Annotated in this window: 117 protein-coding genes (1 of these 117 running past the window's edge); 67 read left to right on the forward strand and 50 right to left on the reverse strand. The window is 61.1% G+C overall.

What is annotated here, in order from left to right:
- Window positions 1–233 precede the first annotated feature (233 nt).
- From AC2YI2_RS25055 to AC2YI2_RS25065, 3 genes are all read right to left on the reverse strand, one after another.
- Window positions 234–1070 (reverse strand): calcium-binding protein, encoded by an 837-nt coding sequence (locus tag AC2YI2_RS25055; protein WP_487389243.1) that lies wholly within the window; start codon window positions 1068–1070, stop codon window positions 234–236.
- Window positions 1071–1600: 530 nt separating this feature from the next.
- The gene (locus AC2YI2_RS25060; protein ID WP_487389244.1) at window positions 1601–2902 is read right to left on the reverse strand and encodes a L,D-transpeptidase family protein; all 1302 of its coding nucleotides are present in this window, start codon (window positions 2900–2902) and stop codon (window positions 1601–1603) included.
- Window positions 2903–3135: 233 nt separating this feature from the next.
- The gene (locus AC2YI2_RS25065; protein ID WP_487389245.1) at window positions 3136–3720 is read right to left on the reverse strand and encodes a hypothetical protein; all 585 of its coding nucleotides are present in this window, start codon (window positions 3718–3720) and stop codon (window positions 3136–3138) included.
- 171 nt (window positions 3721–3891) lie between these two features.
- Between AC2YI2_RS25065 and AC2YI2_RS25070 the strand changes: the two genes are divergently transcribed.
- Complete coding sequence (locus AC2YI2_RS25070; RefSeq protein ID WP_487389246.1) at window positions 3892–4110, forward strand: hypothetical protein; 219 nt, start codon at window positions 3892–3894, stop codon at window positions 4108–4110.
- 9 nt (window positions 4111–4119) lie between these two features.
- Here AC2YI2_RS25070 and AC2YI2_RS25075 read toward each other — a convergent pair whose 3' ends face one another.
- Window positions 4120–4476, reverse strand: a complete 357-nt coding sequence (locus AC2YI2_RS25075) for a hypothetical protein (RefSeq protein WP_487389247.1) — start codon at window positions 4474–4476, stop codon at window positions 4120–4122.
- A gap of 113 nt (window positions 4477–4589) precedes the next feature.
- Window positions 4590–4769, reverse strand: a complete 180-nt coding sequence (locus tag AC2YI2_RS25080) for a hypothetical protein (RefSeq protein ID WP_487389248.1) — start codon at window positions 4767–4769, stop codon at window positions 4590–4592.
- 266 nt (window positions 4770–5035) lie between these two features.
- Between AC2YI2_RS25080 and AC2YI2_RS25085 the strand changes: the two genes are divergently transcribed.
- A complete protein-coding gene (locus AC2YI2_RS25085) occupies window positions 5036–5410 on the forward strand; it encodes a DUF4189 domain-containing protein (RefSeq protein WP_487389249.1) in 375 nt (124 codons plus the stop codon).
- 194 nt (window positions 5411–5604) lie between these two features.
- Here the strand turns inward: AC2YI2_RS25085 and AC2YI2_RS25090 are convergent, their stop codons facing one another.
- The 4 genes from AC2YI2_RS25090 to AC2YI2_RS25105 form a co-directional block, all read right to left on the reverse strand.
- Window positions 5605–5823: a DUF4189 domain-containing protein gene (locus AC2YI2_RS25090; RefSeq protein ID WP_487389250.1), complete on the reverse strand. Its 219-nt coding sequence runs from the start codon at window positions 5821–5823 to the stop codon at window positions 5605–5607.
- A 218-nt stretch (window positions 5824–6041) separates the two neighbouring features.
- On the reverse strand, window positions 6042–6764 hold the full coding sequence (locus tag AC2YI2_RS25095; protein ID WP_487389251.1) for a hypothetical protein: 723 nt from the start codon (window positions 6762–6764) through the stop codon (window positions 6042–6044).
- A 223-nt stretch (window positions 6765–6987) separates the two neighbouring features.
- Window positions 6988–7500: a transcriptional regulator LdtR gene (gene ldtR, locus AC2YI2_RS25100; RefSeq protein ID WP_487389252.1), complete on the reverse strand. Its 513-nt coding sequence runs from the start codon at window positions 7498–7500 to the stop codon at window positions 6988–6990.
- Window positions 7501–7649: 149 nt separating this feature from the next.
- Entirely contained in the window at window positions 7650–8087 is a 438-nt protein-coding gene (locus tag AC2YI2_RS25105) for a DUF6163 family protein (RefSeq protein ID WP_487389253.1), read from the reverse strand.
- A 167-nt stretch (window positions 8088–8254) separates the two neighbouring features.
- Between AC2YI2_RS25105 and hemB the strand changes: the two genes are divergently transcribed.
- The 7 genes from hemB to AC2YI2_RS25140 all read left to right on the forward strand — a co-directional run bounded on the left by hemB (window position 8255) and on the right by AC2YI2_RS25140 (window position 13048).
- Entirely contained in the window at window positions 8255–9268 is a 1014-nt protein-coding gene (gene hemB, locus AC2YI2_RS25110; RefSeq protein ID WP_487389429.1) for a porphobilinogen synthase, read from the forward strand.
- Window positions 9269–9270: 2 nt separating this feature from the next.
- Window positions 9271–10092, forward strand: a complete 822-nt coding sequence (locus tag AC2YI2_RS25115) for an arylamine N-acetyltransferase family protein (protein WP_487389254.1) — start codon at window positions 9271–9273, stop codon at window positions 10090–10092.
- A 71-nt stretch (window positions 10093–10163) separates the two neighbouring features.
- Window positions 10164–10631 carry an RDD family protein gene (locus AC2YI2_RS25120; RefSeq protein WP_487389255.1) on the forward strand — a complete coding sequence of 156 codons (468 nt, stop codon included), beginning with the start codon at window positions 10164–10166 and terminating at the stop codon, window positions 10629–10631.
- A 109-nt stretch (window positions 10632–10740) separates the two neighbouring features.
- Window positions 10741–11499, forward strand: coding sequence for an arginyltransferase (locus AC2YI2_RS25125; RefSeq protein ID WP_487389256.1), 759 nt, complete (start codon window positions 10741–10743; stop codon window positions 11497–11499).
- Window positions 11500–11520: 21 nt separating this feature from the next.
- Window positions 11521–12399, forward strand: a complete 879-nt coding sequence (locus AC2YI2_RS25130) for a DMT family transporter (protein WP_487389257.1) — start codon at window positions 11521–11523, stop codon at window positions 12397–12399.
- 47 nt (window positions 12400–12446) lie between these two features.
- Complete coding sequence (locus AC2YI2_RS25135) at window positions 12447–12668, forward strand: AbrB/MazE/SpoVT family DNA-binding domain-containing protein (protein WP_487389258.1); 222 nt, start codon at window positions 12447–12449, stop codon at window positions 12666–12668.
- Complete coding sequence (locus AC2YI2_RS25140; RefSeq protein ID WP_487389259.1) at window positions 12665–13048, forward strand: type II toxin-antitoxin system death-on-curing family toxin; 384 nt, start codon at window positions 12665–12667, stop codon at window positions 13046–13048. Before AC2YI2_RS25135 ends, AC2YI2_RS25140 begins: the two co-directional genes overlap by 4 nt.
- Here AC2YI2_RS25140 and parC read toward each other — a convergent pair whose 3' ends face one another.
- Together parC and AC2YI2_RS25150 are read right to left on the reverse strand one after the other, a co-directional pair.
- On the reverse strand, window positions 13049–15301 hold the full coding sequence (gene parC / locus AC2YI2_RS25145; protein ID WP_487389260.1) for a DNA topoisomerase IV subunit A: 2253 nt from the start codon (window positions 15299–15301) through the stop codon (window positions 13049–13051). It abuts the gene before it with no gap.
- A gap of 18 nt (window positions 15302–15319) precedes the next feature.
- Window positions 15320–15517, reverse strand: a complete 198-nt coding sequence (locus AC2YI2_RS25150; RefSeq protein ID WP_487389261.1) for a hypothetical protein — start codon at window positions 15515–15517, stop codon at window positions 15320–15322.
- Window positions 15518–15524: 7 nt separating this feature from the next.
- Between AC2YI2_RS25150 and AC2YI2_RS25155 the strand changes: the two genes are divergently transcribed.
- The 5 genes from AC2YI2_RS25155 (at window position 15525) to AC2YI2_RS25175 (ending at window position 21375) form a co-directional block, all read left to right on the forward strand.
- Window positions 15525–16070 carry a fasciclin domain-containing protein gene (locus tag AC2YI2_RS25155; RefSeq protein WP_487389430.1) on the forward strand — a complete coding sequence of 182 codons (546 nt, stop codon included), beginning with the start codon at window positions 15525–15527 and terminating at the stop codon, window positions 16068–16070.
- Window positions 16071–16146: 76 nt separating this feature from the next.
- Window positions 16147–16989, forward strand: a complete 843-nt coding sequence (locus AC2YI2_RS25160; protein WP_487389262.1) for a cytochrome b/b6 domain-containing protein — start codon at window positions 16147–16149, stop codon at window positions 16987–16989.
- Window positions 16986–17777 (forward strand): molybdopterin-dependent oxidoreductase, encoded by a 792-nt coding sequence (locus AC2YI2_RS25165; RefSeq protein WP_487389263.1) that lies wholly within the window; start codon window positions 16986–16988, stop codon window positions 17775–17777. Before AC2YI2_RS25160 ends, AC2YI2_RS25165 begins: the two co-directional genes overlap by 4 nt.
- A gap of 289 nt (window positions 17778–18066) precedes the next feature.
- On the forward strand, window positions 18067–19248 hold the full coding sequence (locus AC2YI2_RS25170; protein WP_487389264.1) for a hypothetical protein: 1182 nt from the start codon (window positions 18067–18069) through the stop codon (window positions 19246–19248).
- A 288-nt stretch (window positions 19249–19536) separates the two neighbouring features.
- Entirely contained in the window at window positions 19537–21375 is a 1839-nt protein-coding gene (locus AC2YI2_RS25175; RefSeq protein ID WP_487389265.1) for a methyl-accepting chemotaxis protein, read from the forward strand.
- A 72-nt stretch (window positions 21376–21447) separates the two neighbouring features.
- Here AC2YI2_RS25175 and AC2YI2_RS25180 read toward each other — a convergent pair whose 3' ends face one another.
- The 3 genes from AC2YI2_RS25180 to AC2YI2_RS25190 all read right to left on the reverse strand — a co-directional run bounded on the left by AC2YI2_RS25180 (window position 21448) and on the right by AC2YI2_RS25190 (window position 23974).
- Window positions 21448–21792: a hypothetical protein gene (locus AC2YI2_RS25180; RefSeq protein ID WP_487389266.1), complete on the reverse strand. Its 345-nt coding sequence runs from the start codon at window positions 21790–21792 to the stop codon at window positions 21448–21450.
- A gap of 57 nt (window positions 21793–21849) precedes the next feature.
- Window positions 21850–23292 carry a cell envelope integrity protein CreD gene (creD, locus tag AC2YI2_RS25185; RefSeq protein WP_487389267.1) on the reverse strand — a complete coding sequence of 481 codons (1443 nt, stop codon included), beginning with the start codon at window positions 23290–23292 and terminating at the stop codon, window positions 21850–21852.
- A gap of 160 nt (window positions 23293–23452) precedes the next feature.
- Window positions 23453–23974 (reverse strand): calcium-binding protein, encoded by a 522-nt coding sequence (locus AC2YI2_RS25190; protein WP_487389268.1) that lies wholly within the window; start codon window positions 23972–23974, stop codon window positions 23453–23455.
- Between the two features lie 250 nt (window positions 23975–24224).
- Between AC2YI2_RS25190 and AC2YI2_RS25195 the strand changes: the two genes are divergently transcribed.
- Window positions 24225–25265 carry an aldo/keto reductase gene (locus AC2YI2_RS25195; RefSeq protein WP_487389269.1) on the forward strand — a complete coding sequence of 347 codons (1041 nt, stop codon included), beginning with the start codon at window positions 24225–24227 and terminating at the stop codon, window positions 25263–25265.
- Between the two features lie 127 nt (window positions 25266–25392).
- Here AC2YI2_RS25195 and AC2YI2_RS25200 read toward each other — a convergent pair whose 3' ends face one another.
- Window positions 25393–25716, reverse strand: coding sequence for an ArsR/SmtB family transcription factor (locus tag AC2YI2_RS25200; RefSeq protein WP_487389270.1), 324 nt, complete (start codon window positions 25714–25716; stop codon window positions 25393–25395).
- 50 nt (window positions 25717–25766) lie between these two features.
- On the opposite strand from AC2YI2_RS25200, the gene AC2YI2_RS25205 reads away from it, so the two are divergent.
- From AC2YI2_RS25205 to AC2YI2_RS25215, 3 genes are read left to right on the forward strand one after another with little or no spacing between them, the layout of a single operon-like run.
- A complete protein-coding gene (locus tag AC2YI2_RS25205) occupies window positions 25767–26255 on the forward strand; it encodes an SRPBCC domain-containing protein (protein WP_487389271.1) in 489 nt (162 codons plus the stop codon).
- 10 nt (window positions 26256–26265) lie between these two features.
- Window positions 26266–26742 carry an SRPBCC family protein gene (locus AC2YI2_RS25210; RefSeq protein ID WP_487389272.1) on the forward strand — a complete coding sequence of 159 codons (477 nt, stop codon included), beginning with the start codon at window positions 26266–26268 and terminating at the stop codon, window positions 26740–26742.
- A gap of 10 nt (window positions 26743–26752) precedes the next feature.
- Window positions 26753–27115: a VOC family protein gene (locus AC2YI2_RS25215; RefSeq protein WP_487389273.1), complete on the forward strand. Its 363-nt coding sequence runs from the start codon at window positions 26753–26755 to the stop codon at window positions 27113–27115.
- A gap of 56 nt (window positions 27116–27171) precedes the next feature.
- On the opposite strand, the gene aspS is transcribed toward AC2YI2_RS25215, so the two are convergent.
- Window positions 27172–28965 (reverse strand): aspartate--tRNA ligase, encoded by a 1794-nt coding sequence (gene aspS / locus AC2YI2_RS25220; protein WP_487389274.1) that lies wholly within the window; start codon window positions 28963–28965, stop codon window positions 27172–27174.
- A 179-nt stretch (window positions 28966–29144) separates the two neighbouring features.
- On the opposite strand from aspS, the gene AC2YI2_RS25225 reads away from it, so the two are divergent.
- The 3 genes from AC2YI2_RS25225 to rnd all read left to right on the forward strand — a co-directional run bounded on the left by AC2YI2_RS25225 (window position 29145) and on the right by rnd (window position 32465).
- On the forward strand, window positions 29145–29840 hold the full coding sequence (locus AC2YI2_RS25225) for a hypothetical protein (RefSeq protein ID WP_487389275.1): 696 nt from the start codon (window positions 29145–29147) through the stop codon (window positions 29838–29840).
- Between the two features lie 229 nt (window positions 29841–30069).
- Window positions 30070–31248, forward strand: a complete 1179-nt coding sequence (locus tag AC2YI2_RS25230) for an MFS transporter (RefSeq protein ID WP_487389276.1) — start codon at window positions 30070–30072, stop codon at window positions 31246–31248.
- Between the two features lie 56 nt (window positions 31249–31304).
- Window positions 31305–32465 (forward strand): ribonuclease D, encoded by a 1161-nt coding sequence (rnd, locus tag AC2YI2_RS25235; protein WP_487389431.1) that lies wholly within the window; start codon window positions 31305–31307, stop codon window positions 32463–32465.
- Window positions 32466–32532: 67 nt separating this feature from the next.
- Here the strand turns inward: rnd and AC2YI2_RS25240 are convergent, their stop codons facing one another.
- From AC2YI2_RS25240 to AC2YI2_RS25260, 5 genes are all read right to left on the reverse strand, one after another.
- A complete protein-coding gene (locus tag AC2YI2_RS25240; RefSeq protein WP_487389277.1) occupies window positions 32533–33288 on the reverse strand; it encodes a calcium-binding protein in 756 nt (251 codons plus the stop codon).
- A 136-nt stretch (window positions 33289–33424) separates the two neighbouring features.
- Window positions 33425–34951, reverse strand: a complete 1527-nt coding sequence (ppx, locus tag AC2YI2_RS25245) for an exopolyphosphatase (RefSeq protein ID WP_487389278.1) — start codon at window positions 34949–34951, stop codon at window positions 33425–33427.
- 21 nt (window positions 34952–34972) lie between these two features.
- The gene (locus tag AC2YI2_RS25250) at window positions 34973–37171 is read right to left on the reverse strand and encodes an RNA degradosome polyphosphate kinase (protein WP_487389279.1); all 2199 of its coding nucleotides are present in this window, start codon (window positions 37169–37171) and stop codon (window positions 34973–34975) included.
- Between the two features lie 89 nt (window positions 37172–37260).
- Complete coding sequence (hdaA, locus tag AC2YI2_RS25255; protein WP_487389280.1) at window positions 37261–37947, reverse strand: DnaA regulatory inactivator HdaA; 687 nt, start codon at window positions 37945–37947, stop codon at window positions 37261–37263.
- 12 nt (window positions 37948–37959) lie between these two features.
- Complete coding sequence (locus tag AC2YI2_RS25260; RefSeq protein WP_487389281.1) at window positions 37960–39102, reverse strand: AI-2E family transporter; 1143 nt, start codon at window positions 39100–39102, stop codon at window positions 37960–37962.
- Between the two features lie 182 nt (window positions 39103–39284).
- On the opposite strand from AC2YI2_RS25260, the gene AC2YI2_RS25265 reads away from it, so the two are divergent.
- On the forward strand, window positions 39285–40514 hold the full coding sequence (locus tag AC2YI2_RS25265) for an adenylate/guanylate cyclase domain-containing protein (RefSeq protein ID WP_487389282.1): 1230 nt from the start codon (window positions 39285–39287) through the stop codon (window positions 40512–40514).
- 24 nt (window positions 40515–40538) lie between these two features.
- Here AC2YI2_RS25265 and AC2YI2_RS25270 read toward each other — a convergent pair whose 3' ends face one another.
- Window positions 40539–41018, reverse strand: coding sequence for a YchJ family protein (locus AC2YI2_RS25270; protein WP_487389283.1), 480 nt, complete (start codon window positions 41016–41018; stop codon window positions 40539–40541).
- Window positions 41019–41268: 250 nt separating this feature from the next.
- On the opposite strand from AC2YI2_RS25270, the gene purM reads away from it, so the two are divergent.
- The 6 genes from purM (at window position 41269) to AC2YI2_RS25300 (ending at window position 45847) form a co-directional block, all read left to right on the forward strand.
- Entirely contained in the window at window positions 41269–42357 is a 1089-nt protein-coding gene (gene purM, locus AC2YI2_RS25275; protein ID WP_487389284.1) for a phosphoribosylformylglycinamidine cyclo-ligase, read from the forward strand.
- The gene (gene purN, locus AC2YI2_RS25280) at window positions 42354–42974 is read left to right on the forward strand and encodes a phosphoribosylglycinamide formyltransferase (protein WP_487389285.1); all 621 of its coding nucleotides are present in this window, start codon (window positions 42354–42356) and stop codon (window positions 42972–42974) included. The genes purM and purN overlap by 4 nt, the downstream gene beginning before the upstream one ends.
- 138 nt (window positions 42975–43112) lie before the next feature.
- Complete coding sequence (locus AC2YI2_RS25285) at window positions 43113–43940, forward strand: hypothetical protein (protein WP_487389286.1); 828 nt, start codon at window positions 43113–43115, stop codon at window positions 43938–43940.
- A 52-nt stretch (window positions 43941–43992) separates the two neighbouring features.
- Window positions 43993–44919, forward strand: coding sequence for an omptin family outer membrane protease (locus AC2YI2_RS25290; protein WP_487389287.1), 927 nt, complete (start codon window positions 43993–43995; stop codon window positions 44917–44919).
- A gap of 56 nt (window positions 44920–44975) precedes the next feature.
- Window positions 44976–45335, forward strand: a complete 360-nt coding sequence (locus tag AC2YI2_RS25295) for an antitoxin Xre/MbcA/ParS toxin-binding domain-containing protein (RefSeq protein ID WP_487389288.1) — start codon at window positions 44976–44978, stop codon at window positions 45333–45335.
- Entirely contained in the window at window positions 45332–45847 is a 516-nt protein-coding gene (locus tag AC2YI2_RS25300) for an RES family NAD+ phosphorylase (RefSeq protein WP_487389289.1), read from the forward strand. The genes AC2YI2_RS25295 and AC2YI2_RS25300 overlap by 4 nt, the downstream gene beginning before the upstream one ends.
- Window position 45848: 1 nt before the next feature.
- Here the strand turns inward: AC2YI2_RS25300 and AC2YI2_RS25305 are convergent, their stop codons facing one another.
- Both AC2YI2_RS25305 and AC2YI2_RS25310 read right to left on the reverse strand, forming a co-directional pair.
- Entirely contained in the window at window positions 45849–46436 is a 588-nt protein-coding gene (locus AC2YI2_RS25305; RefSeq protein ID WP_487389290.1) for an NUDIX domain-containing protein, read from the reverse strand.
- A gap of 7 nt (window positions 46437–46443) precedes the next feature.
- Entirely contained in the window at window positions 46444–48576 is a 2133-nt protein-coding gene (locus tag AC2YI2_RS25310; protein ID WP_487389291.1) for a molybdopterin oxidoreductase family protein, read from the reverse strand.
- A gap of 84 nt (window positions 48577–48660) precedes the next feature.
- Here AC2YI2_RS25310 and AC2YI2_RS25315 point away from each other — a divergent pair, with 84 nt between their 5' ends.
- On the forward strand, window positions 48661–49506 hold the full coding sequence (locus tag AC2YI2_RS25315; protein ID WP_487389292.1) for a 23S rRNA (adenine(2030)-N(6))-methyltransferase RlmJ: 846 nt from the start codon (window positions 48661–48663) through the stop codon (window positions 49504–49506).
- 7 nt (window positions 49507–49513) lie between these two features.
- Here the strand turns inward: AC2YI2_RS25315 and AC2YI2_RS25320 are convergent, their stop codons facing one another.
- Entirely contained in the window at window positions 49514–50803 is a 1290-nt protein-coding gene (locus tag AC2YI2_RS25320) for a Tad domain-containing protein (RefSeq protein WP_487389293.1), read from the reverse strand.
- Window positions 50804–50942: 139 nt separating this feature from the next.
- Entirely contained in the window at window positions 50943–51518 is a 576-nt protein-coding gene (locus AC2YI2_RS25325; RefSeq protein ID WP_487389294.1) for a metallophosphoesterase family protein, read from the reverse strand.
- 80 nt (window positions 51519–51598) lie between these two features.
- On the opposite strand from AC2YI2_RS25325, the gene AC2YI2_RS25330 reads away from it, so the two are divergent.
- From AC2YI2_RS25330 to AC2YI2_RS25345, 4 genes are all read left to right on the forward strand, one after another.
- Window positions 51599–51793 carry a hypothetical protein gene (locus AC2YI2_RS25330; RefSeq protein WP_487389295.1) on the forward strand — a complete coding sequence of 65 codons (195 nt, stop codon included), beginning with the start codon at window positions 51599–51601 and terminating at the stop codon, window positions 51791–51793.
- Between the two features lie 68 nt (window positions 51794–51861).
- Entirely contained in the window at window positions 51862–52320 is a 459-nt protein-coding gene (locus AC2YI2_RS25335) for a hypothetical protein (protein WP_487389296.1), read from the forward strand.
- A complete protein-coding gene (locus AC2YI2_RS25340) occupies window positions 52287–52964 on the forward strand; it encodes a ribonuclease T2 family protein (RefSeq protein WP_487389297.1) in 678 nt (225 codons plus the stop codon). Before AC2YI2_RS25335 ends, AC2YI2_RS25340 begins: the two co-directional genes overlap by 34 nt.
- Before the next feature lie 7 nt (window positions 52965–52971).
- Complete coding sequence (locus AC2YI2_RS25345) at window positions 52972–53568, forward strand: glutathione S-transferase family protein (protein ID WP_487389298.1); 597 nt, start codon at window positions 52972–52974, stop codon at window positions 53566–53568.
- 51 nt (window positions 53569–53619) lie between these two features.
- Here the strand turns inward: AC2YI2_RS25345 and AC2YI2_RS25350 are convergent, their stop codons facing one another.
- Window positions 53620–54255, reverse strand: a complete 636-nt coding sequence (locus tag AC2YI2_RS25350) for an outer membrane protein (protein WP_487389299.1) — start codon at window positions 54253–54255, stop codon at window positions 53620–53622.
- A gap of 354 nt (window positions 54256–54609) precedes the next feature.
- Between AC2YI2_RS25350 and AC2YI2_RS25355 the strand changes: the two genes are divergently transcribed.
- Window positions 54610–55377, forward strand: coding sequence for an SDR family oxidoreductase (locus AC2YI2_RS25355; protein ID WP_487389300.1), 768 nt, complete (start codon window positions 54610–54612; stop codon window positions 55375–55377).
- A gap of 10 nt (window positions 55378–55387) precedes the next feature.
- Window positions 55388–57427 carry an excinuclease ABC subunit UvrC gene (gene uvrC / locus AC2YI2_RS25360; RefSeq protein ID WP_487389432.1) on the forward strand — a complete coding sequence of 680 codons (2040 nt, stop codon included), beginning with the start codon at window positions 55388–55390 and terminating at the stop codon, window positions 57425–57427.
- 655 nt (window positions 57428–58082) lie between these two features.
- On the opposite strand, the gene AC2YI2_RS25365 is transcribed toward uvrC, so the two are convergent.
- Together AC2YI2_RS25365 and AC2YI2_RS25370 are read right to left on the reverse strand one after the other, a co-directional pair.
- Window positions 58083–59444, reverse strand: coding sequence for a PleD family two-component system response regulator (locus tag AC2YI2_RS25365; protein ID WP_487389301.1), 1362 nt, complete (start codon window positions 59442–59444; stop codon window positions 58083–58085).
- 52 nt (window positions 59445–59496) lie between these two features.
- Entirely contained in the window at window positions 59497–59868 is a 372-nt protein-coding gene (locus tag AC2YI2_RS25370; protein WP_487389302.1) for a response regulator, read from the reverse strand.
- Between the two features lie 131 nt (window positions 59869–59999).
- Here AC2YI2_RS25370 and AC2YI2_RS25375 point away from each other — a divergent pair, with 131 nt between their 5' ends.
- The 5 genes from AC2YI2_RS25375 to AC2YI2_RS25395 all read left to right on the forward strand — a co-directional run bounded on the left by AC2YI2_RS25375 (window position 60000) and on the right by AC2YI2_RS25395 (window position 64393).
- Window positions 60000–60305, forward strand: coding sequence for a DUF3572 domain-containing protein (locus AC2YI2_RS25375; protein WP_487389303.1), 306 nt, complete (start codon window positions 60000–60002; stop codon window positions 60303–60305).
- Complete coding sequence (locus AC2YI2_RS25380; protein ID WP_487389304.1) at window positions 60302–60946, forward strand: hypothetical protein; 645 nt, start codon at window positions 60302–60304, stop codon at window positions 60944–60946. The genes AC2YI2_RS25375 and AC2YI2_RS25380 overlap by 4 nt, the downstream gene beginning before the upstream one ends.
- Window positions 60947–61049: 103 nt before the next feature.
- On the forward strand, window positions 61050–61583 hold the full coding sequence (locus tag AC2YI2_RS25385) for a hypothetical protein (protein WP_487389305.1): 534 nt from the start codon (window positions 61050–61052) through the stop codon (window positions 61581–61583).
- Window positions 61584–61662: 79 nt separating this feature from the next.
- Window positions 61663–62955 carry a DNA polymerase IV gene (locus AC2YI2_RS25390; protein ID WP_487389306.1) on the forward strand — a complete coding sequence of 431 codons (1293 nt, stop codon included), beginning with the start codon at window positions 61663–61665 and terminating at the stop codon, window positions 62953–62955.
- Window positions 62956–63145: 190 nt separating this feature from the next.
- Window positions 63146–64393, forward strand: a complete 1248-nt coding sequence (locus AC2YI2_RS25395) for a L,D-transpeptidase family protein (protein ID WP_487389307.1) — start codon at window positions 63146–63148, stop codon at window positions 64391–64393.
- A gap of 24 nt (window positions 64394–64417) precedes the next feature.
- On the opposite strand, the gene AC2YI2_RS25400 is transcribed toward AC2YI2_RS25395, so the two are convergent.
- The 3 genes from AC2YI2_RS25400 to AC2YI2_RS25410 form a co-directional block, all read right to left on the reverse strand.
- Window positions 64418–65101: a calcium-binding protein gene (locus tag AC2YI2_RS25400; RefSeq protein WP_487389308.1), complete on the reverse strand. Its 684-nt coding sequence runs from the start codon at window positions 65099–65101 to the stop codon at window positions 64418–64420.
- A 153-nt stretch (window positions 65102–65254) separates the two neighbouring features.
- Entirely contained in the window at window positions 65255–68758 is a 3504-nt protein-coding gene (gene dnaE / locus AC2YI2_RS25405) for a DNA polymerase III subunit alpha (RefSeq protein WP_487389309.1), read from the reverse strand.
- A 320-nt stretch (window positions 68759–69078) separates the two neighbouring features.
- A complete protein-coding gene (locus AC2YI2_RS25410) occupies window positions 69079–69771 on the reverse strand; it encodes a winged helix-turn-helix transcriptional regulator (RefSeq protein WP_487389310.1) in 693 nt (230 codons plus the stop codon).
- A 186-nt stretch (window positions 69772–69957) separates the two neighbouring features.
- Between AC2YI2_RS25410 and AC2YI2_RS25415 the strand changes: the two genes are divergently transcribed.
- Window positions 69958–71100 carry an acyl-CoA dehydrogenase family protein gene (locus AC2YI2_RS25415; protein WP_487389433.1) on the forward strand — a complete coding sequence of 381 codons (1143 nt, stop codon included), beginning with the start codon at window positions 69958–69960 and terminating at the stop codon, window positions 71098–71100.
- Window positions 71101–71154: 54 nt separating this feature from the next.
- On the opposite strand, the gene AC2YI2_RS25420 is transcribed toward AC2YI2_RS25415, so the two are convergent.
- Window positions 71155–71814, reverse strand: coding sequence for a hypothetical protein (locus tag AC2YI2_RS25420; protein WP_487389311.1), 660 nt, complete (start codon window positions 71812–71814; stop codon window positions 71155–71157).
- A gap of 131 nt (window positions 71815–71945) precedes the next feature.
- Window positions 71946–72881, reverse strand: a complete 936-nt coding sequence (locus AC2YI2_RS25425) for a hypothetical protein (protein WP_487389312.1) — start codon at window positions 72879–72881, stop codon at window positions 71946–71948.
- 280 nt (window positions 72882–73161) lie between these two features.
- Here AC2YI2_RS25425 and pgsA point away from each other — a divergent pair, with 280 nt between their 5' ends.
- Genes pgsA through AC2YI2_RS25440 form a run of 3 tightly spaced genes read left to right on the forward strand, consistent with a single transcriptional unit; the run spans window position 73162 to window position 74490 of the window.
- Entirely contained in the window at window positions 73162–73752 is a 591-nt protein-coding gene (pgsA, locus tag AC2YI2_RS25430) for a CDP-diacylglycerol--glycerol-3-phosphate 3-phosphatidyltransferase (protein ID WP_487389313.1), read from the forward strand.
- Window positions 73749–74006, forward strand: coding sequence for a molybdopterin converting factor subunit 1 (gene moaD, locus AC2YI2_RS25435; RefSeq protein WP_487389314.1), 258 nt, complete (start codon window positions 73749–73751; stop codon window positions 74004–74006). The genes pgsA and moaD overlap by 4 nt, the downstream gene beginning before the upstream one ends.
- 1 nt (window position 74007) lies before the next feature.
- Entirely contained in the window at window positions 74008–74490 is a 483-nt protein-coding gene (locus AC2YI2_RS25440; protein ID WP_487389315.1) for a molybdenum cofactor biosynthesis protein MoaE, read from the forward strand.
- On the opposite strand, the gene AC2YI2_RS25445 is transcribed toward AC2YI2_RS25440, so the two are convergent.
- Window positions 74487–75398, reverse strand: a complete 912-nt coding sequence (locus AC2YI2_RS25445; protein WP_487389316.1) for a branched-chain amino acid ABC transporter permease — start codon at window positions 75396–75398, stop codon at window positions 74487–74489. The two genes, AC2YI2_RS25440 and AC2YI2_RS25445, sit on opposite strands and share 4 nt — an antisense overlap.
- A 48-nt stretch (window positions 75399–75446) precedes the next feature.
- Between AC2YI2_RS25445 and AC2YI2_RS25450 the strand changes: the two genes are divergently transcribed.
- The 4 genes from AC2YI2_RS25450 (at window position 75447) to AC2YI2_RS25465 (ending at window position 78759) form a co-directional block, all read left to right on the forward strand.
- Window positions 75447–76010: a CGNR zinc finger domain-containing protein gene (locus AC2YI2_RS25450; protein WP_487389317.1), complete on the forward strand. Its 564-nt coding sequence runs from the start codon at window positions 75447–75449 to the stop codon at window positions 76008–76010.
- Window positions 76007–76501: a hypothetical protein gene (locus AC2YI2_RS25455; RefSeq protein ID WP_487389318.1), complete on the forward strand. Its 495-nt coding sequence runs from the start codon at window positions 76007–76009 to the stop codon at window positions 76499–76501. Before AC2YI2_RS25450 ends, AC2YI2_RS25455 begins: the two co-directional genes overlap by 4 nt.
- Window positions 76502–76668: 167 nt before the next feature.
- Window positions 76669–78078, forward strand: coding sequence for a hypothetical protein (locus tag AC2YI2_RS25460; protein ID WP_487389319.1), 1410 nt, complete (start codon window positions 76669–76671; stop codon window positions 78076–78078).
- Between the two features lie 66 nt (window positions 78079–78144).
- Window positions 78145–78759, forward strand: a complete 615-nt coding sequence (locus AC2YI2_RS25465) for a LysE family translocator (RefSeq protein WP_487389320.1) — start codon at window positions 78145–78147, stop codon at window positions 78757–78759.
- Between the two features lie 74 nt (window positions 78760–78833).
- On the opposite strand, the gene ndk is transcribed toward AC2YI2_RS25465, so the two are convergent.
- Window positions 78834–79256 (reverse strand): nucleoside-diphosphate kinase, encoded by a 423-nt coding sequence (ndk, locus tag AC2YI2_RS25470; protein WP_487389321.1) that lies wholly within the window; start codon window positions 79254–79256, stop codon window positions 78834–78836.
- A 127-nt stretch (window positions 79257–79383) separates the two neighbouring features.
- The gene (locus AC2YI2_RS25475) at window positions 79384–80076 is read right to left on the reverse strand and encodes a glutathione S-transferase family protein (protein ID WP_487389322.1); all 693 of its coding nucleotides are present in this window, start codon (window positions 80074–80076) and stop codon (window positions 79384–79386) included.
- A gap of 150 nt (window positions 80077–80226) precedes the next feature.
- Between AC2YI2_RS25475 and AC2YI2_RS25480 the strand changes: the two genes are divergently transcribed.
- A complete protein-coding gene (locus tag AC2YI2_RS25480; protein WP_487389323.1) occupies window positions 80227–80739 on the forward strand; it encodes a DinB family protein in 513 nt (170 codons plus the stop codon).
- Between the two features lie 32 nt (window positions 80740–80771).
- On the opposite strand, the gene AC2YI2_RS25485 is transcribed toward AC2YI2_RS25480, so the two are convergent.
- On the reverse strand, window positions 80772–81029 hold the full coding sequence (locus tag AC2YI2_RS25485) for a hypothetical protein (protein ID WP_487389324.1): 258 nt from the start codon (window positions 81027–81029) through the stop codon (window positions 80772–80774).
- A gap of 168 nt (window positions 81030–81197) precedes the next feature.
- Between AC2YI2_RS25485 and AC2YI2_RS25490 the strand changes: the two genes are divergently transcribed.
- Both AC2YI2_RS25490 and AC2YI2_RS25495 read left to right on the forward strand, forming a co-directional pair.
- On the forward strand, window positions 81198–81434 hold the full coding sequence (locus tag AC2YI2_RS25490) for a hypothetical protein (RefSeq protein WP_487389325.1): 237 nt from the start codon (window positions 81198–81200) through the stop codon (window positions 81432–81434).
- Window positions 81435–81572: 138 nt separating this feature from the next.
- Window positions 81573–83441 carry an ABC-F family ATP-binding cassette domain-containing protein gene (locus tag AC2YI2_RS25495; protein ID WP_487389434.1) on the forward strand — a complete coding sequence of 623 codons (1869 nt, stop codon included), beginning with the start codon at window positions 81573–81575 and terminating at the stop codon, window positions 83439–83441.
- Window positions 83442–83443: 2 nt separating this feature from the next.
- Here AC2YI2_RS25495 and AC2YI2_RS25500 read toward each other — a convergent pair whose 3' ends face one another.
- Window positions 83444–84301, reverse strand: coding sequence for a LysR substrate-binding domain-containing protein (locus tag AC2YI2_RS25500; RefSeq protein ID WP_487389326.1), 858 nt, complete (start codon window positions 84299–84301; stop codon window positions 83444–83446).
- Window positions 84302–84398: 97 nt separating this feature from the next.
- On the opposite strand from AC2YI2_RS25500, the gene AC2YI2_RS25505 reads away from it, so the two are divergent.
- The 6 genes from AC2YI2_RS25505 to AC2YI2_RS25530 all read left to right on the forward strand — a co-directional run bounded on the left by AC2YI2_RS25505 (window position 84399) and on the right by AC2YI2_RS25530 (window position 88884).
- Window positions 84399–84818: a tautomerase family protein gene (locus AC2YI2_RS25505; RefSeq protein WP_487389327.1), complete on the forward strand. Its 420-nt coding sequence runs from the start codon at window positions 84399–84401 to the stop codon at window positions 84816–84818.
- Window positions 84819–84936: 118 nt separating this feature from the next.
- Complete coding sequence (locus tag AC2YI2_RS25510) at window positions 84937–85863, forward strand: Gfo/Idh/MocA family protein (protein WP_487389328.1); 927 nt, start codon at window positions 84937–84939, stop codon at window positions 85861–85863.
- Window positions 85864–85979: 116 nt separating this feature from the next.
- Window positions 85980–87401, forward strand: a complete 1422-nt coding sequence (locus AC2YI2_RS25515; protein ID WP_487389329.1) for a TadE/TadG family type IV pilus assembly protein — start codon at window positions 85980–85982, stop codon at window positions 87399–87401.
- A gap of 9 nt (window positions 87402–87410) precedes the next feature.
- Window positions 87411–87932 (forward strand): TadE/TadG family type IV pilus assembly protein, encoded by a 522-nt coding sequence (locus AC2YI2_RS25520; RefSeq protein WP_487389330.1) that lies wholly within the window; start codon window positions 87411–87413, stop codon window positions 87930–87932.
- Window positions 87932–88525 carry a TadE/TadG family type IV pilus assembly protein gene (locus tag AC2YI2_RS25525; protein ID WP_487389331.1) on the forward strand — a complete coding sequence of 198 codons (594 nt, stop codon included), beginning with the start codon at window positions 87932–87934 and terminating at the stop codon, window positions 88523–88525. The genes AC2YI2_RS25520 and AC2YI2_RS25525 overlap by 1 nt, the downstream gene beginning before the upstream one ends.
- A 5-nt stretch (window positions 88526–88530) precedes the next feature.
- Complete coding sequence (locus tag AC2YI2_RS25530; protein WP_487389332.1) at window positions 88531–88884, forward strand: VOC family protein; 354 nt, start codon at window positions 88531–88533, stop codon at window positions 88882–88884.
- Between the two features lie 3 nt (window positions 88885–88887).
- Here AC2YI2_RS25530 and AC2YI2_RS25535 read toward each other — a convergent pair whose 3' ends face one another.
- Window positions 88888–89334: a DNA polymerase III subunit chi gene (locus tag AC2YI2_RS25535; protein WP_487389333.1), complete on the reverse strand. Its 447-nt coding sequence runs from the start codon at window positions 89332–89334 to the stop codon at window positions 88888–88890.
- 8 nt (window positions 89335–89342) lie between these two features.
- Complete coding sequence (locus AC2YI2_RS25540; protein ID WP_487389334.1) at window positions 89343–90836, reverse strand: leucyl aminopeptidase; 1494 nt, start codon at window positions 90834–90836, stop codon at window positions 89343–89345.
- Window positions 90837–91063: 227 nt separating this feature from the next.
- On the opposite strand from AC2YI2_RS25540, the gene AC2YI2_RS25545 reads away from it, so the two are divergent.
- From AC2YI2_RS25545 to AC2YI2_RS25580, 8 genes are all read left to right on the forward strand, one after another.
- Window positions 91064–91765 (forward strand): phosphatase PAP2 family protein, encoded by a 702-nt coding sequence (locus tag AC2YI2_RS25545; RefSeq protein ID WP_487389335.1) that lies wholly within the window; start codon window positions 91064–91066, stop codon window positions 91763–91765.
- A 59-nt stretch (window positions 91766–91824) separates the two neighbouring features.
- On the forward strand, window positions 91825–93000 hold the full coding sequence (locus tag AC2YI2_RS25550; protein ID WP_487389336.1) for an LptF/LptG family permease: 1176 nt from the start codon (window positions 91825–91827) through the stop codon (window positions 92998–93000).
- Complete coding sequence (lptG, locus tag AC2YI2_RS25555; RefSeq protein ID WP_487389435.1) at window positions 92997–94085, forward strand: LPS export ABC transporter permease LptG; 1089 nt, start codon at window positions 92997–92999, stop codon at window positions 94083–94085. The genes AC2YI2_RS25550 and lptG overlap by 4 nt, the downstream gene beginning before the upstream one ends.
- A complete protein-coding gene (locus AC2YI2_RS25560; protein WP_487389337.1) occupies window positions 94085–96460 on the forward strand; it encodes an LPS-assembly protein LptD in 2376 nt (791 codons plus the stop codon). Before lptG ends, AC2YI2_RS25560 begins: the two co-directional genes overlap by 1 nt.
- A 104-nt stretch (window positions 96461–96564) precedes the next feature.
- Window positions 96565–97506 (forward strand): SurA N-terminal domain-containing protein, encoded by a 942-nt coding sequence (locus AC2YI2_RS25565; protein WP_487389338.1) that lies wholly within the window; start codon window positions 96565–96567, stop codon window positions 97504–97506.
- Window positions 97507–97516: 10 nt separating this feature from the next.
- Window positions 97517–98539: a 4-hydroxythreonine-4-phosphate dehydrogenase PdxA gene (pdxA, locus tag AC2YI2_RS25570; RefSeq protein ID WP_487389339.1), complete on the forward strand. Its 1023-nt coding sequence runs from the start codon at window positions 97517–97519 to the stop codon at window positions 98537–98539.
- The gene (gene rsmA, locus AC2YI2_RS25575) at window positions 98526–99353 is read left to right on the forward strand and encodes a 16S rRNA (adenine(1518)-N(6)/adenine(1519)-N(6))-dimethyltransferase RsmA (protein WP_487389340.1); all 828 of its coding nucleotides are present in this window, start codon (window positions 98526–98528) and stop codon (window positions 99351–99353) included. The genes pdxA and rsmA overlap by 14 nt, the downstream gene beginning before the upstream one ends.
- Window positions 99354–99433: 80 nt before the next feature.
- Window positions 99434–100336, forward strand: coding sequence for a DMT family transporter (locus AC2YI2_RS25580; RefSeq protein ID WP_487389341.1), 903 nt, complete (start codon window positions 99434–99436; stop codon window positions 100334–100336).
- A 154-nt stretch (window positions 100337–100490) separates the two neighbouring features.
- Here the strand turns inward: AC2YI2_RS25580 and AC2YI2_RS25585 are convergent, their stop codons facing one another.
- The 9 genes from AC2YI2_RS25585 to fabD all read right to left on the reverse strand — a co-directional run bounded on the left by AC2YI2_RS25585 (window position 100491) and on the right by fabD (window position 108459).
- Window positions 100491–101198, reverse strand: coding sequence for a hemerythrin domain-containing protein (locus tag AC2YI2_RS25585; RefSeq protein ID WP_487389342.1), 708 nt, complete (start codon window positions 101196–101198; stop codon window positions 100491–100493).
- 178 nt (window positions 101199–101376) lie between these two features.
- Window positions 101377–101925 carry a hypothetical protein gene (locus tag AC2YI2_RS25590; RefSeq protein ID WP_487389343.1) on the reverse strand — a complete coding sequence of 183 codons (549 nt, stop codon included), beginning with the start codon at window positions 101923–101925 and terminating at the stop codon, window positions 101377–101379.
- Window positions 101925–102569 (reverse strand): guanylate kinase, encoded by a 645-nt coding sequence (gene gmk / locus AC2YI2_RS25595; RefSeq protein WP_487389344.1) that lies wholly within the window; start codon window positions 102567–102569, stop codon window positions 101925–101927. Before gmk ends, AC2YI2_RS25590 begins: the two co-directional genes overlap by 1 nt.
- Before the next feature lie 3 nt (window positions 102570–102572).
- Window positions 102573–103463, reverse strand: coding sequence for a YicC/YloC family endoribonuclease (locus tag AC2YI2_RS25600; RefSeq protein WP_487389345.1), 891 nt, complete (start codon window positions 103461–103463; stop codon window positions 102573–102575).
- Between the two features lie 43 nt (window positions 103464–103506).
- Window positions 103507–104691, reverse strand: coding sequence for an endolytic transglycosylase MltG (gene mltG, locus AC2YI2_RS25605; protein ID WP_487389346.1), 1185 nt, complete (start codon window positions 104689–104691; stop codon window positions 103507–103509).
- A 119-nt stretch (window positions 104692–104810) separates the two neighbouring features.
- Complete coding sequence (gene fabF / locus AC2YI2_RS25610; RefSeq protein WP_487389347.1) at window positions 104811–106073, reverse strand: beta-ketoacyl-ACP synthase II; 1263 nt, start codon at window positions 106071–106073, stop codon at window positions 104811–104813.
- A 117-nt stretch (window positions 106074–106190) separates the two neighbouring features.
- Window positions 106191–106427, reverse strand: a complete 237-nt coding sequence (locus AC2YI2_RS25615) for an acyl carrier protein (protein ID WP_487389348.1) — start codon at window positions 106425–106427, stop codon at window positions 106191–106193.
- 325 nt (window positions 106428–106752) lie between these two features.
- Window positions 106753–107490 carry a 3-oxoacyl-[acyl-carrier-protein] reductase gene (gene fabG / locus AC2YI2_RS25620; RefSeq protein ID WP_487389349.1) on the reverse strand — a complete coding sequence of 246 codons (738 nt, stop codon included), beginning with the start codon at window positions 107488–107490 and terminating at the stop codon, window positions 106753–106755.
- A 24-nt stretch (window positions 107491–107514) separates the two neighbouring features.
- The gene (fabD, locus tag AC2YI2_RS25625) at window positions 107515–108459 is read right to left on the reverse strand and encodes an ACP S-malonyltransferase (RefSeq protein WP_487389350.1); all 945 of its coding nucleotides are present in this window, start codon (window positions 108457–108459) and stop codon (window positions 107515–107517) included.
- A gap of 173 nt (window positions 108460–108632) precedes the next feature.
- On the opposite strand from fabD, the gene AC2YI2_RS25630 reads away from it, so the two are divergent.
- Window positions 108633–109679, forward strand: a complete 1047-nt coding sequence (locus tag AC2YI2_RS25630) for an aldo/keto reductase (RefSeq protein ID WP_487389351.1) — start codon at window positions 108633–108635, stop codon at window positions 109677–109679.
- A 128-nt stretch (window positions 109680–109807) separates the two neighbouring features.
- Window positions 109808–110663, forward strand: partial view of a hypothetical protein gene (locus tag AC2YI2_RS25635; protein WP_487389352.1) — the 5' portion only. 83 nt of this gene lie beyond the right edge of the window; only the first 856 of its 939 coding nucleotides appear in the window; it begins with the start codon at window positions 109808–109810; its stop codon lies off the right edge, out of view.

Genomic DNA, 110663 nt, shown 5'->3' on the forward strand with positions numbered 1-110663 from the left:
GAACGACTCCCTTCGCCGGCAAGATCTTCATCACGAAATGCAGGCAGCCGGCGCTCGCGGCGCCGGCTGCCAATCGAGACTGTCGTCCTGGATGGTCGAAGCCCCAAAGGGTGGCGATAAGAGTGAAGCCACCGTCCTTTCTGTCGTTCGAGCCAAACCAGAACCGGCTGGCATCTCACCGTTCTATCTCACCTGCGCTGCCGCGCAGATGGACCGAACTATGGGCCGCACAATCAGACTACCCAGTTGAAGTCGTCGACGCCGAGATTGTTGCCGTCGATCGTCGCGCCGTCGAGAAGGGCAACAAGGATCTTGCCGCCGGCGTCGGAGCCGTTGTTGTCGAACCAGAGCTTGCCGACATCGTCCTCATAGATGAACTGGGCGTTGGTGCCGCTCGCCGTTCCGGTGAGGGAGTTCCGTATCTCGCTTACGTCGAACGTATCGCCGAGGCCGAAATCCGAGAGCTTGATGAAGAACGCGTCGGTGCCTTCGTCGAAGCCGTAGAGCGTATCATAGCCCTGGCCGTTCTGCAGCTGGGCTTCCGTCGCGCCGTAGTACATCGAAAGTTCGTCGTAGCCCGCGTCACCGCGCAGACGACCGCCGTCCTCGTTGGTGAAGACCGTGCCGCCGCCATACATCGTATCGGCGCCGGAGCCGCCGGCCGCGAAACCGCCAACGCCCGCCTGCAGCAGGTCGTCATAGGCGCTGCCGACGACGTTCTCCATGCCAGCATAGGTGTCGCCTTGCGCATCCCCGCCGCCGGCGCTGTTGAGCGCCAGGAAGGCCGTCACGGATGTGGTAGACGAGGAATAGTCGACCGTGTCGACGCCCTCGCCGCCGCGGAACTCGTCCGCACCGGCACCGCCCTGCATCCAGTCCGTACCCTTACCGCCGACGAGGATGTCGTCGCCGTCGCCGCCGAAGAGGAAGTCATCGCCGGCACCGCCGTTGATGAAATCATTGCCGTCAAGTCCAGAGAGCGTATCATTACCGCCCTTACCGTAGATGTCATCGTCGAGCAGGCTGCCGTTGATGATGTCGTCACTGCTGTTGCCTTTGTAGAGGGCCATCTTACTCAAATCCTTACTGTTCGGTTCACGGCAGCCTGATTGGGAGGTCGCTGCCGCAGTTCATGAGCAAAGGGTGAGGCCGTCTCATCGCTGGGGCTGTTCCCCGCGACACTGCTGAGCTTTGTAACGATTGCTACGAAAAGAGCGCGCGGCATTGATTTTCTTATCATTTTTTTTCGCTACACCGGTACTCACCAGGCACCGGGAGGGGTCTCAGACCGGCAATCTAACCAATATTGGACCAATCGGTCGCGATGAGATGGAGAATTGCCGCGGCCGCCACGAGACCCCAAACCGGCCCGGAGGAAGCGACAGCGCGTGGATTTCGCAGCGCTGGTGGCAAGCTCGTAGATCGCCAGGGCCAGGCATCGAAAAGGCCGTCACGCTTTCGAGATGGCGGGCGTGGGCCAAGAAAACATCAATGCCTCAAATCCCGGGCGCGTCCTTCGCGAAGCCGAAAGGTTGATACCGCACAAAAAAAGCCGCCCCAGTTTCCCAGAGGCGGCTCGATGATGCGAGGTGTGTTTCGATCAGTTGTTGACGACAGCCGGTTCCTGGTTGAGGCCGGTCTGCAGCGCCAGTTCCTGGGCGCCATCCATCTGGTAGATGTCGTCGCGGAACTGCACGACACGGTCCTTGGCCGACCAGGCGGTGACATATTTGAAATAGATCGGAATTTCGTTGGTCACCTGGATGGGCGTGTTGACGCCGGTCCGGATCGTCGCCTCGATCTGCTGGCGGCTCCAGCCCGGCTGATCGCGGAGAATCCAGGTCGTCAGGTCGCGAACGTTCTGGCAGCGGACGCAGCCCGAGGATTCAAAGCGCGACAGCTTGTTGAACAGGCCCTGCGACGGCGTGTCGTGCATGTAGGTGGCGTGCTCGTTGTGGAAGTTGATCTTGGTGGACGCCATTGCATTGATCTTGCCGGGATCCTGGCGGAACATCAGGTCGGGCGCCTCGCCATTCCAGTCGATCGTCGTCGGATCGACTTCGTTGCCCTTGCCGTCGAACAGGCGGATCTTGTTGTCGGCCAGATATTTCGGATCCTTGCGCATCAGCGGCATGATGTCCTTTTCGACGATCGAGCGCGGCGCGGTCCAATAGGGATTGAGCGTGACGTTGTAGATCTTGGAATCGAGGATCGGCGTGGGGCGGCTGATGCGCCCGACGATGGCCGTATGGCGCTGGGCGACACGGTTGTTCTCCACCGCCTCGATATAGGCTGCCGGAATGTTGACCATCACGTAACGCTGGCCGAGATCCGTGGTGATCGCGTTGACGCGCTCGAGATTGGTGCGAAGCTGCATCAGGCGCGTGTCGGCCGGAATGTTGATGGCTTCGAGCGTATATTTGCCGATCACGCCGTCGAGCGGCAGGCCGTGGCGGGCCTGGAAGCGCTTGACGCCCTCTTCGACGAGCGAGTCGTAGGAATTGGAAATGCCGGCCGACTTGGCGAGGTCGCCGGACACCATCAGCCGCTTGCGGAGTTCTGCAATCGCCGGATCGTTCATGCCGATCTTAAGCTTGACCGTGGTGTTGACCTTGGGCCAGCCGCCATTGGCGACGATCGCTTCATAGTCGTAGATCGCCTGCTGCAGATTGGCCGCAGCCCCCGCGCCGAAAATCGGGTTGTTGGTGGTGATGGCAGCCGCCGTTCGCGACGCCTTGGCATCGAACTGATCATCCCAGTTGCCACGCCGCGGGGCGTTGATGATCTCATCCATCGCCACTTCGCCGAACGCAGCGCTCGACACGGCTGCGGCGCCCAGCGCTCCGGCCGATGTCAGTAACGTCCTGCGAGAGAGAGATGAAAAGCGGTCATTAGCCGACATATGCGCTCTGCCTTCCTGTTGTCCCGGCAAACTTATTCGGTTGCCACTAGCACGAACGTGGTTAACGAAACACGGATCACAGTATTCATAATATCGTGATCGCACCGCTCCGGAAATGCCAGAGGGTGCGAAAAGTGACCCCGCCCGATGACCATCGTCATATGCTCTCCGGGTGTCACAACAATGTGGCTCTTTTGTGCAGCTTGCCACTTACGAGCGCGTCATTCGCATCATCATTTGACGACGCGAAAGCGGACATAGTCGCGGCGGTCGCCAAGCCGGGTGAAATTCGCGCCGAACCACGTGGAAATCTTGGCGGCCTGATCCATTGTGTCGAGCTTGATATTGGAGGTCCCTGCCCCGCGCGGCAGCGTCTCGCCCTTGAAGATTTCCTCCAGCCAGCCGTCGTCGGAAATGCTGCTCATCAGGTAGTAGGTATCCTTGTCGATCGTGATGAAGGCGAGCCCGCTCTCGTTCAGCGTCGGTCGCATGCCCTCGATCGTCTGCGCAAATCGGATCAGGTAATTGTTGTCCCCCATCTTGCGCGCCTGGACCACCAATCGGTTCGGTGTGCCGTCGTCCAGGCTGACCGTGTAGCGCACTGCATCGGTCTGGCGCTCGGGCGTCAGCGTCGCGAAGGGCTTGTAGGTGCCTTTCTCATTGTCGAAGGTCTCGATCTTGAACGGCTTGTCGGAGGAGAAGCCGGGAATCGCTTCACCCGCGGCTGTCGGATCGGGCAGAATAATGTCGGATTCGATGGTGCAGCCGGCGACGAAGACAAGCGCCATAATGGCCAGTAAGGTTTTGAGGATGTTCATAGGTTTCTCCAGAAGGCGGCGAGCGCCCGTTGGAGGGAAGACGTTTTGTGAGACGGGTTTCATACGACCACTGGCTTCAACCCCTCATTCCTTGTCAATGTTCTCTTTATGTTCCAGTCTCGATTCATGGCAGGCACGATCGACACATTGGGAAGGGCCGGACGCCACCGCATGCTGGTTGTTGCAGAATGCCGACTTTGCGGCCGCGAGGCGAAGTTCTATGCCGAGGAACTCGCCTTGTTCTATGGCCGCGGCCGTGACCCGCAGACGCTGAAATTCCGCTGCAAACCCTGCGACAGCGTGCAGTGCAAGATCACGCTCATTGAGCAGAGTTTCGAGCGCAAGCGCGAGATGATCGTCTGGCGCCCGGTCAGGGTGAAAGAAGGATAGACGTAAGGGCTACATGCTCGCGTCGACCATTGTGCACGATCGCATCACGGCATCGACCTCGGCGAGCAATTCGCGACGCCGGGCAAGCCGGTTCTCGGTGATCCGCGTCAGCACTTCCGCCGGAACGTCATTGACCACCTTGGCCGTGGCCTCGTTCTCGGCGATATCGAGGAGAAGGTTGCGCATCACGTTGGTGGCCTCGCGAAGATCGAGCACCTCCACGGTGAGCGCGTCACGGCTCGACGCGAGCTTGCGCTCGACGATCTCGTTGATCTGCTGTTCGACCAGCCGCTTCTTGGCAGCCATCAGACCGACAGCGGCGAATGTGAGGACGACTGCACAGGCAGCGAGAACAACGACAAGCATCGCAAAACACCTTTCCGAACTACGGAATAAATGTCGGGTCAGACGGCCCGGAATTCAATGCATTTCTGCAAGGAAAACGCAAATGCCGAAGCGATTGCCAAGCGTCTTGCCGGTCAGATCGCCTCTTTGCAGCGCCAGAGCGCGAGCAATATGCCGATACAGTCGAGCATGATGAGTGCAGGATTGATGCTCCAGCCGGCCGAAGCAGCACTCACCATCCAGCCGAGCATATAGCCGAGGAACACGAGGGGCAGCAGCGCGGTAACGAACTTGATCGAGAGAAAGGGTAACACTCCGGCGGCTCCAAAATCGTAAGTCAGCCATCGTTTGCCAGAGATCGGTTGCGTGAGGCTTGGCGGCGCTTTCATCCCGCGCTGGCAGAGCATGCAACCGCGCATCTTGCCGCGATCCGTCGCGCTGGCGGTACAGAAGGTAATAATGTCTTGCTTACCCCCCAAAAAAGGTCAGAACAGACCGCTGGATCTGCAGTAGTGAAGTAAAATCTCACGCAATATTATGACTTTCTTATCTTAGTAACATCACGGACGGGAGCTCCCAGATGAAATTCAGAAGCATGACTATGGCCGCTAGCCTTGCATTCACCAGCTTTGTCCTGCCCGCTGCGGCATTGGCAGGCTATGAAGGCGCCATCGCCTTTTCTCAGACGACGGGCGCCAGCGGATGGTCGAAAAACTATGACTCCAAGAACGCAGCATCCAATGCCGCGCTGAGCTACTGTAATGCGGACGACTGCACGGTGGTCTACAACTTCACCAACAGCTGCGCGGCCCTCGCGGCCGGCACCGACGGCGGCTACGGCGTGGACTGGGACGTCAAGATCAACCGGGCTGAGCGCAAGGCGCTCAAGGCCTGCGCCAACTACAGCAGCGGCGGCTGCCAGATCGTCATAAGCGCCTGCTCACAAAACCGATAAGACAGGGCGCGGGGCTCGGTCACGTCGACCCGATCTGCCCAACTGCTTCAAATGCCTTTAGCAAAGCAGGCCCGCTTCGGCGGGCCTTCTTTGTTCGCCTTCCGGCGCCAGGGCCACTCGAAAAGGCTCCCTGCGCCGTTTTTCGTTCACACGAAAAGCCGACCGAGCAATCAAAATTTTTGCCGATGACGTGATCAGGCCCGACGCCTGCACACGGCAATTCGGCAGCGGCGATAGCTGCGGTACGAGCACTCTCTCAGCGCTCGCCGAACGGCACCCTGTTTTGTCGGATAGTTATAGCTGTAGCCGTATGCGCCGTCTCGGGCGACAGCGGTACAGCCCCATGCGAAGGCAGATGTTTCAGACGTGACCAGCACTCCGAGTGCAATTACTGCTGAAAGAAAGTATTTCATCTCACTCTCCCCTTGCGACTTGGCCTATACCTGACGTGATAGAATGCGCATGTCTAGAGCCGCAAATCAATACCTCGTTACGCCACGAACCACCGAGTTAATCGGTCCTGCCGCTTGAGCGGCGCCGTCCGGGGAACTGATCTACAGTCATCGAGCTTCAAGCCATCACAAAATTCGTGTGTTTCAGATGTAAGGTTGGCTGTGGCGGCGATCCCACGCTATACAGTTTTCCCAAGCGAGTTCTGATAGGCTCGGCTGAGTGCCACAGCATACAGCGCGGTCACTATCAACTGCAGACCGTGGCCTGCGATGATCAAGATGATGGGAAGATAATCGTCGCCCGTGCCATGAAACTGCATCTGCACCGGGAGATATAGTGCGAGTATGCCCGTGCCCTGGAGAATGCTAGCGAACGGGCCGATCGCTGTCGGAATCAGCAGGTCGCGAAGTACAGGCAAGAAGGTTGTCTTGCCTCGCGAGCGCGCCTCTGCGAAAGAACTGGCCTGCCCATACACTGTGGCCGGCAGCCAGGTTCCAAGCCAGGCGTACACGACTGGCACGACGACCAGGAATAGCGCCACTATGGCAATGACCGCGGTCGGATTTTCGCGAATGTGAGTGCCGCCACTGGCCACGAATATCGGGATCGACACGATGATCGCGATGAGCCCTAGCAGAAAAGACAGGCAGATTGACCGCCAGAAGAACTGTCCGAGCTGACGAAGGAAGGTCGGCCGGAGAAGGCCAGCGACATCGAACCGCACTTCAAACAGCACAGCCCGGTGAATGTAGTAGGTAAAAAGCCAGGTAGAAACGAGCGTCAACAGCTCCAGATACGAGGCCGCCTCACGAGAGAAGATATCGATTAGCGTATCGAAGGCGAGAAAGCCAACAACGATAACTGCGTTGTTGCGGATGACCGAAAACGTCGTCGCCCACATGATGCCCCCGTTCTGCGCTGACGGCACCCCTTGCCGCTCATCGTCCATGCCAGTTGGCAATCGCGATTGCAACCGTCGGCAGCATAACGTCAAAGGCGTCGCAAATCGCACGATGGCACCACAACGAAAAACAGGCATAACGGAGTGCGTTCGCACACGCCGTTATGCCTATTACGCCACCGCATGACTGGAGGAAATGCAGCTATCGTAAGCACTTCACTGCTTAGAGACGATACAAAATCTGGTCGTTCCAGAACCGGTCCAGGCGCTGCAGCAGCTTGTTCATCTGGCCGAATTCGTCCTGGCCGATGCCGCCGACCTTGTGGATCGAGCCGACATGGCGCTGGTAGAGTTTTGCCACCGTCTCGGCGACGTCCTGTCCCTTGTCGGTCAGCGAGATGCGGACCGAGCGGCGGTCGATGCGGGAGCGGGCGTGGTTGATGAAGCCGAGTTCGACGAGCTTCTTCACGTTGTAGGAAACATTCGAGCCCATATAGTAGCCGCGGGAGCGAAGTTCGCCGGCGGTCAGCTCCGACGTGCCGATGTTGAAGAGCAGAAGCGCCTGCACGGCATTGATGTCGTCGCGGCCCTGACGGTCGAACTCGTCCTTGATGACATCCAGGAGACGGCGGTGCAGCCGCTCGACCAGATGGACGCTTTCGAGGTAGAGATTATGGATGACTTCATCCTGTGCGTCGAGTGCCTGCGGGGCGGGAGCTTTGAGCTTCGCGTTCATTTTTCTGCCTCACTGTTTAACGGCGGCTCTGGTTTTTGTCTGTCCGCCTTATGTGAGCCAATCTAGCGCCTCCACCTAAAATTCTACTTAAATCATAGGATTAACGGCACCTTACTGAGTTGCAACGCATTGTCTTGGTGAATATCTGCTTACCGGTCGGCGAATTTCGGCTCTGATTTCGGCGGCTTCTTGAGCCAGAGTGTGAGCCTGAGCAGGAGGTAAAGCAGCGCTGTCGAGCCGACCATCCAGAGCGTTGGGGTGGCCGCAGAAATGCTTCCCGGCAGGCTTTCATGGCGGGCGACCTCGACCACTGCCGCCACGGTCCAGACCACCGGCCCCCACGAGCCGCGCAGCCACAGGCCGATCGCCGCAATGGGATAGAGCACGGCGAGCGTGGCGACCGCCGCCTGCTGGTCGGTGTCGAGACGATCGATCCTCATCGCGCCCCCTGAGCCGTAGCCGATGAGGTCCGACCAGATCTCGAACGCGAAATAGAGGCAGGCCACTGCCACCATCCGCAGGAAGATCGTCATCAGAAGCTCGGGCAGGAAAATCGTCCGCCGCGGCAATGTATCGATATCGGCCATGGCGGCGTTCTAACCCAACAAAGCGGCCAAGGCCAGATCGGAAGCGTGCGTCGGCGATTGTACCGCCATGAGACGACCTGTCACCTCCCCTCGCCCTTTTCCATCCCCGAGTTGCTGTGCTAATCACCTCGCGCGCCCTAGAGGATATCGACATGACAGGCCCGGACATGACTGGCAAGACCCATCTCGTCGACCACATTACCGGCCACCGCCGCATGCGTCGCAATCGCAAGGCCGACTGGACCCGCCGCCTGGTGCGCGAGACCCAGCTCTCGGTCGACGATCTGATCTGGCCGATCTTCCTCGTCGCCGGCTCCGGCATCGTCGAGCCGATCCCGGCCATGCCCGGCGTCAACCGCATGAGCATCGACAAGGCCGTCGACGCCGCGAAGGAAGCCGCCGATCTCGGCATCCCCGCCCTTGCGACCTTCCCGAACGAGGATCTTTCGTTGCGCGACGTCACCGGCTCGCATTCGCTCCACGAACAGAACCTGATCAACGAGGCGACACGAGCCATCAAGAAGGCGGTGCCCGACATCGGCATCATCACCGATGTCGCCCTCGACCCCTTCACCAGCCACGGCCATGACGGCATCCTGCGCGACGGCATTATCGTCAATGACGAAACGGTGGATGCGATCGCCCGCGCCGCCGTGATGCAGGCCGATGCGGGCTCCGACATCATCGCACCGTCGGACATGATGGATGGCCGCGTCGGCGCGATCCGCCGGGCGCTCGACGAAGCCGGCCACCAGGACGTCGGCATCATGTCCTATGCGACCAAGTTCGCCTCGGCGCACTACGGGCCGTACCGCGAGGCGATCTCGACCGGCGGGCTGCTCAAGGGCGACAAGAAGACCTATTACATCGACCCCGCGAATGGCACCGAGGCGCTGCGCGATGCCGCACTAGATGTCGAGGAAGGCGCGGACATGCTGATGGTCAAGCCGGGGCTGCCCTATCTCGACATCTGCTGGCGCATCAAGCAGGAATTCGGCCTGCCGGTCTTCGCCTATCAGGTCTCCGGCGAGTACACGATGGTCAAGGCTGCCGCGGCGCAGGGCTGGATCGACGGCGAGCGGGTGATGCTCGAACAGCTACTCTGCTTCAAGCGGGCCGGCTGCGATGGCATCCTCACCTATTTCGCGATGGATGTGGCGAAAATCCTGGCCAAGGGCTGATCATGGATCTCGAGGCCTATTTTGCGCGGATCGGCTATGCCGGCCCGCGTACCGCCGATCTCGCCACCCTGGCCGCTATCGTCCGTCACCACGCTGCGAGCATTCCCTTCGAGGCGATCGACGTCCTGCTCGGCAAGGGACTCGACGTGGCGCCCGAGGCGATCTTCGACAAGCTGGTACGACGCAAACGTGGCGGCTACTGCTTTGAACAGAATGGCCTGCTGCTGGCCGTGCTCACGGCGCTCGGCTTCGAGGCCAACGCCCACCTCGCCCGCCTTCTCTGGATGCAGCCGGCGGACGCTCCGCCGCTCAAGGCGACCCATATGGCTCTCGTCGTCCGGCTTGATGGCCGCGACTATCTTGCCGATGCCGGTTTTGGCAATGGCACGCCGACAGCGCCACTGGCATTCGACACCAGCGAACCGCAAGCGACGCCGCTCGAAACCTTTCGGCTCCGTGAAGTCTCGGCTGGCCATGTGCTCGAGATGCGGATGGGCGAGAACTGGGCGCCGGTCTATGAAATTCTGGCTAAGCCGCCCACGGACGAGGATCTGGCCGAAGCCAATCTCTTCACCTCGACCCATCCCGAGTCGCGGTTCCGCCGCGACCTCATGCTCGCACGCGCCACGACCGACGCCCGTTTCCTGCTGCTCGGCAACCGTCTGATGATCCGGCCCGCGCATGGCAGCGCCGAAGTCCGATCGCTGGACGGCCCCGAGGCTCTGGCGGAGACAATCGAAACAGTCTTCAAACTGGAGGTTCAGCCTGAATGGCAAGAACTGTTCGAGCGGTTCACGAGCGACACCGGCCGATCTCGCCCCTGACGGAGAGCGCCATCTTGCAGGCGGCCAGGCGCTTTCCCATATTTCATCCGAGTTCACCGTTGGAGACGAGAATGGCAAACACTTATGATCCTGCCATGCCCCACTACGCCGACCACGCCTTCGATGGCGTGCTGACCCGGCGCGTGCTGGCATTTCTCATCGACTACGCGATCGTCGCGGTACTGCTCATCCCGGCCTGGGTGATCCTGTTCTTCGTCTCTATCCTGACGCTTGGCCTCGGCTTTTTTCTCTATCCCGTCAGCTTCTTCATCGTTGCAGGCCTCTATTTCGCGCTGACGCTCGGCTCTGATCGCCAGGCGACGCCGGGCATGCAGGTGATGGATCTTGCAATGGAGCGCGACGACGGCCGCCGCATGGATTTCGGCGTCGCCATGGTTCATGTGCTCGCTTTCTGGATCATCAATTCGTTGCTCACGCCTTTCCTGCTGCTCGTCGGTCTCTTCACCGAGCGCAGGCGTCTGGTCCATGATATGCTGCTTGGCACCTACATGGTACGGGCAAGCGCCAAGGGCTATTAAGGGTGGGAGCGAACCTGGCGCCGATGCTCCCAATATTCCGGGATTGACGTTTTCCAATCTTTCGCCATGCTTGATCGATCAACCTGTGGCGAGAGAATCTCCCTAAAGAATGAATACGCAGGCCCATCCTTCCCCGCAGTTCTTCATGACGGCGCCAGCCCCTTGCCCCTATTTGTCTGGCCAGGTGGAGCGGAAGGTGTTCACGCATCTGGTAGGCCAGCGCGCGCCGGAGATGAACGATATTCTGACCCAGGGCGGGTTCCGCCGGTCGCAGAATATCGCTTACCGGCCCGCCTGCGAGGGCTGCCGCGCCTGCGTTTCGGTGCGCATCATCGTCGATGAATTCCAGCCGACCAGATCGATGAAACGAGTCGCTACCGCCAATCTCGACCTCGTCTCGAAGGAATATCCGGCCGAGCCGTCGACCGAGCAGTTCTCGCTCTTCCGCCGGTATCTCGACAGCCGCCACCAGTCGGGCGGCATGTCCGACATGACGGTGCTCGACTATGCGATGATGGTGGAGGACACCCATGTCAACACGCGCATCATCGAATATCGGTTGCGCGAGGAAGGCGACGGCATCGCCGAGCGTCCGGCCGGCCGGCTGGTCGCAGCAGCGCTGACCGACCTGATGGCAGATGGGTTGTCGATGGTCTATTCCTATTACGATCCATCGGTCGAGGACCGTTCGCTCGGGACGTTCATGATCCTCGACCATATCCGGCGCGCCCGGGCCAGGGGCCTGCCGCATGTCTATCTCGGCTATTGGGTCGAGGGGTCGCGGAAGATGACGTACAAGACACGGTTTCTGCCGCAGGAACATCTCCTCATGCAGGGCTGGACGCGCTACACTCCGCCGGCCGAATAACCCCGCCCGATCAATTTCATCATGCCCTTCTCGCATCTTTCCGCTCATGCCAAGGGCGTGATCATCACGTTCCTCGGCGGGCTGGCGCTGTCTTTCGACATCCCGGTTCTCAGGCTCGCCGACGGCAATGTCTGGTCGGTCCTGTTCGTGCGTTCGATCCTGACCGTGGTGGTGGCCATCGTGGCGCTGCTCGCCATACGTCTGATCAGAGGCCACGTGCCGCGCCTCGTGCCGGGTTGGCCCGGTGCCATTGTCGCCTGCCTTTATGCGGCATCGACCGTGTTCTTCATGCTCTCCGTATTCAACACGACGTCGGCCAACGTCGCTTTCATCCTTGCTTTCAATCCGATGTTCGGCGCTCTTCTCTCTTGGCTCTTCCTCGGTGAGAAGCCGCGTCGGGCAACGTTCATCGCTATGGCGGCCATGACGTCAGGCGTGCTCATCATCGTCTCGGACGGCCTCGAGAGCGGCCATATCTGGGGCGACCTCGCCGCCGGCGCGTCGGCGTTGTCCATCGCCGGCGCGCTCACCTACAGCCGCGCCAGTCGTCAGGACTTCGGCTTCACCCCAATCGTCGCCGCGGTCCTACCCGCAATCATCGGCGGTCTGATGGTAACGAAGGTCGGCTATGCAGTCAGCGATCCCTGGTGGATCGCGTTCAATGGCCTTTTCCTCACTCCCTTCGCCTTCTGGGCGCTCGCCATCGGTCCGAAGTTTCTTTCCGCCGCCGAGACCGGCATGTTCTATCTCCTGGAAACGGTCCTGGCCCCGGTCTGGGTCTGGCTCGTCTTCTCAGAAGAGCCGTCGGTCGCTACGCTGGTCGGCGGCGCGATCATCCTCGTCGCGCTGGTGTGGCACTCGACGCATACGATGCGGAAGGACGCGATCCCGCCGCATTGAATAATCTTCTTCATGTGTTATAACTCATTATAACGTGAGGACATGACATGAACATCGTGCTTCGAAAGATTGGCAACTCGGTCGGCGTCATCATTCCGAAAGAAATGCTTGACCGGTTCGGTCTCAAGGAGGGCGATGAGCTTGGCCTCGAGACGAAGGATGGGGGCATCTTTCTCAAACCGACCGACGAAGAATTTGCCCGCCAAATTGAAATAGGCCGTGCGTTCATGGATCGCTACAAGGTCGCACTCAAGAAACTCGCCGAATGAACGTTGTCTTCGTCCATCGGGAAATTGTCGAGGCTCTTCAACGTTTCCAGATAGAGGCTTTTGGCGGCATGCCCGGCCTTCGCGACGATGGAGCGCTGGAGTCAGCAATTGCACGCCCCATCAACAAGGCAGCTTACGGAGAGGACGATCTTATCGTTCTCGCCGCGGCCTATCTGTTCGGACTGGCAAAGAACCGCGCTTTCCTTGACGGTAACAAACGCATCGCGATCGTGACGGCAGGCGTGTTTCTCGAACGCAACGGGATGAAGATCATCGCGTCCGAGTCCGATCTCTACAATTTTGTCATGGCTGTCGCCGCCGGCGAGATCGACGAGGACGGCGCGACGCGCTTCCTGCGCGACTTCAGCGTTCCACTCTGATCACCCCGAGAACTTGCCCGACCGCGGGAAACCCTTCGGCACTGTCCGGCCCGCGGTGGCGCGGTCGCCGATCCACTCGATCAGTTCCTCGCCCTTGCGGTTGAAGTTGCGGCCCGCTGAATCATCCCACGATAGCCCTTCTTCGAGCGCGAAGGTCTTGACGTCGGAAATACCGCCGTCCTTGTAGCGCTGTAGCCGCACGCCCTTGCCACGCGTCATCTCGGGCAACTGCGCGATCGGGAAGACGAGCATCTTGCGGTTCTCGCCGACCACGGCGACGTGGTCGCCCTTGGAATGGACGACGAGCTTGGCCTCATCCGGCATCGAGACATTGAGGATCTGCTTGCCCTTGCGTGTGTTGGCGACCAGTTCGCCCTCCGGCACGATGAAGCCATAGCCCTGATGCGACGACACGATCAGCTTGCGCGATGTGTCGAGCACGAAGGCCGTCAGCACGTCCTGATCGTTGTCCATGTCGATCATGATGCGCAGCGGCTCGCCATGACCGCGGCCGCCGGGCAGCTTGTCGGCACCAAGCGTGAAGGCCTTGCCGCCCGTCGTGAAGATAATGATCTTGTCGGTCGTCTGGGCGTGGAAGGCGATCCTGAGACTGTCGCCCTCCTTGAACTGCAGCGTCGAATAGTCCTGGAGATGCCCCTTGAGCGCACGGATCCAGCCCTTTTCGGAAACAACGACGGTGACCGGTTCCTTCTCGATCATCGCCTGGCTGATCGCGTCCTCGTCGGTCTCGGGCGCGTCAGCGAAATCAGTGCGGCGCTTGCCGAGCGGCGTCGCCTTGGCGAACTTCTTCTTCACTTCGCCGATTTCCCAGGCGACCGTCGTCCACTGCTTGTCTTCCGAACCCAGCAGTGCCTCGATGCCGGCCTTCTCGGTCGAGAGACTGTCGAACTCCTTGCGGATCTCGAATTCCTCGAGCTTGCGCAACGAGCGGAGCCGCATGTTGAGGATCGATTCCGCCTGAAGGTCGGTAAGCTCGAACCGGACCATCATGACCTGTTTCGGCTCATCCTCCTCGCGGATGATGCGGATCACCTCGTCGATATTGAGATAGGCGATCAGGTAACCGCTCAATATCTCCAGGCGACGGTCGATCTCGGCGAGCCGATGCCGCGAACGGCGCACCAGCACTTCGCGGCGATGGCCGAGCCACTCGACCAGCACCTCCTTCATGGACATGACTTTGGGCACCTTGCCCATGGACAGCACGTTCATGTTGAGCGAGATGCGGTTCTCGAGCTCGGTCAGGCGGAAGAGCGACTCCATCAGGAGCCCCGGATCCACCGTGCGATTCTTCGGCTCGAGCACGATGCGGACGTCTTCGGCGGACTCGTCCCTGATGTCCTCGAGCAGCGGTAGCCTGCGAGCGATCAGAAGCTCGGCGATCTTCTCGATCAACCGCGACTTCTGCACCTGATAGGGAATCTCGGTGATGACGATCTGGTAGCCGCCCCGGCCCAGATCTTCCTTCACCCATCGGGCGCGGACGCGAAAGCCGCCGCGGCCGGTCGCATAGGCTTCGATGATGCTGGCGCGGCCGTCGATGATCGTGCCGCCCGTCGGCAGGTCAGGACCGGGAACGAGATCGACCAGTTCCTCGATCGTTGCCTCGGGCTTTTTGATCAGCAGCAGCGCCGCGTCACAGAGCTCATGGACATTGTGCGGCGGGATGTTGGTCGCCATGCCGACGGCGATGCCGGATGATCCATTGGCGAGCAGGTTCGGGAAGGCGCCGGGCAGAACGACCGGCTCCTCGTCTTCCTCGTTGTAGGTCGGCTTGAAGTCGACCGCGTCCTCGCCGATGCCTTCGAGCAGCAGCGCCGCGACATCGGTCATGCGCGCTTCGGTGTAGCGCATCGCCGCCGGGTTATCGCCGTCGATATTGCCGAAATTGCCCTGCCCGTCGACAATCGGGTAACGGATCGCGAAATCCTGCGCCAATCGCACCAGCGCATCATAGATCGACTGGTCGCCATGCGGGTGGAATTTACCCATGACGTCACCGACGATACGGGCACATTTCTTGTAGGCGGTGTTGGGCCTGACGCCCATCTCGCTCATTGCATGCACGATACGGCGGTGCACTGGTTTCAAGCCGTCCCGGACATCGGGCAGCGCGCGCTGTGTGATTGTCGACAGCGCATAGGCGAGATAGCGCTCCTCGAGCGCCGTCCGCAAGTCGATAGGCTGGATCTTGTCGCCGCCACCGCCGGGCGGTTTTTCATTTGTTCCCATGCGCCTGCTTTAGCCAAATCAGCCCTTGAGGGCAAGGATTCCACGCGATTGCGCTGTGGACAGCCGGGCGGCACCAGCAAGATTGACGGCGATCGTTCCCGGCGCTTCGCCGGAAAAAAGCACCGCAACCCGAAACTCTTCCGATTCCCGTCCCGTAACTGTCACATCGGGTTCGCTCGACCCGGACATCACACGAAGCACAGGGAAGAACGTCATGAAACGCATGTTCACGACATCGCTGGCAACCGTTGCATTTGCCATGGCTGGCTGGGCCGCCCAGGCGGCCAATCCGAAGGTCGGGGGTGCTCCGATGTATGCCTCCAAGAACATCATCGAAAACGCCGTCAACTCGAACGACCACACGACGCTGGTGGCTGCGGTGAAGGCGGCCGGGCTGGTTGATACGCTGCAGGGCGCCGGTCCGTTCACCGTATTCGCACCGACCAACAAGGCCTTCAGGAAGCTGCCCGCCGGTACGGTCGAGATGCTTCTGAAGCCGGAAAACAAGGAACAGCTGACCAAGATCCTCGCCTGCCATGTCGCGGCCGCCAACGCCATGTCGAAGGACGTGAAGGTGATGACCAAGGCCGACGGCGGCATGCACGCGATCGCCACGGTCGGCGGCTACACGATCATCACCAGCGTCGAGGGCGGCAAGATCACGCTGAAGGACGAGAACGGCGGTGTCGCTCGTATCGCGATCGCTGACGTCCAGCAGTCCAACGGCGTGATCCACGTGATCGACACCGTGCTGCTGCCCAAGATGTAATTCGTACGGGCGCATCACGCCCGCGCTCGCGGCTGGCGAGCGCGGGACAATCCGAACCGAGAGGCCTCGATCCGCCATGGCAAGCATTGACGTTCCTCCATCAACCAGCCGCGTCCGCGGCCCCCTGATCTATCGCCAGCGCCTGCTCACGCGGCTGACGCATTGGATCTGGGCGATATGTTTCTTCTTCCTGCTCTTGTCGGGCCTGCAGATCTTCAACGCCCATCCGTCGCTCTATGTCGGCGCCGAAACCGGCTTCGAATATGACAATTCCATCCTGTCGATCGGCGCGGAAGAAACCAGGGAAGGTCTGCGCGGCCACACGGAGATCCTGGGTGTCAAGCTCGACACGACAGGTCTGCTGGGTGTCAGCGACGATGAAGCCCGTGCCTTTCCGGCCTGGGCGACCATCCCGTCCAATCAGGACCTGTCCTCTGGCCGCATCGTGCATTTCTTCTTTGCCTGGCTGCTGCTGGCAACGCTCCTGCTGTGGGCCCTGGCGTCGCTGCTGAACGGCCATGTCCGCCAATTGATACCCACGTCCGACGATATCAGAGACATTCCACGCGACGTCGCCGATCACGCACGTGGACGCTTTCATCATGGCCGCAACTACAGCATCCTTCAGAAGCTCGCCTACGCCTCGGTGCTGTTCGTGCTGTTTCCCCTGATCGTGCTCACCGGCCTGACGATGTCGCCGGCGATGAACGCCGCGCTGCCGTGGCTGATCGATCTCTTCGGCGGACGCCAGACGGCGAGGACCATTCACTTCATCGCCATGGCCCTGCTGGTGGGCTTCTTCGTCATCCACATGGCGATGGTCTTGCTGGCGGGCCCGCTCAACGAACTGCGCTCGATGGTCACCGGCTGGTATCGGGCTGACCCGGACGTAGAACCTTCCAAGGGAGATCGCACATGAGCCGTTTCACCATTTCCAGGCGCGGATTGCTGACCTCCGGCGGTCTTGCGCTGACGTCGGCCGCGCTCGCCGGATGCGGTCGCTTCGATTTTCTCGGCAGCGACGAAAGCAGCGTCCGGCAGTTTCTCGCGGCGACGAACTCCCTGACCTACCAGGCGCAGCGGCTGTTTGTCGGCGACGCGCTGGCGCCGGAATTCGCCGAGACCGAGATCCGGCAGGGCCTGCATCCGAACGGCTCGACCGACCCGCAGACAGACGAATATCTCGCGTTGCGGGACGGGAACTTCGCTAGCTACCGCCTCGCTATCACCGGGCTGGTGGACCGGCCGTCGACTTTTGCCCTCGGCGAGCTTCGCAACATGCCGTCGCGCACGCAGATCACCCGGCATGACTGCGTCGAGGGGTGGAGCTGCATCGGCAAATGGACGGGCGTGCCGCTCGCCGCGCTTCTCGATCAGGTGGGGGTCAAGGCCACGGCGCGATTTGTCGTGTTTCACTGCTTCGACCGGATGGACGGAGGCTTGTCGGGCCCGATCCCCTATTATGAAAGCTGCGATCTGGTTGACGCCCGCCATCCCCAGACGATTGTCGCTTATGGACTCAACGGAGCGCCCCTGCCGGTGCGCAACGGGGCGCCGCTTCGCGTGCGCATCGAGCGTCAGCTGGGATACAAGATGGCGAAGTATGTCCACACGATTGAGCTCGGAGACAGCCTCGTGGGCTTCGGTTCCGGGGCGGGCGGCTATTGGGAGGATACCGCGAGTTACGATTGGTATGGCGGGATCTGACGATTTCGGAGCGACATCCACCTCCCCGCCTGTGACAAACGGGAGCGCGATCTGTCAGGGCCGCCGCGTCGTGAGACGGGCGTTGATCAGTCCGACAAGCCCAGGTGGCAATGCTGCGCAGGCCACGCGGGACGATCGCGGCACGCCGCGCGAGAAACCGCGACCTCTCCCAAAAAAGGTCTGAATTCATTTGGATTTCTACGTCCGGCCCGAATATATTTAACACTTGACCCGTATTGGCCTTTGGATGCATTTCCACCGGAATTTCGACCTCAGAAAGGGGACCCCCATGAAACTCACACGCTCCATCGGCGTTGTGCTCGCCAGCACGACGTTCCTTTCCTTTGCCAGCTCTGCTTTCGCCCTCGACGGCGCTGACGTGCTTGCCAAGATCAATGCGCTCTACGCGCTTCAGGGCGGCAAGGTCGAAGCGGCTTCGACGGCAGTCGATGGCGCAAACGTCACGCTGACCGGTGTCACAGTGAGCGTCTCCGGCCAGGCTTTCCCGATCGGCGACGTGACGCTTCAGAATGTCGAAGAAGGCGACGACAGCTATTCGATCGAGACGATCGCCTTCCCCAACATCAACACGACGAAGGAAGGGGTGACCTTCACCGCTTCCGATATCGCGATGGGGGGCGTGAACATCCCCTACGAGCCCAAAGCTGGCACGATCGAGTCGATGATGCTCTACGAAAGCATCTCCTCCGGCGCGATGACGGCGACCAAGGATGGCAAGCAGATCTTCGCACTTGAAGGCGTCGAGGCCAATCTCACCACCGCCGAAGACAAGAGCAAGTTCGATTTCGACGCCACCGTTTCGGGCATCAATGTCGACCTGACCTCGGCTCCCGATCCGAAGGCCCAGGAAGCGATCACCGCGCTCGGCCTGCAGACGGTCAAGGGCGAAGTCACCATGAAGGGCTCCTGGACGCTTGCCGACGGCAAGTTCGAGCTCTCCGAATATGCCTTCGATTTCGAGAATGTCGGCCGCCTGGACGTCAAGTTCTCGCTCTCCGGCTATACGCTCGAGTTCCTCAAGGCAATGCAGGATGCGGTCAAGGCGTCCGAAACCAACCCCGACAAGCAGGCCGGTCAACAGGCGCTCGGCATGTCGATGATGGGCCTTGCACAGCAGCTAATCTATAACGGCGCGTCCATCCGCTTCGACGATGCCGGCATCACCGCCAAGGCGCTCGACTTCGCCGGCAAGCAGCAGGGCGTGGACGGCAAGCAGATGGCACAGTCGCTCAAGGGCATGATGCCGATGATGCTCGGCGCCATGAACATGCCCGACCTGCAGAAGCAGATCGAGGCCGCCGTCGGCACCTATCTCGATGATCCCAAGAGCCTGACGGTTTCCGCCAATCCGGCCCAGCCGCTGCCGGCGCCGCAGATCATGGGCGCCGCGATGGGCGATCCGGCCAACCTCGTCAAGACGCTGAACGTCCAGGTCACCGCCAACGACTGATCAATCGAGTGATTCGAGGCGAGCCCGGAAGAATGTCTTTCGGGCTCGCATGAAGATCAAGATCCGCACATTGACAACTTGGACTATTCTAGACGAAAGTCTTAGTCCACGCAGAAATTGCCCAGACAATTGACACTGATCAGCTAAATCCAGAAAAATATTGCTCATTCACGTTCTTTTCCGGAATTTATACTGATCATTAACAGCCGACCGTCAATTTTCGCCTCAAGGCCTCACAGAGTTGCAGGCCGCATCGCTAGGTTCGTTCCCTAGTTCACGAGGTTATTGATGTTCAGACTCTCAATCTCCCGTCTCACGCTGCTTTTCGGTGTCGTCGTGACCCTCGGCCTTGTGGCCTCCATTGGCATCCAGCGCCTCGCGCTCAACGAACTCAAGGTGGGCGGGCCAGTCTTCCAAGAGATCGTCGACGGCAAGGATCTCGTCGCCGACATCCTCCCGCCACCGCTCTATGTCGTCGAAGCCTATGGCATGGCCAACGAGGCCACGATCCACGAGGAACTCATCCCGCAGAATCTGGACCTCATCCGGAAGCTGAGGAAATCCTACGAGGAACGTATGGCGTACTGGGATGCGTCAGCACTCTCGCCCGACCTGAAGTCCTTCCTCCGGGACGAGGTGCTCAAGAAGGGCGATATCTTCTGGCAGGAGCTGGAAAACGGATTCGCCAAGGCCGGCGGCAAGGGTGACACCGCGGGTATGCATGCGGCTCTCGACGGCCTGCAGGGCAAATTCCGTGATCATCAGGCGGCCGTCTACACGCTGGTCGACATGGCCAATGCGCATATGGCGAAAACCCAGGTCACCGCAGCCGAAAAAGACAATTTCTATGGCAATTCAGCCTTAGCCGGCAGCGTCGCCTCGATCGGGCTCTTCCTTGCCGGCCTGTGGTTCATGCGGGCGCGTGCTGTAGTGCCGCTGGCATCGATCGGTGACTACATGAGGAAACTCGCTGCCGGTGACTACGGCGAACATGTTCCATTTATCTCCCGGGCCGACGAGATCGGCGGCGTAGCGAAGTCCGTCGACGTCTTCCGCAATGCCGCGATGGAGCGGAAGCGTATGCGCGAGGAGATGGAGCACAGCCGCCAGCTCTCCGAAGAGGAACGAATCGAGCGCGATCGCATCCGTGCACAGGAAGCAACAAGCCTCAAGGCTGTCGTGGACACGCTCGGAGCAGGCCTCAAGCGGCTGGCGGAATGCAACATCCGGACGACGATAGACGAACCCTTTGTCGAGAACTTCGAAGCGTTGCGCCACGATTTCAACAACTCGATCGCAACCTTCCAGTCAACGCTCGAGCAGGTGCTGTTCAAGACTGCCCATATTACCGACAATGCACACGCGATGCAGGAAGCGGCCGACAATCTGTCCCGACGCACCGAGCAACAGGCCGCCGCACTCGAAGAGACTGCCGCCGCCCTTGAGGAGGTCACCTCCACGGTTCGCGCCTCCGTCGAGCGGACGACCGAGACGCGTGACCTGGTCCGGGAGGCAAAGGATTGCGCCACCCGTTCGACCGGAGTCGTCCGCGGGGCGATCGATGCGATGAAGCGCATTGAAAGTGCCTCAGGCGAGATCGGCACGATCATCGACGTCATCGACCAGATTGCCTTCCAGACCAACCTTCTGGCACTCAATGCCGGGGTGGAGGCTGCGCGGGCCGGCGATGCCGGCAAGGGCTTCGCGGTCGTGGCGCAGGAAGTGCGCGAACTCGCCCAGCGGTCCGCGAAAGCGGCCAAGGAGATCGGCGGCCTGATCGCCAACTCGCGCAACGAGGTAGCCAATGGTGTGCGGCTGGTCGGCGAGACGGGCGAAGCGCTGGGCCGCATCGAAGGCTTTGTCAGCGATATCGACCTCAAGGTCGATGCCATTACCACCGCGTCTCGCGAGCAGTCGATCGGCTTGGGCGAGATCAGTTCTGCGGTCAACTCGGTAGATCAGATGACGCAGCAGAATGCTTCCATGGTGGAGGAAACCACCGCGATAAGCCATTCGCTCTCAGCCGATTCCGAGCAACTCGCCGAACTGGTCGGCCGCTTCAAGCTCAATCGCCGCAAGACCATACGCGATGGACACTCATCCCATGTGGGTCAACGGGCGGCGTGAGTGGCCTGGAATCCTGCTGCCAGTCAAGTCCCCGGGCACCCCCCGGGGACTGTCGTTTGGACGCCGGGGCGCTCAATCGGAGAACAGTAGCACCAGGCCGAAGATCATCCAGCAGAGGATGGTGACGACGGCCCAAGTCGTGGTCGAGACGACGGTCGCGATCGTCCAGGTCGGGCCCGTCCGGCCAAAGCGCCGCCAGCCGAGCTTGACCAGGACCGGGATCAGCAGGGTCGCCACGATCAGCAGAATCACCCACGGGATCGACCACGCCAGCGCGATGACACCCGCCTCATCCTGATTGACACGGAACAATCTCCAGCCCGCAAAGACCAGTATGGCGAACTGTACTGTTCTCAGCGCGATCAGCTGACCTCGCCCCATAGCGGTGTTGATCTCTTCTTCGTGCGGCACGGTCATTCACGCTTTCACCTTCCACGGAACGGGTGGGGCGACCGACGCCGCCCCATCCTCACGTCACTTCGGCTGGCGGCTACCCGACCAATCGACATTACGGGTGAAGTACATCGTGGCGGCGATCGTCACGAAGGAGATGATGGCACCGGCGAGCAGCGCATATTCATCTTCCCTGAGGATCAGGTACATCACGCCATAGGTGAGGCCGAGGACGATAGCGAGCGACACGCCACTCTTCCGGCTCGCAGTGACCGACCCGACATAGATGGAGATTAGCAATGTCGTGGCAGTCGCGGCGAGGCCATAGGCGATGGCAAAGCCGAGATGTTCGGCGAGCGCCAGCAGCAATATGTAGAAAATAAGGAGCGCGAGGCCCGTCAGCACATATTGCACCCAGTGCACCATCCGGCCGCCCTTGAGCTCGATGATGAAGACGGCGAAGAAGACCAGCGACAGGAAGCCGATCGAATATTTCAGCGTCCGCACGATGAGCTGGTAGAACTTCACCGGTTCCACCAGATTGATCGACATCAGGTTACCGCCGAGTGGCAGGACATAGGAGTTCACCGCCTTGTCGATACCGCGCGCAAGATAGGGCACGGTCCAGTTCGCCTTGAAATCGGTCGCCGTGATGGTTTTCGTTTCGGGCAGAAAGAGACCTTCGAAGCCCGGATCCGGCCAGTTGGCGGTGGCTGCGAACGTCGTCGTCTGTCCGGCAGGGGCAAGCGAGAACTTGGTAGAGCCATTGAGCGAGAGATCCATCTCGAAGGCAAAACCCTTCTCGATCAGATTTCGTGTCACCGGCCGGTTGATTCCGGTATCGACCTGCGCGTAGGTCTGGCCCGCATCATAGGTGGAATACCCTGCTGCGAGCGCCTTGATGCCCTTCATGCCGGGCTGGAACGGCTGGGCCGCACTATCATCGATCTTGATGTCGGCATTCGAGCGGATGCCGGTGATGTCGGCGATGCTCATCACCAGGAAAGCCCGGTCGAGTTCCGGCACACCATCGACGATGCCCAGGCTCTGGACGAGATCGGTGCCGAACTTGCCGGAGAAGTGGAGCTTGGCATTATAGACCGGCAGCGAATAGATCGAGAGCTTGCGCGCCTCGGTTTCGAGCTTGGCGTCGACCTTGAGCTCCTCCGGCATCAGCATCACCCATTCGGTCGACTGCGAGGCAGTCTGGACGCCGTTGACGGTTTGCACATTGGTCACCGTGACCGGCACCGCGAGATACGGACCGTTGACGATCTGCGGACCGCCCCACCCTGCCGAAATGCGCGCGGAGACTTCGGTCGCCCGCTGCGCGCGCTCCTCGACCAGCCCCCAGACGAGCATGGCCGGAATGAGCAGCAGCATGGTGAGAATGCCGATGATGATGAATTTGACGCCCGGCGTGCGCATGAAGGCGGCAAAGCCACCCGACCGGTTTTCGTTGTTGTCGGCCGGCACCGGCAATAGGCCTGCCTCTCGATCGACCTCGTTTTCCTGGATGGTCATGATATTCCCCTGTGGTGTCAGCCGGATCCCTCTCCGGCATGCCAAGGCTGCAAGGGGATTACGGCTCCATCACTGCGGAAATTCGCCGGGACGCAGGCGAAATTCCGGCATTTGCAGGGAGAAAAGCGTTTAGCGTGCGCGGTGGAAGCGACGACACCGCCTAGAAAATGCTAAAATGGAAGCTCTCGAGCTCATCCAGCGTGACATTCCTGATGGTCAGGACGTCGCCGCCGCCGCCATCGATCACGACATTCTTACCCACTTGCGTCATGTGATTGGCGACAAGGTCGTCATAGCTCTCGACGCTGTTGAGAGCGCTCAGTTGCACGGTGTCGTGCGTGATGACGTCACCGATCTCGAAGTCGACGATCACATCCTTGTCATATTTGGTCTTGAAGGCGAAGGAGTCGGCCTGCGTTCCACCCTTGAGCTTGTCGTTGCCGGTGCCGCCGTCGAGCAAGTCAAATCCTGCCTCGCCATAGAGCTTGTCATTGTCATTCTCGCCGTAGACGCCGTCGTTGCCCTTATCGCCATAGAGCTTGTCATCGCCTTTATCGCCCGAGATCGTATCGTCGCCACCCTTTCCGTGAAATGTGTCGTCCTTAGGGGTGCCGCGATAGAGCAGGTTTCCCGCAGCCCTGATGTCGTCTTCGCCCAATGAATATTGAATCCGGCGCGCCATGGCTCTTGCTCCCCTTGTTGTCCGATCTGAGGAATCCTACCGCCCGACCGGAAGCCGACAATCCCCCATTCAGGGGATAGGGCGTTCTCGCATTGGGGTGGTTTGAACAATTTCGATCACCCGCTTGAAACGCCCATTCCGCAGCGCAATATTATCACGAGCCGGTTGATCTCATTTCCCTGCCTTTCCCGGCTCCCTCGGACGTTTCGCCCGATCGCATCTTTCAAAATCTGATTCAAGGATCTCCGCTATGCGCTACAAAACGTTGGGCAATACCGGCCTTGCCGTATCCGAAATCTGCCTCGGTACCATGACCTTTGGCGGCAAGGGCTTCTGGACCGCCATCGGCCAGCTCGACCAGTCGGTTGCCGACAATATCGTCTCCCGCGCACTCGATGCCGGCGTCAATTTCATCGACACCGCCGACGTCTATTCCGAAGGCCTGTCGGAGGAAATCACCGGCCAGGCGATGAAGAATTCCGGTCGGCCGCGCACCGAAATCGTCTTGGCCACCAAGGTCTTCGGCTCGATGGGGTCTGGCCGCAATGACAGCTCCGCCTCGCGGGGCCACATCATGGATGGTGTCAAGGCGAGCCTGAAACGCCTCGGCACCGACTATATCGACCTCTACCAGATCCATGGCACCGACCCGATCACACCGATCGAGGAAACCGTCCGCGCCATGGAGGACCTCGTGCGGCAGGGCCATGTCCGCTACTGGGGCATTTCCAACTGGCAGGCCTGGCGCATCGCCAAGGCCATCGGCGTCGCCGACAAGCTCGATGCCGCCAAGCCTGTGACGCTGCAGGCCTATTACACCATTGCCGGCCGCGACCTTGAGCGCGAGATCGTGCCGCTGTTGGAGCACGAAAAACTCGGCCTGATGGTCTGGAGTCCGCTGGCTGGCGGCTTCCTCTCCGGCAAATATGCCCGCGAGGGCGGTGGCCCCAACGACGGGCGGCCCATAACCTTCGACTTCCCTCCGCTCAACAAGGACCGCGCTTTCGACTGCATCGACGTGATGCGCGACATCGCCGAAAGCCGAGACGTCTCGGTGGCACGTATCGCGCTGGCCTATGTGCTCAACAAGAAGTTTGTGATGTCGGTGATTATCGGTGCAAAGAATGTTGAGCAGCTCGACGACAATCTGGCGGCCACGGAGATCGAGTTGACGGCGGAGGAAATGGCAAGACTTGACCAGGTTAGCGCGCTGCCGGCCGAATATCCGGGTTGGATGCTGACGCGCCAACAGGAAGCGCAGTTGGCAAGGTTTGCGCCGGCAAAGAAGTAAGATCTAGTCAATAGTCAGTGGTCAGTGGTCAGTGGTCAGTGGTCAGTGAGGCTTATTCATCATCTTTCTTCCGATCCATGAAGCGAATTCCTGCCGACTACTGAATACTGACTACTGACTGACTCCCTCATTCCTCCAGCTCCGCCTGCAGTGCCCCCAGCACGCTCATCGCGTGCCCGGCATATTGGCTGATCCAGCGATCGTGGATCTGCTGGATCGGCAGCGCATTCAGATGGTTCCAGCGCTCCCTGCCCTCGCGCGCCACCAGCACCAGCCCGGCATTCTCCAAGACCTTGAGATGCTGCATCACCGTGCAGCGATCCACCTCGGCAAAAGCATCACAGAGCGCCCCGGTCGTCTGCGGCGCCTCCTTCATCGCATCCAGCATCCGCCGGCGCAGGCCGTTTGCCAGCGCCTTGAAAATCTCGTCGTCTTTTGAATCGCTTGACATGTTATATTTTTATAACATAACTTGATGCCGGTCAAACGATGGAGGACAGCATGACGCTGGAATTTCGTGTGAACGGGCGCATCGGCCGCCCTGTCGAGGAGGTCTTCGACGCCGTCGTGAACCCCAAGAAACTGTCGGGCTATTTCACCACCATCGGCGGCGCGAGCGCGCCGCTGGTCGCCGGCACAACGGTCACCTGGTGGAACATGGCACCCGTCATCGTCGACGAGGTCGAACCCTTCAGGAAGATCGTCTTCCGCTGGGACGCGATGGTCGAAGAGGGTGAGGACGGGTACAAGACCAAGGTCGAGATGCGCTTCAAGCAATTGGACGACGGCGGCACGATGGTGACCATCGCCGAGACCGGCTGGCGCGAGAACGAGCGCGGCCAGAAATCATCCTACATGAATTGCGAGGGCTGGTCGCAGATGCTGGCCTGCATGAAGGCCTATGTCGAATATGGCATCAACCTTCGCGACGGCTACTACCCCTCGGAAATGAAGGGCGTCGTCGCCTCCGAGCAGAAGATCGAGATGTGAGGAGATAGTGATGACCGATCCCGTCGCCCGCGCGGAGCTCCTGATCCGCGCACCTGTCGCCGATGTCTTCGAAGCCTTCATCGACCCCGCAATCACCGCCCGCTTCTGGTTCAGCCGCGGCACGGGCCGGCTTGTCGCTGGCCGCGAGGTCGAATGGCATTGGGAAATGTATGGCGCCTCGACGCGCGTCCGCGTGCTCGACATAGAACCCGACCGACTCATCCGCGTCGATTGGGACACCGAAAACAACCCGACCCGCGTCGACTGGCGCTTCAGCGAGCGCAAGCCGGGCCAGACCTGGGTCGAAGTGCAAAATTCAGGCTTTACAGGCGACGAGCAGGCGAAGCTCGCAACCGCCCTCGATTCAACCGGCGGATTCGCGCTGGTTCTGGCCGGCGCCAAGATCTGGCTCGAGCACGGCATAGAACCGAATTTCGTCCTCGATCGCCATCCCGATGCGCGCGTCGAGGGTTGGAAAGACAAGTGAGGAGCATCCGATGACAACTGAGATCAAAGGCGGCATCAACATCGCCATGAAAGTACCTTCGCACCAATATGAAGCCGTTCTTGCCTTCTACCGCGACGTGGTGAAGCTGCCGCCATTCGACGACAAGGCGCCTGCCATCGGCTTTCATCTCGGCCCGAACCGGCTCTGGATCGACGAGGCGCCGAATTTCACCCAGGCCGAAGTCTGGCTCGAACTCTTCACCGACGACCACAGGACCGCCCTCGCCCGCCTTGAAGCCGGCGGCGCCACGCGTTGCGACCAGATCGAGGATCTCGGTGAGAGTTTTCAGGGCGGCTGGATCATGAACCCGGCCAATATCGTGCATATGGTGCGAACGCCGGACGCTTGGTGATCTAAGGTCCGCACACAAAAATCCCGGCTTTCGCCGGGATTTTTTCGTGTGACCAATCAGTCCTTCTTCACCGGCGGGATCACCCGCAGCGAGAGTTCCATGAGCTGTTTCGGCATGGCGGCCGAAGGTGCATTCATCAAGAGGTCCTGCGCCTGCTGGTTCATCGGGAACAGCGTGATCTCGCGCAGGTTCTTGGCGCCGACCAGCAGCATCACCACGCGGTCGATACCGAACGCGCAGCCGCCATGCGGAGGCGCGCCATACTGAAACGCGCGATACATGCCGCCGAAGCGCTCCTCGACATCGGCCTGGCTGAGACCCACCATCTCGAAGGCCTTGACCATCAGTTCCGGCGACTGGTTGCGGATCGAGCCCGAGGCGATTTCGAAGCCGTTGCAGACCGCGTCATACTGATACGCCTTGATCGACAACGGGTCCTGGCTCTGGAGAGCCTCCAGGCCGCCCTGGGGCATCGAGAACGGGTTATGGGCGAAATCGATCTTCTTGTCTTCGTCATTGTATTCGAAGAACGGGAAGTCGACGATCCAGCACAATTCGAACCGGTCGCGATCGACGAGGTTGAGTTCCTCGCCGGCCTTGGTGCGGGCCTCGCCTGCGAACTTGTAGAATTTTTGGGGTTCACCTGCCACGAAGAAGCAGGCGTCGCCGACATCGAGGCCGAGCTGGGTGCGGACGGCTTCGGTGCGCTCGTCACCGATATTCTTGGCAAGCGGGCCGGAGCCGGCGGTGGTGCCGTCCTCTTCCTTGCGCCAGAAGATATAGCCAAGGCCCGGCTGGCCGGTCGACTGCGCCCAGGCATTCATGCGGTCGCAGAAGGCGCGGCTGCCGCCGGTCTTGGCCGGGATCGCCCAGACTTCGACCTTCGGGTTCTTCTCGATCATGCCCGCGAACACCTTGAATCCCGAACCGGCGAAATGCTCGGTCACGTTCTGCATGGTGATGGGGTTGCGCAGGTCCGGCTTGTCGGAACCGTATTTGCGGATCGCCTCGTCATAGGGAATGCGCGGCCAGTCTTTGGTCACCGGCTTGCCGTCGGCGAATTTCTCGAACACCGAGGTCATCATCGGGCCCATCGTGTTCCAGACGTCTTCCTGGGTCACGAAGCTCATTTCGACATCGAGCTGGTAGAATTCGCCCGGCAGGCGATCGGCGCGCGGGTCTTCGTCGCGGAAGCATGGCGCGATCTGGAAATAGCGGTCGAAGCCGGCCACCATCAAGAGCTGCTTGTACTGCTGCGGCGCCTGCGGCAGGGCGAAGAACTGGCCGGGATGGATGCGTGACGGCACGAGGAAGTCGCGCGCGCCTTCGGGCGACGACGCGGTCAGGATCGGCGTCGTATATTCGCCAAAGCCGGCGCCGTTCATCTGGTTGCGCATCTCCGAGATGATCTGCGTCCGCTTGACGATGTTCTTGTGCAGCGTGTCGCGGCGCAGGTCGAGGAAACGGTATTTGAGGCGGATATCCTCGGGATAGTCGGGCTCGCCGAAGACAGGCAGCGGCAATTCCTTGGCGGCCGCAAGAACTTCGATCTCCTGCGCGTAAAGCTCGATCTCGCCTGTCGCCATGTGTTTGTTGATCGTCTCGGCGGAGCGCGCCTTGACCGCGCCGTCGATGCGGATCACCCATTCGCCGCGCACCGTCTCGGCCGTCTTGAAGGCCGGGGAATCGGGATCGACCACGACCTGGGTCATGCCGTAATGGTCGCGCAGGTCGATGAACAGCAGGCCGCCATGGTCGCGGACGCGATGCACCCAGCCGGAAAGGCGGACGGTCGTGCCGACGTCGGTTGTGCGGAGAGCGGCACAGGTGTGGCTGCGGTAGCGATGCATGATGTCGTCCTGAATGTCTGATCTTGCGGGGAATCCCCCGCGCCATGGGGCCTAAAATTCGGCGGGACAAGCGCACGCCAAGCCCGATTTGTCAAGGCGCAAGCACCCGGGCGCACCCGCCTCCAGCCGCGCGCAATCTTCATTGTGTCTCTTACGCGCCTGCACACGAGGATTCCAAGATGGCCAAGGTCACATACGCCAGCATACTTCCGAAATTCGACAATTTCTCGCAGTTCGACGGCAAGACGCTGAAGATGACAGAGTTGGCCGGGGACACTTTTGCTCTCGAGGACAAGGACGGCACGTCCATGGTCTTCAAGGGCAACAATTTCGAGCGCACGGACTCGGTCGTGACAGGCGGCACGATCAAGAGTGCGCAGTTCTTCAATGCAGACGGCGAGCGCATCTACACATTCGAGGGCGTCACCGCGGACGCAGAGACGGTTTACAAGGCCTTCACGCTCGACAAGGACCCTCTGCGCATCATTCATGGCCTGATGGAGGGCAATGACACCGTGGCCGGGACGAAGAAGGCGGACAGCCTGTGGGGATTTGGCGGCGACGACACGCTGAACGGCAAGGGCGGCCTGGACTGGCTCTATGGCCACCGCGGCACCGACACCCTCACCGGCGGCACCGGCGCCGATACCTTCGTCTTCCTGACCGGCTACGACAGCGACACGGTTACCGACTTCGACCTCACCGGCAGCGACCATGACTTCATCCGCATGGACTACTACCTGTTCCAGGACATCGTCTACACAGAGAATGCCGGCAACGTCACGCTCACCCTAGCCTCGGGCGACTCGCTGATGCTGCTCAACGTGACCCAGGCCGAGATCGAGGGTGTCACCAAGTTTTTCGACTTCTTCTGATCGACTGTAAGGAAGCGCGGTATGCAGACCGGAAGGCCGGCAAGACGTTGGCCTTTTCACCTCCTGAACGCGATATCGTCGTTTGGCGCGTTGGCCCCAGTCCCTCCCCGACCTCACCCTAGCCGGCACATTATTTGAGCGTGCGTGCAGGATTCCGCCGGACTCATCCGGTATTTGCAGCTAGAACTGGTGATCGCCGATTCAGGCGATCCTCCCGCATCGACCCGCAATGAACAGACTTTCCACCCTCGTCCCGCTTCTCGCCTCCGCGGCACTCCTGATGTTCGGCAACGGCCTGCAGGGCACGCTCATCGCCTGGCGCGCGACGTCGGATGGGTTTCCACCCTGGCTGATCGGCCTGATTACTGCCGCATACTATCTCGGCTTTGCGGCGGGCTGCTTCCACCTCACCCATATTCTCAATGCCATCGGCTATATCCGCGCCTTCTCGGCCATGGCGGCGATCGCGACCGCCTCGATCGTCCTGGCGGGCCTGGCCGTGGATCCCTGGCTCTGGCTCGTGCTCCGCCTGATCAGCGGTTACAGCCTCGCCGTGCTCTTTGCGGTGATCGAAAGCTGGCTCAACGCCAAGGTCGAAAACTCTGTTCGCGCCCGTACCCTTTCGGTCTATCGCTATATCGACCTCATCTCGAACACCTCGGCGCAGTATTTCCTGCCCTGGTTTGGCGGTGAGTCCTTCATTCTCTTCGGCATATCCGCTATTGCGCTTTCCCTCTCGATCACGCCGATCTCGCTCGCCGACCGGTCGAGCCCGGCACCGCCTGACCGCATTCGCTTCGACCTGCGCTATCTCTGGGTCACCTCGCCGCTCGCCGCGATCGGCTGCGTGGCGGTCGGCATGACCAACACGGTCTATCGCTCGCTCGGCCCGGTCTATTGCCTCGGCCTGGGCTTTTCGGCGGAAGTGACGGCCTGGTTCCTCGCCGCCAGCATCATTTCCGGCGTCGTGCTGCAATATCCCTTCGGCCATTATTCCGACCGCAAGGATCGCCGCAGCGTTATCATGGTTGCAACGGCGGGCGGCCTGCTGGCCAGTCTGCTGCTCTTCCTGTTCGCCGGTACCAGCGTTTTCCTCAATATTGCCGGCGTCTTCCTGCTCGGCGCCTTCTCGATGCCGCTCTATTCCATGTGCTCTGCCCATGCCAATGATCGCGCCGGCCCGGGTGAATTTGCGGTCATTTCGGCGGCCCTGCTTTTCTTCTGGGCGGCGGGCGCGGTGGCGGGGCCGTGGATTGCAGCGACGGTCATGGGCTGGTTCGGCCCCAAGTCAATGTTCGCAGTCACGGCGCTCACCCAGGCCGCCTTCCTGACCTATACCGTGACCCGCAAGCTGCAGCGCCCCGCCCGATCACGGGAAAAAGCCGCGAACTATCGGCACGAGCCTTGATTTTTGCCGCTCCAAGGCAGATTAACGTGTCCAAACACGGATATGCCTGTATGAAAATCATTCTCGACACGGAAGACCTTGCTTCCGCCTGCGAAACCTTTGCCCGGCACGACTTCGTCACCGTCGATACAGAGTTCCTGCGCGAGACGACCTTTTGGCCGCAGCTCTGCCTAATCCAGCTCTCGGGCCCGGATCTCGACGCCATCGTCGACCCGCTCGCGCCCGGTCTCGACCTTGCACCCTTCTTCAAGCTCATGGCCGACACCTCGGTCACCAAGGTTTTCCATGCCGCGCGGCAGGACATCGAAATCATCTTCAATCGCGGTGGCCTGATCCCGCATCCGATCTTCGATACCCAGGTCGCGGCCATGGTCTGCGGCTTCGGCGACTCGGTATCCTACGACACGCTGGTGCAGCGCATCTGCGGCGAACAACTCGACAAATCCTCGCGCTTCACCGACTGGAGCCACCGCCCGCTGACATCAAGGCAGCTTGACTACGCGATGGCCGACGTCACCCATCTGAGAGACGTCTATCTTCACCTCAAGGGTGAACTGGAGCGCGAAGGCCGCACTGACTGGCTCGCCGAGGAAATGTCGGTCCTGGAATCGCGCGAGACCTATGACATGCATCCCGACGATGCCTGGCAGCGTCTGCGCATGCGGGTGCGCAAGCCGATCGAACTCGCCATCCTGCAGAAGCTCGCCGCCTGGCGTGAGCGCGAGGCGCGTGCGCGCGATGTTCCGCGCGGCCGCGTGCTGAAGGACGACGCGATCTTCGAAATCGCGCAACAGCAGCCCAAGGACACCGAGGCGCTTGGCCGCCTTCGTACCATTCCCAAGGGTTACGAGCGTTCGCAGGCCGGCAATGCCATTCTCGGCGCAGTCAATGCAGCGCTCGCGATTGGCAAGAACGATCTGCCGAAGGTTCCGCGCCCGGCCATGCTGCCGGAGGGCAACGGCGCCGCCGTCGAGATGCTGAAGGTCCTGTTGAAATTGATCGCCGAAAAGAACGGCGTTGCGGCCAAGATCATCGCCTCGGGCGACGATCTCGACCTGATCGCCGCCAAGGGCGAAGAGGCCGATGTTGCCGCACTCAGTGGTTGGCGGCGCGATCTCTTCGGGGAACCTGCGATCCGCCTGATCCAGGGCCAGATGGCACTTCGCTTCGTCAACCGGAAGGTCGATGTCGTCGAGCTTTCCGTAGCGGCTGAATAGACTGAGGCCCAACGGTCACCCGTCGGGCCTCTCTCTGCTGCGGAGTGCTGACTTCGCGCTAGGGGTATCAGAACTGGAAGTCGGTCGCGCTGATGTCGTGGTCGTTCACATTTTTCAGCGTGATCGTGTCGTCACCGACCGTGATCACCACATTCTTGCCGGCGTCGGCGATGACGAGATCCTCGAACGAGGACACGTCGCCATGGCCCGAGAGATCGATATGATCCTGGCCCTTGCCGCGGGCCTGAAAGTCGAGAATGACGTCGCTGCCATCGCCCGCGGCGAATTCGAAGATGTCGGCACCCTTGCCGCCACTCAGGAAATCGTTGCCTTCGCCGCCGACGATGCGGTCGTTGCCGTCGTCGCCAAACAGCTTGTCGGCGCCGGCCATGCCGTTGATCGTATCATTGCCCGACAGGCCATGCAGCATGTCGTTGATGTCGCCCGAGGTGAGCTCGTTGGAGAAATTGTTGCCCTTGATGCTGTAGCCCTTCTCGGCGAGATAGGCGTCAAGCGCCGAGGCGGACCCCACCTCCGCGCCGGTAATGCCTAGGCCCGATGCCTTGTAGACTATCTTGCCGTCCGTGACGACGGTGATGGCTTCGAGTTGCTTGATGCCGTCAGCGTAGTCGCCCTTTGCAAAGCCGCTGAGGTTGAAGCTGCCACTCAGGATCACATAGTCAGACTTGCTCTCTGACAAGACGATGTCGCCGTTCTTCGAAATCGTATATTCCGGATCGGTTCCCTTGAGCGTGCTGAGATCGATATTGGAAATGTCGAAGCTGAAGTTCGTTATTTTTGTGCCCAGGACAACGCTGACCATTTTAGGTTTTTCTCCGCCGTTTATTGCGAAGAACATTAGCGTTGCAAAAGTTACTAAAAGGCGCCGGCAGGAACCCCCAAATCACACCCTTTGGAATCAGTATTTACCAGCCTAATCCGGATTCGCTCAAATTTTATCATTCGAACCGGATACCGAGCCGCTTGCCCGTCAGCTTGGCCAGTTGCGCCAGCCGGCCCTCAATCCGCTCGCCCTGGAACGCGGCATAGTCATGCGGCACGACAAGGTCGAGATCTGCACCCGATACAGCATCCTTGGGCGGTTCGAAACGCAGGTTCCTGACCACGCCAGGCATCGAGGCCGAGAAGATATAGGCGACACGCAGCAGGCCGCCGAGCAGCTTGGCCAATTCCAGGAATCGCGGGCTGGCGATCGTCGCAAGTTCGTCGGTCTCGTGGTCGTCCCGCAGGCCTTCGAAGCGGTAGTAGTTCGCGAGCGCGATGAAGGCTCGGCCCGGATGAGTGATCCCGGTAAAGGCGCCATGCGCAATCAGGTTCAGCGCCTGGCGGCCGCGATAGTCTGGATGGGCACGCCAGCTGATGTCGGCCAGCAGGCAGGCCGCCTGCCGGTAACGCCCCTCTTCCACCGTCTCGCGCACGCCGAAGGCGGGCAGGACTTCACCGGTCCAGACGGCGAGTTCACGGGCGTGTTCAGGTGAACGCGCACGAAGAACGGCCAGCTCCCGTGCGGCCGACAGCAGCGGATCCTGTGACCGCTCCTTCTCCGGCAGCAGCGAATAGAGATAGCCTTCGCGGACACCACCCTGCGAGAACGAGATGCGCGACGGCTTCATCTCCGCCAGCACCTCGCGCATCGCGATGGCGCCATAGGGCAGCAGCGCCCGGCGGGAGCGCGACACGGACTGGTAGGCGGCTTCCTTCTGATCCTTGTTCCTGATCACTTCGTCGAGAAAGATCATCGCCTCGTCGAGGCTGAGCCGGTAGTCCTGGATCATGTGGAGCGGATAGTTGCGCAGTTCCATATGCAGCTTGGCGAGCGCGCGCCATGTGCCGCCCACGGCGTAAAAGGTACGTCCTTCGCCCTCCTTCAGGAAGTCGATCTCGCGCAGCAGCTTTCGCGCAACATTGGCAGCCTTGGTCAGCGAACCCCCGGCCTGCTCGGACAGCCGGATGCCGCCGAGCGGCGTGGTCAGCCCCTTGCCATGGCTGCGGCCCCTGACATCGACCAGTTCCAGCGAACCGCCGCCGAGGTCACCAACGATGCCATCGGCATCGAAATAGCCGCTGACGATACCGAGCGCGGAGAAATGCGCCTCTTCCTCGCCGGACAGCAGCCGGATCTTCTGGCCAAGGATGGCTTCCGCCTGCTGGATGAAGTCGGGGCCGTTCCTGGCGTCGCGCGCCGCGGCCGTGGCGATGGCATAGGTCGTGCCGGAACGCGCCTGACGCGACAGCGCCTTGAAGCGGCGGAGCGCGACCAGCGCGCGCTCGACATTCTTCGGCTCCATATTGCCGGTCTGTGCCAGCCCGGCGCCCAATCCGCACATCACCTTTTCATTGAACAGCATGGCGGGGGCGCGATTGAGCCCCTCGTAGATCACCAACCTGACCGAGTTGGATCCGATATCGACGACGGACACCGGCTCCATGCCGGGCAGACGTCCCTGGGCTTCAGATTCAACCATTCGATTTCAGCAGTTGCGCTTCTATTTCCTGCCGGAAGGGAATCTGCCGGCGATCAGTTTCGGCGCACTCGATTTCAGCGCTTCACCTCGCCCGGAGAGCGAGGGATTGGTCATGAAATAGAGCTGCGCGTTAAAGGGTTCCTCCCCTTCACGGACGCTCACGCGCCTTGAAGTGCCGTCGGGGAGTATCTCGTAGGACTGCTGGTTGTCAATCAGATTGGCCAGCATGATCTGGGATAGAACCTGCTCATGCACAGTCTTGTTGACCAGCGGCACGAGGGTCTCGACGCGGCGGTCGAGGTTGCGCGGCATCATGTCCGCCGAGCCGATATAGACTAGCGCCTTCTCATGCGGTAGGCCGTGGCCGTTGCCGAAACAGAAGATCCGGCTGTGCTCGAGGAAGCGTCCGACGATCGAGCGCACCCAGATATTCTCCGAAAGACCCTCGACCTGCGGCCTGAGGCAGCAGATGCCGCGGACCACGAGCTCGACCTTCACGCCGGCCTGGCTCGCATCATAGAGCGCATCGATGATTTCGGGGTCGACCAGCGAGTTCATCTTCATCCAGATCGCCGCCGGCTTGCCGGCCTTGGCATGCTCGATCTCCTCGCGGATATGCTTGAGGATGCGAGGCCGCATGGTATTGGGCGAAACCGCCAGCTTCATCCCTTCTTCCGGCTCGCCATAGCCGGTGATGAAGTTGAAGACATTGGCCATGTCGTGGGCAATCACCGGGCTGCAGGTGAAGTAGGACAGGTCGGTGTAGATCTTTGCCGTGACCGGGTGGTAATTGCCGGTGCCGAGGTGGCAATAGGTCCTGAGCCGTCCGTCCTCGCGGCGCACGACCATGCTCATCTTCGCATGCGTCTTGAGTTCGATGAAGCCGAACACGACCTGCACGCCTGCGCGTTCGAGGTCGCGCGCCCAGCGGATATTGGCCTCTTCGTCGAAGCGTGCCTTGAGCTCGACCAGCGCCGTCACCGACTTCCCGGCCTCGGCCGCATCGGCGAGCGCGCGGACGATCGGGCTGTCGTTCGAGGTGCGATAGAGCGTCTGCTTGATCGCTACGACGTCGGGGTCGCGCGCCGCCTGAATCAGGAACTGCACGACGACGTCGAAGCTCTCATAGGGGTGATGGACGATCATGTCCTTCTCGCGGATCGCTGCGAGGCAGTCGCCGGCATGTTCGCGCACCCGTTCCGGGTGGCGGGCATTGTAGGCGGAGAAACGCAGGTCGTCGCGCGGCGCCTTGGTGATCTCCGAGAGCGCGTCGAGCGCGAGAAAGCCGGGGAGAACGGCGGTACGGTTGGAGGGAACGCCGAGCTCGTGGGTGACGAAATTCCTCAGCGGCTGCGGCATCTCGCTGTCGGTCTCGACGCGGATCACCGAGCCGCGCCGGCGGCGCTTGAGCGCACTTTCATAGAAGCGCACCAGGTCTTCGGCTTCTTCCTCGACTTCGATATCGCTGTCCCTGATGAGGCGGAACGTGCCTGAACCCTCGACCTTGTAGCCCGGGAAGAGTTTGCCGATGAAACTCAGGACCGTGTCCTCGAGCGTGATGTAGCGGACCGTGCCCTTGTGATCCGGCAGGCGGATGAAGCGGTTGAGCGCCTGCGGCAGACGGATGAGCGCCGTCATCGGCTCCTTGCCGGTGAGGCTCGACAATTGCAGCGCGATCGAAAAGCCGAGATTGGGAATGAATGGGAACGGATGCGCCGGGTCGACCGACAGCGGCGTCAGCACCGGGAAGATCGCCTCGTCGAATTCCTTCTCCAGCCAGGCGCGGTCTTCCTTGGACAGCGCACTGGGGCGGACGATCAGGATGTCCTCGCGGGCGAGATATTGCTGCAGCACGGCCAGCGCCGCCTGCTGTTCCATCTGCAGATTGTTGATTTCCTTGAGGATCGCCTCGAGCTGCTCGGCCGGCGTCCGGCCATCCGGGCTCTTGATCGTGACATTGGCGCGGACCTGGCCTTCGAGGCCGGCGACACGCACCATGAAGAATTCGTCGAGATTGTTGGCCGAGATCGACAGGAACCTGACCCGCTCGAGCAGCGGATGGTTGGTGTTCAGGGTTTCCTCGAGCACACGGCGGTTGAACTGCAGCCAGGAAAATTCGCGGTTGATGAACCGCTCGGGGCTATGCCGGATCGGTATATCCCCTGCCACCGGCGGATCGGACGGCAGTTCCGTCGGCAATGTGGCCACGCTTCCTTCCATGCTATCCAACTCCGCTACTCCCCGCCGCCTGCATCGCAGCAGCGATTATTACAGAATGATGACAGTCGCGTGACAGTCAATCGCCCCTATCAATCACCCTGCGGCAACGACCCCAGCACTTCCGCAGCCAACGCCCGGTTGATCCGTGTGCCCCGCGCCAACGCCAGCCGGTCGAGTCGCTCGACGATTGCCTGGGCTGCAGCGAGCGAACGCTCCATGCGCGGTACGATATAGGCAATGATCTTGTCGTCCAGCAACAACTGCCGGTCGGCGAAAAGTTTCAGCAGGATCTGGCTGAGCAGCAGGTCGTCCGGCGGGCCTATCTCCACCGTCGTCGCTGCCTTGAGGCGAGAGGCGAGGTCCGGCAGCGTGACGCCCCAGGCCATCGGCCAGCTCCGCGCAGTGATCAGCAGGTTGGTGCCTGCCGAGCGTACAGCGTTGATCAGGTGGAAGAGTTCCGTTTCGTCGAAGCCATCACGGTCGGCGTCCTCCACGAGCACCGGCCCCTCGCCCGCCAAAGTCACGGCATCCGAGCCCGGCACCGCCTGTACCCGCGTGGCGCCGCTGTTGCGAACCCACACCTCGGCGAGATGCGACTTGCCCGACCCCTCCGGCCCGGTGATGATGACGACGGGCGACGGCCAGTCCGGCCAGCGGTCGATGATCGAGGCCGCGGCACTCACGGGATCGGAGATCACGAGGTCGTCGCGCCCGCTCGCCGCCTCATGGCGGAATTCGAGCGGCAGTTGCTCGGGCTTTCCGACTCTGGCTGTCATGCGGGCACTCTATCACTTTTCCTTGACGATCAGAACCGTTGCATCATGGGCGATGACTTCCGCTTCGTCCGGCCGCACACCGCCGTGGTAGAGATCACTGTCGAGATAACGAGAGATCGCATAGCGCACCAGCACGGCGATCGAGGCGGACGCCGGCACGGCCACCATCAGCCCGACGAAACCGAACAGCGCGCCGAAGGCCAGCAAAGCGAACATCAGCCAGACCGGATGCAGGCCGACGCGCTCGCCGATCAGCTTGGGCTGCAGCACATAGCCGTCGACGATCTGGCCGACGAAAAAGATGCCGGCAATCAGCCCGATCCACGGATAGTCCGGCCAGAACTGCACAAGCGCCACGCCGACTGAAAGCACCAGGCCAAGCAGCGAGCCGAGATAGGGAATGAAGGAAACGAGCCCCGAGACGATGCCGATCAGCAGACCGAAATTGAGCCCCACCAGCGACAGGCTGCCGCCGTAGAAGATCGCCAAGACGAGGCAGATCGTGCCCTGTCCGCGCACGAAACCAGCGATCGCATGGTCCATCTCGCCGGCCAGCCGGCGCACGACACTTACCCAGTCTCGCGGCACCCAATTGTCGACCTTGGCAACCATCTTGTCCCAATCGAGCAGGATGTAGAAGGCGACGATCGGGGTGATGACCAGGAGCGACAGGATGTCGATGAGCGCCTTGCCGGAGGCCCAGATTTGCACGAAGACACCGGCGAGGAAGCTCGCGCCTTCGCCCGCATATTTGGCGACATTCTCCTTGAGCGTGCCGATCTGGTCCTTGAGCCAGGGTGGCAGGATCTGCGAATTGGGATCGGCGACCAGCTGCTGCAGGCTGGTGACATAGCCAGGCACCTTCTCGGCAAAGTCTGTCGCCTGGCTTGCGAGCAGTGGGATGACGATGATGAAGGCGATCACCAGAAGGACGACGAAGGTGAGCAGGATGAGCGAGGTCGCAGCCGATCGGGACAGGCCCCAGCTTTCGAGCCGGTCGGCCACAGGATCGAGGAAGTAAGCGAGCGCCATGCCGGCCACGAAGGGCAAGAGGATGGTCGAGAACAGCCAGAGGAAGACAATGAAGACAGCAAGCACGAGCAGCCAGAACACGACCTGACGCCTGAGGCTCCTGCCAGAAATATGCGTGGTCATCCGTCCATCTCCGTGAACTATCCCTGGAGGCAATAGGATGGCGGTACTATATGGTCAAGAGTAGGATGGGCAAGGTCCACGCACGCCCGCAAGCCGAGTGCTTCGGCGCCATTCCCGCCAGCATGCATTCCTGAATGACCCGGTTCGGAAGCTTCACAATACTCTCAGCGGAGAGACCAAGAATGAGAATGACCGAAGAAGACACCTCTCCAGTCCTCAACGAGAACGACGGCCTCTGGCCGTCGCGCAAGGGCCGGGTGCTTGACTGGCTGGTCAACGATACGCGCGGCGAGCGCTTCATCGACAATGTCCTGATCGGCCTGTCCGAGCGGCTCGTGGAAGCCGGCGTACCCGTCGCCCGCACATCGCTGCATTTCCGGACCAACCATCCGCAGTGGCGCGGCGCCCGACTCATGTGGAAGACCGGCCTCAAAGAGGCGGAGATCGACCTCTATGGCTACGAGGTCGAGAATACCCAGCTCTTCCTGCGCAGCCCGCTGAAGGTGCTTCATGACGGCGCGCGTGAATTGCGCAAGAATCTGGCGGCGCCGGTCCTCGATCCCGAGAACGAGGCGTCTCTGTATGCCGACTTGCGCGCCGAGGGTCTCACCGACTATGTGGCTCTGCCGCTCGACCATACGCTTGGAAAGCGCCATGTCGTAACCTTCGCAACAAGTCGGCCGGGCGGCTTCACCGAGGACCATGTGGAGGTATTCAAAGACCTTCTGCCGGTCTTGTCACTGGTCACCGAGGTTCGCATCAAGAATGTGATGGCGCGAACGCTGCTGCAGACCTATGTCGGCCCACATGCAAGCGAGGCGATCCTCGCCGGCGCCACGACCCGCGGCAGTGGCGTGACAATGAGTGCGGCGATCATGATCTGCGATCTCCGCGATTTCACCACGCTCTCCTCGCTCTGGCCGCGCGACTATGTGATCGAACTGCTCAACGGCTATTTCGACGCGCTGTCCGGCCCGATCGAGGACCATGGCGGCGAGATCCTGAAATTCATGGGCGACGGGCTGCTCGCCGTCTTCCCGCTCGACGTTCCCACTGCCTGCAACGACCTTCTCAAAGCGATCCGGAAGGGCCGCGCCGCCATGGCTGCTCTCAACGAACAAAGCCGGGCAAACGGCCATCCCCAGCTTGGCTACGGCGTGGGCGTCCATCTCGGCGACGTGATGTATGGCAATATCGGCTCGCAGAAGCGTCTCGATTTCACGGTCATCGGCCCGGCCGTGAACATTGCCTCACGGCTCGAGACGCTGACCAAGGAGGTTCTCCATCCCGTGCTGCTGTCGCGCGCCTTCGTCGAACGGGCGGCCTGTCAGGACGAGGTCGAGAATCTGGGCGCGTTTGAGCTCAAGGGGTTGGAAGAACCAGTGGAGGTGTCCGCGCTGAAACTCGGCTGAACGCGGCGCATCGAGGCCGCAAGGTTAGGCACCGTGGCATTTCTTGAATTTTTTCCCCGAGCCGCACGGGCAAGGATCGTTGCGTCCAACGCGGGGCCTCGCTTGCCCGCCCTCGATCTCCATGTCACCGCGGAAATAGTGCCATTTTCCGCCGATCCGCCGGAACTCGGATCGCTCCGAGAGGATGCCTATCTGGCCATTCTCGCGGAATCGCACCTTGAAGGTCACGCTGCCAACATCATCGCCCTCGAGCCCATCCGTCGTCCCGAGAATTTCGAGCCCTAGCCACTCGCTACCCTTGATCGAGCGCTTGAGATCCGCTCGATCGAATTTCATGAGCGCCTCGCCGGCCGACGTCATCTGCAGATAGTCGACGTCGCCGACCACATAGGCCGAATAACGCGACCGCATCAGCGCTTCCGCAGTTTCGGCAGGGTGGCCGGCGATGACGGGCTGGCAGCAGAACTCGAACGGCTTGGTCGAACCGCAGGGGCAGGTGGTCATGGTTTGTCTGGTCTCCGTATTCTGGCTTCACCATTCGAGGCTTCCCAACGCCTTGCATGATGGATTTGCAGCGATCATGCCAAATCGCCGCAAATCCATCATGCAAGGGGTTCAACACCGGAACAACCCTGGTGAGGCCTGCCCTAACCTTCACGACCTCGTCACCCTGAGGAAATCCGTCAAAGCCACTGGCATTCCCGGCATCCATCCGCTATTCGCTTCCCGCAAACGACCCAGACCGGAGCCCATGATGACCGACGCCCCGAACAATGGCCTGAAGCGCAACGGCCTCACCTATAGCGATGCGGGCGTCGACATCGATGCCGGCAACCTGATGGTCGAGAAAATCAAGCCGCTGGTACGTTCGACCCGCCGGCCGGGCGCCGATACCGAGATCGGCGGCTTCGGCGGTCTGTTCGACCTCAAGGCCGCAGGGTTCAGCGATCCGATCCTGGTTGCCGCCAATGACGGCGTCGGCACCAAGCTCAAGGTGGCGATCGACGCCGGCAAGCATGACACTGTCGGCATCGACCTCGTCGCCATGTGCGTCAACGACCTCGTGGTGCAGGCCGCCGAGCCGCTGCTGTTCCTAGACTATTTCGCCACCGGCAAGCTCGATCCCGACCAGGGCGCCGACATCGTCGCCGGCATCGCCGAAGGCTGCCGCCAGGCCGGCTGCGCGCTGATCGGCGGCGAGACGGCCGAAATGCCGGGCATGTACCGCGAAGGCGATTACGATCTCGCAGGCTTTGCCGTCGGTGCCGCCGAACGCGGCCAGCTGTTGCCGGCTGGCGATATCGCCGAAGGCGACGTCATCCTCGGCCTGGCCTCCTCGGGCGTTCATTCCAATGGCTATTCGCTGGTCCGCAAGATCGTCGAGCTTTCCGGCCTCGGCTGGGATGCCAAGGCACCCTTCGACGCCGACAAGACGCTGGGCGAAGCTCTGCTGACGCCGACCAGGATCTATGTGAAGCCGCTGCTCAAGGCGATCCGCGAGACCGGCGCGATCAAGGCGTTGGCACATATTACCGGCGGTGGCTTCCCGGAGAATATTCCGCGTGTGCTGCCGAAGACGCTCGCTGCTGAAGTCGATCTCGCTACCATCCCGGTCAAGCCGGTCTTCCGCTGGCTTGCCGCGACCGGCGGCGTCGCCGAGAAGGAAATGCTGCGCACCTTCAACTGCGGCATCGGTATGATCGCCGTGGTCCCGGCGGACAAGGCCGAAGCGGTTGCGGCCGTCCTCACCGGCGAAGGCGAAACCGTCGTGACGCTCGGCCGCATGATCGCCCGCACCGACGGTGCAGCCGGCGTCAGCTACAAGGGCGCGCTCGCCCTATGACATCGACGAGAAAGCGCGCCGCGATCATGATATCGGGCGGCGGCTCGAACATGTCCACATTGATCGCCGCCTCGAAGGCAGCTGATTATCCCGTCGAGTTCGTCGGTGTGATCTCGGACCACAAGGATGCCGGCGGCCTGGCCAAGGCGGAAGCGGCGGGCGTTTCGGCCATCGCCTTCGAGCGCAAGGACTTTTCGTCCAAGGCCGCGCATGAGGCGGTTATCCTCGCCCATCTCGCCGGCCTGAACCTCGATTTCATCTGCCTTGCCGGCTATATGCGGCTGCTCTCGACCGACTTCATCGGCGTCTGGCGCGGCAAGATCATCAACATCCACCCTTCCCTGCTGCCGCTCTTTCCCGGCCTGCACACCCATCAACGCGCGATCGACGCCGGCGCCAAGCTGGCTGGCTGCAGCGTGCATTTCGTCACGGAAGGCGTCGACGAAGGCCCCCTCGTCGCCCAGGCCGCCGTCCCTGTCCTGGAAGGCGACACGGCCGAGACTTTGGCCGCCCGGGTGCTGAAGGCCGAGCACAAGCTCTACGCCGCCGCCTTGCGCAAAGTTGCCGGTGGTGACTTCGGGACCGACGAGGCCGCTCAGCTCGTCTCTTTCGGCTGATACAATTCGCTAAAATTCCAGCAAATCCCCTCACCTCAAATAAACTGCCTGCCAACTCATCCCCGCCCCCAAAGCCGTTGTTAAGCTCGTCTTAACGGCGCTCACCACCAATGAGTGTCACGACGCGAAGGGGTTGTTATGCGCAAACTCATGTCCATCTGGCGTGTTCTGCCGAAAGGGCAGCAGTTCTTTCTGGTGCTGCTCGCGACGTTCATCGTCATTCCCTTCGTCGCCCTGCTCTTCCTCCAGGTCTACAACGCCTACACGCTGACCCAGCTCGGCAACGATATTTCCGTCCAGCAGGACGAGTGGAAGCGCCGCGCCGCCAGCCTCAATGCCAATGTCGTGCCGGAAAGCCTGAAGAGCCCGGCGAACCAGTTCGCCTACCAGCTTCTCGAAGTCCACGGCGACATGGTGGCCGAGCGCCGGCTCGTCGTCACGATCCAGCAACCGCTCGGGGAGAAAAAGCAGAAATCCGGCAAGATCGTCACCGAGGAAGAGCTGCTCAATGCGGCGAACGACCGGATCCAGGAGATCGGTGAGAGCGAATGCGTGGCACTTTTGGAGACGCTGGCTGGCCAATGCACGGTGATGTCCGCCACCGGCCGCGCGATCGGCGACAATGCCTATGAGTATCAGCTGCAGCTGGCTTTCGCGGAGAAAAATCCTCTCGGCATGATCGATCCGAAGGCCTCTTACGAATTCCTCGTGACCAAATCGAGCCCCGGCAAGACCGCGACGGCCTCGCGAATCTTCTTCGAAAAGTCGGCCGCGCAGCGCAAGCGCATCTATAGGGACGTGGCCGCGACCTGCGCTGCGATCCGCGTGAAATCGGGCAATTGCAGCGTCACCGGCCTGTCGATCGCCTCGAAACTCGACCGCGGCACGCCCATGGTCCGGCTTTCCGCCTCCGCAGCTTACGCGAGCCTTGTGCTGGCGCAGGACATCACCGCCTCCACCCGTTGAAGCAGTGTCCACCGATGTTATCCTCGATCAGCGCCGATTCGAGGAGACTTGCATGAAGCCTTGGCTGATCATTCTGTCCGCGACCGTGTACAGCCTGCCGGCCGCAGTCCATGCGGAAGACATGCTCCTGACCTCTGCCGACGGCGCGGTGGTCTTCCGCGGCAGCTACGGCATCACCGCCATCGAGGCCAACGAACTCGTCTACCAAGGAAAATGGAAGGTCTCCCAGCTCATCTGGGAGAGCAGTGCCATCAGCACCTTCACCGGCCAGGCAAAGGTAGACTTCGACCAGTTCTTCCTTCGGGCAACCGGCACGATCGGCATAAACGGCGACGGCCATATGCGCGACTACGACTGGTTCATCCAGGACAAGCCCTGGACGCACCGCTCCGTCCATCCCGACACCCGCCTCAACCACTATTTCACAGGTACCATCGAAGCGGGCCGCGAAGTGCTTTCCTATGACGGCACGACCGTCTCGCTCGGCGGCGGCGTCAAATATACCGACGTGAAATGGACCGCCTGGGGCGGCTCCTATGTCTATTCGTCATCCGGCTTCCGAGACCTGAAGGGCGATTTCCCCGACAATGAGAAGGGCATCAGCTATCGCCAGCAATGGCCTGTCCCCTTTCTCGGCATCGACCTGACGCATAGTGAAGGCCCCTGGACTTTCGCCGGCGGCTTCCAGGGCGGCGTCGCCGTCAATGGCAAGGGCACCGACGACCACTGGATGCGCGACCTGCGTTTCATCGACCATATCGAAACGACACCGGCGGTGATGATCACCGGCTCGGCCGAATACGAGGTCCGGCCCAACACCGCATTCTTCGTCTCCGGCGCCTTCGACCAGATCATCCGCGGCCGCGCCGATACCGACATGATCGACACGCTCAACGGCGGCAAGCGCAAATTCCCCGATGGCGCGGGGGCGGACTACATGTCGGTGACGGTGTCGCTGGGGTTGCGCGGAAAATTCTGATCTTGCAGGCGAGCCGCTGATGTCATATATTTTGCCCATGATATGGAGCAATTTCGATGACATCGAGCGTGGCGCTTCGGTTATCTCTTGCCAGTGAAAGCACCGCCGACGAACTGACTGCCGCACTCGGCATCAGCAAGCGTGAGTTGGCGGAGACGGCGGGCATTGCGTCGGGTAATCTCAATCGCAAGGCTCGCGCCAATTCTGCACAGACGCAAAATCGCCTGCGCGAAACAGCTGAAATCCTTCATCGCGTCACACCCTGGGCCGGCGGGATCAAGCAAGCCTTCGCCTGGTATCGCTCGGAGCCTCTCTCTGAGTTTGGTGGCAGAACGGCCGAAAGCTTGGTCAAGTCGGGCAAGGCCGTCGCCGTGCGCGATTATCTCGATCACGTGGCGCTGGGCGGATTTGCGTGAATTTTTCCGGCTTTGCCTATCGTGCGCACGATCCGAAATGGGCCTTCGACCCGCTTTCGGGCGAAGGGGCTTCCATTCACGGCGGCAGATTCAATCCCAAGGGCGTACCGGCGCTTTACCTCGCAACGACACTAGAAGGCGCGGTGCTGGAAGCAAGCCATGGTTTTGCCTATCGCTTCGAGCCGCTGACCATCTGCACCTACGAGATCGCGGCGATCGAAATCGGAGATCTTACCGACGGGGTGCTTCTCGCCGGCGAGGGAATCAATATCGATGACCTCGGCTCGCCTTGGATGCTCGAGACATCCGGGGGAAATCGCCCTCGATCCTGGTCCGTATATGACAAACTCGCCAAGCGGTGGGCAGGGATTTCGGTACCTTCGTTTGCCCGCAGCGCTCGGTCGGAGTTTCGAAACATAGTGCTCTGGCGATGGAACACCGGCCCGCTGGATCGGGTGAGCATTTTCGACCCAAACGACCGTCTGCCGAAAGACCAGCGATCGTGGCAGTAACTCACGCGCAGTAGCGCATCTTCGCCCATTGCAGCATCATGACCGTCTTGCCGTCGCAGATCTCGCCGGTTGTGATCATCGCGAAGGCGGCGTCGAGCGTCAGTTCGAGCACCTCGATATCCTCGCCTTCGGATTCGAGGCCACCGCCCTCGCCCACCTTCTTCGCCAGATCGATCTCGGCGGCGAAGAAGCTGACGCGCTCGGTCAACGTGCCCGGCGACATGTAGGCGTCAAAGATGAATTCGGCATTCTCGACGAGATAGCCGGTCTCCTCCATCGCCTCCCGCGCGATGGCTTCCGCCGGATGATCGCCGTCGAGCAATCCAGCGGGGACTTCGATCATCCAGCCTTCGCCGCCATTGAGATAGACGGGCACTCGGAGCTGGCGGACGAGCACGACGGATTTGCGTGCGGAATCATAGAGCAGGATGGCTGCGGCATTGCCGTGGTCGTGGATCTCGCGCTCGACGGTGATGCGGCCTCCGGAGCGTGTGGCGTGCTCGATCGTGACCTTCTCGAGATTGACAAAGCGCTTGGACAGGGTCTGCCGGTCGAGCAGCGTGATCCTGGGATCGGATTTCGGGGTCATGGATGGGCTATTTCCTCAGCCAGACATGGTTGTCGTGCAGGCCGACGCCGCCAAAAGGTGCCGCTGCGTCCGCGCTGGTCAGCGCATTGATGCCCTCGCCGTCGAGATGCGCCTTGTTGGGCCAGAGACCCTCGGCGATCACGGTGCCGACCTTGGCGAGAGCGGTGACGCGGGCATGGATGCGCAGCGATGCGCGTTCATTGCCGATCGTGACGATGTCGCCCGTCACGATGCCTTCGCGTTCAGCATCCGCAGGCGCGATCATCAGTTCGGGCTTGCCCTCTTTCTCGCGCGACGTCTTGGTCTCGGCGAAGGTGGAGTTGAGGAAGTTGCGCGCCGGCGGCGTGGCCAGACGGTAAGGGTGCATCGCGTCTGCCTCCTCGATCGAGGCCCAATAGTCCGGGAAAACAGGCAGGGTCTCGACCGGTCCCATCAGGCCCATGCTATCAGGCGCTCGCGTCGGGCCTCGCTGGCCCTTCCAGTCCGGCTTGAAGCGGAACTTACCATCGGGATGGGCGAAACCGTTGAGATAGTGTGCTGTCTCGAAATCCGGCTGGCGGTCGATCCACTTGTCGCTGAGCATATCATCATAACCCACCCCGACAGGCGCGAGGATGGCATCGATGTGCTCGCGCTCGGAAAGGCCGAAGCCGGGCATGTCGGCGACGCCGAGGCGCTTGGCCAGTTCCTCGATGACGAAGAGATTGGTGCGGACATCCTCCGGCGGCTCGATCAGCTTGGGCCCGAGCAGGATGTGGCTCTGGCCGCCGCCGCGATAGATATCGTCGTGCTCGACGAACATGGTGGCGGGCAGCACGATATCGGCGATATCGGCGGTTTCGGTCATGAACTGTTCGTGGACCGCGACGAACAGATCCCCGCGGGCAAAACCCTGCCGGACCAGCCGCTGTTCTGGTATGATATTCACCGGATTGGTGTTCTGGATCAGCATCGCCGTTACCGGTGCGCCGCCCTGCAACGAGGCCTTGTCGCCAGTCAGGATCCGGCCGAGTTCGGTTTGCGGCAAATGGCGGATCGCGGGGTCGATCATGGACGCCCCGGTGAGCAGGCGGCTATCCATGCCGAAAATGCCGGCATTGGAGTGGAAGCCGCCGCCGCCTTCATACTGGAACGAGCCGAGCACCACCGGCACCGACAGCGCCGCGTGCATCGAAACGGTGCCATTCCGCGACCGGGTGAAGCCGTATCCGAGGCGGAAATAGGTCTTCCTGGTCGTGCCGACGAGGCGGGCGAAAGCTTCGATTTCCTCGACGGAGAGGCCAGTGATCAGGGCGGCCCATTCCGGCGTACGGGTCGCAAGATGGGCTTCGAGGCCCGAGGGATCGTCGGCGTATTTGGCGAGATAGGCGCGATCGGCATGGCCATCGCGGAAGGCGACATGCATGACGGCGCAGGCAAGCGCGGCATCCGATCCCGGCTTCAGGATCAGCTTCATGTCCGCCTGCTTCATCGTCGGATTGTCGTAGATGTCGATGACCACGATCTTGGCGCCGCGCTCCTTGCGGGCGCGGATCGCATGGGTCATGACATTGACCTGTGTCGAGACGGCATTCGTGCCCCAGATCACCACGCAATCGGATTTCGCCATTTCGCGCGGATCGGGGCCGCGCAGAACGCCGGTGCCCATCACATAGCCGGTCCAGGCCTGGTTGGTGCAGATCGAGTCGAAGAAGCCGGAATATTTCTTGGCGTGGCGGAGCCGGTCGATGGAATCGCGCTGCACCCAGCCCATCGTGCCGGCATAATAATACGGCCATACGGTCTCGGAGCCGAGACGCGCCTCGGCCTTGAGGAAGGCTTCGGCGATCTCGTCGAGCGCGTCCGCCCAGTCGATTCGCTGCCAGTTGCCCGCGCCCTTGGCGCCGGTGCGGCGCGTCGGATGTATCAGCCGGTCGGGATGGTAGAGCCGTTCGGCATAGCGCGCGACCTTGGCGCAGATCACGCCCGCCGTGTAGCTGTTGTCCTCGGACCCTCGCACGCGGCCCATGCGCCCATCGGCGCCGATCTCGATGTCGAGCGCGCAGGTGGAGGGACAGTCATGCGGACAGGCGGTGTGGCCGACCTTGACTTTTTCGATGTTGTCGGAGGCCAGGTGGCCCCTAGGGGTGGCGATGTTCATGGCATTTCTATAGGACACAGCGAACGCGGCGGAAAGGCGGCGCCTTCGCAATCGCAAAATATCATCTTGCTATCACGGGAAGTCATGAATTACCGCCACATCTATCATGCCGGCAATTTCGCCGATGTTCTCAAGCACGCGGTGCTGGCGCGTCTGATCGCGTATCTCAAGCTCAAGGACAAGCCCTTCCGGGTGATCGATACCCATGCCGGCATCGGTGTCTATGATCTCTCCAGCGAGGAGGCGCAGAAGACCGGCGAGTGGCTTGGCGGCATCGGCAAGCTGCTGGGCAAGGACCTGCCGAAGGCTGTCGCACCGTTGCTCGCGCCTTATCTCGATGTCGTCAAGTCGCTGAATGCGACGAGCAATGTGCGGCTCTATCCCGGCTCGCCGAAGCTCGCGCGCATGCTCCTGCGCAAGGAAGACCGGCTGTCGCTGATGGAACTGCATCCCGCGGATTGCGAGACGCTGCAGGGCAATTTCGCCGACGACTTCCAGACGCGCGTCACCCATCTCGACGGCTGGCTGGCGCTCAATGCGCATGTGCCGCCGAAGGAAAAGCGCGGCCTGATCCTGGTCGACCCCCCCTTCGAGGAACCGAACGAATATGCGCGACTGGTCGACGGTCTCGGCAAAGCCTGGCGGAAATTTCCAGGCGGTGTTTATTGTCTCTGGTATCCGCTCAAACGCGGCGCGCCGATAAAGGACTTCACGAAGGCGCTCTATGAGCTTGAAATTCCAAAGATGTTGTCGGCCGAGCTAACGGTGCGGAGCGAGCGCGAGGACGGGCTCACCGGCTCCGGCCTCATCATCGTCAACCCGCCCTACACGCTCAAGGGTGAGCTCGACATCCTGCTGCCATTCCTCAAGGAGAAGCTGGGGCAGGATCGGTTTGCCGGCAACAGGATTGCCTGGATCAGAGGCGAGTGAATATCACTCACATGGTAAGCTTGGGCATGTTGATGACCTTCATGAACAATGCGTTCATGGCCTCGTCGATGCCCTGAGAGGGGCTGACTTCGAAGAAGAGGCCGTCAGTAGCGCATGCCTTCATCTCGGTCCCTATCTCCGAGCGGAAGGGTTTGATCCAGTCGCGATACCAACCGTTGTTTTCGATCGACAGATAGGTCGTGTAGAGCACCGCGATTTGAATATTGTTCTTTTTGATCTGATCACAGATCTTTATATCGATCGGCGATTGGCATCGACCGCTTGTGACCTTCTTCTTGCATCCGGATGGATTGTAGCTGTCGTTGACCCCATCAGACACGAAAAAGAGGACTTTCTGGCGGTCCGTGTTGTTAAGGCCTGTGCCGCCCTCGTCCATGACTTTCTTAAGCTCCTTGAGCATCTTTTCAAAGTCTGTCTGCTGGTCGTTGTCGTAGCCTTGATGGGGAATCGACATTAGGTCGAGGGTTGCAGTCTTCGACTTCACGTCATCCAGATCGCTTGAAAGGGGAGCCACATCGGTCAATTCAACCTTGGTAGCCTTCGCGCCCATTGAATAGACGGCCATGCGATACTGGTTCGAGTAGCGACGAACAGTCTTCGCTGTGTCCATCATCTTCTGAGCTGCCTTGCTGACGAGGTGGACCCGAAGGGTTACGCCAAGCGTTTTTGACAAGGCATAATAGTCGTTGGTGCTGCCTTCGATATGGCATGCGAACGCGCACTTGTCGGGGGTATTTGCTTCCATCTTTTCAATGTCTGTGGTCGTCGCCCCGAGTCCCATGGACGGCGAATTGTCCAGCATTAGATGAAAGTCGATGTAATTTGCCGGCACGTAGCTGCCCTCTGCCACGCCTGCGATCCGCACGGTGCGGATTCCGAACATGCCGAGGAAGCTCGTGGGCACACTGCCGGAATAGGCGACATGGGAGGTGAATGTCACACCGCTCCGCTTGATGACAATTTCGGTGCCGGAAAGATAGGACTTGGTCTTGGCAGACAAGTTAGCCCCGAACAGGTTCTGCGCATCCTCCTTGGCCAATGCGAGCTCGCCGGTCAGGCTCTGGCTCAGTGCGGCTACGACGCCGGCCGACTGTTCAGCCAGCGCGCTGATTGCGGCGCTGTCTGCCGCCGTCTGCAATTCTCCTCGGATCGACAAGGCGTAGCTGTAATCCAGGGCCGCACCCATGCCCATTGCCATTGGCGCCATGATCAAGCCCAGCACCATGCCGAAGTTTCCGCATTTGTTGGTGATCAGTCTGGCAACGAGTTTCTTCATGGCAAGTCCAGCAAGTTCGATTGATGAAATCTACTTACGCTTCTTGCGCGGCTATCCGGTTAACAGTTCCCATCGCGCAGCATCGCCGCCGCCCGATATTTAAGCGACGGTGAATTTTCCATAAATTTTCCGGCTTTGGTCAGTCATTCCGCCATCGCACCTTTCCCTGATCCAAAAAATCGATGGAATGCACGAGAATGGAACGTTCTGAAATGATGCAGACGTTATAGTTCGGCACGAGGTCACCATAGCCCATGCGTCCAGCAATGCCGGAAAAATCGGGCCAGCAGGCGTGGCAGGTCGATCGCGGCGCCGAGAAGGGGATGCCATGGATGGCGCCGCTGAGGGTGAAGTGGCAGTGACCGAAGAAGATGTGCCTCACCACGCGTTTGTACTCTCCAAGTAGAGCCTGAAACTGTGCTTCCTGCACGATCCCGATACGATCGGCATTGGCGACATGAACCCCGGTAGGGTTGTGATGCATGAACAGCCAGGCGCCGACGCCCTCGTGCACGGCTCGCTGCAGTTCGGTCTTCAACCAGGCAAGCCGGGTTTCGCCGTAGTGTCCGGCATGGGTACCCTTCTCCGCTGTATCGAGATAAATGAACCGGCCGACAGGGACGTCCTCTACCCATTGCACATAACCGTTCGGGTCGAACGCCGCTCCGGGGAAGATCGAACGGAAGGTTTCGCGGTCGTCATGGTTGCCGACCAATAGCGCGGCTCCAGCTGCCCTTGGAGCGGGTATGTCGCAAGGATATCCCTGAGCCGGATATAGCTTTCGCGCAGTCCGTGATGGGTGAGATCGCCGGTGATAACGATCCGCTCGGCGTCGGCATGAAATTCCGCAATGTGGCCGAGGCACGCCTTGAAATTGGCGACGGGATCGATGCCGAGGATCGGTTCGGGATTGATGTGGATGTCGGAGATATGGATGAGCTTCGGGAGGAAAATGCGGGGCGGAAATCGCTCATAGGCAGGAGACTGTGACAGCTTTGCACTTGACCCGCCAACGGCAAGCGGATCAAGGTGCGGCTCTTTGAGAATGGAGTGAAACCATGTTTGGCAGACGTCTGGCAATGGCGATCGGACTGGCGGCCCTGGTGGCGGCGGCGACGGCGCATGCAGGCGAATTCAAGCTGCCCGGGTTGTCGGATCTGCCCAATTCGACTGACCAATGCGCGACCGCGACGGTTCTGAACAATCTGAAGCGCGATGTCGACCACAAGTTTCGCGGCTACACCAAGACCAAACTGTTCCTGGTCGAGATCATCAATCCCGTCGAAACCTATTCTCGCGAGCGCGACGAGACGCACACGGTCGACCGCAAGTGGTGCCATGCCAAGGCACGGATGAACGACCGTACCATCAGGGACATGTGGTATATTCTGGAAAAGCCCTGGAGCCTCGCTGGGGCACCTTTGTTTACGGGTGTCGAGTTCTGCATTGTCGGCCTTGATCCCTGGAAGGTTTATGGCAAGGATTGCTCGACGATCCGCAACAATATCGGCTGGTGAGCCGGGTGGCGCGCTGGTGCCTCTGCCTGCTGACGATCTTGGCCGGGCTGATCGTGCCGCAGGCCGCCAGCGCTGACGATTTCGACTTCTACGTGCTGTCGCTCTCATGGTCGCCGAGCTGGTGCGCCAGCAACGACCGTGACGGCTCGACCGCGCAGTGTGACGGACGCCGGGCCTACACTTTCATCGCCCATGGCCTCTGGCCGCAGAACGAGCGCGGCTGGCCGGAATATTGTTCGAGCTCGGAGTCCGAGCGCGTGCCGCAGGCGCTCGCGAAGACGCTCTACGACATCATCCCCTCGGCCGGCCTCGCCGGCCATGAATGGCGCAAGCACGGCACCTGTTCGGGGCTGACGCAGCGGATCTATTTCGACACGCTCAGGGCCGCCTATCGGAAGATCAGGTTGCCGCCCACGATCTTCGATGGCCGCATCCAGCGCCGTCTTGCCACCGACGAGATCGAGACGCTGTTTGCCCGCGCCAATCCCGGCCTGAAGACGGATGCAATCGCGGTCGGCTGCGAAGGCGGCCAGTTGAGCGAGATCCGCATCTGCATGACGAAGTCATTGACCTTCCGCGCCTGCGCGGAGGTGGATAGAAACGCCTGCCGGACGCGCATGATCAGCGTGCCCGCCCTACCCTGAGGTTTTCATGAAGCTGCTCTATTCTTCCACCTCGCCCTATTCGGCCAAGGCGCGAATGGCCGCCGTCCATCTCGGTCTCGATGTCGAGGCCGTGCCGACCAAGACCGATGGCGCACCCGCCGACCTGATCGCGAACAACCCGCTCGGCAAGATCCCTGTGCTCACTCGCGAAGGTGAAACTCCGATCTTCGACAGCCGGGCGATCATGCAATATTTCGACCGCATGACCAAAGGCGGGCTCTATCCCCGCAAGAACGAGAAGCGCACCGAGGCGGATGTGCTCGAAGCGCTTTGCGACGGCATCACCGACTGCCTGCTCGCGATCGTCTACGAGAAGCGTACCCGGCCGCCTGAAATGCAGTACCAGCCCTGGATGGACCGGCAGTGGGAGAAGGTCGCGCGCGGGCTCGATCATCTCAATACCAACCTGCCGAAGACGACGAAGAAGCTGCATGGCGGGCATTTCGCTCTCGCAGCCCTCCTTGGCTATCTCGACCTGCGCTTTGCCGGACAGTGGGAGAAGGGTCGCGGCAAGCTCAAGGGCTGGCCGAAGAAGTTCGAGAAGTTCTTTCCCGAACTCGAAAACATGAAGCCGCAGCAGTAACGACAAAGGGCCGGGATTTCTCCCGGCCCTTTGTCGTTCGCTGGAGGTAGATCAGAACTTCAGACCGAGGCCGACATTGACCTGATGCTCCTTCAGGCCACGGTCGGTGGCGCCGGAGTCGAGGTTGAATGTCTGGGTCTGGTAGTTCGTGTAGCGGTATTCGGTGCGGGCCGTGATCGACTCGGTGATCTTGGTTTCCACGCCGGCGCCGAGCGTCAGGCCGAGCAGCGTCTTGTTGCTGTCGGAGGTTGCGTCCTTGACTTCCATATTGGTCGCAGCAAGACCACCGGTTGCATAGACCATCGCCGGGGTCAGGTCATAGCCGACGCGGGCGCGCAGCGACCCGTTCAGGCCCTGATTCGCTTCGACATTCTTGTTGGTCTTGTCGAGGCCCGAGAAGTTGGCATCAACTTCGGCGCCGTAGACGATCTGACCGTCCTGCTTGTTGTAGCCGGTATAGACGCCGCCGCCGAAGCTGCGGGCGTCGTAATCCTTGTTATCCTTCATCTTGCCCCACTGGTGGGTAAGCTTGCCGCCGATATAAGCGCCTTCCCAGTTGTCGGCCGGAGCGACTTCGACCGACTCGGGCGCTGCGGGAATTTCGTCGATGGCATCGGCGGCGCGCGCGAAGGATGCAGCTGAGAGCGCGATGGCCGAAGCGGCGAGGATCTTGGTGAAGGTACGCATGACTTTACTCCTTATGTGCAGCCGCATGTCTTGGGAGGACAAACCGGCAACGGTTTCGAATTCAATCCCTTCCTGGATCGAAGAATTCATGCCCCTTCATGGCGGATTTCCGGTTACCGAAACGTGAATCAATCATGGCAATGTTGTGTTATTGTGTAAACACCAGGATCATAACTATACCTTTCATTCACCATACTTCCAAAAATTCTCCCACATATCCTCCATCTCCAAAATATACATAAAAATTCGAAAAGATTACGTTGGTTAACAAAGATGTAATCCGGCCGTTTGAACAAGCCGTATCAGCACTATATCTGTTAACTCCATCAATGAAGCGATTCACAAGGGCCGGTTTTGACATCAGCACAATTGAAGACCGCACTGGTGACCGGGGGTGCGCGGCGCATCGGCGCGGCGATCGTCAGGGATCTGGCGGCGCATGGCTATACCGTTGCTATCCATGCCTCGGCATCAACAGAGAAAGCCGCGGCGATGCGCAATGAGATCACCGCTTCCGGCGGTCGTGCCTGCGTTGTGACCGGCGACCTGATCAGCCGCGAAGGGCGCGAGGCGCTGATGTCGGCCACGAACGCGCTGGTCGGGCCGATCGATCTGCTCGTCAACAATGCCTCGATCTTCCAGCGCGACAGCGTCGACGAGTTCGACGAGGCGCTGTTCGACGACCATTTCGCCATCCATGTGAAGGCGCCGACGGTGCTGACCCGGGACTTCGTGCGACAACTGCCGGAAGGTGTCAGTGGGCTCGTGGTCAACATCGTCGACCAGCGCGTCTGGTCGCCGACACCGCGATTCTATTCCTATACGCTATCCAAGGCGGCGCTTTTCATGGCGACCAAGACGGCAGCGCAGGCGTTGGCACCGCGTGTCCGGGTCAATGCCATCGGTCCAGGCCCGACATTGCCGGCGGCGCGGCAGACACAGGCAGACTTTGAGAAGCAGGTGTCGGGGCTTATTATGAAGAAGGGTGCGGGACTCGACGAGTTCGGCCGGACGATCCGGTTCCTGCACGAGACCCCGTCGATCACGGGACAGATGATCGCACTCGATGGCGGCCAGCATCTCGCCTGGCAAACGCCCGATGTGGCAGAGGTTGTGGAATGACTAGGTGGTAATGAATTCTGGCAAGCCGCTCGATGGCGGCATACTCTATGACGACGAACCGGTGGAGGATGAGGACGACCTCGTCGAGCCGGACGTCGAAGCCCCCGTTACCGACGGCACAGGCGCAACTATCGCCTGGAACGAGACCCCGCGGCCGGAAACCGGCCTCACCGGCATGGAACTGATCGGCGAATTCGTCAAGCAACTGCCGAACAGCCCTGGCGTCTATCGCATGTTCAACGTGGCAGGCGACGTTCTCTATGTCGGCAAGGCGCGGTCGCTGAAGAAGCGCGTCGGCAACTATGCGGCGGGCCGCGTGCACTCCAACCGCATCGCGCGGATGGTGCGCGAGACGGCCAATATGGAATTCGTCACCACCCGGACGGAGACCGAGGCGCTGCTGCTCGAGGCCAACCTCATCAAGCGCCTGCGGCCTAAGTTCAACGTGCTGCTGCGCGACGACAAGAGCTTTCCCTATATCCTGATCTCGGGTGCGCACCGGGCGCCGGCGATCATGAAGCATCGCGGCGCGCGCGTGCGGAAGGGCGACTATTTCGGCCCCTTCGCCTCGGCAACCGCGGTGGGGCGGACGATCAATTCGCTGCAGCGCGCCTTCCTGCTGCGCACCTGCACGGACTCGGTGTTCGAAAGCCGGACCCGCCCCTGTCTGCTCTATCAGATCAAGCGTTGCGCCGGGCCCTGCACGCACGAGGTCAGTGACGAAGACTATGGGGAACTCGTGTCGGAAGCGCGTGATTTCCTTTCGGGCCGCAGCCAGCTGGTCAAGGCGACCATCGCCAAGGGCATGAACGAGGCGGCGGAGGATCTCGATTTCGAGCGCGCTGCCGTCTATCGCGACCGGCTCGCCGCACTCTCGCATGTGCAAAGCCACCAGGGCATCAATCTCGCCTCGATCGAAGAGGCGGATGTCTTTGCCATCCACCACGATGGCGGGCTGTCCTGCATCCAGGTCTTCTTCTACCGCACCGGCCAGAACTGGGGTAACCGCGCCTATTTTCCCAGGGCCGATCCTGCGATGACCGGGGCGGAGGTGCTCAATGCCTTCCTCGCGCAGTTCTATGACGACAAGCCCTGTCCCCGGCAGATCCTGCTGTCGGAGACGGTCGAGGAGCAGCAATTGCTCTCCGACGCGCTGACGGAGCGATCGGGCTTCCGCGTCCATATCCATGCGCCGCAGCGCGGCGAGAAGCGCGAAGTGGTCGAGCACGCGCTCAACAATGCCCGCGAAGCGCATGGCCGCCAGCTCGCCGAGACTTCGTCACAGGCGCGCCTGCTCAACGGGCTGGCCGAGACCTTCAGCCTGCCCTACCCGCCGCGCCGCATCGAGATCTACGACAACTCGCACATCATGGGCACCAATGCCGTCGGCGGCATGGTGGTCGCGGGCCCGGAAGGCTATGTCAAAAGCCAGTACCGCAAGTTCAACATCAAGAATGAAGAACTGACCCCTGGCGACGACTTCGGCATGATGCGCGAGGTGATGACACGGCGCTTCTCGCGGCTGATCAAGGAAGAAGGCCTGCCTGATCGCACGCAGCCCCCTTCAGATGATACGCCCTTCCCCATGTGGCCGGACGTGATCCTGATCGACGGCGGCCAGGGACAGATGACCGCTGTGCGCGCTATCCTCGACGAACTTGGCATCCGCGATGTCGTGACCGCCATCGGCGTCGCCAAGGGTCAGGATCGTGAGGCCGGGCGTGAGCGCTTCTTCATGCAGGGCAAGCCGGACTTCTCGCTGCCGCCGCGCGACCCGGTGCTCTATTTCATCCAGCGTATGCGCGACGAGGCCCACCGCTTCGCGATCGGCTCACATCGGGCCCGGCGGAAGAAGGAAATGGTCAAGAATCCGCTGGACGAAGTGTCCGGCGTCGGACCGACGCGCAAGCGCGCGCTGCTGCAGCATTTCGGTACGGCCAAGGCGGTATCGCGGGCCGGGATAACCGACTTGCTTGCGGTTCCCGGCATTTCGGAAACCGTGGCGCGCATCGTCTATGCGCATTTCCATGACAAGGTTCCGGAAAGGTAACGCAACTAGCGTCAACCCAAAGGCTCAAATGCAAAAACGCCATCGCCCGGGGGCGATGGCGTTCTAATGGGGGTCGGTCAACAGTAAGGCAGAACGAGGACTCCGCGTATTTACTACTGACCGACCGGCCCCACGACCCAGGAGATGCGGCGGACCTGAGCATCATGGGGTATGCGAATCTGTGAGCAGTTAGCTCCCTATTCGGGTCGCGAAAAACATGCGCCAAAATGGCGAAGAAATCAACGGCTTATTAACCAACCGTCTTTCGAATTACACAAATGGTTAACCTCGGAGGCAGTCGCGTCCGAAGTCGTGCCCATTATTTTGAATAAGAAATCCCCTAAAAACTCTGAGGTTTCATTGAATATGAAATACACGATTTGATTCGGCAAGGTGATGCCGGCCGGCAGAGTATAAGCACGCGCCGATCTATCTAACTATCGAAATTATTTGATAATTTTACCCGCTTGGTGCGAATCTTTACCGGAGATTCCGATCCGGCTGCGTCGCCCGGTTGTATACATACACCAACATAACCGGCGCGCTAGAAGGCGACTGCCATCGCGGCGCCAAATTGACGCAGCGTTCAGTATATCACCGCGAAATCGATTGTGGATAAGCCTTTTGCCTTACCAACTTCCGGAATTCGTCCGAATCACGCCGCGGCGGCGACCACACGGTTGCGGCCGCCATGCTTGGCCTCATAAAGCGCCCTGTCGGCCTGCTTGATCAGTTCTTCCGCGGACGTCGCACCAAAGACCGTCGACGAGATGCCGAGCGATGCCGTGATGTTCAGTTCGGTGCCGTTCTGCCTGAGCGTGAAGGGTCTGTTCTCGACGACATAGCGCAGACGCTCCGCAATCGCCGCCGCGGTTTCAGGCGACGTATCCGGCATGATGACGACGAATTCCTCGCCGCCGAACCGGCAAGCGAGATCGGCGCCACGCACCGTTGAGCGGACGCGAGCGGCGAATTCCTTGAGCACTTCATCGCCGGCATCGTGGCCATAGGTGTCATTGACCGATTTGAAGCGATCGATATCGGTGATGCAGACCGAGAGCGGTCGGCCGCGCGCTACCGCGCGATCGAAGAGCAGTTTCAAATGCTTGTCGAGATAGCGGCGGTTGTTCAGCCCGGTGAGCGCATCGGTCACGGCGAGTTCGATCGTCTGGTTGACGCTTTCGCGCAGACGGTCGTTGTAGCGCTTGCGTCGGATCTGGGTCAGGCAGCGCACCAGCAACTCATTCGGATCGACCGGCCGCAGGATATAGTCGTTGACGCCGAGTTCCAGCGCGCGCACGACCATCGCCTCCCCGCCGGCATCGACGACGAGCAAGACCGGGATGAAGCGCGAGCGCTCAAGCGAACGGATCTGCGAGCAGAGCCGGAGCGGGTCGTAATCGTCGAAATTGGAATTGACAATGATGAGATCGTAGCTGCCTTCGGCGGCTTCGAAGATCGCAGCCTGCGGATCGTTCATGGCCGAGACGTCGGCGACAGGCTTCAGCGCGCGCGCAATGCGTTCCTGTGAATTGGCGCGGCCATCGACGAGGAGGATATTCGCAGGCTCTTCTTCGCGTGCGGAGGTACCGTCGACACCGATCGTGCGAGCCGTCTCGGCGCGAAGGCGCAGTTCGTCGGACAGCATCTTGAGCCGGACGAGGCTTTTGACGCGCGCCATGAGTTGCATGTCATTGACCGGCTTGGTGAGGAAATCGTCGGCGCCCGCGCGCAGGCCGCGCACACGATCGGCCGGCTGGTCGAGCGCGGTGACCATGACGACAGGAATATGCGATGTCTTGGGATTGGCCTTGAGGCGCTCGCAGACTTCGAACCCATCCATGCCGGGCATCATGATGTCGAGCAGGATGACGTCGACCGGTGCCTTGGAGACGATGTCGAGGCATTCATATCCGTTCTCGGCCGTGAGCACGTCGAAATACTCGGCGAGAAGCCGTGCTTCGAGCAGTTTCACGTTCGCGGGAATATCATCTACTACTAGGATACGCGCGGTCATACAGAAATCCCGTTACTCAATCCCGATACATGGGGCCCGCTACTTCGACGGCTCAGGCGTCGCCGAGATAAGTCTTGATCGTCTCCAGGAACTTGGGCACCGAAATGGGTTTGGAAATATAGGCCTCGCAGCCGCCCTGGCGAATGCGCTCCTCATCTCCCTTCATCGCGAAGGCCGTCACGGCAATGACCGGGATGACATGCAGTTCGTCATCCTCTTTCAGCCATTTCGTGACTTCGAGGCCGGAAACCTCCGGCAGCTGAATGTCCATGAGGATCAGATCGGGCCGATGCTTGCGGGCAAGGTCCAACGCTTCCATCCCGTTCCGGGTCTGGATCGTCTTATATCCGGACGCCTCGATGAGGTCGCGGAAGAGCTTCATATTGAGCTCGTTGTCTTCGACAATCATAACCTGTTTTGGCATCGCGCCGGTCTCTATTCCCGATTTTGCACACTGTTTCCTTGCTCTATATAGGAAAAAGCACGCGGATTCTCAGCGTTCCACCCGACACACTAGGTCGATTAGGTTTAAAAAGGCGTAATATGCGAGACAAAATGCCCGCTAGGGAACGGATCGGCGTGGTGAGCGCCGAGGATGCGGAGGCCATGGCGATCCAGATCCTGGGCTGGCTGATCAGCCAGCCGGACCTGCTCAACCGGTTCATGGCACTGGTTGGCGTTGATGCCGGCTCAATCCGCCGGGCGGCCGAGGAGCCCGGTTTCCTCGGAGCGGTGACAGGCTTCGTGATGGCGCACGAACCGACCTTGCTGGCTTTCTGCGAGCAAAATGATGTAAGAGCCGAGCGCGTCGCCGCCTGCCATCATCGGCTGGCGGGACCCGAAAGCGAAAGCTGGTCATGACGGCAGCCATTATCGAAAGCCTTTCCGCCTCCAGGCGGCCTCTTGTTGTCTGCGATGTCGACGAGGTGGTGCTGGAATTCCTCGATCCTTTCGATCGCTACCTGAATTCCGTCGGCCACAAGCTGCATCCGGACAGCTTCCGCCTGCACGGCAATATCCGCAGCATCATGGAGGACATTGTCGCGGCCCATGACCAGGTCAACCGCATGGAGGAAGAGTTCTTCGCGACCCAGGACAAATGGCAGGTGCCGGCCAAGGGCGTCGATGCGGCTTTGCGCAGCCTGTCCCGCGATGCCGACATCGTCTTCCTCACCGCCATGCCGCCGCGACACCATGATGTAAGGCGCTCATTGCTCGACCTGCACGGACTGGATTTCCCGATGATCGCGACCGAGGAGCCTAAGGGGCCGGTGGTGGCGAACCTGATCGGCGAAAGGAACGTGCCGGCGGTGTTTGTCGACGATATCGTCCGCAACCATGGTTCGGTGCGGACACACGCGCCAGGATGCCTTTTGATGCATATGATGGCCAACCAGGTGTTCCGGGCGATGGCGCCGAAGCCGGAGAATGATATCGTCATCGCCGAGGACTGGGCGCATGCGGAGAGGTTGATCCGGGAGCATTTGGGGTTGGCGGCTTGAATTAGAACAATAGAAGTGCCCTTATCGCCGGAGATGACGCGCAGGTGGTTGCGTGCCTCAGGTTTGGGGGGCGTTCGCGACCGGCCAGGCAAGAGGTCGTTCCTTGACGCTTCTTTTCAGATTGCTGACCATGGCTCTTTTGGCGTGCAGCCCGCTCGCCGACGCCTCTGCCTGCGCAACGGGTCCGCCTCCTTTCAACTTTCGGATCTTCGGCCGTGCAAACGTTGTCGTGAACGCTCGGATCATCGGCTACGCTCGGGAAGAATTCGCGCGCTCTAACAAGAGCAAGGAGCCGAGAGCTCTCAGTTATCTTGAATTCGAAACCATCGACAGAGATGAGGCGCCATCCGCAAAGCAACACGGAGCCAATCTGCTCCGTGCGCCTGCCATACGAGGACGCTTCAAGGCCTACCTTTATGGCAATGCATCGGCCGCCAAGACAGCTTGGCCCGGCCCGAAGCAAGTGATCGTTGGGCTGGCCGTCTATGACCGGCCGGACGGAACGCCGGGTATGTTCGTTGCAGAAGGCGTCTGCAGCAGCATTGCGCTGGTCGAGGACAATGTCGAGAACATGTTGCGAATTTCTCAGGTGCAGGATGACTTTATGAATTGGCTTTACATGCCTCAGGAGAATTAGGACGCCATCGCACGATCTCGCTTGAGCACCCTCACCAACCGTCATATCGTCAGCCGTTCAACTTCTGTTCCGGCGTATCATGGGCACCCCTGACGACATCTACGGCTTCTGCCGCGATTGCCTGAAGCCCGTTACGGGATCAGTCAAGCGCTGCCGTGCCTGCGGGTCCCCTCGCCTTCTTCGCCATCCGGAACTCGACCGGCTGACGATCGCCCATGTCGATTGCGACGCCTTCTATGCCTCGGTCGAGAAGCGTGACAATCCGGAGCTCGCCGACAAGCCGGTGATCATCGGCGGCGGCAAGCGAGGCGTGGTCTCCACATGCTGCTATGTCGCGCGCATCCATGGCGTGCGCAGTGCCATGCCAATGTTCAAGGCGCTCGAAGCCTGCCCGCAGGCGGTGGTGATCAAGCCGGATATGGAGAAATATGCCCGCGTCGGCCGCGAGGTGCGCAAGATGATGCAGGATCTGACGCCGCTGGTGCAACCGATTTCGATCGACGAGGCCTTTCTCGATCTCGCCGGCACTGAGCGCCTGCACCACGATCCGCCCTCGCGGACGTTGGCCAAATTTGCCCGGCGTGTCGAGCAGGAGGTCGGCATCACGGTCTCGGTCGGGCTTTCCTATTGCAAGTTCCTGGCCAAGGTCGCATCCGACATGAACAAGCCGCGGGGCTTCTCGGTCATCGGCGAGGCTGAGGCCTACGATTTCCTCAAGGAAAAGCCGGTGACGCTGATCTGGGGGGTCGGCAAGGCCTTTGCCGCCAGCCTTGCCGCCGACGGCATCACCATGATCGGCCAGTTGCAGCAGATGGACGAGGATGTGCTGATGAAGCGCTACGGCATCATGGGCCGGCGGCTCTTCAACCTGTCGCGCGGTCAGGACGACCGCAAGGTTCACCTCAACGACGAGGCCAAGACGGTCTCGGCGGAGACGACCTTCTTCGAGGATTATTCGCGTGCCGAGGATCTCGTGCCCGTGCTCCGGGCGCTCTCAGAACAGGTGTCGCGGCGGCTCAAGAAGGCGGCGCTGGCCGGCCACACCGTGGTGCTGAAGCTCAAGACCCAGGACTTCAAGACCCGCACCCGCAACCGCAGGCTCGAGGCCCATACCCAACTCGCCGACCGGATCTTCCGAGAAGGCGTGGCACTGCTCGAGAAGGAGCTCGACGGCACCAAATACCGGCTGCTCGGCATCGGCGTCTCCGATCTCGGCGATTCCGCCCGTGCCGACCCGCCCGATCTCATCGACCAGGATGCCGGCCGCCGCGCCAAGGCGGAGGCAGCGATGGATACGCTGCGCGACAAGTTCGGCAACAAGAGCATCGAGACCGGATATACATTCGGCCGGGGCAAGCGCGGCCACGTCTAGAGACATCTTCGCCGTGGCGTTGCAGCGATTTGGGCAACGCGCCCACTCGTGGTATCCGGGCGATCCTTTAACCATCAATTAACCGTGATGCCAAGCTGTGCCCTGTTCCCTTGGTAACTTACGGCGTTGCAAAGATTCCTTAAATCGGGACATCTAACCTTAGGGCAACCAGTATTGCGTGGGGACACACATGCTTACGAAACTTGCGTTTTCATTCGCCTTCACTACCGCTTCCATTTTCAGCACAGCTGCCCTCGCCGCCGAGGACATGTCGCCGCTGCAGATTTTCGTCTCCAAGGACAGCCAGACCCTTGTCGTCTATGACGGCGACCAGGTGGTCACGACGTCCGAGGTTTCTACCGGCAAGCGTGGTCACACCACGCCGTCGGGCATCTTCTCGATTCTAGAGAAGAGGAAGACACATTTCTCCAACCTCTATGACTCCGCACCGATGCCATGGATGCAGCGCATCACCTGGTCGGGTGTCGCTCTACATGAATCACATCACGTGCCGCGCTATCCGGCGTCGCATGGTTGCGTTCGCATGCCGCGTGCCTTCGCCAAGGAGCTCTTCTCGATGACGAAGCGCGGCTTCCATGTCGTGATCACCGATCGCGAGGTGGCGCCGCATGCCGTGGTCGACGCCGACCTCTTCATGCCGCGCCTCGCGCAACCGCAAGCCGACTTGCTCAGCGACGCCGACCTGCGGCCGACAGTGACCGGCGACAAGACCGTCGAAGTCGCGATGTCTGAAACGCTGCCGAAGCTCGGCGCTGAGGCTGTCGTCGCAGCCCCCAAGAACGAGCCGCCGGTGAAGATCCTTATCTCCCGCGTCACCGAGCGCCACAAGATGATGGACGCACAAGGCATGCTCACCCGCCTCGGCTACTATGATGGCCCGATCGACGGCAGCATCGGCACCAAGTCGCGCGACGCGATCAAGGCCTACCAGGAAATCCACGGCCAGAAAGTGACGGGCGTTATGGACGAGGCATTCCTCGTCTCTATCCACAAGGTCATGAACAAGAAGCCGCTGACCGGCTGGCTCTCTGTTCGCCGCAACTTCAAGCCTGTCTTCGACGTGCCCGTCGACATCACCGACCCGCAGGTCGCGCTCGGCACGCATTTCTTCACCGCGATCCGTGTCAACCCGGCGCAGAACAAGGCCGAGTGGTTCGCTGTCAGCATCGACAACCACATCACGGACAAGGCCATGAAGCGCCTCGGGATCACGGTCGCCGCCGACGCTACCGCGCCTGACGCAGCCGAAGATGCCTTCAAGCGGGTGGTGATCTCCTTTGAGACCCGCGCCAAGATCGAAGCCATGCTCGGCAACGGCTCGTCGCTGACCATCACCGACACCGGCACCGAAAATGAAACCGGCCAGGGCACGGACTTCATCACCATCACCAAGCCGCTGCCGAAAACGGAAGGGTAAGTTCCTTCCGGCGCGGCCCCGGGATCAGAGGACGAAATCATCCTCGTCAAGCTGTTCGAGGATGAAACCCTTGATCGTCAGCTCATGCGTTCCAAAGGTGAGGACGACATCGTCGCCCGATTGGCGGGCGGCATCCCTGACGTCGGAGAAGTCATCAATGCCGGCAATGCGGCTGAGGTCGATATCGTCGTCACCGGTTTCGAAATCGGTGATCACATCGCGGCCCAAATGGAACAGGAAATAGTCAGCGCCGTCGCCGCCCGTCATGCGGTCATTGCCGGCGCCGCCGTCAAAGCGGTCGTTTCCTTCGCCGCCATCAAGCCTGTCCGCGCCCTGGTCGCCGTCGAGCACATCATTGCCTTCGCCGCCGTAGAGGCGGTCAGCCCCCCGATCTCCCGCCAGTTCGTCATTACCCTCCCCAGCCACGACACGGTCGTTGCCGGCGCCGCCTGAAAATTGGTCATTGCCGCTCTCATCGGTCATGACGTCGTCGCCATCGCCACCAAAGAGCTGGTCCTCGCCCTTACCTCCGGCAATCTCGTCGTCTCCGCCGTCACCGTAGAGTTCGTCGTCGTCATCTCCACCATGAACAATATCGTTCCCAGCATCCGCGCGGACGACATCCTCCCCATCCATGGCAAATATGCTGTCATCACGGCGCGTGCCGTCGAGCTTGTCTTTTTCGTCTGTTCCATCAATGCGGGCCATCGTTCTCTCCGGTTCACGGGGCGCCCATGCGGCGAACTCCGTTCATGCGAGAGAACGTCGTGGACCCGGCTTTATTCCCCAACAGCGAAAAGGAACCGGACAGACCGACCGTACCGTTGGTATTCATGGTATGTTTGGACCAAGCCGGCCGCGTCACACGAGTTCCACATCCACCACGCCCGGACTCGCCCTCAAAGCCGCCGCGATCTCCGGGGAGATGCGATATTTCTCTGGCAGTTCGACCTCGATCTCCTTGCGGCCGTCGTCCTTGATCAGGATGAACGAGACCAGCCCCTCGCCCCTGGTGCCGAGATGGGTGGTGACGCTCTTGAGCGGTGCGGCATCGCGCAGAAAGACGCGCATCGCCTTCTGCATCTGCACGGATTTTTCCTCGAGCGATTGCAGGCTGTTGATGCGCAGGCTGATGCCTTCTGGCCGCTCCTCGGCTTCGACGCCGATGACGAAGCTCTTTCCGGTTTCCAGCAGGTCGCGGTATTGCGCGAGCGTTTCCGAGAACATCACCGCCTCGAACTGGCCTGACGAATCCGAGAAGGTGACGATGCCCATCTTGTTGCCGGTGCGGGTCTTGCGCTCCTGCTTGGACGTCACGGTGCCGGCGAGACGGCCGGGTGCCTTGCCCTGTTTCACCGCGTTGGAGAAGTTGGCGAAGGTCTGAACGCGGATCTTCTCCAGCGTCTTCGAATAGCTGTCGAGCGGATGGGCGGTGAGATAGAAGCCGAGCGCCTGGAATTCCTTGAGTAGCTTTTCCGATGGCAGCCAGGACGGGACCGACGGGAAGACGATCCGCTCCGGCCCGGCGCTCATCGTACCGAAGATGTCGGATTGGCCACTGACCTTGTCGGAGACGGCCTTCTGGGCATAGGCGAGCAGCCGGTCGATACCACCGGCAACCACCGCACGATCGATGCCGAAGCAATCGAAGGCGCCGGCCGCATTCAGGCTTTCCCAGACGCGGCGGTTGACGAATTTCGGATCGGTGCGGAGGCAGAAATCCTCGATGCTTTCGAAGGGCCGGTCGCCGCGCATCTCGACGATGTGATCGACGACCGCTTCACCCACGCCCTTGATGGCTGCGAGCGAGAAATAGATGCAGTTTTCGCCGACTTCGAAGGCGCGGAATGAGGTCTGCACACTGGGCGCCACGACCTTGATGCCGAGCCGCATCGCATCCTGCCGGAAGTCGTTGACCTTCTCGGTATTGGCCATGTCGAGGGTCATCGAGGCGGCGAAGAACTCGACCGGATAATGCGCCTTCATATAGGCGGTCTGGAAGGAAACGACCGCATAGGCTGCGGCATGCGACTTGTTGAAGCCGTAATTGGCGAATTTTGCCAGCAGGTCGAAGATGATGTCGGACTGGTTCTTGGACACGCCATTGGCCATCGCGCCTTCGACGAAGCGGGCGCGCTGCTGGTCCATTTCCGCCTTGATCTTCTTGCCCATGGCGCGGCGCAGCAGGTCGGCTTCGCCGAGCGAATAGCCCGACAGGACCTGGGCGATCTGCATCACCTGCTCCTGGTAAACGATGACGCCCTGGGTTTCCTTGAGGAGATAGTCGATCTTCGGATGGATCGATTCGATCTCTTCCTCGCCATGCTTGCGGGCATTGTAGAGCGGGATGTTTTCCATCGGGCCCGGGCGATAGAGCGCCACAAGCGCGATGATGTCTTCGATGCAATCCGGCTTCATGCCGAGCAGCGCCTTGCGCATGCCCGCGCTTTCCACCTGGAAGATGCCGACCGTTTCGCCGCGGGCCATCATCTCGTAAGACTTGGCATCATCGAGCGGCAGTGTCGAAAGATCGATCTCGATGCCGCGGCGGCGGACGAAATCCACGGCGACCTTGAGGACGGTCAGTGTCTTGAGGCCGAGGAAGTCGAACTTCACCAGGCCGGCCTGCTCGACCCATTTCATGTTGAACTGGGTAACCGGCATGTCGGAACGCGGATCGCGGTAGAGCGGCACGAGTTCGGCCAACGGCCGGTCGCCGATGACGATACCGGCGGCGTGGGTCGAGGCGTGGCGATAGAGACCCTCGATCTTCTGGGCGATGTCGAGGAGGCGGGCGACGACCGGCTCGCGCTCGGCCTCCTCCCTGAGCCGCGGCTCCTCCTCGATCGCCTTGGAGAGCGGCGTGGGATTGGCCGGGTTGTTGGGCACGAGCTTGCAGATGCGGTCGACCTGGCCATAGGGCATTTCGAGCACGCGGCCGACATCGCGCAGCGCCGCCCGCGCCTGCAGCGAACCGAAGGTGATGATCTGCGCCACCTGCTCGCGGCCATATTTGGCCTGTACGTAGCGGATCACCTCTTCGCGGCGGTCCTGGCAGAAGTCGATGTCGAAGTCCGGCATCGAGACGCGTTCAGGATTGAGGAAGCGCTCGAACAGCAGCGAGAAACGCAAGGGATCGATGTCGGTGACGGTCAGCGCATAGGCGACCAGCGAGCCCGCGCCCGAACCGCGGCCCGGGCCCACGGGAATGTCATGCGCCTTGGCCCATTTGATGAAGTCGGCGACGATGAGGAAGTAGCCGGGAAATTTCATTCGCTCGATGATGCCGAGCTCGAACTCGAGGCGATCGCGATATTCCTGCTCGGTATAGCCGTCGGCGAGCCCGATGGTCTTGAGCCGCATCTCCAGCCCTTCCCAGGACTGGCGCTTGAGCTCCTCGGATTCCGGATCCGTGCCGTCTTCGCTGCCCGTGTCGGCCGTGAAGCGCGGTAGGATCGGAGCGGTCGTCTTGAGGATGAAGGAGCAGCGCCGCGCGATCTCGACCGTGTTGTCGATCGCCTCGGGCAGGTCGGCGAACAGCTTTGCCATCTCAGCACGCGACTTGAAATAATGGTCGCGGGTGAGGCGGAAACGATTGTCGTCGGAGACCATGGCATTGTGCGCCACGGCCATCAGCGCATCATGGGCGTCAAAGTAATCGAGCGTCGGGAAGAACGGCTCGTTGGTCGCCACGACAGGCAGGCCCTGGCCATAGGCAAGATTGAGCATCGCCGCCTCGTGGCCGCGATCATAGCCTTCATGGCGTTGCAGCTCGACATAGAGCCTGTCACCGAACAGGGACTTGAGCCGATCGAGCCGGCTCATCGCCAGCGCACGACTACCCTCCGACAGCGCAATGTCGACCGGACCACCACGCGCGCCCGTCAGCGCGATCACGCCCGGCACGCCCTCGCCCAGCCAGGAGCGCTTGATATGGATCGACCCATGGCCGCCCTCGCCGTCCATATAGGCGCGGCTGACAAGGTGCGAGAGCCGGTAGTAGCCATCAGCCGTGGCAGCCAGCAGCACGATGGCCGGCAGCTTCCTGAGTTGCGGCTGGCGGTTGGTGCGCTCGTCGCCGGTATCGTCCTCCATGTCGATCGAAAGCTGGCAGCCGATGATCGGCTGCAGGCCGTCGCCCGAGGCGGTCTTGGAGAATTCCAGTGCGGCGAAGAGATTGTTGGTGTCGGTCAGCCCAATGGCGGGCTGGTCGTCGGCGACGGCCTTGGCGATGATCTTCTTGACCGGCAACGCCCCTTCGAGGAGCGAATAGGCCGAATGGACCCTGAGGTGGACGAATTGCGGGCTTTCGGCCAGTGCCGGGATCGGGCCACCATTCGCCTTCAGGAGAGAATCATCCGCCATACCGCCACCTTCTTGCCACACCGGATTTTACCGGTGCAGCCGGGGCAGCGCGAGTCCCCTTTCGGGGTCCCCCACTAGAAAGTGATCATCAACACGGCGCAGCTGGTGACGAACATAACGATCGAGGTGAACGCTGCCATGTCACGAAGAAAATCGGTCATATCTGCCTCCTGTTCGCTTATGTTTCTTTAATGTTCTATTTTTGTTCACGAGTCAATCAGTCAAATGACGGGTGGTAAACAAAGTGTTAGGGGGCGGAGGATCATGCCCGGAATCCACATGGGCCGGGGCTCAAATCGCACACAGGGATCGGAGGGCTACTACTGGACCTGGCGTGGAATCTTGGCGAAGATGCTGAGGCCGAGCCAGTCCTGCATGGCCCTGGCGATGACCGGATCGCCCTCCACGTCGAGCTCGCCCGTGTCCGCCGCGTGCCGTACGGTGGTCAGCCCCATCCAGATGGCGGTCATCGACCTCAGCGAACTGCGGACCTGAAGGTCGAGTTCGTATCCGGGGTCGAAATTGCACAGGTCCACCTTGCCGTCTTCGACCACCAGCCACCAGCTTTTCTGCGCGGCGGCAAGTTCGGGGTACAGAAACTGTATCGTGCAGCGCCGGGTCGGCAATTGCCCTGCGTCGAGGCAACGACGCATATCCCACATGAGGAGCGAAGGGTCGAGATTTCTCAGGGAAAGCCGTGACTCCATCCAGCGCTGCGCCCAGTTCCCGAGGCCGATGATGACGGGCCGGAGTTCCTCCCCCGCTTCGGACAGACGATATTCGACCGTCCCCTTGGGCTTCCGCGTCGTCGTCACCACGCCGGCTTGCTCGAGTTCCTTGAGCCGCTTGGAAAGAAGCGCCGGCGACATTTTCGGGACGCCACGGCGGAGTTCGTTGAACCGCGTGGAACCACAGAGGAGTTCACGAACGACCAGCGTGGTCCAGCGGGAGCATAAGACTTCCGACGCCATCGAGACGGGGCAGAACTGCCCATATCCACCGCGATCCTGCATGCCGTTCTCCTCGCCGGGGCCTCCCGGAGCGCCATCATAGACGACATCCGCGGAGCGACCAACAGGGCCGACAGACGCCAGTACAGTTCCAGAACTGGAGGCTTTCCTCCAATGCGAGCACAGTCGGGCATAGCTTGTTTCACACAAGAGGATTGGGAAATGCAAAATCTGGCAGAAGTCACGCCGATGACGAGCACCTTGGACGCCGCCGACAGGAGCGTCGCCGAGATCGCCGCGTCACTTGCGCCTGAGATCGCAGCTCGCGCGGCAGCCTGCGACGACACCGACCGCTTTGTCGGCGAGAACTACGCGCTGCTCAAGGAAGCCGGGCTGGTGGAAGCCGGCGTTCCAAGAGAGCTTGGCGGGCGCGGGGCCGATCTCGCAGAACTGTCGGAGATGGTACGGCTCCTCGCGCATGCGTGCGGCTCCACGGCTCTCGCCTTCTCCATGCACACCCATCAGGTGGCGATTCCTGCCTGGCGGTGGCGGCACCAGAAGGTGACCGCGGTCGAACCGCTCCTCAAGCGCGTGGCCGCCGAAAGGCTGATCCTGCTCTCAAGTGGCGGCTCGGACTGGATCGGCGGCTCCGGCATGGCGGAGAAGGTCGAGGGCGGCTATCGCATCAGCGCTCGGAAGGTCTTCACTTCCGGCGCAGAGGCCGGCTCCATCCTGATGACCGGCGCCGTCCACGAAGCGGAAGACGGTACGCGCTCGGTCGTGCATTTCGGTGCGCCGATGAAGGCGCCGGAAGTGCGGATCGAAAACACCTGGCACACGCTCGGCATGCGCGGCACCGGGTCCAACGACGTGATCATCGATGGGCTCTTCATCCCCGATGCCAATGTCGCGTTTTCACGCAAGGCCGGTGAATGGCATCCCGTGTTCCAGGTCATCGCCACGCTCGCCTTCCCCCTGATCTATGCCGTCTATCTCGGGGTGGCCGAGAGTGCCCGCGACATCGCTATCGCGCTCGCAGCGAAAAAGCGCCCGAGCGAGGCCCTCACAAGCCTTGCCGGTCGCATGGATACGTCGCTGCGCGCAGCGCAACTCGCGCATCGTTGGATGGTCGACACTGCATCACGCAACACGCCGTCGGCGGAGAGCGTAAACGAGGTGATGATCGGCAGGGCGCTCGTGGCTCGCCACGCCATCGAAGCGACGGAACTGGCGATGGAACTCGCCGGGGGCGCCGGCTTCTTCAGGGCCAACGGGCTGGAGCGCCGCTTCCGCGATGTGCAGGGCGCACGCTATCATCCGATGCAGCCGGGCGCACAGGCGCTCTATGCGGGCGCGATGGCGCTGGATCAGCCGGTGGCGACCATCTTCTAGATGTGTTGATGCGGTGAATGTTGGAGCAAGGCACGGCGGCTGATTGCCTTCGTGTCAAAACTCAAACTTCAGCCCGACCTGCACGACCGGATAGACCTTGAACGGCGAAATGCGGTTCTGGGCACGCTCGATCTCGCGTCGGATGTCCTTCCTGGAGAAGCCGAGCTTATTGGCACGGGAATCGACATCGAGATTGGGCGTGCCGGCATAGAGCGCGCCGAGGTCGAAATTCAGCGACAGGCCTTGCTTGATCTTCACCGAATAGCCGACGCCCAGATAGGGCTGGATGACGTTTTGCGTCACCGTGAAATCGGTCAGCGGATTGGGCACGAAGACCTCGGCACCACTCTTCAGCTTGCCATGCAGGTTCTTGACCTTGCCTTCGATCCGGTTGGCCGAAAGGCGTGCACCGCCGGAAAGGTAGAAATCATTTGCGAAGGGGAAATAGTCGACGGTCACGCCGGCGTTGAGAAGCGAGACGCGCGAATGAAGATCGTAGTCGTTGCGCTTGTAGACGAAATTGCCGGCATAGCCGTTCACGCCTGCCCGCACCTGCCATTGCTGATTGAACCGGTAACCTGCCTCGATGCCTGCACCTGATGTGGAGACATTGGGGATCAGGAAGAAGCGGTCATAGGCCGGATCGTCATCGGCAAATGCCGGCGCCGCCAGCATCGAGGCCAAGGTGGCAAGCATTCCGACCGGCAATTTCATCGTCTTTCTCCACCGCAACGCCGCGGCTCGTGATTCGGCATCCTCCGAATCTGCTCAGAGGGTAGTCGCAACCAATTGAGAGAGTTCTAATTTCCCGAGACTCTATCGGGGTTTCAGGGGGAGTTTTCCGCTCAGATGCCGAATGAGGTGACCGGCCTTGCTTCTATCGGCTGCACCCCAGCCTTGAAGCCAGGGACGCGAAAGCCCGCGGGAGCGGCCGCCTCCGCGGCTCGCTGACCTCCAGCCACGCTGACATGGCTCGCCGCGACGGCTTCGAGCAGCCGGCCGATCCAGCGTGAATACTGCCTAACATGATAGAGATTGACCATCAGCGTGCTGACCGCGTGACGCTCTTCCCAGGCCATGATGCCGGCCTCGACCGAGACCCGGACGAGGCGGTAGAGCGTGCTGCGGGACAGGCCAAAGGACTCGGTCATCGCCGGTATGCTTAATCCGCGTGCCGGGATCCATGCCTCGGCCGTCGCGCCCATCGGCAGGTGCCTGAGGATCTCGCTCATCACCAGCCAGCCGCCGCGCATGTCCTGAGTAAGGCAGATATCGAGCGGTGCCCTCGCCCATTTCGGATTGGCGAGCAGGCCGGTCATCATGTCGAGATAGATGCGCATCACGGCCTTGTGGTCGAGCGCACTGATGTCGTCGCCGGTCGCGCTCTCGATCAGCATGCGGGTCCAGTCGACGAGTGCTGCCTCCATACTCTCGGATAGGCTCATGAGCTTGACGCGCCGGTCCCCGCGATGGTTCCGCTTGCTGAGGTACCCGTAGGCGGCGAGTTGGTTGAGGAAGGCGAGCGAAGTATTGCGGCTCGCAATTTCGAGCTCAGATGCACGCTCGCAGATCCAGTTGGCAGCGGCACCGCACACTGGGCTGTCGCTTTCGCCGTGGCAGGTCACGGCAACAAGATGCACGAGCAGCCACTTCTGGCGCGTATCGACGAAACGCAGGAAACGGCGGTTGCGCTTGAAGTAGTCGATATTCGCTTCCGCATGGCGCCTGATTTCAGGCAACAGGTTCTCATGGCCGCTGATACCGGCGCGCATCGTCAACATTGTCGTATTCCCTTCTCTCGCAGGCATTTTAGCCTGCCGTCTCGAGGGTAGGATGCACGGGCATCGGCGGCGCTGATGTTCCCGCGGGAACAAAAGCCGATTTTTTTAGAGATTCGTCCGAATAAATTTGAAAGCCCGTTCGTTGCCGCCTATTTTCGGACAAAGCCGAGTAGGAAAAGAGGTTTCGGTCCAAAGGGTTCGGGAAAGGGCAAATGCACTTGACCGACCATCGGAAGACACTTCACCTAGGCGACACTCGACGACTCTGAAGCGGTGATCAATGGCGAAACGCGCGTACAACATTCCCAATATGCTGACTTACGCCCGTATCCTGGCCGTGCCGCTCATCGTCCTCTGCTTCTTCTTCGAAGGTCGGCTGCAGAGTTCGGATTTCGCGCGATGGACGGCGCTCGGGCTGTTCTCGGTCGCTTCGATCACGGATTATCTCGACGGCTATCTCGCGCGGATCTGGAACCAGACCTCGAATATCGGGCGGATGCTCGACCCGATCGCCGACAAGCTGCTGATTTCCGTCTGCCTGCTGCTGCTCGCCGCTGACACGGAACAGACGATCGCCGGTTGGTCGCTCTGGGCGGCGATCATCATTCTCAGCCGTGAGATCCTTGTCGCGGGCCTGCGCGAATACCTCGCCGAACTGAAGGTGTCGGTTCCGGTCACGCAGATCGCCAAGTGGAAGACGACGGCGCAGATGCTGGCGCTCGGCTTCCTGCTGGCAGGCCCGGCGGGCGAGAAGGTGCTGCCCTATACGATCGAGATCGGCATCACGCTGCTCTGGGTGGCCGCGCTACTGACGATCTACACCGGCTACGACTATTTCCGCGCCGGCATCAAGCATGTGGTGGACGAATGAAGGCCAAACTCGTCTATTTCGCCTGGGTGCGCGAGCGGATCGGCAAGAGCGAGGAAGAGATCGACCTGCCCGCGAGCGTCGCCACCGTCGGCGATTTGCTCAATCATCTCAAGACGCTGGGCGAGGAATATGAGACCGCGCTGGAGCATGACCGCGTGATCCGCGTGGCGCTCGACCAGGAACATGCGCATCACACCGACCGGATATCCGGCGTGCGCGAGATCGGCATTTTCCCGCCGATGACGGGCGGCTGAGATGCCCACCGTCGAGCCCGTCGTCCGCGTCCAGGCGGAGGATTTCGACCTCGCGGCCGAGACCGCACGACTGGCCGAAGGCCGCCGCGACGTCGGCGCCATTGTCACCTTCACCGGCCTCTGCCGGGACGAAGGTGGTCGGCTCACGGCACTCGAACTCGAACATTATCCCCGCATGGCTGAGGCGGAGATCACCAGAATCTGCCGCATCGCCATCGATCGCTGGCCGGTGACCGGCCTCACCGCTATCCACCGGTTCGGCAAGATCCCGCCCGGTGGCAACATCGTCCTCGTTCTCGCCGCCTCCGCACACCGGCAGGCTGCGTTCGACGCGGCAAATTTCGTCATGGACTACCTCAAGACCTCCGCGCCTTTCTGGAAGAAGGAGCATTTCGCCGATGGGTCGGAGGGCGGATGGGTCAGCGCCAAGGATGCGGATGACGCCGCGCTTCGGCGGTGGAGTCCAGCGGCATTAGATGGCTAAGCTCGCCTCTCCTGCCTGACGACGACCGCAAGAATGACGAGCAGCGAGAACATGGCGAGATCGCGCCAGAGGAACGGCATGTAGGCGCCCCACAAGGTTTCGGCGAGGCCGAAGAGTGCCGCCCCCGCCGCGCAGCGCGCCGGCGAGGACTGGTCACCGATCGCCGCGATCATCACCACCTTGAGCCCGAACATCAGCCCTGCCCCGAAGTCCATCGAGCCGTAATAGGCCGTCGCCATAATGCCCGAGACCGCGGAGAAGGCGGCGGTCGTCATCCCGGCCAGCACCACCACACGGCCGGCATCAATGCCGAGCAGCGAAGCCGCAAGTGGATCGTCGGAGACGGCGCGCCAGTTGCGGCCCTGCCGGCTGCGGTCGAGGATATAGCCGGCCGCGATTACGATCGCGCCCATCGCGACCGCGTTGATGACCTGGATCTGGGTCAGCACAACCGGAAAGCCGGGAAAGTCCCAGAAGGTGACGCGCTGGTTAAGGAAGGGCGACAGCCAGAGGTCACGGCTATTGGCCGCGATGCGCACCAATTCCATCAGCACGATCATCACCGCGAGCGATGCTGTGATGACCGAATTGGGCGACGCGAATGAGAGTGGTCGGATGACCTTGTCCCCGACCACCGCCGAGGCGAGCATCGTGTAGGCAAAGCTCGCTGTAACACCGATGGCCAGCGCCGCGGGATAGATCAGCCAGAGACGGTCATAACCGAAGGCGGTGAAATAGACGAAGACCTGGCCGGCAAAGGCGAAGAGCGCGCCTGGCGTGAAATCGGCGCGCCTGGTCAGCGCGAAACTCAGCGAATAGCCGAAGGCCAGCATGGCATAGAGCGCCGCAAGCGGTGCGGCATTGAGCAGTTGCTGCAAGAAATAGGCGAGCTGGACTTGTGACGGCATGCGCAAATTATAACTGGCAAAATTGCTTTTACCAGTTATAATTCTGCGATGACCTTTCATTGGACACCGCATCGTTTCACCGGGGGCGCGCTGGCGCTCGATGTCGCCAACAGCGTCATCCTGCGCTTTGACGAAAGCCGCCGGACCGACCGTTTCGCAGCACCATCACAGCTCGGCGCCTTCCCTGCGGCAGCATCGGCGCTTTCGGCCGAACGGGCGGATTTTCCGGCGCTTGCACCGGTTTCAAAGGATCGTGAGAATAGTTTCATGGCGCTCCGGGAATCGATCGACGCGCATTTCCGTCACCGCACGCTTCATGGCATGGACGATTCTCGGCTGCTGGCCGAGTTGCTCGCCCGGCTGTCATCGACCTTTGCTGCTCATGCGGCTCATCCGGATCCCTGCCCGGTGGATCTCGCCACGGCGCGCTCGGCACTGAAACTCATCGCTTCTCCCGATACGGAGCGGCTGAAGATCTGCCCGAATTGCGAATGGCTGTTCCTCGATCGCAGCAAGAATCGCAGCCGCACCTGGTGCGACATGGCGGTCTGCGGCAACCGCGCCAAGGCACGGCTCCACTATCAGAAGAAAAGAAAGGCAGAGACGCAATGAGGGCGCTTCTGACGATTCCCGTCCTTGCGACGCTGCTGTTCGCGACCGGCTGCCAGCGCGAGGCCTCGGACTACATCACCATCAACGGCAAGGTCTTCATCTTCAACATCCGCTACGGGCGCGCCTTCTACATGCTGACGCTGAACCGCCTGCCTGCGACGCCCGACGATGCTGTGGTCGTGGCTGAGTTCGAAAACCCGGCCGGCGGGCCGCCGCTTGTCAAGGAACAGAAGGTCTTTCCGAAGATGGCCCGGATCGATCTCCAGAGCCCGGATGTCGACTGCGTCGTGACCGGCAAGCCCTACAAGATCCACATTATGCTGAGGAGTGCCGAGGGCAAGACGCTGCAGACAATCGACACCACGCTCAATTCGACGCTGGATTCGACAATGCTGCCGGCGGGCGCGCTCGTCGAGGGTCCCGCCTATGACAAGACCAAGGACGCCTACAATTCCGACGGCACGATCCGCTTCCGAAAGAAGTGCAGCTAAGCTACTCTTGGACTTGAAATAAATCCCTCCCGCTATACGTTTCGCCATGGGAAAGTCCCGTTGGCCTCTCTAGGCTCGATTCCGGCATTTGCTCTTGTTCGAGAGGTGGCGGGGCAAGGCAATGTCGTGCGGAGCGGCCGCATTGGTAAGCAGCAAAGGCGTCGAAGTTGATTTCCAGACGTGCGTTTCTTGTCGGCGCCGCGGCGGCGCCGCTTCTTCGGGTCCTGCCGGCGACCGCGCAGGAAAGCTGCGGGGCGGAGAATGACGTCCTCGTGCTTGCGGACTATGTTCTCGCAAACCGCTCAAAGCTGCCGAAGCTGCAAAGCCGGCGGCAAGGCGCCCTGTCGGCCTATCTCAAAATTCACTATCAGCAACTGAGCAACGAGCAGATCGACGGCATGATCGGCCCGCTCGTGACGGCGCGCGTCGACCGGGCACGGGAGTTGCTCATCAGCTGGCGCATCAGCGCGCTCGGTCTGGAGGCGATGCTGTCGGCCGCAACTCCGGAAGCGGAGACCGAGATGTTGACCGCCGGCCTCGGCATTTCGATGCTTCGTGCCGCCGTGATGTCGGGCGAAATTCCGTTTCTCTTCGACAAGATGGCCGCCCGGCCCGAAGACAGGCGCGTGCAGCTCGAAATCAGCCTGGTGCAGGCCATGCTCGATGTCGACCACGCGTCCGCGCTCGAAATTGCTTCGGAAGCGCTGTCGCGCAATCTTCTTTTCACAGCAGGCGGCCTGATCGCGACCCATTCCGATCTGGAAGGATGGAAAGCCTTCCTCGCCCAGGTGCCGGACAAGGGGAAGGCCGACATACTGGTCACACGTCTCTATTGGCTCCCGTCGCTTCGTGGACGACCGGCACTGCCGCACCATCCAAACGACGATGCCAAGACAAGGATGATGCGCGCCTTGGACTATCAAGCGATGGTGGCGGCCGCCCGCACGCCCGAGCGCGAATTTCTCATGACCTATCTCAACTTTTCCGGCGATTATGCCGGAACTGGTGCGGCGTCGACCATGATCAACGACCTGACCCGCGACGGCTCGACGATCGACATGGAGACGGCGTGGCTGGTGGTCTACGAGGCGTTGAAGGAGGCCGCTCCATCGCGTAAGAAGGTAGAAGGACAACTCGCCCGGATCCCGTTCTCCGGAACGCGGTTCGGCGGCACCCACATCCGCGAAACGCTGGACACGATGCTTGCAGTGGAGGCGTTCAAGGCCGCGGCATCGGGCAAAGGCGTGGCGCCGGAAATGGTGGAGGACGCCTCGAGGGAATTCGTCGTCCAGCTACCGGCCTGGCGCGAGGCGGCAGAGGCTATCGGCAAAGGTGCCGATCTGGCGCCCTTCCGCTCGAGCGGGCAGAAGCTCGGCATCGTTGCGAATCTGCTCTTCGCGATCGGCAGATTTGCCGATCTTACCAAGTTCCTCACCAGCACCGTGCCCAACGGCGACAGTATCCGGCTCGCGGAAATCTATGCCGAGGCGCTCGACCGGCGCTGCGCCGGCCACCTCGCCTTCCCCGCCGAGGCCGTCACAATGCCCGGCGTGCCCCTCTTTCGTTTCGATACATGATCTTTCCTTGACGCGGAATTTGGCTATTCTGAAAGCCCGAACGCAATCAGCGCTTTCGGAGGTTTCATGGAATATTCGGTCTTGCTCGCCTTCGCGGCGGCCTTCTTCGTCTTTGCCGCGAGTCCCGGCCCGGACAATATGACGATCGTCGCCCGAACGATCGCGCATGGCGCGGCATCGGGCATCGCCTATGGCGCCGGCACGGTTGCCGGCATCCTCGTATTTCTCTCGCTCGCGGCCTTCGGCCTGTCGGTCATCGCCTCGGAAATGTCCGTGGTCATGACGTTCCTGCGCTATGCTGGCGCGGCCTATCTGATCTGGATGGGTATCAAGCTTTGGACGGCAGAGCCGGTAGTGCCCGACATTCAGCCGAATGCGGAGGGACGCGGACTCCTAGCGACCTTCGCAACCGGCATCGTGCTCAATCTCGGCAATCCGAAGATGCCGCTCTTCTATGTCGCACTGCTGCCCGGTGTGGTCGGCAGTTCACTGACGCCGAGTGATGTCGCGGGATTGGCTGCCGTCATCCTCGCCGTCGAGGCTGTGGTGATCGGCGGGCATGTCTTCCTTGCGGGTCGCGCCCGGAGGCTTCTCAGGACGCCCCGGATGGTGCGCCGGGTCAATCGCGCGGCGGGCGGCGTCATGGTCGGCGCCGGCGTGGCGGTGGTCGCCGCGCGGTAAGCCGATCGGTGGTCCTGAAATAAAGAAGGCCGGGCGATGCCCGGCCTTGCCGCATTTCGGGTCGTAGGTTTGGATCAGCCGACGATTTCGGTGCCCGAGAACCAATAGGCGATTTCTTCCTTCGCGGTTTCCGGGGCGTCGGAGCCGTGAACGGAGTTTTCGCCGATCGACAGCGCGTGGACCTTGCGGATGGTGCCCTCGGCGGCGTTAGCCGGATTGGTGGCGCCCATGACTTCGCGGTTCTTGGCGATTGCGTTCTCGCCCTCGAGAACCTGCACGATGGTCGGTGCGGAGGACATGAATTCGACGAGCTCGCCGAAGAAGGGACGATCCTTGTGGACAGCGTAGAAGCCTTCGGCTTCGCGGCGGCTCATCCAGACGCGCTTGGAAGCGACGACGCGCAGGCCGGCATCTTCGAGCATCTTGGTGATGGCGCCCGTCAGGTTGCGACGGGTTGCGTCCGGCTTGATCATCGAGAAGGTGCGTTCAATCGCCATTTTTGCAGTCCTTTGTCTTGAATTCCTCGGGTGGGCGGCTCCATAGCCGCCTTCCCGCGTCAAGACAAGAGGGCGCGGCCGGCAAGCGCCTGACCGCGCGCCGAATTTCATCAAACTGACATCTGGCTCAAGCTGCGGTGACGACGTTCCGCGCCTGACCGCCATGCAGATCGAGGCAACGCTCGAACCAAGCTCGCACCGGATCGTCTGCCGTCAGAACGCGCTTGGGTGAGACGACCCGTGCCCATTGAAGCGCGGCGAACAGGATGTAGTCGGCGAAAAGCGGAGTAGCGCCACCGATAAAGGGCTGGAATTTCAGCATGTGCCGGATCGGCTCGAGCTTCGGCTGGAACGCCGCGAGCGCAGCGGGATGGCCGGCCTCAACTTCCTCCAGGGTGCGCCCCATGCGCTGCTCGCGGCTGGTTCTGAAATAGGTCTGGTCGGCTGGCGCCAGACAATCATAAATGTCCTTTGTGATCACGCCGCGGAGCGCCAGTTGCACTTCGGACTGGGCATAACCCTCCACCAGGCGGCTCAGCGCCTTACCGCCATCGCCACCGAACAAGGTCGGTCGATCCGGATATGCTTCTTCCAGGTAGAGTGCGATATCGAAACTGTCGCGGACCAGCGTGCCACCATCGTTGAGCACCGGAAGCGTCGGCGAAAATCCGCCCTCCACGTCGCGGATCGCGGTGAAGGGAATCGGGCGATCGACGAAGTCGAGCCCTTTATGCACGAGCGCCATCTCGATCTTCCAGCAATGCGGCGAGAAGCGCTGGGCCGGATTGGCGCCGCAGAGCGTGTAGAGCGTTCGGGTCATGGACCGGTCTCCTTGATCATCGCGTGGAGTGGAGCGCAAAGCTGGACAATCGTAAATTCAATTCTTGTCATGTCTGACATCAAATCTGCTGACTTGATCCAGTTGCGCGCAAGGGTTTAACTCCGGCATATTGGACGGAGACTTTTGCAGATGAAAGAACACTTCGAGATGTTTGCGGCCTACAATCGCTGGGCCAACTGGGTCCTCTATGCCGCGGCGCGCCAACTGAATGAGGAGGAGCTTAACCGCAACCAGGGCGTCTTCTTCGGCTCGCTGATCGGCACGCTCAATCACCTCCTTGCCGCCGACCGCATCTGGATGAAGCGCTTTATCGGGTCCGGCGACGCACCGAACGCGCTCAACGCCATCCTGCACGCCGATCTCGGCTCTCTGGAGGCGGCACGCCAGACGGAGGACAACCGCATTGTGGAGTGGATCGGCGGCCTCACAGGGGAGACGCTTGCTGCGAAATTCTCCTACAAGTCCATCACCAACCCCACGGCTGTGACACAGCGGCTCGACTCGGCGCTATCGCATTTTTTCAACCACCAGACCCATCATCGTGGGCAGTGCCATGCGATCCTCACCTCGCTTGGCCAGCCAAGTCTGACGCTGGATCTCGTGTGGTTTCAGCGCACCCAGGAGAACGGGCGTTTTCTCTGAGGGTTATGCGGGCGTTCCGCGATCGAGGGGAACTAGGAACCGCGGCGAAAATCGACGTGGATGACGTTGTCTTTCTGCCCGCTCGGGGTGGTTTCGCCGCTCCTGCGTATTTCCCGTTCCGCCATCCGTTTGCTGTGTTCGATGATGCTATCGAGCGCCTGCGCATCCACTTGCGCCGCCCGCAGCGTGCGGACCTGGTGATAAAGCTGCGCGACAAGCTTCCGGTAATAGTCGACAACCTGCCGATGCTCGTCGCGAGAAATATAACGTTCGTCAAACCACTCGATCATGTCACTCACCGTTGGGTTCAAGTGGTGAACTCGTCGGGTAGGGAGCGGTTCCAGACTTCCTTGCTGCTTGGCTAACATTCCCTTGCGGGGTGAGCCATATCGACAAAGGCGCCCTATCTTATGCCGGCGATTGCTGATAGCACGTCGGCAAAGCCAAGGAGCGCCAACGTGATCATGGACGAAAAACACAAAATCATTCTCAGGGCGTTCTATAATCCGCGCTACGGCATTTCACCGACCGCGACACGCGGTGCTGTCGAAAGCCATGCCAAGAAGCACAAGCTTTCTGGCGTCGACTACACGCAGGCGCTCGAAAGCGCGATTGCCGAAGGTCTCGTCGCCGCCATGTCCGACGCCTCGCTGACCATCCGCAATGCTGGCCGGCAGATGCTGCCCAAACGGTAGCCTTTCACTTCAGCAATCTCGCCAACGATAGACCAGAGTAGACTAAGAACCCGAGCGGAGCACGCCGTGCCCGAGACCTCGGGCGTTTTGTTGCGGTTTGCCCTTGCCTTCACCGCAATCCGCACTAATGAAGGCGCCATGATCACGATCAACAATTTGACCGTCCGAATTGCCGGGCGCGTGTTGCTGGACGATGCCAGCGTCTTCATTCCCGGCGGCTTCAAGGTCGGCTTCGTGGGCCGCAATGGCGCGGGCAAATCCACCCTGTTCAAGGTGCTGACCGGAGAAATGGCGCCGGAAACCGGCGAGGTCTCGCTGCCCAAGAATGCCCGCATCGGACAGGTGGCGCAGGAAGCGCCGGGGACCGACGAATCTCTCATCGAGATCGTACTGGCTGCCGACAAGGAGCGCGCCAGCCTGCTCGCGGAAGCCGAGATCGCAACTGATCCGCACCGCATCGCCGAGATCCAGGTACGCCTCGTCGACATCGATGCCTATTCGGCAGAGGCGCGCGCGGCATCGATCCTGTCGGGACTGGGCTTCGATGAAGCGGCGCAGAAGCGCGCGGCCAAGAGCTTCTCCGGTGGCTGGCGCATGCGCGTGGCGCTTGCCGCCGTGCTGTTTGCCGAGCCCGATCTCTTGCTGCTCGACGAGCCGACCAATTATCTCGACCTCGAAGGTACGCTGTGGCTGGAGGACTATGTCCGGCGTTATCCGCATACGGTCATCATCATCAGCCACGACCGCGACCTGCTAAATTCCGCAGTCAATTCGATCATTCATCTCGACCACAAGAAGCTCACCTTCTATCGCGGCCCCTACGACCAGTTCGAGCGCCAGAAGGCGGAGGCCGAAGAGTTGCAGATGAAGGCCAAGGCCAAGAATGAGGCCGCACGCAAGCATCTCCAGAGCTTCATCGACCGCTTCAAGGCCAAGGCGACGAAGGCCAAGCAGGCACAGAGCCGCGTCAAGGCACTCGAGCGCATGGGCACCGTCGCGGCCGTGGTTCACGATCATGTCCAGGGCTTCAAGTTTCCCGATCCGAAGAAGGAAGCGGCCTCGCCGATCATCGCGGTAGAGGGCGGTTCAGTCGGTTACACGCCCGGCAAGCCCATCCTCACCCGTTTGAATCTCCGCATCGACACGGACGACCGGATCGCGCTGCTCGGTTCGAACGGAAACGGCAAATCGACTTTCGCCAAGTTCATCGCGGGGCGGCTTGCGCCAGATGGCGGCCGGCTGACGGTCGCTCCGAGCCTCAAGGTCGGCTTCTTCGCCCAGCATCAGCTCGATGATCTGAGGCCGGACGAAAGCCCGGTCGCACATGTGCGCCGCCTGATGCCCGGAGAGCCGGAGGCGAAGGTGCGCTCCCGGGTCGCCCAGATGGGCCTCGCGACGCAAAAGATGGAAACCGCGGCCAAGGATCTCTCCGGCGGCGAGAAAGCCCGGCTGCTGATGGGTCTTGCGGCTTTCGACGCACCCAACCTGCTGATCCTCGACGAGCCGACCAACCATCTCGACATGGACAGCCGCCGCGCGCTGATCGAGGCGCTCAACGACTATACGGGCGCCGTCATCCTGATTTCGCACGACCGGTACCTGATCGAGGCAACGGTCGACCGGCTCTGGCTGGTGCGTGATGGTACTCTCAGCCCCTTCGACGGCGACCTTGACGAATATCGCGATATCGTCATCGGCGCGCCAAAGAAGCGCAGAGGAAGGGAAGAGCCTGCGCCGAGCGCGCCCGCAGTGGCAAAAGCGGAGCCTGCAAAACGGGCCAATCCAACGGTGCTTCGCAAGAAGGTCGATGAACTCCATGCGCTGATGGCCAAGATAGAACGCCTGATCCAGGGCATCGATAGCGAGCTCGGCCATCCGGATCTCTACACGAAGAACCCATCGCGAGCAGCTGACCTCACCAAGGCAAGGGTCAATGCGGAAAAGAAGCTAGCCGAGACAGAGGAAGAGTGGCTGCTGCTGACCGACGAACTCGAGTCTGCAGGCTGAGTCTACCGGCTGCGGAACGGCAGCTCGGCTGCCAGCAATTCGGCCAGGTCGCGGGCCGGCGTCGCGGCATCGCCATTCAGTCGTATCGAGAAAGTGACGGGCTCCGTGTCCGGCAGATTCAAGTCCGCGGGCGCAAGCGCGACGCCCGGACCGAGCCACCGCGCGGTGCGCAGCGTCACGGCGAAACCCGCGAGAACGGCGGCGCGCAATCCGGCCAGGCTCTGGCTGGTTGCGGCTACGCGATAGGTTCGACCTGCCCTGTCGAGGCCCGCGAGTGCGGCGTTGCGGAAGCCGCAGGGCGGATCGAGAAGTGCCAGCGGCAATTCATCCGAAGCCGGGATCGATAACCCCTCTGTGGCCGCGAGCCAGATCGTCGGCTCCTGTATGAGCCCGACTTCCGAACGCGACGGCTCGCCGCGCATGGCAATGACGATGTCCACCTGCCCGGCGGCCAGGGCCTCGTTGATCTCGACGGTACGGCCGATGCGGACCTCCAACTTCACCCGCGGATGGGTCGAGGCAAACAGCCGAAGCAGTGGCGGCAAGCCACTTTCGGCGAAGTCCTGCGTGGCAGCGAGCGATACCTGGCCGGCATTGCGTTGCCCCTTGAGCCTGAGCAGCGCGCGGCGCTGGGTGTCGAGGATCTCGCGCGCGATCGAAAGGAGTTCCAAGCCGGTGTCGGTCAGGACACGCCCGCGACCCGAGGGCGCGAGCAGCGGGCTACCGACCACCTCCTCCAAGCGCTTGACCTGTGCGGTCACCGCAGATGGCGTCCGCCCAACAGCCGCGGCCGCGCGCGCCAGCGATCCGCTTTCCGCAAAGGCGACGAAGGTTCGCAGGAGATCGGGTTCGAGATCCATACTTCGATTTCCTTGAAGTGTTTATCAAAAACTATTCGATTTTTCTGCATTCTTCAACGCGCTATTGATGCGGCTATCCCAAGCACAGGAGACTGCCATGCCGATTATCAACATTAGCCTCACCACCGCACCGGATTACAGCCGCTCGGAAGCCATCGCGACGGCCGTCACCGATTTGACCCGGCAGCATCTCAAGAAGGATCCAACGATCACCGCCGTCGCTATCCAGCATATCGATCCCGGCCACTGGTTTGCCGGCGGCAAGTCGCTGGCGAGCCACGGACAGCAAAGCTACTGGCTGGACATCAAGGTTGTCGACGGCACGAACACCAAGCCCGAACTTGCGGCCTATCTAGAGTCGCTATTTGGGCGCATGAACGAGTTGCTCGGCGGCGTGCACACCGAGAGCTATGCGCTTGTCCATGAAGTTCCCGCCTCCGCCTATGGCTATGGTGGCCAGACGCAGGAGTTCCGCTTCATCAGCGGAAAGTTGAAGCAGACGCCGCTCGCTGGCTAACCCAGGCAAAATCGCCGCATGCGCGGTCGGCCTCGCAAATCATGCTTGCGGGGCCTTGCCCCATCGCGCAAGACTGAGGTATGAGCGCTCAATAATCATACTTTTCTGGGAGGATAGAATGGCACCCATCAAGCTCGCGATCGTGGGCGTCGGCAAGATCGTCCGTGACCAGCATCTTCCCGCTGTGGCCAAGAATGCCGATTACCAGTTGATCGCCGCGGCGAGCCGCAACGGGGTGGTCGACGGCATCGACAATTACAAGTCGATCGAGGAGATGCTGGCAGCCAAGCCGGAGATCGAGGCGGTGTCGCTCTGCATGCCGCCGCAGTTCCGTTACGAGGCGGCGCTTCGCGCCCTCGGGGCCGGCAAGCATGTTTTCCTGGAAAAACCGCCGGGCGCCACCATCTCTGAGGTCGAGGATCTCAAGCGTATCGCTGCGAAGAAGGGCGTCTCGCTCCTGGCAAGCTGGCATTCGCGCTATGCGCCAGCCGTCGAGAAGGCGAAGGAATTCCTTGCCGCCGCCCCCATCCGCTCGATGACCGTAACCTGGAAGGAGGACGTCCGCCACTGGCATCCCAACCAGGCCTGGATCTGGGAGCCGGGCGGCCTCGGCGTTTTCGACCCCGGCATCAATGCGCTGTCGATCGTCACGCATATTCTGCCGAAGCCGGTCTTCCTGACCGCGGCCACGCTCGAATTCCCGGAAAACCGCGACGCTCCGATCGCGGCCTCGCTCACCTTCTCCAATGCCGACAAGCTCAAGGTCGAGGCCGTCTTCGACTGGCGGCAGACCGGAAAGCAGAGCTGGGATATCGAAGCCGAGACCGATGGCGGCGCGATGCGTCTTGCCGATGGTGGCGCGCGGCTCTTCATCGATGGCAAGCTTGTCCACGACGAACCCGAGCAGGAATATCCCGAGCTCTACCGGCGTTTCGCTGAAATCATCAGGGCTGGCGAGAGCGACGCGGACATATCGCCACTTACCCATGTGGCTGATGCTTTCATGCTCGGAAAGCGCAAGTTCGTCGACGCTTTCCATGATTGATAATTGTTAATCGCGGGTATTTTCTGTGCCCGGATGAAACGATTGCGTAAATTTACTTAACGGAAAGGCAAGACTTCAAGCCTAGACTTCGAGGTTGTATTGCGTCGGAGTGATTCATGCGTTTTTTGGTCGGCGGCAGACTGCTGAAGGTGACGCGCCGCGCGTATCGCGCAGGCGTCCACCCATTCCTGTCCCAGAAAGCCGGCAATGTGGCGATGTCGTTTGCGCTGCTCGCCATACCGCTGTGCCTGGCAATCGGTGCGAGCGTCGACTATGTCCGCGCGTACAATACCCAGTCCAGGATGCAGAGCGACCTCGATGCGGCGCTGATCGCCGCGATCAAGGAAGTGGACTCACTCGACGACGACGAGATCAAGGCCGAAATTGTCGAGTGGTTCAATGCTCAGGCAGATACCAATGACGCCAGCTATGCGGTTGCGGACTCCGCGATCACCGTCAGCAAGGTCGATAGAACGGTGAAAGCCGTGGTGCGTGGCACCATCAAGACTACATTCATGGGGCTGGCGAATATCAAGACGATCGATGTGGCTGCGGCATCGTCGGTCGCGGGGCCGGCCACGTCCTTCATGAATGTCTACATAGTGATGGACAAGTCCCCCTCCATGCTGCTTGCAGCGACGTCATCCGGCCAGACATCCATGCGCTCCATGATCAATTGCGAATTCGCCTGCCATGACACAGGCGATCCGGTGAGCTACCTGGGCACCAATTATTCCACATATTACGCCTTCGCCAAAGCCAAGAACATCAAGCTCAGATCCGATGTTGCAATCGACGCGGTCGAGGAAGTGCTCGACATGGTCGATGAAGCCAACTCCTCGCAAACGCATGTCAAGGTCGCGCTCTATAAGCTCGGGACGACCGTCACTGAAGTGCTTCAACCCACCGCATCGACGAACAACGCCAGGAATAAGCTCACGACCACGTCGAGCGGCTTGACGAGTGCCACATCCGAGGCGGGAACCTACTTCGACAAATCGCTTACGGCACTGCGGACATTTGTCGGCACAGCCGGCGACGGCTCAAGCGCAGCCAAACCCTTGAAGCTCGTCCTCCTCCTGACCGATGGCGTTCAATCCGAGCGCAACTTCGTGCTGTGGTGGATGAAGCCGAACTATGACGTTCTGGGTTGGAATGCCTCGCAGTCCGACAGCACCAAACAAGAGATCTGGAAAACCATCACTCCGCTCAACCCGAAATGGTGTTCGAATATCAAGAACGATGGCGTGACGATTGGCGTGCTTTACACGAAGTATCTGCCGATCGCCAACGACTGGGGTTACAGCGAAACGGTCGGAAAATCGATGGCATCGAGCAAGTTCTCCAGCGTTTGGGGCGGGACGATCAGGTCGGGCGTATCTTCCAGCACCACACGCCAAGCCTACATCCCCTACGCGCTCGAAGACTGTGCAACCTCATCAGACATGTTTCTCTCTGCCTCGGATCCCGATGAGATCGAAGAGGGCCTTTCGACCCTCTTCGAACAATATCTCGGCTCCGTGCGATTGACCCAGTAGGAAAGCGCTATGTCGTTCATCCGTAAGTTGACCCGCAAGTTTGTCGGAGACCGCAAGGGCAGTGCAGCGATCGAATTCGCCATCCTCGCCCTGCCCTTTTTCGTGGTGATCTTCGCCATCGCCGAAATCGCCGTCATGTTCTTCGTCGATTCCGGCCTCGATGCCGCGCTGCACAAGGCCGTGCGTCAGGTGCGGGTCGGTGTCGCAAAGACCGGCAGCTGGGACGCCACGAAATTCAAGGACGTCGTTTGCGGCGAGCTTTCCTACTCCTTCGATTGCGCGACCAAGCTGAAGGTGCGGGCGACGGTCGTGACGGACATGTCCTCTATCGTCAAGACTTCGCCGATCTCGGGTGGCAACCTGGCCGTGACCGAGGACTTCAACCTCGGCGATTCCGGCAGCTATGTCCTGGTGCAGGCCTTTCTGCCGTGGAATCCGGTCTTCAAGCTTTATAGTATTTCGTCCGCCCAGCTCTCCGACGGATCCTATGTGCTGGGTTCCGCTGAACTGATCAAGAACGAGCCATTCTGATGTTGACATCTATCTGGAATGCGATCGTCACGAAGGGAGCCAGGTTCGGCATTGCGCGCAAGCGCCTCGCCAAGGACGAACGTGGCGTCTCGGCCATCGAGTTCGTCCTGATCTTCCCGCTGCTCGTCACCATGATGGCAGGGACGGTCGATATCGGCCAGGCCCTCACTGTCAGCCGCAAGATGAACCAGGTGGTCTCGACGCTCGGCGACATGACCTCGCAGCAAACGGCCTGGACGACGAGCGATATCGACGCAATCATCGCTGGCACGGCGACCATTATCGAGCCATTCAGCAAGACCGATCTCAAGATCGACATCGTCGTACTCGACGTCAACGCGTCGCTGGTCGCCACGGTCAACTGGGGGCGCGCCTACAACAAGACGGCCCTGACCAAGAACTCGGCTTCGCCGGTCACAATACCGACCAACATCGCGCAATCGGGCGTACAGCTCATCGCGGTGAAGGCGACCTATACGCTGACGACGCCTTTCTCGAAGCTGCTGAAGCCAATCACCGGCGTGACGACCTACAACTATCAGAAGACCTACATCATGCGTCCGCGCAACGGCAACACGATCACGCTCGGCTGACCCCCATGACCGTGCTGCGCATCGTGCCGAACCTTCACGCCCGCGACCCGCGGGCGTTGGCCGCGTTCTACCGCGACCTCTTCGGCCTCGATATCGCCATGGATATGGGTTGGATCACAACGCTTGCCAGCAATGGTTCGATGAAGCCTCAGCTCAGTTTGATGAGCGAAGGCGGTTCAGGTACCGATATTCCGGCGCTTTCCATCGAAGTCGACGACGTCGACGAAGTGCATACGGCGGCGCAGCGTGGCGGCTATGCAATCGTCTATCCGCTGACGGATGAGGAATGGGGCGTGCGGCGCTTCTTCGTCCGCGATCCCGACGGCCATCTCGTCAACGTGCTCAGTCACCCGAGCTGATGATCAGGCCTTCTTTTCCCAGCGACCGTCGCGGTTCTGCTGCCAGTAGGACAGGGTGTGCCCCTCCCCCTTCAACTTCTTCCATTGCAGGCGTGCATCGCCGACTTGGCCCTCGTCATGGCCGTCGAACATGAAGACCACCCGATCATAGCCGTCGAGATCGGGGGGCGTCGCGCCGTCGATGACGAAGCGAACAGTCGAGTTGTTAGGATTGTCCGGGCGCGTGGTCAGCAGGATCGGCTGCAATTCCGGGAACGGGTCGCTGTCCAGGCCGTGCGGCAGAAAGCTGTCGGCACGGAATGTCCAGAGATGCGCGTCGAGAAGGCCGCAACGCTGTTCGTCCACGGTCTGCACGGCGACCCGCCAATTGCGCTCGAGGCTCCGTTCGAGGAGCGCCGGCAGCGCGTCCTCGACCTTGGTTTCCGTCAGATGGTAGAACAGGATTTCCACTGATATGGTCAGCCTTCGTGGTTGCGGCGCACCAATTCATCGAGCAGGCGCACACCGAAGCCATTGCTCCAGGATGTATTGATTTCGTCGTTTGGCGAGCCGAGCGTGACCGATGCGATGTCGAGATGCGCCCAGGGCGTCTCGCCGACGAAGCGCTTCAGGAACTGTGCGGCGGTGATCGCGCCGGCCTGGCGGCTTCCGCCGGTATTCTTCATGTCGGCGAACTTGCTGTCGATCATCTTGTCGTATTCGCGGCCCATCGGCATGCGCCAGAGCTTCTCGTCGGTGGCCATGCCGGCTGCAAGCAAGTTGGCAGAGAGCGTGTCGTCGTTCGAGAACAGACCCGCGTGATAGGAGCCGAGCGCCACGCCGATCGCGCCGGTGAGGGTCGCAAGATTGACCATGAAGGCCGGTTTGAAGCGGTCGTTGGTGTAGTAGAGCGCATCGCCCAGCACGAGGCGGCCCTCGGCGTCGGTGTTGATGACCTCGATGGTTTGGCCCGACATCGAGGTGACGATGTCGCCGGGGCGCTGCGCATTGCCGTCGGGCATGTTCTCGACAAGCCCGATCACACCGATCACGTTGGCTTTCGCCTTGCGGGCGGCCAGCGTGTGCATGAGGCCGGTAACCGCAGCCGCCCCGCCCATATCGCCCTTCATGTCCTCCATGCCGGCAGCCTGCTTGATCGAGATGCCGCCACTGTCGAACACAACGCCCTTGCCGATGAAGGCGATCGGCTTGTCCTTCGCCTTGCCGCCCTTCCATTCCATGACAACCAGCCGCGGCGGCCGCACCGAACCCTGGGCGACGCCGAGGAGCGCCCCCATGCCGAGCCTGCGCATTTCCTTCTCGGTCAGGATCTCGACGGCAACCCCGAGCTTCTCGAGTTCCTTCGCCTTGGCTGCGAATTCCGAAGGTCCGAGAATGTTGGCGGGTTCATTGATCAGGTCTCGCGCCAGGACCACGCCGCCAGCCACCGCCTCCGAGGTCTCGAAGGCGCGCTTGGCGGTGATCGATGAGGAGACGGCGATGGTCACCCGCACGGTGCGGTCGACCGAGGTGTCGTCATCGTTCTTCTTCGACTTGTAGCGATCGAAGCGATAGGCCCGCAGCAGGATGCCGAGCGCGAAATCCGCGGCCTGCTCGCCCGTCACAACCAAGCCAGGCACATCGAGATAGATCGTCGCCTTATCCGCGCCGTTCAGGGCCGAGGCGGCCACGCCGCCGGCCTTGATCCAGTCGTGACGCATCAGTTCCTTGGCCTTGCCGAGGCCGATTGCGACCAGCCGGTCGGCAGCAGAATCATGCGGCGCAAGCACCTCCATCTTCGAGCCGAACTTGCCCCTGAATTTCGCGGTCTTGGCGGCACGGACAAGGCTGCCGGCCGGATCGACCGTCGTGGCGCCGGAATAACCCTCTGCATCCGCGAGCTTGAGAACGATGGCAGTACCGCCCGAGGCCTTGGCCGAGCGGGCGAAGGTAATGTCGAACTTCGATGTCATTATTGCTCCAAAAGATCCTGCGACGGGCGGCCGCATGTGGCGGGCGCGACGCCCTGCTATTAACAGAATCAGGCATTGTCATGGGCCTGTCACCTGTAAGATTAATACACCGCCGCGGAATTAAACAGGCTGGCAATAAACGAGAATACGGGCGGATCAGGGTGCTGGATGTGAGGATTGAGGATCAGAACGCACCGCCCTCCGCGCGGCATGCATGGTCATGGCGGATGCTCGCCGGGCTTTGCCTCGCCTGGGTCTTCATCCTTGCCTTCTTCCATTCTTTCCCCGCGGCCGACATCGCCTTTTCCTCGCTGTTCTGCCAGGCGAAAGACGCCGCCACCGACGGCTGCGACCTGTTTCCCGCGCGAAATCATTGGCTTACGGGTGCATTTCGGCCGCTGTTCTACTGGGTCCCCGTCGGCGCGCTCGTCGTCATGGTCACCGATATCGCCTGGCAATATGCCCGCAACCGTTGGGCCGATCGGGATCGGTTGCGCGGCGAGGTCTTGGCACTGGCCGCCTATCTCGTCGGGCCAATTCTTATCGTCAACGGTCTGCTCAAGGCCTATTCCGGCCGGCCGCGCCCGGTCGATGCAACGCTGTTCGGTGGCAATCTCGATTTTGTTGCGGCGGGCGACCTTTCGGGCGCCTGCATGTCGAACTGCTCATTCGTCTCCGGCGAGGCGGCCGCGGCGGGATGGCTACTTTGCCTGATTCCCCTTCTCCGTGGCCGCTTCCGCCACATCGTGGCGGCCCTGATCATCGACGTTTCGCTCGCAGCACCCTTCCTCAGGGTCGTGATGGGCAGCCACTTCCTCTCCGATGCGATCCTCGGCTGGCTGATCGGGGCGATGAGCCTGCCGACGCTCTTTGCCCTCCACGCGGCATTTCCGCGGGGCATTTCCGCCACACTTGATCGGCTCCGGTAAAAGTGCCACATGCCATGACGGTCCGGGGCTCAAGGGCCGGACTGTCAATCGGTAGATGCATGAACCTGCTGGAGACGTATATTTTCGGCCGGATCTTCCGGATGTTCGTCGCATCGCTCGTGCCGGTGCTGGCGATCATCTGGATCACGCAGGTGCTCGGCCGCATAAATCTCGTCACCGACAGCGGCCAGTCGATCAGCTCCTTTGTCGCGCTTGCCACCTACATGCTGCCGACCCTGATCCCGATCGTGATGCCATTTGCCGTGACCATCGCCGTCACCCAGACATTGCAGACGATGAACGCCGATTCAGAACTCGCGGTCGTAGATGCCGCCGGTGCAAAACGCTCGGTGCTCTACAAGCCGGCGTTGGTCCTCGCGGCTGTGCTCTGTGTCGTTTCCTTCTCCGTCGACAATTTCCTCGAGCCGATCTCGCGCCTGGGCATGCGCAAGACCATCGCCGCGACCTATGCCGACCTTCTCTCCTCGGTCATCGAGGAAAAGGCCTTCCGCAAGATTGATGACGGTCTCTATGTGCAGATCTCGGAGCGCGTGCAGGGCCGCGTGCTGCGTGGCCTCTTCGTCGCCGATTCCCGCGATCCGCATTTCGACATGATCTACTACGCCCGCGAAGGCGCCGTGGATGAAAATGGCGGCACGCTGATCATGAAGGACGGCGAGATCCATCGGAAGATCGAGGGCGGTGAAGTCTCGGTGATCCACTTCGATTCCTATTCCTTCGATCTCTCCGAACTCTCGGCCTCGCGCGGCGAGGCGACGCTGCGCGCCGTCGACCGCGACCTGCCCTTCCTGTTCAATCCGGATCCCGATGATCCCTATTTCAAGGAAAAGCCGCTCGACTTTCAGGCCGAACTGCATCGCCGCCTGACCGACTGGTTCTTCCCGGTCACCTTCGCGCTCATATCGTTGATGATAGCGGGTTCGGCGCATTCGCACCGCGAGCGGCGGCTCAATCCGCTGATCTCGTCGCTCTTCATCGCCTTCGTATACCGTTGGATCACCTTCTATCTCGCCAACCGCATCGAGAATGGCGTGAGTGGGCCTTGGCCGCTCTACATATTCCTTGCCGTGACGAACCTGATGATGATCGCGGCGATCTGGCGCAGTTCGAACCGACTCGGCCGGCCGGCACTCTTCCCGCGCGTCGCCGATGGCTGCGTCGGGCTTTACGGACGCGCGGCGTCGCTCTTCGGACGCAAGGAGGGCGCGCACTGATGACCGGTACGCTCTTCCGTTATTTCCTAAAGCGCCACCTGACAGTCATCTTCTGGTTCCTGATCGGCGTCACCGGCCTCGTCTATCTCGTCGATTTCATCGAAATCGCCTCGCGGCGCGGCGACATTCCGGGCTTCCGCCTGGTCGACGCCCTGTTGCTCACGCTGATCCGCGTGCCTTCGATCCTGCAGCAGACGCTGCCCTTCGTCATGCTGTTCGCAGGCGTCACGGTGCTCGTGACGCTCAACCGCCGCCAGGAAATGGTGGTGACGCGCGCTGCCGGCATCTCGGTCTGGCAATTCATGGCGCCCTTTGTCATCGGCGCCATCATCGTCGGCCTGGCCGGCCTCTTCGTGCTCAATCCGCTCGCGGCCGCCGGCATGCGCAAGGCGACGGAGATCGAAAACGGACTCAAGGCCTCGAAGCGACTCGGGCGCAAGGACGAGACCATCCCCTGGCTCCGCCAGATTACGGCATCCGACGATGTCATCGTCGGCGGTTCTCGCGTAAGTCCCGATGGAACCACCATCGAGGGCGCCGTCTTCATTCACTTCGGCCCGGACAGCAGAATCATCCTGCGACAGGATGCGGCAGAGGCAAAGTTGAAAGATGGTTACTGGGAACTTAACAAGGTCATCGAGACCGCGCCGGGGCAAATTCCGCGCACGCTCGCAACGGCACAAGTCAGTACCAATCTGAAACGGGAGTTCGTTCAGGAACGCCTCGCCCGGCCGGAAACCGTTGCATTCCTCGACATTCCGTCGAAGATCGCCGCGGCCAAGTCCTTCGGCGTGTCCACATCGGTGCTGGAATCGCAGTATCACTCACTGATGTCGATGCCGTTCCTGCTCGTCGCCATGACTCTCATTTCGGCAACAGTCTCCTTAAAATTCAGTAGGTTCAACCAATCGCAGCGGATGATTTTCGGTGGCGTCGTTTCGGGCTTCGTGCTTTATGTGATCACGGTGCTTGTGAAAGCATTCGGTAGCAGCGGTGTCGTGCCTCCGTTCGTTGCAGCCTGGATTCCGGTCGTGGTCGCAATGTTTCTGGGTTCCACGATTCTCCTGCATCAGGAGGACGGTTAGTGGCGGCAGGCAACCGCAAAGGTTGGAAAGTTTTCAGGGGCGCGCTGATTTCAGCAGTGGCGGCCTTTGGGCTTTTTTTGCCTTCAACCATGCCGGTCTTCGCCCAATCCGCGGCCGAGGATTCGGTCGTCAAACCGCCGCCCGGCACCAAGCTTCTGCTCACGGCATCCGAACTCCTCTACGATCAGGATTCGAAGAAGGTCATCGCCGTCGGCGGCGTGCAGATCCATTATGGCGGCTACAAGCTCGTCGCCAAGCGCGTCGAATATAACCAAGCCACCGGTCGGATGACCGCCATCGGCGATATCGAGATGATCGAGCCCAATGGCAACCGTATCTACGGCGACAAGATCGACGTTACCGACAATTTTGCAAACGGCTTCGTCGAAGCGCTGAGGATCGAGACGACCGACAACACGCGACTGGCCGCGGCATCGGGCGAGCGAATCAACAGCGAGGAGATGATCCTCACCAAGGGTGTCTACACCGCCTGCGAGCCGTGCAAGGACCATCCGGAAAAGCCGCCGCTCTGGCAGATCAAGGCCGAGCGCGTGATCCAGAATGGCCGGACCCATACCGTTCGCCTGGAGCAGGCCAGATTCGAGCTGTTCGGTGCGCCGATCGCCTTCCTTCCGGTTCTCGAACTGCCCGACCCCTCGGTGAAGCGGAAGTCCGGCTTTTTGTTCCCGCGCATGTCAACCGCCGAAAATCTCGGCTTCGGTCTGTCGATCCCCTACTACCAGACGATATCGCCACATATGGATGCGACGCTTACGGTAACGGGCTACACGACGCAGGGCGGAATGATCGAGGCCGAATTCCGCCAGCGCTTTCAGCTCGGCCAGCATACGCTGCGGGTGGCCGGTATCGACCAGCTTCGCCCCAGCGCCTTTTCGCGCGACACGGCCGATGCCGAGGTCGATCAGCGCGGCATGATCCAGTCGAAGGCCGACTTCAAGATCAACCCGCGCTGGAGCTTCGGCTGGGACGTCATGGTCCAGTCGGACAACAACTTCGCGCGTACCTATTCGCTCGAAGGACTCGACGACCCCGTCCATACCAACCAGATTTACCTCACCGGTCTAGGTCGCCGGAATTCCTTCGACATGCGTTCCTTTTATTTCGACGTCCAGGACGCCGATCCGAAGAACCAGGAAGAAAAGGAACAGGCGATCGTCCATCCCGTCTTCGATTACACCTATTACCATCCCGACTCGGTGCTCGGTGGCCAGCTTTCGATCACCACGAACTTCACGAGCCTGAGCCGTACAAACACCGACCACTATAGTGCGCTCGAGGGAACCAGCATCAACGACCGCTTCCGCGGGCTTGCCGGCAATTACAGCCGTCTGACGACCGAGGCGGAGTGGAAGCGCACCTTCATCATGCCATTTGGTCTCGTGGTCACGCCGCTTGCGGCCGTGCGCGGTGACGGCATCGACAACGGCATGAACGATCCTTGGGCCGCATACCCGGGCGACTTCCATTCGGCAAGCACAGCAACCCGCAGCATGGTGACGGCCGGCCTCGAAACCCGCTATCCGATCCTGATGACCGCACCGAATTCGAGCCATGTCTTCGAGCCGATCATGCAGATCTTTGCCCGCCCCGATGAACAGCTGGCCGGCGCGCTGCCGAACGAGGATGCGCAGAGCTTCGTCTTCGATGCGTCCAACCTGTTCGCGCGCGACAAGTTCTCGGGCTTCGATCGGATCGAGGGCGGCACCCGCGCCAATCTCGGCGCCCGCTATACCGGCACGTTCGACAATGGCTATACGCTTCGCAGCGTAGTCGGCCAGTCCTTCCTGCTCGATGGCAAAAATTCCTTCGCGACGCCGGATCTCGTCTATGCCGGCGCCGATTCCGGATTGGAGACCTGGCGGTCCGACTATGTCGGTGCGATGGGCATCGAAATGCCGACCGGGATTTCACTGGCGCTCGGGGGCCGGCTTGACGAGAAGACGCTCGACGTTCGCCGCAGCGACGTGACGGTTGGATATTATTCAAACTGGTTGCAGTCGGAAGTGACCTATTCGCAGATCGCCGCGCAGCCTCTCTACGGCTATCCGACCGACAATGAAGAAGTCCAGACGACCGGCGGTGTCAAGTTCGACCCCAATTGGACGCTCTATGGCTCCACGACCTGGGACCTCGACGACAGCGTGCTGTCACGCCGCGGCATCGGCATCGCCTATGATGACAGCTGCACGGTCTTCGCGCTGGCCTTCACCCAGACGCGCGACGTGGCCAACACATCGGCCAATGACTGGCAGATCGGTGCGCGTCTTTCCTTCCGCACGCTGGGCGACGTAAAGGTGGGCGACACCGCCGAGCCGGCGATCGTCGGCCAGACGCTGGTCCCGACATTCCAGTGATACTCCGAGAAAGCCGGCAAGGGTCATTGTTTTGCCGCAAGGAATGTGCAATCCCAGCAACTCATCCAGAAGAAGCAAAGTCTGAAGCAAGAGGTTGGATATCCATGGCCAAAGTCCGTTCGCTTTATTTCGGCGCGGCGTCCTTGCTGCTGGCGGCATTCGTGGTGCCACAGACATTCGTACCCGCTCATGCCGAGCAGATAGCCGCGACCGTCAACAGCATCGTCATAACCTCCGGCGACGTCGCCAAGCGCGTCAAGTTCCTGCAACTCCGCGGCGATAAGGGAAATCTTCAGCAGAAGGCCAAGCAGGAGCTGGTCGATGAAGTGCTGATGCGACAGGAAATCATTCGCACCGGCACATCCGTCAGCACTGAAGATGTCGACGCCGCCTATGAGCGGTTCGGCAAGAACAACAGGATGTCCGCGGCGCAGCTTACGCAGCTTCTGACCCGTGCCGGCGTCGGCGCTGAGCACTTCAAGGCCTATATCGGCGTCTCCATGAGCTGGCCCAAGACGGTCGCCGCCCGCTACGGTGGCAGCACCGGCCGCATGAGCAATGACGAGTTCGTCGCCAAGCTCAAGGAAAACAACGGCAAGAAGCCGACTGTGACCGAATATGTCATCCAGCAGGTGATCTTCGTCATCCCCGACAAGAAGCGCAATTCCATCTCCGGCAAGCGCAAGGCGGAAGCCGAGGCCTCACGCAAGAGCTTCCCCGGCTGTGCCCAGGCCAAGGTTTTCGCAGCCGGTTTCAAGGATGTCTCGGTCCGGCAGCAGCAGCGTGTGCTGGAAACTCAGTTTCCCGACGAAATGAAGGCCGATATGGCCAAGATTCCCGAAGGCGGCACCACCAAAGTGACGCTCGGACCGTATGGTGCTGAATTCTACGCTGTCTGCAAGAAGCGGCAGGTTTCGGACGATCTGGCGGCGCAGGTCACCTTCGAGTCACAGGATCTCGACAAGGCCAAGAAGGACGGCGAGAACCCGAACGCGAAGAAATATCTGGAGGAACTGCGCAAGCAGAACGACGTCACGATGCGCTGAGCGGGGCATCATGACAAACCTCCTTCTGGCGCTGACACAGGGCGACCCGGCCGGCATCGGCCCCGACATCACCCTGATGGCCTGGATACGTAGAACGGCGGAAAAGATTCCGCCGTTTGTATATCTCGGGGATCCCGAAGTTCTCGCGGCGCGGGCCGAAAAGCTCGGTCTTTCCGTTCCCGTCGAAGTGACGGACATAGCGTCAGCGCTCGGCATGTTCGACCGGTCGCTTCCGGTTATGGCCATTCCCGCAGGCGCCAACGTCACACCGGGCAATCCGGACAGTGCCTCCGCCTCGGGAACCATCACTGCCATCGAGCGCGCTGTCGAGCTCACCATGACCGGCAAGACGACTGCCGTCGTCACCAATCCGATCGCCAAATCCGTGCTCTATGGTGCAGGCTTCAAATTCCCTGGTCATACGGAGTTCCTGGCTGATCTCGGCCGTCGCGTGATCGGCCAGCCGATAACGCCTGTGATGATGATCGCGGGGCCCGAACTGCGGACCATACCCGTCACCATCCACATGCCGCTCAAGCAAGTGCCCCAGGTGCTGACGACGCGCATGGTCTATGAGACCTGCCGCATCGCCGACCACGATCTCCGGGTGCGCTTCGGCCTCGAAAGGCCACGGCTCGCCGTCGCCGGGCTCAATCCGCATGCCGGCGAAAACGGATCCCTCGGAAGCGAAGACGCCGCGATTGTCGCGCCTGCCATCGAACAGCTCCGCGCCGAGGGCATCGATGCCTTCGGCCCCCTGCCCGCCGACACAATGTTCCACGCCGCCGCGCGCGAGACCTATGACGTCGCGGTCTGCATGTATCACGATCAGGCGCTGATCCCAGCCAAGGCGCTCGGCTTCGATGATGCGGTCAACGTGACCCTCGGCCTGCCCTTTATCCGCACCTCGCCGGACCACGGCACCGCCTTTTCGCTCGCTGGTACGGGTACTGCGCGGCCGACCAGTCTGATAGCGGCCCTGAGCATGGCGGCCGAGATGGCCCTGAGGGAGCCCTCCAATGGCGGCGCTTGACGGTCTGCCGCCGCTGCGCGAGGTGATCTCCAAACATGGCCTCGATGCGCTGAAGTCGCTCGGCCAGAATTTTCTCCTCGACCTCAACATCACCCAGAAGGTGGCGCGCCAGGCGGGCAAGCTGGACGACGCTGTGGTCGTCGAGGTCGGCCCCGGTCCGGGCGGGCTGACGCGGGCGCTGCTTGCGCTCGGCGCCAGGCATGTGATCGCCATCGAGCGCGACCGCCGCGCCATTCCGGCGCTGATGGAAATCTCGGACTTCTATCCGGGTCGGCTGACCGTCATCGAGGGCGATGCGCTGACAACAGATATCGCCACTCTCGCGCAGCCTGGCACGCCGCTCAAGATCGTCGCCAACCTGCCCTACAATATCGGTACCCAGCTGTTGGTGAACTGGCTGACCGTGCCATGGCCCCCCTTCTGGGACTCGCTGACGCTGATGTTCCAGAAGGAAGTCGGCGAGCGGATCGTGGCCAAGGCCGGCGACGACCATTATGGTCGACTCGGCGTGCTCTGCGGCTGGCTCACCCATGCCGACATGATGTTCGACCTATCGCCGCAGGCGTTCACGCCGCCACCCAAGGTGACCTCGACCGTCATCCATATCGAGCCCAACCGCAGCCCCATTCCCTGCAGCCTCGCCAAGCTGGAGCGCGTGACGCATGCCGCCTTCGGCCAGCGCCGCAAGATGCTGCGCCAGAGCCTGAAACCACTCGGCGGCGAGGCGCTGCTGACGCGGGCCGAGATCGATCCGTCTCGGCGGGCGGAAACGCTCGATGTCGAGGAATTCTGCCGGATCGCCAATCTCATCTGATGGTTCGACCGGCATCGAAGCATCGCGGCCGCGTTCTGCGTTAGGCAAGCGGCACGAAAAATGAGTTGAAAGAGCCTCCGATGACATCCGGACCGAAGCTCCGCACCAATCTCGCCCTGCTGCTGACGCTGGCGACGCTCTGGGGTGCTTCCTACACCTTTATCAAGATCGGCGTGGAGACCATCCCGCCTGTGACACTGATCGCGGTGAGAACGCTGATCGCCGCGACGATCCTGCTCGCGATCCTCAAGATGCGCGGCCTCTCCATGCCCCGCGATCGGGCGACCTGGGCACGCTTCCTGTTTCAGGCATGCCTCAACAGCGTCATCCCCTTCACGCTGATCGCCTGGGCCGAACAGACGGTCGATGCTGGGCTCGCCACCATCCTCAATTCGACAACGCCGATCTTCACCTTCCTGCTCACAGTCCTGATCGTCAGGCATGAGCCGACGTCACCGCGAAAGCTTTTCGGCGTCGCGGCGGGACTGACGGGCGTCTGCCTGATCATCGGGATGGGGGCCCTTGATGGTGTCGGCCAGAGTCTCTGGGCGCAACTCGCGATCCTACTGGCAAGCGTTGCCTATGGCGGTGCTGCGATCTTCGGCAAGAATTTCCGCGATCTCGATCCGATGATGCCGGCAGCCGGGTCGATGATCTGCGGCGCGGTGATACTTCTGCCGCTGAGCCTGATCGTCGACCGGCCGTGGACGCTTGAACCATCCACGGCCTCGATGATGGCGCTGCTTGGCCTGTCCGTCTTCTCGACGGCGCTGGCCTTCGTCATCTTCTTCCACCTCGTCCGGTCGCTCGGTTCGGTGGGCACGACAGCCCAGGCCTATCTGCGCGTTCCGATCGGTGTTGGCATCGGCGTCGTCTGCCTGGGCGAGACGCTGACATCGACAGCAGGCATCGGTCTCGTCTGCGTCATCGCAGGCGTTGCGGCGATGACGATTCCGTCGCGTCGCAAGGCGGCACCAGCCTGAGCCGCGGGACGGCGCGCTCGGACGTGCAGCCCTGGCAGGATTTCATGCAATCGATGTTGCTGGCGCCGGGAATGCCGGCGGCGAACAGTGCGGCCGCGAGCGCCGGACAGCCATCGGCCCCAGGATACATTGTCGGAATGCAGCGCGTCATGGCTCAACCCTCGATCCCGAGACGGCGCGAGAGATCGGCAAAGTCGCGCGGGTCGAGCGTCGGCCTTGAAGCGAGATCGATCACCGCCTTGAAGGCCTCGGGCGGCGCGCTCGCCTTGACGCCGCCGAGCAGGCTCGCGCGCTCATCTGGATTCGACGCCGGGATCATCAGACGCATATAGGCGATCACCTTCTCCGGGGGCAGCTGGGCGATGATGTCCATCTCGATGCCTTCGAGTTCATGATCGGTGAACATAGCATGCAGCATGGGGTTGGCGACGGTCTCTTCCTCATGCATGTGCTCGAGATCGTGTGCTATGAAGGCCGTGAAGCCGAGATAGAGCCGACGTGCAAGCACCTTGCGCATTGCGGTGTCGGCATTTTCGATGGCCTTCAACACGTCCTCCAGCGCGGCAAAATCGCGCTCGTGGCTGTCATGCTGGTCTTCGAGGCGGTCGACTTCACTTGGCTGCTTGTTTTCCATGGCGCGATGGATGTGGTCGTTCTCGTGCTTGAGGTGCGAGGTACCGAGCATCATGATCATGCGCATGTCGGTGATGATCGATTTGGCCTCTTCTTCATCACCGAAATCGGCGCTGCCGATGCGCACCAGGAGCTCGAGCTGCGCCTTGCGCAGGCCCTTGTGGACAGCGCCGTAAATATCCCAGCGGCCGTTGAGATCTGGGGTTTGGATGGGGGAAATGTGGTGCATGGAAACTCCTCAAGTGGAAATGCAGCCAGCTGGCGCCAGCGGTCGAGGGGTTTCTATGCTGAGCGACGCAAAGACGCTTGCTAAATGGATGCTAAGACGCCGAGCCGAATCTTAAAAGGATACTAAGTCCAACCGATCTGCCCGATCCCGAAACTGATCCAAGCTCCGAGGTGGATGCTCATGTATCGTTACCCGGGTTCCAGCCTCCACGATACAATTCTAGCGCGGACTTGAACATTCCAAACGCAATCAACAGGAACGGGCCGAAGATCGAAAACAAGAAGCCGGTTATTGCGTTTGCTGTGGAAGGCGACAACAGTCTCATTCCCGTCGTGAGCTGTTGCACGCGAAAGGTCGCCGGATCGTCGTTTTTGAAGCGCTCGGGAAAGAGGCGCTTGAACGCGGAAACGGAATAGAAGCAGGCGCTTCTACGAGAGCGACCTTGAACCACCCTGCCGTCCGCGATTACAAAATCTTTGCCCAGTTCGGCACCTGGAACGTCACATCTCGCTGGAATCAAAATTGAGCCACCGCTATCGGACCTCCCGGCCAAAGCGACCGCCGCGCTTTCAGCCCCATAATTTTGGATCGCGACAAACGGACCGAACAGTCCCAAGACTGCTGTGCAGATCAAAACGCCTTTTCCCCAGCTCTTGGACACCATATACGCCAAGATCCGGCGCACGGTGAGACCACCAATCAGCGCCGATGGACGGCCCAGGGTCATCACGCCAGCAGCGTATTGACGAAATCGAACATGCCGTGGCGGCGGTCGCGCCGCAGGCGTTCGGCCTCGACGATAGCGCGCACCGAGCCGAAGGCACGGTCGAGATCGTCGTTGATCACACCGTAGTCGTATTCCCGCCAATGGGCGATTTCCTCGCGGGCATTCTTCAAGCGTGTGGCGATCACTTCAGGGGAGTCTTCGGCGCGACGATTGAGCCTTGATTGCAGCTCTTCCATGGTCGGGGGCAGGATGAAGATCGAGACGACGTCAGCCGGCATCTTGTCCTGCAGTTGCTGGGCGCCCTGCCAATCGATATCGAACAGCATGTCACGGCCTTCGGACATGGCGACCTCCACCGGTTCGCGCGGCGTGCCGTAGAAATTTCCGTGGACCTCGGCCCATTCGAGCAATGAGTCGCTCGACTTCAGCCGCTCAAATTCCTTCTGGCTGACGAAATGATAGTGGACACCCTCTATCTCCGACGGCCGGCGCGCCCTCGTCGTCACGCTGACGGAGAGCGACATGTCGCGATCAGCCTCGAGTACATTGCGGGCGATGGTGGATTTGCCTGCGCCGGACGGCGAGGAAATCACCAGCATCAAGCCACGCCGCGCGATTTCCACGTACCTCTTGTCGGTCGCCATCAATCACTCCAGATTTTGCACCTGCTCGCGAAACTGGTCGATGACGACCTTGAGCTCGATCCCCGCTGCGGTCACCGCCGCGCTATTGGATTTAGAACAGATCGTGTTCGATTCGCGATTGAATTCTTGCGCGAGGAAATCGAGCTTGCGGCCAACCGGCCCGCCCTTTGCGAGCAAATCGCGAGCGGCCGATATATGCGACTTCAGCCGGTCGACCTCTTCGCGCACGTCGGCCTTGGTCGCCAGGATAGCGACTTCGCCATGGAGCCGGTCACGATCGAGCGAGCCGGACGTGCCGTCGAGAAGGGCCGCAATCTGGCTTTCGAGCCGCGCCCGGATCTGCTCCGGCGAACGCGACGGATCGCCCTCTACCATGTTGGTGAGCTTTTCGATTGCAGCGACCTGGGTAAGAAGCACCGCAGCAAGTGCTGCACCCTCCGCCTCTCGCATCGCCGCCATCGCCGCCGAAGCCTTTTCAATGCCGGCGAGAATATCGTGGTCGAGCGTTTCCAGTTCAGCGGGATTGTCGGCGACATCACGGAAATCGACGACGCCGCGAATGCCGAGCAGCGTGTCGAAGCGGAGCGGAGCGGGGTCGACCTTGCCTTCAAGATCCTTTCGGAGATCGAGCACGGCCTGCAGCGCCGCCTGGTTGACGACGGCTTCGACCCTGGTTTCGCCCGCTTGGATGTTGAGAGCGACCTGAATGTTGCCGCGGGCGAAATGGGCCGAGGCAATGCGGCGGATCTCCGACTCTAGCCGCTCAAAGCCCTGCGGCAACCGCAGACGGAGATCGAGCCCCTTGCCGTTGACAGAGCGAAGTTCCCACGCCCATTGGTGCCGTCCGGTGCGGCCGTCGAGGCGCGCAAATCCGGTCATGGATTGCAGCGGCATTCACTTTCCCCTTCATGGCGCAGCGAGGTGCGCCGGCCCTCGCTTATGGTTGCGGGGTCTCGGCGCCATCCTGTTGATCGGCAGCCTTCTTCTGGTCTTCCTGGAATTTCCGCCAGCGCTTGACGTTCTCGTTATGCTCGTCGAGCGTCGTGGCGAAGGCGTGCCCGCCGGAACCGTCAGCCACGAAATAAAGATAGTCGGTCCGCGACGGATTGGCGACCGATTCAAGGGCAGCACGTCCAGGATTGGCGATCGGCGTCGGCGGCAGGCCGTCGATGCGGTAGGTGTTGTAAGGCGTTTCCTTCTCGATATCGGCCTTGGTCAACTCACGCTCCGCCGGCTTGCCGTCGCCGCCGAAGAGCCCATAGACGATGGTCGGATCGGACTGCAGGCGCATGCCCTTCTTGATGCGGTTGAGGAAAACCGAAGCGACCTGCGGTCGCTCGTCGGCCTTGCCGGTTTCCTTCTCGACGATCGAGGCAAGGATGAGCAGCTCTTCCTTGGAAGCGAGCGGCAGGTCCTTGTCGCGCTTCTCCCATACTTCGTCGAGGACGCGGCTCTGGGAGGTGGTCATCTGCGCGAGGACCGCGCTGCGCTTGCTACCGCGCGTGAATTTGTAGGTATCGGGCCGGAGCGTTCCCTCCGCCGGCAGCTCGGCCGGGAGGTCGCCGTCGAGATTGGGGTCGGCCGCGATCCGCTTGAACATCTGCTTGACGGTCAGGCCCTCAGGCAGCGTCACCGAATACTGGATCGACTTTCCGGACTTGAGAATGTCCATGATCTCCATCATCGAGGCATTCGCCTTGATGGCATATTCTCCGTGGCGGGACTTCTGGTCCTCGCCCAGGAACTTCGTGACGGTCTTGAAGACGCGCGAATTGGAGATGATATTCTTGCGCTCAAGCCCATCGGCGATCTCGGAAATGCCGGCTCCTTCGCGCACGAGGAAGGTCGTATCGGTCTGGAGCGGGCCGGGCTGCTGATATTCGCGGAATGCGTAATAGACCAAAGCGACCGCCGCCACGGTCAGGAAGGTGAGGATCGTCATCACGAAGTTGAGGAAGATGACGAGCTGGCTGCGGGCTTCGCGTGACCGGCGCGGCGGCAGAGGAACCTTTTCGGGCCGCAGAGCATCCTTCGCCGATTGCGGGATGATCCGCTTCTGGCTGTCGCCAGGAAGAACCGGACGGCCGAACTGACCTTCGCTCGTGGAATTGGGGTCGGTCAAATGCATTCCTCGATCATGGACTGAATCAACGGCCGATTAAGCCGACAATCTGAGCGGCATTGCGGCAAAACCGGAGCACGGCAACATGCCCCGGAATGTCCTTTCCGGGGCGACGATTGTCAATCCTGATGACGACGGAGAACGAGGGAGGCGTTCGTTCCGCCGAAACCGAAGGAATTGGAGAGCGCAACATCGACTTTGCGCTGGCGTGCCTTGTTGGGCACCAGGTCGATCTTGGTCTCGACCTCGGGATTTTCAAGGTTGATGGTCGGCGGCACCACATTGTCGCGGACGGCCAGAATCGAGAAGATTGCCTCGATCGCGCCGGCGGCACCAAGCAGGTGACCGGTCATCGACTTGGTCGAGGACATCGACACCTTGGAAGCATCGTCACCGACGAGGCGCTCGACGGCGCCGAGCTCGATCGTGTCGGCCATGGTCGATGTGCCGTGGGCATTGATGTAGTCGATATCGCCGGGCGTCATGCCGGCACGCTTCAGTGCCATGCGCATGCAGCGCTCTGCGCCTTCGCCGTTCTCCGACGGTGCGGTGATGTGGAAGGCATCGCCCGACAGGCCGTAACCGACGACTTCGGCATAGATCTTGGCGCCACGCGCCCTGGCATGTTCGAGTTCTTCGAGCACCACAATGCCGGCGCCCTCGCCCATGACGAAGCCGTCGCGGTCCTTGTCATAGGGGCGCGAGGCGCGCGTGGGCTCTTCGTTGAATCTCGTCGAAAGCGCCTTGCAGGCGGCAAAGCCCGCCAGCGAGATGCGGCTTACCGGCGATTCGCTACCGCCGGCGACCATGACGTCGGCATCGCCAAGCCCGATCAGGCGTGCGGCATCGCCGATCGCATGCGCACCGGTCGAACAGGCCGTGACGACGGAGTGGTTCGGACCGCGCAGCTTGTGGCGGATCGACACCTGGCCCGAGACCAGGTTGATCAGACGGCCAGGAATGAAAAAGGGAGAAACGCGGCGCGGACCCTTGTCGCGGAGGGTGTAGCCCGCCTCGACAATGCCTTCGACGCCGCCAATGCCGGAGCCGATTAGAACGCCGGTCGCGATCTGGTCCTCGTCGCTCTCGGGATGCCAGTTGGCATCGGCCAGCGCCATGTCGGCCGCAGCCATGCCATAGACAATGAAGGGATCGACCTTGCGCTGGTCCTTCGGCTCCATCCAGTCATCGGCATTGTACGTGCCGTTGGAGCCGTCACCGAACGGCAGCCTGCAGGCAATCTTCGCCGGCAGGTCTTCGACCTCGAATTCCGTAACCTTGCGGGCGCCGCTCTTGCCAGCGAGCGCATTCGCCCAGGTGGCATCGACGCCGCATCCAAGCGGGGTCAGCATGCCAAGCCCCGTGACAACAACACGTCTCATGGCTCGTTCTCCACCCTACTCACTATCGTTCAAGCATCCGTACAGTAAACTGCCGAGTGGACGGCAAACTGCCGGGCTGCGGCTCACGCCCCGCCCGGCAGCTCCAAACCGGGAATATCAGGCCTGAGCCTTGGAGATGAACTTCACTGCGTCGCCGACCGTCAGGATCGAGTCAGCAGCATCGTCCGGAATTTCAACGCCGAACTCTTCTTCGAAGGCCATCACGAGTTCGACGGTATCGAGAGAATCAGCGCCCAGATCATCGATGAAGCTGGCGGCTTCAGTCACCTTGTCGGCTTCAACGCCAAGATGATCAATCACAATTTTCTTTACGCGTTCTGCGATATCGCTCATGTCGGTTTCCTCGACCTTCGTCTGTTTGTCCGCCTTGATCGGCGACTTACCCGAATTGCACCGCTACTCGCATATAGGCTCGAGAGCGGCAGTTCCATCTAGAGGCTCACCCGGTCAAAATCCAGTCTAAACCGATTTTACCCCGTTGCCCCACCCTAGAGACTGCTCTCAGTCTCCTGCGGCTTAACACGGTTTATTTCCCGCGCAAAGCCTGAAAATGCGGTATTCTCGGCTGTCCAAGTGTCATTTTCCGACGCTTTTCTCTCCGAGAGAGAGCCGCGTTTTGGCCGCCATCTCAACAACACCGAAACCCGCCCTTGTTTCGTCAGAGCATCGCCATGCCGCCGTTGACGTGCAGCACGTGGCCAGTGATGTAGGAACACTCCTCCGAGGCGAGGAAGCTGACGGCGGCGGCCACTTCCTTACCCAGGCCCATGCGCTTCATCGGGATCTTCACGAAAAGCGTTTCCTTTTGCTTGTCGTTCAGCTTCTCGGTCATCGCGCTTTCGATGAATCCCGGCGAGACGCAATTGGCCATGATGTTGCGCGAGGCGACTTCGCAGGCAAATGCCTTGGTGAAACCTTCCAGGCCGGCCTTGGAGGCGCAGTAGTTCGCCTGGCCGGCATTGCCGATGGCGGCGACCACCGAGGAAATGTTGACGACGCGGCCGTAGCGGCGCTTCATCATCGGGCCGCAAAGCTCGCGCGTCAGCACGAAGGCGGCGTTGAGGTTAATGTTGATGACCTTGTCCCAGTCCTCGTCGCTCATCCGCATCATCAGTCCGTCATTGGTGATGCCGGCATTGTTGACTAGGATATCGACGCCGCCGAGTTCGGCTTCTGCCGTCTTGGCCAGTTCCTTGACAGCGGCGCGGTCGGACAGGTTGGCGGTGAAGATCATGGTGCGGTCGCCGAGCTCGGCCGCAAGCGCTTCCAGCTTTTCGCGACGGGTGCCATGCAGGCCGATGACGGCGCCCTGGGCATGCAAGGCGCGAGCGATTTCCTCGCCGATGCCGCCGGTTGCTCCGGTAACAAGTGCCTTGCGGCCGGTCAGGTCGAACATGTCGCTAATCCCTCAATATTGAAATCAACCATTGAGCGCCGCGAGCGCGGCCTCGATGTCGGCAGGCGTGTTGACGGCGGTGCCGGCCAGCGATTTATCGATGCGGCGCACCAGGCCGGTCAGCACCTTGCCGGAACCAATCTCGTAAAGCGAGGTCACGCCGTTCTTCGCGAACCACTCGACCGTTTCGCGCCAGCGCACCTGGCCGGTCACCTGCTCGACGAGCAGCTTGACGATTTCGGAGGCATCGGTGACGGGTGCCGCGCGGACATTGGCGATGAGGGGCACGATCGGGCTCTTGGCCGAGACCTTGCCGAGTGCCTCGGCCATGGCATCGGCGGCCGGGGCCATCAGCGTGGAGTGAAAGGGCGCGGAGACCGGCAGCAGGATCGCGCGCAGCGCCTTCTGTTCCTTGGCGAGTTCAGCAGCCTTTTCGACCGCCCCCTTCTCACCGGAGATCACAAGCTGGCCGCCGCCATTGTCGTTGGCGATCTGGCAGGCGCCGAGCGACGCGACGGAATCGCAGATGGTTTGCACCGCAGTCTGTTCAAGGCCGATGATCGCTGCCATCGCGCCCTTGCCAGCGGGAACGGCTGCCTGCATGGCATTGCCGCGGATGCGGAGCAGCCGCGCGGTATCGGCCAGCGAGAAGGTGCCGGCGGCACAGAGCGCCGAATATTCGCCGAGCGAATGGCCGGCGACATAGGAGACCTTGGATTTCAGGTCGAGGCCGCGGGCTTCCATCACCCGGATCGCTGCGATCGAGACGGCCATCAGCGCCGGCTGGGCGTTGGCGGTAAGGGTCAGCGCTTCCTCGGGACCGTTCCACATGGTGTCGGTGAGCTTCTCGCCGAGCGCCTCATCGACCTCGTCGAACACGGCGCGGGCTTCGGCAAAGCTGTCGGCGAGCGCCTTGCCCATGCCAACCGACTGGCTGCCCTGTCCCGGAAAGGTGAATGCGACCGTCATCGCGGCCTCCCTATCTTTAGTCTTGGCTTTATCTTTGGCCTTCCCATTCACACAATCTTGCAGGCTGTCAAGCATGGCGAGCGTGAAGACAACTGCTTTTTGGCCGTGCACTGCTCTTGCACCGCAACAAAATCGGCCTAGATTTCTGCGACTTCATCTGGGGATTTCATCATATGCGTTTCAACGAACTTGGCCGGACCGGCATCAAGGTCTCGGAGATTTGCCTGGGTACCATGACCTGGGGCAGCCAGAACAGCGAGGCCGAGGCCCACGAACAGATGGACTACGCGCTTGATCAGGGCGTCAACTTCTTCGATACCGCGGAGCTCTATCCGACCACGCCGGTGTCCGATGCAACGCAGGGCGACACCGAGAAATTCATCGGCACATGGATGAAGGCGCGCGGCAATCGCGACAGGATCGTGCTGGCCACCAAGATTTCCGGCCCCGGCCGCGCCTATATCCGCGGCGGCCGGCCGATCAACCGGCAGGAAATCCAGGCAGCGCTCGAGCTTTCGCTCAAGCGGCTCGATACTGACTATATCGACCTCTACCAGCTGCATTGGCCCAATCGCGGCCACTATCACTTCCGCCAGCTCTGGACCTATCATCCGGAGAAGCAGCCCGCGAAGGCTGAGGTGCATGACAATCTGCTGGAAATTCTCCAGGCGCTCGGCGACGCCGTGAAAGCCGGCAAGATCCGCGCCATCGGCCTGTCCAACGAGACGGCCTGGGGTACGATGCAGTTCCTGCAGCTCGCCGAACAGCACCGCCTGCCCCGCGTCGCCTCCGTGCAGAACGAATACAATCTGCTCTATCGGCCGCATGATGCCGATTTCGCCGAACTCAGCCACCACGAAAATGTCGGCCTGCTCGCCTACTCGCCGCTCGCCGCCGGCCTGCTCACCGGCAAATATGTGGACGGCGCCAAGCCCGCCGGTTCACGCATAACCGTCAATGGCGATCTCGGCGGCCGATTCAACCGCCATCAGGAGCCCGCCGTGCGCGAGCATGTCGAAGTCGCCCGCAAGCATGGCCTCGATCCGGCGCAGATGGCGCTGGCCTATTGCCTTACTCGGCCTTTCATGACCTCGGCCATCATCGGCGCGACCAGCATGGAACAGCTGAAGACGAATATTGGCGCCAAGGATGTAATCCTCGACGACGGTGTACTGCGCGACCTAAAGGCCGTGATCCGAAACCATCCAATGCCGATCTGATTCTTCACGCTTCGCTAACGCGGCCACGATATTCTAGCGGCGGATAATTGCATCCGGCCGCAGGGCGGCTGCGAAGATGGAGCGTGACGAGTCCATGCCTTCATAAGCATGGGCACACGAATTTGCGTATGTTCGGCCTCAACAGCTATTACGCCACGACGAGCGCGCGAGACTATGTCGATCAGTTGTTCGGCAAGAGCGGTTCCGCGAAAGTCGACACGCCGGTTACCAGCACCTATCGGCCGCCCTCCTTCGATGTCGCCACGGGCACCACGGCGACCGACCGGGCGCTCGCCAAGATCGTCTCGCTCATCTGGGAGATGGAGAATGGCGGCGGCGAAAAACAGACCTCGGTCGACGAATCCAACGGCTACATCCTGAATGCCACAGGCACGGAGGAAGCCGACAAGATCGACATGAAGGCGATTTCGGCCTTCCAGATATCCACCGGGGCCGGCGACGACACGGTGACAGTCAAGGCGGGCAGCCTCGCAGCGCTCGACGCCGGCGACGGAAACGACACGGTCAATCTTGCCGCCGGCTATCTCGCCGATGTCGATGGCGGCGACGGCGACGACAAGATCCATATTGCCGGCGACCTCGCTGACACGGTGTCTGGTGGTGCTGGCAATGACGAGATCAAGATCAGCGCCAATGCCATGCTGGGGATTTCCGGCGGGGACGGCAATGATACGCTCTATATCGAGGGCAAGCGCATCTTCGCGAGCGGTGGTACGGGCGACGACAGCTTCACCATCAACAGCACCGGCGACGGCGTCACCGAACTGTCCTTCATCCGCGGCGATGGCAAGGATGTCGTCAATACCAATGCTGCCACTGACATCAGGCTCTCGAGCTCGATCTTCGACCCGCAGAACTCCGGGACGGGCTCCGCGCTGACACCCGATGACCTCGATATCGCTGTGTCGGATAACCGCCTTGTCCTCCGCGTCAAGGACTCCGCCGACATGGTGACCATCAATT

The organism is Rhizobium sp. SRI_017 (assembly GCF_057586295.1).

Excerpts from the sequence above, each read along its gene's own strand:
- AC2YI2_RS25380 (WP_487389304.1), top strand. The coding sequence starts at position 60,302 with ATGACGGCAGCCATTATCGAAAGCCTTTCCGCCTCCAGGCGGCCTCTT.
- AC2YI2_RS25565 (WP_487389338.1), top strand. The coding sequence starts at position 96,565 with ATGGCCAAAGTCCGTTCGCTTTATTTCGGCGCGGCGTCCTTGCTGCTG.
- rsmA (WP_487389340.1), top strand. The coding sequence starts at position 98,526 with ATGGCGGCGCTTGACGGTCTGCCGCCGCTGCGCGAGGTGATCTCCAAA.
- pgsA (WP_487389313.1), top strand. The coding sequence starts at position 73,162 with ATGGCGAAACGCGCGTACAACATTCCCAATATGCTGACTTACGCCCGT.
- aspS (WP_487389274.1), bottom strand. The coding sequence starts at position 28,965 with ATGCATCGCTACCGCAGCCACACCTGTGCCGCTCTCCGCACAACCGAC.
- AC2YI2_RS25195 (WP_487389269.1), top strand. The coding sequence starts at position 24,225 with ATGCGCTACAAAACGTTGGGCAATACCGGCCTTGCCGTATCCGAAATC.
- fabG (WP_487389349.1), bottom strand. The coding sequence starts at position 107,490 with ATGTTCGACCTGACCGGCCGCAAGGCACTTGTTACCGGAGCAACCGGC.
- creD (WP_487389267.1), bottom strand. The coding sequence starts at position 23,292 with ATGACCATCCAGGAAAACGAGGTCGATCGAGAGGCAGGCCTATTGCCG.
- AC2YI2_RS25480 (WP_487389323.1), top strand. The coding sequence starts at position 80,227 with ATGAAAGAACACTTCGAGATGTTTGCGGCCTACAATCGCTGGGCCAAC.
- AC2YI2_RS25180 (WP_487389266.1), bottom strand. The coding sequence starts at position 21,792 with ATGACCGTGCCGCACGAAGAAGAGATCAACACCGCTATGGGGCGAGGT.
- AC2YI2_RS25330 (WP_487389295.1), top strand. The coding sequence starts at position 51,599 with ATGGGTGAGATCGCCGGTGATAACGATCCGCTCGGCGTCGGCATGAAA.
- AC2YI2_RS25225 (WP_487389275.1), top strand. The coding sequence starts at position 29,145 with ATGGCCAAGGTCACATACGCCAGCATACTTCCGAAATTCGACAATTTC.
- AC2YI2_RS25335 (WP_487389296.1), top strand. The coding sequence starts at position 51,862 with ATGTTTGGCAGACGTCTGGCAATGGCGATCGGACTGGCGGCCCTGGTG.
- AC2YI2_RS25160 (WP_487389262.1), top strand. The coding sequence starts at position 16,147 with ATGGCAAGCATTGACGTTCCTCCATCAACCAGCCGCGTCCGCGGCCCC.
- AC2YI2_RS25485 (WP_487389324.1), bottom strand. The coding sequence starts at position 81,029 with ATGATCGAGTGGTTTGACGAACGTTATATTTCTCGCGACGAGCATCGG.
- fabF (WP_487389347.1), bottom strand. The coding sequence starts at position 106,073 with ATGAGACGTGTTGTTGTCACGGGGCTTGGCATGCTGACCCCGCTTGGA.
- AC2YI2_RS25540 (WP_487389334.1), bottom strand. The coding sequence starts at position 90,836 with ATGACATCGAAGTTCGACATTACCTTCGCCCGCTCGGCCAAGGCCTCG.
- AC2YI2_RS25415 (WP_487389433.1), top strand. The coding sequence starts at position 69,958 with ATGACGAGCACCTTGGACGCCGCCGACAGGAGCGTCGCCGAGATCGCC.
- AC2YI2_RS25450 (WP_487389317.1), top strand. The coding sequence starts at position 75,447 with ATGACCTTTCATTGGACACCGCATCGTTTCACCGGGGGCGCGCTGGCG.
- AC2YI2_RS25510 (WP_487389328.1), top strand. The coding sequence starts at position 84,937 with ATGGCACCCATCAAGCTCGCGATCGTGGGCGTCGGCAAGATCGTCCGT.
- AC2YI2_RS25215 (WP_487389273.1), top strand. The coding sequence starts at position 26,753 with ATGACAACTGAGATCAAAGGCGGCATCAACATCGCCATGAAAGTACCT.
- AC2YI2_RS25065 (WP_487389245.1), bottom strand. The coding sequence starts at position 3,720 with ATGAACATCCTCAAAACCTTACTGGCCATTATGGCGCTTGTCTTCGTC.
- AC2YI2_RS25060 (WP_487389244.1), bottom strand. The coding sequence starts at position 2,902 with ATGTCGGCTAATGACCGCTTTTCATCTCTCTCTCGCAGGACGTTACTG.
- AC2YI2_RS25315 (WP_487389292.1), top strand. The coding sequence starts at position 48,661 with ATGAATTACCGCCACATCTATCATGCCGGCAATTTCGCCGATGTTCTC.
- AC2YI2_RS25290 (WP_487389287.1), top strand. The coding sequence starts at position 43,993 with ATGAAGCCTTGGCTGATCATTCTGTCCGCGACCGTGTACAGCCTGCCG.
- AC2YI2_RS25120 (WP_487389255.1), top strand. The coding sequence starts at position 10,164 with ATGGCAAACACTTATGATCCTGCCATGCCCCACTACGCCGACCACGCC.
- AC2YI2_RS25075 (WP_487389247.1), bottom strand. The coding sequence starts at position 4,476 with ATGCTTGTCGTTGTTCTCGCTGCCTGTGCAGTCGTCCTCACATTCGCC.
- AC2YI2_RS25410 (WP_487389310.1), bottom strand. The coding sequence starts at position 69,771 with ATGCAGGATCGCGGTGGATATGGGCAGTTCTGCCCCGTCTCGATGGCG.
- AC2YI2_RS25165 (WP_487389263.1), top strand. The coding sequence starts at position 16,986 with ATGAGCCGTTTCACCATTTCCAGGCGCGGATTGCTGACCTCCGGCGGT.
- AC2YI2_RS25320 (WP_487389293.1), bottom strand. The coding sequence starts at position 50,803 with ATGAAGAAACTCGTTGCCAGACTGATCACCAACAAATGCGGAAACTTC.
- AC2YI2_RS25115 (WP_487389254.1), top strand. The coding sequence starts at position 9,271 with ATGGATCTCGAGGCCTATTTTGCGCGGATCGGCTATGCCGGCCCGCGT.
- AC2YI2_RS25170 (WP_487389264.1), top strand. The coding sequence starts at position 18,067 with ATGAAACTCACACGCTCCATCGGCGTTGTGCTCGCCAGCACGACGTTC.
- AC2YI2_RS25600 (WP_487389345.1), bottom strand. The coding sequence starts at position 103,463 with ATGCCGCTGCAATCCATGACCGGATTTGCGCGCCTCGACGGCCGCACC.
- AC2YI2_RS25150 (WP_487389261.1), bottom strand. The coding sequence starts at position 15,517 with ATGACGTTCTTCCCTGTGCTTCGTGTGATGTCCGGGTCGAGCGAACCC.
- AC2YI2_RS25095 (WP_487389251.1), bottom strand. The coding sequence starts at position 6,764 with ATGTGGGCGACGACGTTTTCGGTCATCCGCAACAACGCAGTTATCGTT.
- AC2YI2_RS25190 (WP_487389268.1), bottom strand. The coding sequence starts at position 23,974 with ATGGCGCGCCGGATTCAATATTCATTGGGCGAAGACGACATCAGGGCT.
- dnaE (WP_487389309.1), bottom strand. The coding sequence starts at position 68,758 with ATGGCGGATGATTCTCTCCTGAAGGCGAATGGTGGCCCGATCCCGGCA.
- AC2YI2_RS25365 (WP_487389301.1), bottom strand. The coding sequence starts at position 59,444 with ATGACCGCGCGTATCCTAGTAGTAGATGATATTCCCGCGAACGTGAAA.
- AC2YI2_RS25130 (WP_487389257.1), top strand. The coding sequence starts at position 11,521 with ATGCCCTTCTCGCATCTTTCCGCTCATGCCAAGGGCGTGATCATCACG.
- ndk (WP_487389321.1), bottom strand. The coding sequence starts at position 79,256 with ATGGCGATTGAACGCACCTTCTCGATGATCAAGCCGGACGCAACCCGT.
- AC2YI2_RS25545 (WP_487389335.1), top strand. The coding sequence starts at position 91,064 with ATGCTCGCCGGGCTTTGCCTCGCCTGGGTCTTCATCCTTGCCTTCTTC.
- fabD (WP_487389350.1), bottom strand. The coding sequence starts at position 108,459 with ATGACGGTCGCATTCACCTTTCCGGGACAGGGCAGCCAGTCGGTTGGC.
- AC2YI2_RS25580 (WP_487389341.1), top strand. The coding sequence starts at position 99,434 with ATGACATCCGGACCGAAGCTCCGCACCAATCTCGCCCTGCTGCTGACG.
- AC2YI2_RS25530 (WP_487389332.1), top strand. The coding sequence starts at position 88,531 with ATGACCGTGCTGCGCATCGTGCCGAACCTTCACGCCCGCGACCCGCGG.
- AC2YI2_RS25585 (WP_487389342.1), bottom strand. The coding sequence starts at position 101,198 with ATGCACCACATTTCCCCCATCCAAACCCCAGATCTCAACGGCCGCTGG.
- AC2YI2_RS25505 (WP_487389327.1), top strand. The coding sequence starts at position 84,399 with ATGCCGATTATCAACATTAGCCTCACCACCGCACCGGATTACAGCCGC.
- purN (WP_487389285.1), top strand. The coding sequence starts at position 42,354 with ATGACATCGACGAGAAAGCGCGCCGCGATCATGATATCGGGCGGCGGC.
- AC2YI2_RS25140 (WP_487389259.1), top strand. The coding sequence starts at position 12,665 with ATGAACGTTGTCTTCGTCCATCGGGAAATTGTCGAGGCTCTTCAACGT.
- AC2YI2_RS25525 (WP_487389331.1), top strand. The coding sequence starts at position 87,932 with ATGTTGACATCTATCTGGAATGCGATCGTCACGAAGGGAGCCAGGTTC.
- AC2YI2_RS25520 (WP_487389330.1), top strand. The coding sequence starts at position 87,411 with ATGTCGTTCATCCGTAAGTTGACCCGCAAGTTTGTCGGAGACCGCAAG.
- AC2YI2_RS25550 (WP_487389336.1), top strand. The coding sequence starts at position 91,825 with ATGAACCTGCTGGAGACGTATATTTTCGGCCGGATCTTCCGGATGTTC.
- AC2YI2_RS25475 (WP_487389322.1), bottom strand. The coding sequence starts at position 80,076 with ATGACCCGAACGCTCTACACGCTCTGCGGCGCCAATCCGGCCCAGCGC.
- pdxA (WP_487389339.1), top strand. The coding sequence starts at position 97,517 with ATGACAAACCTCCTTCTGGCGCTGACACAGGGCGACCCGGCCGGCATC.
- AC2YI2_RS25270 (WP_487389283.1), bottom strand. The coding sequence starts at position 41,018 with ATGACCACCTGCCCCTGCGGTTCGACCAAGCCGTTCGAGTTCTGCTGC.
- uvrC (WP_487389432.1), top strand. The coding sequence starts at position 55,388 with ATGAATTCTGGCAAGCCGCTCGATGGCGGCATACTCTATGACGACGAA.
- hemB (WP_487389429.1), top strand. The coding sequence starts at position 8,255 with ATGACTGGCAAGACCCATCTCGTCGACCACATTACCGGCCACCGCCGC.
- AC2YI2_RS25125 (WP_487389256.1), top strand. The coding sequence starts at position 10,741 with ATGAATACGCAGGCCCATCCTTCCCCGCAGTTCTTCATGACGGCGCCA.
- AC2YI2_RS25155 (WP_487389430.1), top strand. The coding sequence starts at position 15,525 with ATGTTCACGACATCGCTGGCAACCGTTGCATTTGCCATGGCTGGCTGG.
- AC2YI2_RS25390 (WP_487389306.1), top strand. The coding sequence starts at position 61,663 with ATGGGCACCCCTGACGACATCTACGGCTTCTGCCGCGATTGCCTGAAG.
- AC2YI2_RS25630 (WP_487389351.1), top strand. The coding sequence starts at position 108,633 with ATGCGTTTCAACGAACTTGGCCGGACCGGCATCAAGGTCTCGGAGATT.
- AC2YI2_RS25465 (WP_487389320.1), top strand. The coding sequence starts at position 78,145 with ATGGAATATTCGGTCTTGCTCGCCTTCGCGGCGGCCTTCTTCGTCTTT.
- AC2YI2_RS25445 (WP_487389316.1), bottom strand. The coding sequence starts at position 75,398 with ATGCCGTCACAAGTCCAGCTCGCCTATTTCTTGCAGCAACTGCTCAAT.
- AC2YI2_RS25055 (WP_487389243.1), bottom strand. The coding sequence starts at position 1,070 with ATGGCCCTCTACAAAGGCAACAGCAGTGACGACATCATCAACGGCAGC.
- parC (WP_487389260.1), bottom strand. The coding sequence starts at position 15,301 with ATGGGAACAAATGAAAAACCGCCCGGCGGTGGCGGCGACAAGATCCAG.
- AC2YI2_RS25440 (WP_487389315.1), top strand. The coding sequence starts at position 74,008 with ATGCCCACCGTCGAGCCCGTCGTCCGCGTCCAGGCGGAGGATTTCGAC.
- AC2YI2_RS25135 (WP_487389258.1), top strand. The coding sequence starts at position 12,447 with ATGAACATCGTGCTTCGAAAGATTGGCAACTCGGTCGGCGTCATCATT.
- AC2YI2_RS25350 (WP_487389299.1), bottom strand. The coding sequence starts at position 54,255 with ATGCGTACCTTCACCAAGATCCTCGCCGCTTCGGCCATCGCGCTCTCA.
- AC2YI2_RS25090 (WP_487389250.1), bottom strand. The coding sequence starts at position 5,823 with ATGAAATACTTTCTTTCAGCAGTAATTGCACTCGGAGTGCTGGTCACG.
- AC2YI2_RS25310 (WP_487389291.1), bottom strand. The coding sequence starts at position 48,576 with ATGAACATCGCCACCCCTAGGGGCCACCTGGCCTCCGACAACATCGAA.
- AC2YI2_RS25615 (WP_487389348.1), bottom strand. The coding sequence starts at position 106,427 with ATGAGCGATATCGCAGAACGCGTAAAGAAAATTGTGATTGATCATCTT.
- AC2YI2_RS25260 (WP_487389281.1), bottom strand. The coding sequence starts at position 39,102 with ATGACCACGCATATTTCTGGCAGGAGCCTCAGGCGTCAGGTCGTGTTC.
- AC2YI2_RS25240 (WP_487389277.1), bottom strand. The coding sequence starts at position 33,288 with ATGGTCAGCGTTGTCCTGGGCACAAAAATAACGAACTTCAGCTTCGAC.
- AC2YI2_RS25285 (WP_487389286.1), top strand. The coding sequence starts at position 43,113 with ATGCGCAAACTCATGTCCATCTGGCGTGTTCTGCCGAAAGGGCAGCAG.
- gmk (WP_487389344.1), bottom strand. The coding sequence starts at position 102,569 with ATGGCGACCGACAAGAGGTACGTGGAAATCGCGCGGCGTGGCTTGATG.
- AC2YI2_RS25495 (WP_487389434.1), top strand. The coding sequence starts at position 81,573 with ATGATCACGATCAACAATTTGACCGTCCGAATTGCCGGGCGCGTGTTG.
- AC2YI2_RS25205 (WP_487389271.1), top strand. The coding sequence starts at position 25,767 with ATGACGCTGGAATTTCGTGTGAACGGGCGCATCGGCCGCCCTGTCGAG.
- ldtR (WP_487389252.1), bottom strand. The coding sequence starts at position 7,500 with ATGAACGCGAAGCTCAAAGCTCCCGCCCCGCAGGCACTCGACGCACAG.
- AC2YI2_RS25085 (WP_487389249.1), top strand. The coding sequence starts at position 5,036 with ATGAAATTCAGAAGCATGACTATGGCCGCTAGCCTTGCATTCACCAGC.
- AC2YI2_RS25590 (WP_487389343.1), bottom strand. The coding sequence starts at position 101,925 with ATGACCCTGGGCCGTCCATCGGCGCTGATTGGTGGTCTCACCGTGCGC.
- AC2YI2_RS25400 (WP_487389308.1), bottom strand. The coding sequence starts at position 65,101 with ATGGCCCGCATTGATGGAACAGACGAAAAAGACAAGCTCGACGGCACG.
- AC2YI2_RS25375 (WP_487389303.1), top strand. The coding sequence starts at position 60,000 with ATGCCCGCTAGGGAACGGATCGGCGTGGTGAGCGCCGAGGATGCGGAG.
- AC2YI2_RS25500 (WP_487389326.1), bottom strand. The coding sequence starts at position 84,301 with ATGGATCTCGAACCCGATCTCCTGCGAACCTTCGTCGCCTTTGCGGAA.
- hdaA (WP_487389280.1), bottom strand. The coding sequence starts at position 37,947 with ATGACAGCCAGAGTCGGAAAGCCCGAGCAACTGCCGCTCGAATTCCGC.
- AC2YI2_RS25395 (WP_487389307.1), top strand. The coding sequence starts at position 63,146 with ATGCTTACGAAACTTGCGTTTTCATTCGCCTTCACTACCGCTTCCATT.
- AC2YI2_RS25370 (WP_487389302.1), bottom strand. The coding sequence starts at position 59,868 with ATGCCAAAACAGGTTATGATTGTCGAAGACAACGAGCTCAATATGAAG.
- AC2YI2_RS25105 (WP_487389253.1), bottom strand. The coding sequence starts at position 8,087 with ATGGCCGATATCGATACATTGCCGCGGCGGACGATTTTCCTGCCCGAG.
- ppx (WP_487389278.1), bottom strand. The coding sequence starts at position 34,951 with ATGGTTGAATCTGAAGCCCAGGGACGTCTGCCCGGCATGGAGCCGGTG.
- AC2YI2_RS25420 (WP_487389311.1), bottom strand. The coding sequence starts at position 71,814 with ATGAAATTGCCGGTCGGAATGCTTGCCACCTTGGCCTCGATGCTGGCG.
- AC2YI2_RS25295 (WP_487389288.1), top strand. The coding sequence starts at position 44,976 with ATGACATCGAGCGTGGCGCTTCGGTTATCTCTTGCCAGTGAAAGCACC.
- AC2YI2_RS25425 (WP_487389312.1), bottom strand. The coding sequence starts at position 72,881 with ATGTTGACGATGCGCGCCGGTATCAGCGGCCATGAGAACCTGTTGCCT.
- moaD (WP_487389314.1), top strand. The coding sequence starts at position 73,749 with ATGAAGGCCAAACTCGTCTATTTCGCCTGGGTGCGCGAGCGGATCGGC.
- AC2YI2_RS25305 (WP_487389290.1), bottom strand. The coding sequence starts at position 46,436 with ATGACCCCGAAATCCGATCCCAGGATCACGCTGCTCGACCGGCAGACC.
- AC2YI2_RS25230 (WP_487389276.1), top strand. The coding sequence starts at position 30,070 with ATGAACAGACTTTCCACCCTCGTCCCGCTTCTCGCCTCCGCGGCACTC.
- AC2YI2_RS25455 (WP_487389318.1), top strand. The coding sequence starts at position 76,007 with ATGAGGGCGCTTCTGACGATTCCCGTCCTTGCGACGCTGCTGTTCGCG.
- purM (WP_487389284.1), top strand. The coding sequence starts at position 41,269 with ATGACCGACGCCCCGAACAATGGCCTGAAGCGCAACGGCCTCACCTAT.
- AC2YI2_RS25515 (WP_487389329.1), top strand. The coding sequence starts at position 85,980 with ATGCGTTTTTTGGTCGGCGGCAGACTGCTGAAGGTGACGCGCCGCGCG.
- AC2YI2_RS25345 (WP_487389298.1), top strand. The coding sequence starts at position 52,972 with ATGAAGCTGCTCTATTCTTCCACCTCGCCCTATTCGGCCAAGGCGCGA.
- AC2YI2_RS25250 (WP_487389279.1), bottom strand. The coding sequence starts at position 37,171 with ATGGAAGGAAGCGTGGCCACATTGCCGACGGAACTGCCGTCCGATCCG.
- AC2YI2_RS25175 (WP_487389265.1), top strand. The coding sequence starts at position 19,537 with ATGTTCAGACTCTCAATCTCCCGTCTCACGCTGCTTTTCGGTGTCGTC.
- AC2YI2_RS25265 (WP_487389282.1), top strand. The coding sequence starts at position 39,285 with ATGAGAATGACCGAAGAAGACACCTCTCCAGTCCTCAACGAGAACGAC.
- AC2YI2_RS25200 (WP_487389270.1), bottom strand. The coding sequence starts at position 25,716 with ATGTCAAGCGATTCAAAAGACGACGAGATTTTCAAGGCGCTGGCAAAC.
- AC2YI2_RS25070 (WP_487389246.1), top strand. The coding sequence starts at position 3,892 with ATGCTGGTTGTTGCAGAATGCCGACTTTGCGGCCGCGAGGCGAAGTTC.
- AC2YI2_RS25210 (WP_487389272.1), top strand. The coding sequence starts at position 26,266 with ATGACCGATCCCGTCGCCCGCGCGGAGCTCCTGATCCGCGCACCTGTC.